Source organism: Sphingomonas sp. AP28 (assembly GCF_056680455.1).
Genome location: NZ_CM155283.1, coordinates 2,047,708 through 2,160,614, shown reverse-complemented (window position 1 = coordinate 2,160,614; position 112,907 = coordinate 2,047,708). Strand labels below are relative to the sequence as shown.

Below are 112,907 nucleotides of genomic sequence, written 5' to 3'. Positions count from 1 at the left end.
CGAAGACGATCTCGATCGCTTCGGCATGGTTGCCGTGGCGGCGGTACGTCGCATCGGCGATGTCCCCGCCCGAATAGCCGACGCGGGTCGAGACCACGCCGGGCAGCGCGCGGATCAGGTCCTGCATCCCCCAGAAGCATCCGCCGGCGAGTACCGCGCGTTCGGTCCTGGCCGGGACTTCCTCGACCTGATCGAGATACGCGGCATAGCCTTGCGCCACCATCTCCCCGCGCGGGACGAAGCGCAGCGCCGCCGAGTTGATGCAGTAGCGCAGGCCCCCGCGGCTTCTCGGACCATCCTTGAAGACGTGACCCAAGTGACTGTCGCCATGCGCCGAGCGAACTTCGGTACGCGGGATCAGCATCGACCAGTCGCGCTTGGCCTTGACGTTCGCCGGTTCGATCGGCCGCGTGAAGCTCGGCCAACCGCAACCGGACTCGTATTTGTCGGCGCTGGCGAACAGCGGCTCGCCCGAGACGATGTCGACGTAGATCCCCGCATCCTTGGTGTGCAGCAACGCACCGGAACCGGGACGCTCGGTCGCATTCTCCTGCGTCACCCGATATTGTTCGGGCGTCAGCGCGGCGACGGCATCTTCGGACTTGCGGTAACTGGTCATGGCGGCACTCCGTTGACCGGAATGTGGTGTGCCGTCATCTCGCTGTCGAGATGCGGGCAGCCACCACCGCCTTGCGATCAGCGCTGCTTCTTGGTCAGCGTCGCGGTGAAATCGGGGTCCTTGTTCGCGACCCAGTCGACGAACTTGCGCACCGCCGGGTCGGCTAGCAGTCCCTCGACGTCCATGCCGTGGCGTTGCAGCTCGGAATTGGTGAAGTTCGCGGTCAGCGTCTGCTGGCAGATCGGATGCATCGGCACGACGTCGCGGCCGCCCCGGCTCTTGGGGACGGGATGGTGCCAGACGATGGTCTTGCCGGTCGGGCGACCACATAGCCAGCACGCGACGATCGCGACGGGCGCGTCCTCCTCGGCCTGCGGATCTTCATAGGGACCGTGTTTCGAATGTTTGCGCGCCATGCGTCTGCCTCGGTCCCGATGATTGCGGTGCCTCCCTTAGCGGCACGGGCGAGGTAGCGACAGTCGGCTGGTGCTTGCCGCACTGGAAATGGGCCAACCGATCGAACGCGATCGCATAGCCCGCGATTGCACAGCCCGCGATTGACGATCGCCCGCGTCGCAGCCGGCTGGTAGCACCCTGCGATACGCACACCGCGGAGCGTAGTTGCCCGCAGTCGCGTCAGCTCATCGCGCCGCCGAGCACGTCGACCGTCGTGCCGAGGGGGGCCACCAATGCCTGGTAACAGGACATGGCCGCGAAGCAGGCGATACCCGCGCCGATGATCGCGAGACAGACGAACTGGAATGCCGATGCGCGGCGTTTGGTCCGGTCGGTCTGCTCGACGATCCGTCGGGTGGACTGCTGACGCTTCATCGTGCGGCGGTCCGCTTCGGCGGCGGCCGGACGGAGCTTGAGCACGGGCTCGCTCAGCAATGCGGCGAGGTTGACCGGGTCCTGCGTCCGTACGCCGAAACGGCTGCCGCCGCTCCACACCACGCGCCCGATGACGACGAGGGTCCCACGGCGGATGTCGACATAGGTGCCGAGCATCGGCGGTTCGCTGCTCGATACGAGCAGGCCCTTGTCGGACACGTCATGAATGCAACCGTCCGACCATTTGCCGCCGACATTCATGCGACAGGGAACCGAGAGTTCCTTCAAAGCGGGCAATTCTTATCCGATCTGGTTGGATCATCGTCCAGACGGCGTATCCCGGTGGCGACGTGCGCCCAATCCGGGAAATATACGGAGGCTCACCATGAGGCGCCGCCAGCGCGAACGATTGCACGCAGACATCGGTTAGCGCGCGTCGTGCGACCAGCCGTCCCAGCGTTCCAACAGCCGGCGACCGATGGCGACCGCATCACCGGTATCCGTCTCGGGCCCGCCGATCCGGTCGTCGATCGCTGCGAGCCACTTTCGCCGCACTGCGCCGACGTCGTGGGGCAGCATGTACCGGTGCCATAGACGCGCGACGCGCTGCTCCCGGAACAGCTTTTCGAGCACGTCGCCAAGACCGCGGACCCGCAACCCCGCGTCGCGTTCGCGCAGAGCGTCGATCAGGTGCGTCGGGTAGACCTCGCGTCGCGTCTTCAGCAGGTCGAGGATGGCGAGCTCCAGGCGAACGTCTTCCGCCATGACAGTCGCAGGTTTCGGGCTGACCGCGCGGCTCATCGGGCGAGCGCGATCAACTGGGCAATACCGTTGGTGCCGGTCTTTGCGACGATCGCGGCACGGTGATCTTCCACTGTTTTCGGACTGATCGCGAGCGCGGCGGCGATCGCCTGATTATTGTGCCCCTTCACCAGCAGGTCGAACACCTGGCGCTGGCGCGGCGTCAGCCCCGCGGTTCGTGCGAGTACGAGGCGTTGCGCGTTCGACCACGCGACGCCCTCGGCTATCGCGGCTAGCAACCGGTCCTCGTCGATCGGCTTTTCCAGATAGTCGAGGCCGCCATAGCGCCGCACCGAATCGACCGCGTTGGCCGTCGTCGGCCACGCGGTCATGAAGATTATCGCGACCGCGGGGTCGAGTAGTCGGACGCGATCGGCAAAGTCGAACCCGTCGATCTCGCCCATCATCACGTCGGTGACGATGCAGTGCGCCGGTGCCCGCTCGTACGCTTCGAGCAACGGGGCGGGATCCAGGAACGGTTCCGCGACATGACCGTGACGGCGAAGCAGCCGGGCGACCGTCGCGGCCAGGTCCTGGTCGTCGTCCACGACATAGACCTTGCCACACGCCGTATCGGTCATTCGGGCTCTCCAACCAGCGGAAGTGCGATCGTCGCGCGCGTTTCCCCGGCCGTATCGGTGATGCGCGACAGGGTGCCGCCATGCGCTTCGACGATCGCGCGGGCGACGAGGATGCCCACGCCCATGCCGGGCTGCGCGGGGCGGGGCGGCCGCGATCGGTTCATGACGGTCAGTTCGACGCCTTGGCCCGTGCGGGTCACGCCCAGCGTCACTTCGCCGTTGCCGGAGGCCTGGACCGCGTTGCGCACCAGGTTGACGATCGCCTGGGCCAGTTCGACCTCCTGCGCCAGGATGACGAGCTCCGGCGAGACCGGGTCGATCGACAGCCGGACGCCCTGCGACTTCGCCTCGGGCCGTGCCAGCGCCGCCACGGTATCGATCAACGTCGCGAGCGGCAGGGGCGTCGGTACGTCGACCGTCCGCCCACCGAACCGACGTAGCCTGCGCACCAGCGTCGACAATGCGGCGGCCTTGCGATCGATCAGCGCCGCGGTGGTCGCGATCTCGACATCGGCCGACACAGTCAGCTCGTGCAGGTGCTTGGCCTCGATCGCCAGCGTCGAGAGCGGCTGGCTGATTTCGTGAATGACCGCCACCGACATCGCGCGCAACGTCTTCAGCCGCTCGGCCTGGAACAACAGGCGATCGCGGCGTTCCAGGTCGTTGCGCAGCTTTGCCTGCGCATCGGCGAAGCTGCCGGCGAGATACCCGACGACCATGATGGACGCGAGGCTCATGTGCAGCGCGAGACGCCCGCCCATGTCCATCGGCATTGCCGTCTGCGGGAGGACCATCGCCGCGACGACGACGATCGCCAGCCAGCTTGCCAGTCGCCCGAACCGAAGTCCGATCCATGCGACCGCGAGCAGGACGGGGGTGTGGGGCGTACCCAGGCCGATCCGCGCGAGCAGGATCTCGATCGCGAACGACGCCACTAGGATCACCACTGCTTCCGCGACCGACGCCGTGCTCGGGCGTCCCGGCCGCGAGGCGCTGCCCGTCGCAAGGTCCGCCACCCAGAGTAGAGGCGGTGCCAGCAGGAGGACGCCGAGCAGGTCGCCGACGACGAACCCGGTCAGCGAGGTCACCGTCTCGCGCAGCCCGGATACACCGGTGAGATCGGGGCGTAGCAACGACCAGGGCAGCGCGGTCAACGCCGCGGCGGCGGGCGCGCCGACCGAGGCGAGGCCGAGCGGCATCGGCGCGACGCTCATGCTCGTCCGGGCACGGTCCGCCATCCTCTGGACGAGCATCACCACGAGCCCGTAGACGAGGGGCGGCCGAATTACGCCGATCAGCGCGGTCGGCCACTCCGCCGATCGCGGATCGATGATGCCCGTGCCAAGCTGCACGAGGATTTCCGTCATCACGACCGCAAGCGTCAACCGGGACCCGCGCCGCCACAACAGCGCGATGCGGAAGCCGGCAGCGGGATAGAGCAGCGAATAGTAACCGCGCCCACCCCATTCGGCGGCGAGATGATGCGCCGCCAGGAACGCGAGCGCATACCCGACCAGCCAGGGAATGTCGGCGATCGTCGGCACGGCGGCAGTGGCACGGGAAGTAACACGGGGCTCTACGAAAGGCTTGGCGAGCGTCGTCATTACGGCCCCTCTGCCAGAACGAGATGCCGCAGCCTATCCGGGCAAATCCCGGAATGCGATCCTACCGCAACGCAGCCGCGTTGGCCCAGGTCGACCATTCCCGCCCGGCTTCGCTGAACGCGATATCGCGGCGAATGGCACGACGATCCCTGTGCGCTCGGGTGGTCACGGCCCGGCAGTCATGCTGTTGAATGGCGATGGCGATGGCGATGGCGATGGCGATGGCGATGGCGATGGCGATGGCGATGGCGATGGCGATGGCGAGGCCGGTGGCATGTGGGCACCGGTCTCGCCGCTGACCAGGCGCTCGATTCGAACGCGCGCGCCTGTCCCCTTCTTCCGAATGGGACGTCCGTGGCCAATGGTAGCACGCATCGCGGTCGTTACTGCTCTGCCGGGAGATCGCCCGCTAAAGCACGCCGAAGTGCCGCGACCTCTGCATTCAAAGCCGCGAGCCGATCTACGGTCATGCCAGACCGCTCGACGACCAGCGGTCCGAGGCACCCGGTTTCCCTCCACCGCGCCCTGCCGGTTTCGGTCAGCCGCACGCGCACCTGTCGTTCGTCGGCGGGGTTGCGGATGCGCGTGACCAGCCCCGCCGCTTCCAGCCGCTTGGCCAATGGCGTGATCGTGCTCGGTTCCAGCGCAAGCCGCTCGGCGATCGCGCCGATCGAACAGCCGTCTTCGGCTTCGTTCAGCGTCTGGAGAACGAGGAACTGCGGATAGGTAATACCAAGCCGGTCGAGCACCGGTTTGTACGCGCGATTGATCGCGATCGTCGCGGCATACAGCGAAAAGCAGAGCTGATCGTCGAGGGGCAGGGGATCGGACACGGCAGGCTCCTTCACACACGACCGTACATAAAATTGCTTATCGCGGCAAATCTTACTGGACATCGGTAACGCAACATCATAGATATTTATCGCGATAAGCAATATGGAGATTTCAGCATGTCCGTCGATGTAAAATACACCACCGAAGCCACCGCAACCGGCGGCCGCGACGGCCATGCACGGTCGCAGGACGGCCGTTTCGACGTTGCGCTCTCGACGCCGAAGGAACTGGGCGGCGCGGGCGGCGACGGCAGCAACCCCGAGCAGCTGTTCGCGGCCGGCTATTCCGCATGCTTCATCGGCGCGCTGAAGGTCGCTGGCCAGCAGTTGAAGATGAAGCTGCCCGACGACGTCGCTGTCACCGCTAAGGTCGGTATCGGCCCTCGCTCGGCTGGCGGTTTCGGCATCACCACCGACCTGACCGTTTCGCTGCCGGGTATCGACCGCGCCGAAGCTCAGCGTCTGGTCGACGCCGCTCACGAGATTTGCCCGTATTCCAACGCTACCCGCGGTAACGTCGACGTCGGTCTGACGCTCGCCTGACGGATTAAATCTGGCGAGCGGACGGTCAGCGTGCCGCCCGCTCGTCTAGTTTTTGTTGGAATACGGAGCTGCCGACGAAAGCAGCTGCCAAGTCATTGCGACGTGTGTTGACATCAATGATCACGGCTACGATGTTACTTGCATGTACGCTCCTGCGACACGTAAGCGTTTCCTCGACCATTCGGGCCAACTCGCCGCACGTGGTTAGCCCGAGCTCGCGGCTATTCACCGTTCGAGTTCGGGCTTTATTCGATCTGACCTTTGGGACGCGCGCCGCGCGCCCATGATCTCGAGTAAACGGAAACCGCACAGTGTCGGAACAAAAAGCTACTGCAGAGAGTGGGCCATTGGCGGACGGCGATGTCGAACGCCCGGAGCGAGCCCCGCCGCCTTTTCTCAGGATGCGGCCGAAGCATTTCTTTTCGAATAGATTTGAGTTGGAGATTGTTGAAAACTATCCCGCTGGTGATGGTGATCGTCAAGTTGACAAGACGCCGGGCTGGTTGAACCGCTTCATCGACCTGAACCTGCTACTCATGATCATGGTGATCGGCGTACCGATTTTATTATATTGCATCGTCGCCGCCTCAAAATAGCTTTTGGGTTCATCGGACTGCTCGCAACAGCCGCATGCGCGGTCTGGCGGCGCAGAATGGCCGACGACCTGTCGCAAAACCATGCCTGTGTCCAAACAACGAGTGTCGTTCGGCGAATTCGCGAGCAGTCGATATGCGATAGGTAAGTATGCAATACGTTTACCGCGGCGTGCGATTGCCACAGTGCGCACGAGGTTCAGGTACATGGCAAGAAGTGCCCATGTACTCCGACATCTTCCAACCGATGCCGAAGACGGGGCAAACCCAACCAGAATTGGGCGGACCAGATATGTTTATGTCCCGCGATGAAAAAAATGTAATAATGCACGTATGTTAAACAGCTGGTGTTAAATTTCATACAAATATAGTAGGCGCCTCAGCAGGGGTGCATTTTACCAATTCGAGGACATACCGTGACTGATACACTTAATACGGTCGAGCTCGCTGCCGAACTGACAGCTGCATGGCTTGCAAACCCGAATACGCGCACCGCGGCTGACGATGTGCCTGCGTTCCTGGTGGCGATGCATTCGGCAGTCGAAAAGCTTGTCGGCAATGGCGATGCGGAGCCCGAGGCAATGGCGCAGCCGATGTCCGAGCCGGCCGTTTCGGTGCGCAAGTCGCTTGCATCGCCAGATCACATCATCTCAATGCTCGACGGCAAGAAGTACAAGACGTTGCGTCGTCATCTGTCGACCAACGGCCTGACGCCGGAGCAGTACCGCGAACGCTTCAACCTGAAGTCCGATTATCCGATGGTCGCTGCAACCTATTCGGAAGCGCGCCGTGCGATGGCGAAGTCCATCGGGCTTGGCCGCAAGGCTGGCGCAACGGTCGAAAAGACGTCGGACGGTGCCGTTAAGACCGTGCGCAAGGGCGGCAAGGCAGCACTTGATGCCGCCAAGAAGACGCTCGGCAGCGAGGATTGAGATGGGCGAGGGGGAGGGCGTCGTCCTTCCCCCTTCCCCTCTCCCTTTCTCGGCCAGCCCAATATAGAGGACGCGTTACGCGCGCCTGCCGTCCTCGACTAGGGCCTGCGCCAAGAGCGCGCGGATTGCTCGCAGTGCGGGAATTACCGGCTCGATCGTTTCGGTCGTAACCGGCATCGCCTTCTCCGCCGCGAGCAACTGCTGCACGCCGCGGACCGTGTAACCTTCACGGTTGAGCAGCGTGTCGATCCGGCGAACCAGCACGGCATCGTCTGCACGGTAATAGCGCCGGTTGCCCGCCCGTTGCAGCGGCCTTAGCTGCGGAAACCGGGTTTCCCAATACCGCAGGATATGCTGTGGCAGGCCGGTCTCGCGCGATAATTCGCCTATCGTCCGAAACGCCCCACCTGCTTTGCCCGGACCCGCAATCGCTATATCCGCAGCATCTATCGACGTGTCGGTACCGGAGTCATGATCGCCCGTTACGTCGATGTCGTCCGTGAACTCGCCATCGGAAGTATCGTCGTCGGGCATTACCGGGTCAGTCGGCACCGACGATGCGCTCACGCATCATCTGGCTCGCGCGGAACGTCAGGACGCGGCGCGGTGCGATTGGCACCTCGATGCCGGTCTTCGGATTGCGACCGACGCGCTCACCCTTGTCACGAAGCACGAACGTGCCGAATCCCGAGATCTTGACGTTCTCGCCCTCGGACAGCGCGCCGCACATCTCAGAAAGGATCTGTTCCACGATCTTCGAGGAATCCGCACGCGACAATCCCACCTCGCGGTGGAGGGACTCGGCCAGATCGGCGCGTGTCAGTGTACCGGTCATCGTCATTCGCAAGCTCCCAGTCTCGGCGCTTCTCTACACAAGGCGGAAGGCGACCGGAAGAACTTTTGTTCTACAAGCGAACCGATCTGTTTTCCGATATTAGAAACGGATAACCGCCGCACCCCAGGTGAACCCGCCGCCCATCGCCTCGAGCACGACGATCTGTCCTTGTCGGACACGTCCATCGCGCACCGCGACGTCGAGCGCGAGCGGCACGGAGGCGGCCGACGTGTTGGCATGCTGGTCGACGGTGACCACCACCTTGCCCGCCGCAAGGCCGAGTTTGCGCGCGGTCGCGTCGAGGATGCGGGCGTTCGCCTGATGTGGCACGACCCAGTCGACCTGGTCCGACGACAAGCCAGCCATCGCCAGCGACTCGGTCATCACCGAAGCCAGATTGGTGACCGCATGGCGGAAGACCTCCCGGCCCTTCATGCGCAGCTTGCCAACGGTGCCAGTCGTCGAGACGCCGCCGTCGACATAGAGAAGCTCGTTGTGACGGCCATCGGCGTGCAGCTTGGTCGTCAGGATGCCGCGACCGTCTTCGTCCGCCGTATCCTGCGCTTCCAGCACGATCGCGCCGGCGCCGTCGCCGAACAGCACGCAGGTCGTCCGGTCTTCCCAGTCGAGGATGCGGCTGAACGTCTCTGCGCCGATTACCAGCGCGCGCTTGGCAACGCCGCTGCGGATCATGCTGTCGACGACCTGCACCGCGTACAGGAAGCCCGAGCAGACCGCGGCGACGTCGAACGCGACGCAATCGTCGATGCCGAGCATAGCCTGCACCTTGGTGGCGCTGGCGGGGAAGGTCTGGTCGGGGGTCGCTGTGGCGAGCACGATCAGGTCGATGCTCGCGGCCTCGATGCCCGCGGCGGCGAGGGCAGCTCGGCACGCATCGGCAGCGAGCGTCGCGGTCGTCTCGCCTTCGCCGGCGATATGGCGGAAGCGGATGCCGGTGCGCTCGACGATCCACTCGTCGCTGGTGTCGACCTGCTCCGCCAGTTCGGCGTTGGAGACGCGACGCACGGGTAGGGCGGAGCCGGTGCCGATGACCACAGACCGGATCATGCGGCCTTCTCCACGCTGCCGAGATCGTCGGCGATGCGCCGGACCAGATCGTTGCGGACCATCTTGGCGGCATTGCCGATCGCCGTCGCCACGCCGCGCTCGGTGGCGCCGCCGTGGCTCTTCACGACGATGCCGTTGAGCCCGAGAAACACCGCGCCGTTGTGATTGTTGGGATCGAGGTGATCGCGCAGCAACTCGGTCGCCGGCCGCGAGATCAGGAAGCCAAGCTTCGAGCGCACCGAACTGCGAAACGCGCGCTTGAGCAGGTCCGCGACGAATCGCGCGGTGCCCTCGGCGGTCTTCAGCGCGATGTTGCCGGAGAACCCGTCGCACACGACGACGTCGACTTCGCCGCGCGACAGGCGGTCGCCTTCGATGAAGCCGTTGAATTGCATGTCGACAGCGGGCGTGGCGCGCAGCTGGGCCGCCGCATCGCGGATCTCGTCCGTACCCTTCATGTCCTCGCTGCCGATATTCAGCAGCGCGACGCGGGGGTGCGGGATGTCGAGCGCGGTGCGCGCATAGGCAGCGCCCATGATCGCGAACTGGACGAGGTTGCGCGCATCGCACTCGGTGTTCGCACCGAGGTCGAGCATCACCATGTCGGTATCGCCCAGCGTCGGCAGACGCGCCGCGAGGGCCGGCCGGTCGATCCCGGGCAGCATCCGCAGCGACAGCTTCGCCATCGCCATCAGCGCGCCGGTATTCCCCGACGACACCGCGGCGGCGGCGCGACCCTGTTTGACCAGATCGATCGCGATGCCCATCGAGGTCTTCTTGGCACGACGAATCGCCTGGGTCGGCTTGTCGCTCGACCCGACGACTTCCGGCGCGTGGACGATCTCCGAATGCTGCGACAGGTTCGGATGAGCCTTCAGCCCCTCGCGAATCGCAGCTTCGTCGCCGACCAGCAGGAAGCGCATGCCCTCGAATTGATGACGCGCGCGGGCAACACCGGCGAGCATCACTGCCAGCCCGTCATCGCCACCCATCGCATCGACCGCGATCCAGCCGCTGTCGGGCATCGCTTATCCTTCGTTCAAGTTAGAGGTTCCGGACGGAAGCCTCAGCCCTCGATCGAGAGGATTTCGCGACCGTTATAGTGACCGCACGAACCGCACAGGTTGTGGGGACGCTTCAGTTCGCCACAATTGGGGCATTCCTGGAACGACGCGATCGTGAGCGAGTCGTGGCCACGGCGCATGCCGCGCTTGGAGGGCGAGGTTTTTCTTTTGGGGACGGCCATTTCGGCACCTTGTTCAATCTAAAGGTCGGGGCTCCGAGTACGTCCGGACACGGGACACAGGCAACCGACAAGAATGCCGGCCGCCTGAAGCAACCCATGCGGCCTGACGCTCGCGAAGCGTGGCGCTATAGCGATTTCACCCCGCGTTGCAAGCTTCGGCCCGGAGTGGCAGGGCATGCGCCTGACAAAAGACCTGATATTCGAGGGGCAACGCCGTGATATTACCCGTAACGCTGACGATCGCCGCGGCCGCCGCCGTCGTCAACCTGTGGCTCGCCTTCCGAATCGTGCTGATGCGCGTGAAGGATAACGTGCTGATCGGCGACGACGGCAACCAGCGGCTGCAGGCACGGATGCGCGCGCATGCAAACTTCACCGAGTACGCGCCGTTCATCCTGATCCTGATCGGGCTGATCGAACTCGCCGGCGGATCGACGCTGTGGCTGTGGATCGCCGGTGCGGTGTTCGTGATCGCACGAATCGCGCATGCGTTCGGTATGGACCGGACGACATCGAGCGTGCCGCGGGCAGGGGGCGCGCTGGCGACGTGGGCGCTGATGGCGGTGCTGGCCGGGTGGGCGCTGACGATCGCGTATCAGGCGAACAGCGTGCCGGCCGCGAAGACGTTCCAGGTCGTGCCGTCGGGGTCGCAAGCATGAGCGCGTTTCGCTTCCTCACTGCCGCCACGCTGCTGGCCGCGTCCCCTGCCGTTGCACAGGTCTCGCCCGAGCGACTGTCCGCCGACGTGAAGACGCTCGCCTCCGACTCTTTCGAAGGCCGTGCGCCCGGCACCCCCGGTGAGACCAAGACGATCGCCTGGCTGATCGCGCAGTTCAAGGCGATGAAGGCACAACCCGGCGGCCCAAACGGCAGCTGGACGCAACCTGTGCCGCTCGTCCACACCCGGATGGGCGCGGGCACCGTCCGCGCCGGCGACACCGCGCTGGTGCAGGGCCGCGACGTCTATCTCAGCACCGTCCGCGGCGTTGACCGTGTCGCCATCGCCAACGCGCCGATGGTGTTCGTCGGCTACGGCGTCAGCGCGCTCGAGCGCGGCTGGGACGACTTCAAGGGCCTCGACCTCAAGGGCAAGGTGGCCGTGTTCCTCGTCAACGATCCCGATTTCGAGGCAGTCCAAGGCGACGATGCGAAGGGCAAGTTCGGCGACCGCCGGATGACCTATTACGGCCGCTGGACGTATAAATACGAGGAAGCCGCGCGACGTGGCGCGGTCGGCGCGCTGATCGTCCACGACACGGCGGGCGCGGGGTACGGCTGGAACACCGTCACCGCCCCCGCCGGCGAGAATTACGATATCGTCCGGAAGGATCCCGAGTCGCGGGTGATGCTCCAAGGATGGCTGGAGGGCGGTGCGGCGACCCGGTTGTTCGCAAGCTCGGGCCTCGACCTAGTGACGTTGCGCAAGGCGGCGCGGCGGAGCGACTTCCGCCCGGTCGCGCTGAAGCAGGCGTTCACCACCGATCTGCCGGTCAAGCACGACACTGCCGTGAGCCAGAACGTGCTCGCCAAGTTGCCGGGCACGAAGCACGCGGACGAGGTCGTCATGTTCGGCGCACACTGGGACGCCTACGGCATCGGCGCGCCCGATGCGCAGGGGCGCACCATCCGTCCCGGCGCCAACGACGACGGCCTCGGCGTGGCGGGCGTCCTCGAACTCGCGCGCAATTTCGCCAAGGCCCCCCGCACCGATCGGAGCGTCGTCTTCGCGCTGTGGAGTGGCGAGGAGCGCGGGTTGCTGGGTTCCGAGACCTATGCGGTGAACCCGGTCTATCCGGCCGCCAAGACGGTCGCTAATTTGACGCTCGACATCCTCCAGACGGCAGGCCCCGCAAAGGACGTCATGCTGGTAGGCGCCGGGCAGAACAGCCTCGAGGACATGCTCGGCGATGCCGCGAAGGCGCAAGGTCGCGTCGTAACGCCCGAAGCGCTCCCCGAACGCGGTCTGTTCTACCGCGCCGACCATTTCTCGGTCGCACGGCGCGGCGTGCCGACGCTGCTGCTGATGGCGATCAGCGGTGCGCCCGACCTGGTCACAGGCGGCCGCACGGCAGGGCAGGCTTGGCTCGATGGCTATATGAAATGCTATCACCAGACGTGTGACGCGTGGAGGGCGGACTGGGACCTGCGTGGTGCTGCGCAGGACGTGGACTTGTTCAAGACAATCGGGACTAAGTTGGCGAACAGCCGGTTGTGGCCGGAATGGCGCGACGCGTCTGAGTTCAAGTCCGTGCGCGCTGAAAGCGCTGGGGAGCGAAAGTAAGACCAACCCTCACGCTCGCAACCACCCCCGGCGAAGGCCGGGGCCCAATTGGGGGAGGTCGATTGGCGTGGGTCACGTTCCGTTACAGCAACCTTTCCAATTGGGCCCCGGCCTTCGCCGGGGTGGAGAAATTGCGACGGGCGCGTTTCTTCTTGTTCCCCCGCGAAGGCGGGGGCCCAGGGGCCAAGCGTACCGCCCTTGGTTGAGTCTGGGCCCCCGCCTCCGCGGGGGAACAGCTAGGGTTGCGAGCAGCCGTTACCCCGCCAGCGCCCGATCGCTAACGAACATATTCGTCGCCCGCTCATGCGCGAACGTGCTCGCCGGCCCATGCCCCGGAATAAAGCTCGTATCGCTCCCCAGCGGCCACAGCTTCTCGACGATCGACTTCACCAGCGTCTCATGATTCCCCCCAGGCATGTCCGATCGCCCGACCGACCCCTGGAACAGCACATCCCCCACCTGCGCGAACTTCGACGGCGTGTGGTGGAAGATCACATGCCCCTCGGTATGCCCCGGCGTCTCGTACACATCGAGCACCAGATCCCCGACCGAGACCGTATCGCCCTCGACCAGCCACCGGTCCGGCTCGAAATTCACGCCCGAAATCCCGTATTTCGGCCCATCCTGATCGAGCCGCTGCAACCAGAAGCGGTCCGCCTCGTGCGGTCCCTCGATCGGCACGCCGAGGTCGTTCGACAGCCGTTTGGCGCCCCCCGCATGGTCGATATGCCCATGCGTCAGCAGGATCTTCTCGACCGTGACCCCCGCCTGTTCGACCGCCGCCATGATCCGCGGCAGGTCGCCGCCCGGATCGATCACCGCCGCCTTCATCGTCGCGGTGCACCAGATGATCGTGCAGTTCTGCTGGATCGGCGTGACCGGCACGATGGCAGCACGGAGCGGGGGCGCAGCGCGGAGGGGAGGATTTGTCATACCCTCGAAATAGGATAGCGCGCCCGTAGGAGCAATCGCCGCTTGCGGTTTGCCCCGCGCTCCGTGCAACAGTCGCGACGATGTGGACCGCGCCCTACGTGTTGCTCGATGACGCCCGCGAGGGGGGTGCGCCTGCACGATTGTACCGCGATCCGGTTCGGATCGTCCGCGCCGATACACTTGCCGAAATTCGCCCCGCACTCGACGCGTTACGAAACGCCCGCGCGGGGGGCCTGCACGCCGCCGGCTACATCACCTACGAAGCCGGCGCCGCACTCGCGTCGAGGCCCGTCGACGTCCGCACCGAAGGCCCGCTGCTCTGGTTCGGCCTGTTCGCCGAGTACCGGACGATCGCACCCGAAGACGTCGTCGCCCTCCTCCCCGACCCCGCCGGCGCGTGGACCGGTGCGCCCGAGCCGCTGATCGACCGCGACACCTACGACGCCAGCCTTGCGCGCGTGCTCGACCTGATCGCGGCGGGCGACATCTACCAGGCCAACCTCACCTTCGCCGCCACCGTCCCGTTCGCCGGCGACCCGCTCGCGCTCTACGCCCGGCTGCGGCGCCAGGCGAAGGCAGGCTACGGTGCGCTGATCGACACCGGCGAGACGCGTTTCTTGTCGCTCTCCCCCGAACTCTTCTTCGCGCTCGACGGCGACACGCTCACCTGCCGCCCGATGAAGGGCACCGCGCCGCGAGGCGACACGCCCGATGCCGACCGTGCGCTCGCTGAGACGCTCGCCGCCGACCCCAAGCAGCGCGCCGAGAACCTCATGATCGTCGACCTGATGCGCAACGACCTGTCGCGCGTCGCCACCCAGGTCGCGGTCCCCGACCTGTTCACCGTCGAGACCTATCCGACCGTTCACCAGATGACCTCGACCGTCACCGCAACCCTGAAACCAGACTGCGACGCGGTCGACGTCCTGACCGCGCTATTCCCCTGCGGATCGATCACCGGCGCGCCGAAGCAACGCGCGATGGAGGTCATCGCCGAGGTCGAGCACGCCCGCGTCCGCGGCATCTACACCGGCGCGATCGGGCGTTTCGACGCGAACGGCGACGCGATCTTCAACGTCGCCATCCGCACCTTGGCGATCCAGGACGGCGCGGCGACGATGAGCCTCGGCTCGGGTATCGTCGCCGACAGCGCAGCCGACGCAGAGTGGGACGAATGCCACGCGAAAGGCGCGTTCGTCACCGCCGGCCAGCGCCGCTTCGACCTGATCGAGACGATGGCGTTCGATCCCGAGGACGGCCTACCCCGCCTCGAAGCGCATCTCGCGCGGATGAAGGCGAGCGCAGAGGCCTTGGGCTTCACCTTCGACCGGCACACCGCGCGCAACGAACTCCAGGCCGCCACCTTCCGGCTGCGCGGACCCCGCCGAATCCGCTTGTTGCTCAGCCCATCCGGCGCGATCGCGATCGAGGCGGCACCGCTCCCGCACTCGCCTGCCCAAGCGACCGTCGCGATCGTCCCGCTGCCCGTCGCCGCGACCGACTTCCGCCTCCGCCACAAGACGAGCGCCCGCGCCTTCTACGACGACGCCCGGAAAGCCGCGGGGACGTTCGAGGTGGTGTTCGAGGACGCGGAAGGCTTCCTCACCGAAGGCAGCTTCACCTCGTTGTTCGTCCGACGTGGCGAACGCCTCGTGACACCGCCGTTACGGCACGGCCTGCTCCCAGGCATTCTCCGCGCCGACCTGCTCGAATCGGGCCGCGCAACCGAAGCCCCGCTGACCCGAGCCGACCTGACCGCCGGATTCTTCATCGGAAATGCAGTCCGTGGTCTCATTCCCGCCATCGTTACGGTTGCGAATTCGACCGATCGGCGCGTATAGCGCCCGCGAAATCCGCGGCGACGTTCGCGGACAACCGCAAAGGTTACACCATGCACGCATCCGCCGCGCTCGGCCGCATCAGCCCCTCGCCGACGCTCGCGATCACGTCGCGCGTTCTCGAACTGAAGCGCGCAGGCGTCGACGTGATCGGGCTTGGCGCGGGCGAACCCGATTTCGACACGCCGGACTTCGTGAAAGAGGCCGCGATCCAGGCGATCCGCGACGGCAAGACCAAGTACACCAACGTCGACGGCACGATCGAGTTGAAGCAGGCGATCGTCGCCAAGTTCGCGCGCGACAACAACCTCACCTACACCACCGACCAGATCAGCGTGAACGTCGGCGGCAAGCACACCCTGTTCAACGCGATGGTCGCGACGATCGATCCGGGCGACGAAGTCGTCATCCCCGCGCCGTACTGGGTCAGCTATCCCGACGTCGTGCAGTTCGCGGGCGGCGTGCCGGTGATCGTCAAGGCAGGCCCCGAGGTTGGCTACAAGCTCGATCCCGCGGCGCTCGACGCGGCGATCACGCCGAAGACCAAGTGGGTGATCCTCAACTCGCCGTCGAACCCGACCGGGGCCGGCTACACGATCGACGAGCTGAAGGCGCTCGGCGCGGTGCTGGCGAAGCACCCGCACGTCTGGATCTTCGCCGACGATATGTACGAGCACATCGTCTATGACGGCTTCAAGTTCGCGACCATCGCCGAGGCCTGCCCCGAGCTGTTCGAGCGCACGCTGACCGTCAATGGCTGCTCGAAGGCGTATGCGATGACCGGCTGGCGGATCGGCTACGGCGCAGGCGCATCATGGCTGATCAAGGCGATGGCCAAGCTCCAGTCGCAGTCGACCTCGAACCCGTGTTCGATCGCGCAGGCGGCGGCGGTGGCGGCGCTCAACGGCGACCAGTCGTTCCTCGCCGAGCGCAACACCGCGTTCCAGGGCCGTCGCGATCTGGTCGTGTCGATGCTCAACGAGATCGACGGCATGCACTGCCCGACGCCCGAGGGAGCGTTCTACGTCTATCCGTCGTTCGCCGAACTGATCGGCAAGACGACGCCGAACGGCCGCCTGATCGACACCGACGAGGCGATGGTCGGCTATCTGCTCGACGACGCCAAGGTCGCCGTGGTGCAGGGCGCCGCGTTCGGCCTCAGCCCTGCATTCCGGATCAGCTACGCTACCTCAGACGCGCTGCTCCGCGAGGCCTGCACGCGAATCCAGACGGCGTGCGCCGCACTGAAGTAATACGAAGCTGAACGATCCTCCCCCGCCAGGGGGAGGTGGCTGGCTCTTGCCAGACGGAGGGGGAGGCAGGCGACCACGTTGGTTCCGTATCCTCCCCCTCCGTCACCTTCGGCGACACCTCCCCCTGGCGGGGGAGGATCGCAAGCGTCTGCCGGCAACATGCGAGACACGTGGTGACATCTTTCGGCAACCCTGCCGGGCGATGCCTGCTGCACGATGAACGCATCGGCCACGGCGCGTTAATCGAGAGTTTCTAAAAACGACATTGTGGTTGGCCGGCATCTCTACGACATGCCGGTTCGTAACTGACGCTGACCTATCCGGTCGGCGCCATCACTGGGTTTCATTGGGATCGCATCATGCGCAGCATCGTAAAGTCGAGTTTCTTCTGGCAGTTCAGCGGCGGTTTCGTCCTCGGCGCCATCGGCTTGCTCGCACTGCAACCCGCCGAAGCCCGCCAGACCTTCGCCAGCCATTTCGAGCACAACGTCTCCGCCACTGCGCGATAACAGCGACGATGGCCTAGCGAAGACGAGCGGCAACCCCATGTATCAAAACATGAAAAAGCCGCTTCTCGCCACGCTCACCGCCATCGGTATCGCCGGTGCGTTTATTGCCACCGGCACCGCGCAAGGCGCCCGCGCCGTCGTCATCCCCGCCGTCAAGACCGACCTTCCCGCAGCGCCCGGCATCCAGACCGCGGTGCTAGCGGGCGGCTGCTTCTGGACCATGGAAGCGGTGTTCGAGCATGTGAAGGGCGTAAAGGCGGTCACGACCGGCTATGCCGGCGGCACCAAGGCGACCGCGACCTACGACCAAGTCTCCGCCGAGACGACCAAGCATGCCGAAGCGATCAAGATCGCTTACGATCCCCGCGTCGTGAGCTACGGGACGCTGCTCCGGGTATACTTCTCGATCGCGCATGATCCGACGACGCTAAACCGCCAGGGACCGGACAGCGGCACCAGCTATCGTTCGGCGATCTTCCCGCAGTCGCCCGCGCAGGCGCAGGTGGCGCGCGCATACATCGCGCAACTCGGCGCTACGCATGCGTTTTCCGGGCCGATCGTGACGAAGCTGGAGAACGGGACGTTCTATCCGGCCGAGGCGTATCACCAGAATTTCTACGACCGGAACCCGACGCATCCGTATGTCGTCATGTGGGACAAGCCGAAGGTAGCCGCCTTCCGCGCGGCGTTCCCGACGATTTCTAGCTGAGGCTGCACCTACCGTAAGGGCGTTCCACCCCGGCGAAGGCCGGGGCCCAATTGGAAAGGTTGCAGTAACGACGGACGAACCTTCGTTATACGCCGCCCGCAATTGGGCCCCGGCCTTCGCCGGGGTGGTGCTATTTACTTGTCTACCTGACCAGCGACAAACCTCAGGCCGCAACCGGAAACCGCAGCATCCGGTCCGCCACCGGCACCATAGCCTCCGCGCCAACCCCGACCGCGCGCACGATCTCCGGATGGTCCACGTCCAACCCGCCCGTCAGCGACCCGAACGCCGGCAGGATCAGCTTCGTCGCAGTTGCCACGAAACACCGCCGCGCCACCTGCTTCCCCCGTACCCTTAGCCGAAGCTTCGGATGGAAATGCCCCGACAGTTCCGGCCGCGTTTCCGCCCGGTCAGCTTCATGCCGCAGTACCAGCCCGTCGACGACGACTTCGTCCACCACCTCCCCGCCACACCGATCGAGGATCGCCGGATCGTGATTGCCCGTGATCCACGTCCAGCGCGTCCCGTCGGTCATCGCCCGCAGCATGTCCTGCGCACGCTGCGGCAACCGCTCGCACCCGTCGCTGTCGTGGAAACTGTCGCCAAGACACCATACTTCGCACGCGCCGGTCGCAGCGACCAGCGCGGTGAGATCGGCCAGCGTCGCGATCGAATCATACGGCGGCAGCATCTGGCCGCGTTTCGCGAACCAGCTCGCCTTCTCGAAATGCAGGTCGGCGACCAGCAGCGCACGCCGCTCCGGCCAGAACAGCGCGCCTTGCGCCAACGCCAGAAGCGCATGCCCGCCGAACGAAAAGGGAACCATCCGCCCGCCATGCCGCCCCCGCCGCACCGAATCAAGCCGCCATCGTCGCGAACCGGGTGGGGGTTGCGCATGCCCTCAATCGGCGTAAAGCGCGCCGTCCCCTCAGGAGGAGCGCTCTTCGCGCCATGACGTCCGTCGCCGGAACACCCCAAACTGCCGCTGTACCGGAAACGCCTGGCGATCTGTCGGCGGCGCATCTGCATCCGCACCCCGCGCTCGCCGCCTTGACCGTCGGCGCGATCGGCGTGGTGTTCGGCGATATCGGCACCAGCCCGCTCTACGCGTTCCGCGAGGCACTCGGCCAGACGTCCGCGGGCGGCATCGATCCCACCGAGATTCTCGGCGTGCTCAGCCTCGCGCTCTGGTCGCTGTTCCTCGTCGTCACCGTCAAATACGTCATCTTCCTGATGCGCGCCGACAACCAGGGCGAGGGCGGCGTGCTGGCGCTCGCGGCGCTCGCCCGTCGCGCGCTCGGCATGCGGTCGCGGATCGCGATCGTGCTCGGCGCGGCGGGCGCATCGCTGTTCTACGGCGATGCGATCATCACGCCGGCGCTGTCGGTGCTGTCCGCGATGGAAGGCCTGCGGACGATCCCGAGCGCCGCGCACATCTTCAACGAAGGCGTCGTCCGTGCGCTGACGATCGCCATCCTGATCGGGCTGTTCCTGATCCAGTCGCGCGGCACGGCGCAGGTATCGAAGCTGTTCGGCCCGGTCTGCATCCTCTGGTTCGTCGCGATCGGCGCGCTCGGCATCTGGCACATCGCCGACGAGCCCTCGATCGTCCGCGTGTTCCTGCCGACCTACGGCATCTCGTTCCTCGCCACGCACGGCGTCACCGGCCTGTTCGTGCTCGGTGCGGTGTTCCTGACCGTCACCGGCGCCGAAGCGCTCACAGCCGACATGGGCCATTTCGGCAAGCTGCCGATCCGCATCGGCTGGTTCTTCCTCGTGTTCCCGGCGCTCGCGCTCAATTACCTGGGGCAGGGCGCATTCGCCTTGTCGCGGCTCGAGGATGCGGCGGCGCGCGGCGTGCCGTTCGTCAATCAGGACTGGTTCTTCCTGATGGCGCCCGAATCGCTCCGTCCCGCGCTGATCATCCTCGCCGGCTTCGCGACCGTCATCGCCAGCCAGGCGGTCATCACCGGCGCATTCTCGCTGACGCAGCAGGCGATCCAGCTCGGCCTGCTCCCGCGCCTGCGCATCCGCCAGACCTCCGCGGTGTTCGCCGGCCAGATCTATCTGCCGGCGATCAACTGGCTGTTGCTGATCGGCGTGCTGGTGCTGGTGATCCAGTTCAAGACGTCGTCGGCGATGGCGGCCGCATACGGCATCGCAGTGACCGGCACGATGGTCGTCACCACCTTGTTGGCCTACATCGTCGTCCGCCACCGCTGGAACTGGTCGCGCCCACTCGCGCTGGCGGCGATCCTGCCGTTCCTGACGCTCGACCTGATCTTCTTCGGCGCGAACATCCTCCGCGTGATCGAGGGGGGCTGGGTACCGCTCGTCATCGCCGCTGCGATCGGGCTCATCATCTTCACCTGGGTGCGCGGCAAGAAGATCGTCAGCGCGTTCGAAAAGCGTCAGAGCATCCCGCTCAGCGATCTCGCCTCGGCGCTGGAGAAGCGTCCGCCCGAGCGCGTGTCCGGGACCGCGGTGTTCCTGACCGGCAACCCGCACGCGACGCCGGGCGCGCTGCTGCATAATCTCAAGCACAACAAGGTGCTCCACGAGCGCAACCTGATCGTCAGCATCCGCACCGCCGACCGTCCATTCGTCGACGAAGCGTCGCGCGCGAAGGTGGAACGCGTCGACGACAATTTCTCGATCGTCGTGCTGACCTACGGCTTCATGGAATCCCCCGACGTGCCCCGCGATCTCGGCGTCGGCAACAAGACCGAGCAGCTCGGGCTCGACCCGATGCGCACCTCGTTCTTCATCGGCCGCAACACGCTGAAACCCGACGCGGAAAAGGGCATGCCGCCTTGGCAGGACCGGATCTTCCTGTTCCTACAGCGGAATGCGAGCGACCCGACGGACTTCCTGAAGATTCCCCCCGGCAAGGTGCTCGAACTAGGCGAACAGGTCACAGTGTAAGCCGAGAGTGGGGCGGACGGTTTCGAAGCGGGAAGCGCGTGCTCCCTCGCCCCTTCGGGGAGAGGGAAGGGGCCCGCGGCGCTTGCCGTGGGAAGGGAGAGGGGTGTTGGGATGCACCGTCTCGAGCCTCACGCCCCTCTCCCTTCCGCCGCCTTCGGCTCCTCCCTCCCTCTCCCCGGAGGGGCGAGGCACGTGGCACTCACCCAGCGAACGCCTTTACCAAGTCGAAGAGGTAGTCGCGGCCGTCGTAGAGCGACGTTACGCGGATCCGTTCGTTAAGGCCGTGGATGCCGCCCATGTCCTTGTCGATGAACACCCCCGGCGCCCCATAAACCGGGATCCCGATCGCTTCGAAGAAGATGCCGTCCGTCGCCCCGGTCGACATCAGCGGCAGGATCGGCAGCCCCGGAAAGTGCTTCGCCGCGATCTTGGTCACCGGCCCCATGATCTTCGGATCGAGGGCCGGCGGGATCGCAGTTGGCCGCACCGGCTGGTTCGCCGTCACGGTCACCTTCGCCCCCGCAAGTTCCTTCAGCTTGGCGAGCGTGCCATCGACCGTCTCCCCGGGAAAGATCCGGCAATTGATGTTCGCGGTCGCGCGCTGCGGCAACGCGTTCTCGGCATGCCCCGCGCTCAGCAGCGTCGCCACACACGTCGTCCGCAAGGTCGAGTGCATCGCCTTGTCGCGGCTGACGATCGCATCCGCCGCCTTGTCCTCGGGGTTGGCGAGCAACCGCGTGATCGCATCTCCCATCTCGCCCGGCATCGCCTTCGCACTCGCCGCAAAGAACGCCTTGGTCGTGTCGGTGAACTTCACCGGAAACTCGTAGCCCTGTACCGCCTTCACCGCGTCGGCGAGCTCGTAGATCGCGTTCTCCGGGATCGGCTGCGAGCTGTGCCCGCCCGGGTTGGTCGCCAGGAACGTATAGTTCTGCGCGGCCTTCTCGCCGACCTGGATCGCGAGCAACTGGCGCTTGCCGTTGTCGTCCAGCCGCCCGCCGCCGCCCTCGTTCAGCGCGAACTCGGCTGCGATCAGGTCGGGCCTCGACTTCGCGAGATACTGCGCGCCGTTCCACGCGAACGTCGTCTCTTCGCCGCAGGTCAGCGCGAGCTTGATCGTCCGCTTCGGCTTGTACCCGCTCGTCTTGAAGCGGATCATCGCGTCGGACCAGATCGCCGCCTGAGCCTTGTCGTCGACGGTGCCGCGCGCGTAATAATAGCCGCCTTCCTCGATCAGCTTGAACGGATCGCGCGCCCAATCCTCGCGCTTGGCCTCGACCACGTCGAGATGCGCGAGCAGCAGCATCGGCTTGATCGACGCGTCCGAACCCTTCAGCACCGCGACCAGCCCGCCGTCCTTCGGGTGCTCGGGCACCGAGAAATAGGTGATGTCGGCATCCGCATAACCCGCGGTCTTTAGCCGCGCACCGATCTGCGCCGCCGCCTGCGTACAGCTGCCAGCGGACAGCGTCGTGTTGGTCTCGACCAGCTCTTTGTAGAGCCCGAGAAACGCCTTCTGGTCGGGTCGCGATTGCGCCTGAGCGGAGAGCGCCGTTGTCACGGGGGTCGTCAGGATTGCCGCCGTGAGTAGCCAGCCAGTCGCGCGCATCGTCGTCCCCTTTTTCGTTTCAGGCGGGAGAGTTGCAGCGAACGCCCGCGGACGCAACCTCAGCGGCGCAGCTCGCCACGACGGCGCGTCTCGCGTGGCAAGGTGAGCCGCACCTCGCGGTTGGCAAAATCGATGTCGACGCGGCGGAACAGTTGCAGCACGTCCATCCCGAGCAGCATCGCGGGACGCTCGGCAAGACCGAACAGCCGGAACGGCGGTGCATCGATCGCAGTGAACGCCACGGGCAGGTCGCCGAGCGTCAGGCTGCCGATCGTGACGCGGTCGATCGTCGTATAGTCGGCAACCACGGTCTCGCCGGTGACGCCGGTCAGCGACACGGGCTGTGATGACCCCGCGCTGCCCAGTCCCTTGCGCGTCACCCTGCGGCGGAGCGCGCCGTTGGCCATGCTGATCGATGTACCGGTGTCGAGGATCACGCGGATTCGGATGCCGTTGCAATAGGCGTCGGTGACGACGAGCTGCCCGAACAGGCTGCGGGCCCGGATGACGATTTCGTCGGGGCCTGCGCGCTCGCGGCTCTGCCGTTTGTGCGATGGCGTGACGGTCATCGTCTTGGCGTCGAAATCGATGCCGACCGCGTGCGCCTGCAACGCATCGATCCCGAGCAGCCCGCGCGCGCCGAGATTGATCGCGCTGATCGCCGGCGCCTCGATCGCGGCGCTGCCGATGACGCTCACCTTGAGCGAGGGAATCATGACGGTGCCGATGCTGTCCGAGCCGGTCATGCCGGTCACGCGGACAATGCGGCCAGGCGCAAGCCCGAGCGTGGCCGCGAGTTCACGGGAAATCACGGTCCGCTGGGCGCCAGTATCGACGATGAACGCGAACGGTCCTGCGCCAGCGATCGTGACCGGCACCGTCATGCGGACTTGGTCGTCGCCGAACAAAAGCGTGGCGGGGTCGGGTTCTGCTGCCGATGCTGCGCTGGGCGAAGGTGCAGCATTGGGGCGTGGAGAGGCCGCGTCCTGAGCGCTAGCCTGGGCGGCAATGGCTAGCAGTAGAGGGACTAGCCACCTGCGCATGCTGCACCTGATTTCGCGCACGCGCAACTACCGTAGTTAGGGAAGAACGCTGCTACAAACTGCACCACCCCGGCGGAGGCCGGGGCCCAGTTGGAAAGGTGGCAATAACTGCAAGCCGCCCTTCGTTAGCAGCGTTCCCCAACTGGGCCCCGGCCTCCGCCGGGGTGGTGTGTTTGGGTGGGGGGAGGGCGACTTTCAATCCGGCCGCATCGCGTCGGCGATCATCGCCTCCGCCTCGATCAACAACGCATCGTCCGAACTGTTGGTCGAGATTTTCTCGCGCCCGATCAGCGTCAGTACCGGTACCGCGAGCGGCGTCACGCGCTCCAGATCGACATGCACCATCGTCGCCGCCGCGCGGTCGAGCAGCGATGCAAGCCGCCCGACATCGGTCATCCGCGCGCGCGCATCCGCCCACGCCGCCTCCAGCAACAGATGCGTAGGCTCGTACTTGCGCAGCACGTCGTAGATCAGATCGGTCGAGAACGTCACCTGCTTGCCCGTCTTGCGCTTGCCCGGATGCTGGCGCTCGACCAGCCCGCCGATCACCGCCACCTCGCGAAACGCCCGCTTCAACAGGTGCGATTGCTGCACCCATTCGACGAACTCATGCTCGAGGATATCCGCCGAGAACAACGCGGCGGGGTCCGTAATCTTCTCCAGCCCGTACACCGCCAGCGCGTAATCATTGGCGACGAAACCGAGCGGTTTCAGCCCCTGCGTCTCCATCCGCCGCGTGATCAGCATGCCGAGCGACTGGTGCGCGTTCCACCCCTCGAAGCTGTACGCGACCATGTAATGCCGCCCCTCGCGCGGGAACGTCTCGATCAGCAGCTGGCCAGGCTCGGGCATCACCGACCGATACGCCTGCATCTCCAGCCATTCCCGAACGTCGTCGGGGAAGCGCGCCCACTCACCGGGATGCGCGAGGAACCCGCGAACGCGATCGGCGAGGTTGGTCGACAGCGGCATCCGGCTGCCGCCATAGGTCGGGATCCGCGCCGGCTTCGACGTCGCGCGGACGACGAGGTCCTCGAGGTCGATCTTCATCACCTCCAGGCTGAGCCCGGCGAAGAAGAACGTGTCGCCGTGGCTCAACTGCGCCGCGAACGCCTCCTCGACGCGACCCAGCACGCGGCCATTGCCGAACCGCACGTTGAGCATCGTCGCCTCGACGATGATCCCCGCGTTCAGGCGGTGTTGGCCGATAAATTTGGGGTGGCTGACTCGCCACGTCCCGTCCGCGTCCTTTGTCAGCCGCTTGAACCGATCATACGCCTTCAGCGAATAGCCGCCGTCGCTGATGAAATGGAGCACGCGCTCGAACGTCTCGGTCGGTAGCGCGGAATAAGGGAGGGCTGAGCGGATCTCGTCGAGCAACGCAGCTTCGTGGAACGGGGCCGCGCACGCACACGCCATCACATGCTGCGCCAGCACGTCGAGCGCACCGACGCGGAAGATGTCCGCATCGAGTTCGCCCGCCTCGACCGCGTCGAGCGCCGCGCGTGCCTCGAGATATTCGAAGCGGTTGCCCGGCACAACGATCGCCTGCGACGACTCGTCGAGCCGGTGGTTGGCGCGACCGATCCGCTGCAACAGCCGCGACGACCCTTTCGGCGCGCCCATCTGGATCACGCAATCGACATTGCCCCAGTCGACCCCGAGATCGAGGCTAGACGTCGCGACCAGCGCACGCAGTTTGCCCTCTGCCATCGCGTTCTCGACTTTTCGACGCGCCTCCTTGGCCAAGCTGCCGTGATGGACGCCGATCGGGAGGTTGCCCGAGTTCACCTTCCACAGATCCTGGAAGATAAGCTCGGCTAGGCTGCGCGTGTTGCAGAACACGATCGAGGTCTCGTGCGCTTCGATCTCGGCCATCACCTGCGCGGCGGCATAGCGACCCGAATGCCCCGACCACGGCACGCGGCCCTCGGGCAGCAGGATCGCGATGTTGGGATCCGCGCCGGGCTCGCCGCGGACCATCGCGACCTGGTCGATATCGCCGTCGGGCGCGAGCCACGCGCGATAGCCATCGGCATCCGCGACCGTCGCCGACAGCGCAACGCGGCGCATCCCCGGCGAGATCGTCTGCAACCGCGCCATGCAGAGCGAGAGCAAGTCGCCGCGCTTTCCGGTCGCGAACGCGTGCACCTCGTCGACCACGATCGTGCGGAGGTTCTCGAACATCGTGATGCTGTCGGGATAGCTCAGCAACAGCGACAGAGACTCCGGGGTCGTCAGGAGAATCTGCGGCGGCTTGATCCGCTGCCGTGCCTTGCGGTCCGACGGCGTATCGCCGGTGCGCGTCTCGACCCGGATATCGACGCCCATCTCGTCGATCGGCGTCAGCAGGTTGCGCTGCACGTCGACCGCGAGAGCCTTCAGCGGCGAGACGTAGAGCGTGTGAAGCCCGCTAGTCGGCGCCTCGATCAGTTCGGCAAGCGTCGGCAGGAACCCGGCGAGCGTCTTCCCCGCCCCGGTCGCCGCCACCAGCAGCGCATGATGCCCAGCACGGCCTTCCGCCAGCATCTCCAGCTGATGCCGACGCGGCCGCCACCCGCGCGACGCGAACCAGTTTTCGAGGGGAGGGGGGAGGTCGCTCACGGCCTGTTCACGCATCATCGTCATATGGGGGCGTTGCGCCGCACCGCTATGGACGCGGCGCAAACGGCTGGCACACTGCCAAGCCTCTCTATATGAAAGACGATCGGTGACGCTTCTTCGCTTTTTGCTGCCACTGCCACTGCTCGCTTTTCTCCCCTTCGCCAACGCCAGCGCCGCGACCAAGTCCTTCCTCGGGGCCGGCGGCATGGTCCGGCTATCCTATCCGTCGGCGCTGACCCCGACGCGCAACTTCGCCGGACGCGCATTGATGAACCCGGGTTGGCGCCAGGTGTGGGACGGCAGCCCGGTCGGTCGCGGCGTCGGCATCGTCCGCTTCTGGCAGGTCGCCAAGCCGAGCGACGGCCAGGGCCAGGTCACAGAAATGGTGCAGGTCGGTTTCAGCCGCAGCGCCGCGGTCGTCGCGACCTGCGGCACTGCGGGGCTGAAGTCGGGAAGCGGTCGGCGCCTGCCCAACCGGATGCTCGGCGGTCACCGCTGGACTGTATATGCCAATGGCGACGCGGGCATGAGTCAGCAGGTCGACGCAACGAACCTGCGCACCGTCGTCGACGGCACGTGCTATGCGATCGACCGCGTTACCTACGCGGTCAAGGCGGCGGCAGTGCCGGCACGCAACGCACCGACCCAGGCGGTCGCCGCGGCGCAGATGGACGCGATCGTCGCGACGATAAAGATCGGGCGCCGGCGCTGATCCGGCGCTCCACGCCGAACTCCGCGATCCTTGCCGCCGCAATCGCCTCCCTTGGAAATGCGGGTCCAAGACCGGCAACAACTCTCTAGCGGTCGAGCCGATCGCCAATTTTAGCGCGATTGCTGCTCCAGTGAATGTACATCGCACGGCCGATGATCGCCGTCGTCGGCACCATCCCGACGCCGAGTTGATCGGGCGACACGCGGCTGTCCGCCGAGCGATCGCGGTTGTCGCCCAGGACGAAGACATGGCCTGGCGGGACGGTGACCTGGCGCGTGTCGTCGAACAGCGACGTATCTGTGTCGAGTATGCGATGGCTGGAGCGCTCTCCCGGCAGGCGCTCCGTCAGGATCGTCGCGGGATGTCGGCCGTCGAAATCGTCGACCACCATCTTGCGTAAGATGTGCTGGGCGGCCGCGACCCCATTCACGATCGGCAGGCCCGCGCGCATCGCGATCCTGTCCCCGGCGATTGCCGCGACCCGATTGATGCGAACGCTGTCGGTCGCCTGGAAGACGACCACGTCGCCCAGCATCGGCGGTGCACGCCGGCGCATGTCGACGACGAACTTGTCACCCCTGCCGATCGTCGGCGCCATGCCGTCGGATGGAGTGTAGAACGGCTTGTAGAAATGGTGCATCAGTGGCGTCAGGCCCTGAAGAAGGCCAAGCACGACCATTGTCATCGGCACCAGCGCATACCAGCGCGACCACCAGCGCGAAGCGATACGGTGTCGGCTCCGACGCCATGTAAGCAGGATCGGCGCGATGTACATCGCGGCCAGCAACGCGGTGACCAAGGCGAGCGCAGCTACCGCCGTACCGAAACCGGTCACAGGCAGGTGCCCGAACCCGAATGTGATGAGCGCGCCCAACGCGACCGGCGCCACGAAAAACAGCGCGCCGCGCCAATTGCCGAGTCGGATCAGTCCAAGTCCGGGAAGTATCAGGTTGAGCGCGGAGACGCCTACCCGCGCAGGCGCGCTTCGTCGGTCGACCGGCTCTTTCATCGGATCGTTCATTCGACATCCCCCCGGTATATGCGGCCATCGTACCCGACACGGCGCGCGCGACAATGCTGGCACCGCTCGTCCGGTTCGCGCGTATTACCTCCATGGCAAAACTCGGCGACTGGCTCGAACCGCACCCGCACGGCATCCTTGTCAGGCCGATCGACGCGTGGATCGATCCCTCGATCCCGACCGCGAAGGCGCTCGTCACGCATGGCCACGCCGATCATGCGCGGGGTGGTCACGAGGCGGTCTGGGCGACACCGGAGACGCTGGCGATCATGGACGCGCGCTACGGCCCGCAAGCCGGCAACCCGGTCGCATATGGCGAGACGATCCGGATGGGTGAAATAGACATCGGCTTCGTCCCCGCCGGCCACGTGCTCGGCTCCGCGCAGATCGTGCTCGACTATCGCGGCGAGCGGATCGTCGTCTCGGGCGATTACAAGCGCCGCGCGGACCCGACCTGCACCCCGTTCGAACCCGTCAAATGCGATGTCTTCATCACCGAAGCGACGTTCGGCCTGCCGGTCTTCCGCCATCCCGATACCGGCGACGAGATCGACAAGCTGATCGCAGCGCTGCACGCCAACCCCGATCGCTGCGTCGTCGTCGGCGCCTATGCGCTCGGCAAGGCGCAGCGCGTGATCGCCGAACTGCGCGAACGCGGACATGAGGCACCGATCTACATCCACGGCGCGCTGCAACGGCTGTGCGACCTGTATGCGGAGCACGGCGTCAGGCTGGGCGAACTCCTCCCCGTCGCCGACGCGAAGAAGGTGGACATGGCGGGACATGTCGTGATGTGCCCGCCCGGCGCGCTCAACGATCGTTGGTCGCGGCGGCTGCCTGACCCGATCACCGCGATGGCGAGCGGCTGGATGCGCGTCCGCGGCCGTGCGCGCCAGAAGAACGTCGAACTGCCGCTGATTCTTAGCGATCACGCCGACTGGGACGAACTCATCGCCACGCTGACCGAGATCGCGCCCCGCGAGGTCTGGGTCACGCACGGCCGCGAGGACGCGCTGGTCCACTGGTGCATGACCCGCCAGATCAAGGCGCGCGCGCTCGCGCTGGTGGGGTTCGAGGACGAGGACGACTAAGCCCTCGGACCTCACGCCGGGCGTAATTCTCCGGAGAAGGGCGGCAACGTCGCTTTGCGCCACGGCAGCGCGCGTCCCTCCACCAGCGAGCGCCACGCCCACTCCACCGGGGCGATGTCGAACCGCCGCACATAGGCGTTGGCGAGCAGCAACAACGCGATGTTGATCGCCAGCGCGGTCGCCATGAGCCCGGCCCAGCCGAGCGTGCCGTACAGGGCAAGGCCGAACGGCGGGAACAGGATCCACAGGCAGACGATCGTCTGCAGGATGTAGATCGACAGCGCGGTCCGCCCGGCCGCGATGAACGGCCGCAACAGCGTGGCGCCGAACCCGGTGCCGAGCAGCAGGCACACCGCGCCGACGTGGCCGATCGTCATCGCCTCGCGCGCGACTTCGACGGTGGCCCACATCGTCTTCGGCGCATCGTCGAACCGCGTCTGCTAGATCGCGCCGACGATCCGCAGCGGGATGGCGACCGCGTAGGCGATCAGCGTCATGCGCAGGTAGAAGCCGCGCGATCGCGCGCCTTGCAGGATACCGAGCTTGTAGAGCGCGGCGCCGATCAGCATCACGCTGGCGGCTTCCCAGACGAACAGCAGTTCGAACCCGTGGGTCTCGAGATAGACCGTGATGCTCCACTGCATCGCCGCCCATGTCGCGAAACTGCTGGTACGCGCCTTGTCCTCGGCAACGATCTTGGCGCGGGCCTCGGCCTTGCTCTTCGCGCGCTTGGCGTTGCCGGTCGCGACCTTGGCAAGCAGTTTTCGATCGTCCCCGCTGACCGGTCGACCCGCGGCGCGCGCGGCGCCGATTTCGGCGACTCGCGTTTGCTCCTGCAGCGTCTGGTAATAGGCGAAATAGCCTGCGCCTCCGAGTTGCGCCACGGCCGCGACCAGCCCGATCGTGATCAGCCAGCGCGGTCGCATGCGTCGGAACAGGAATGCGACCATCGCGGCGATCGCGTAGGTGTGGAGGATGTCGCCGGGCCACAACAGGATGAAGACGTGGACGACGCCGAACCCGAACAGCAGCAGGTTGCGGAGGTAATAGCGCTTCATCACGACGCGCTTGCCCAGGCTGCGCGCGGCGCGATCGGTCAGGATCACCATTCCCGCGCCGAACAACAGTTCGAGCATGCAGCGCGCGGTTCCGTTCGCGATCACTTCGCGCAACCACCAGGCGACCTGGTCGGCCGGGGGCCAGCCAAGATGCCGGATATCGTCGAACGACGCCCAGAGCGAACCGCCCACGTCGTTGATGTTCATGAACAAGATGCCGAGGATCGCGATCCCGCGGAGGATGTCGAGCACAGCGAGACGTGGGGCACCATCGGGCTCTGTCGCCTGCAATATGCTTGGTTCGGCGGCCGTAGCGCCTGAGTCGCGAATGGCTTGGTCGTACATCGTTCTGGGCCCCCCCGAGATGACAGGCCCGACGCTAGGCCTATCGCGAGGAAAGGCAAGCTTAGCCGGCGCCCTCTAATGTACGGGCGCGGCGGCGTTGTACGGAACTGCCGATTCCCAATGCTTCGCGATACTTTGCGACGGTCCTGCGCGCGATATCGAAGCCTTTGGCATTGAGCAGGTCGACCAGCGTGTCATCTGACAAGATCTTCGCGCCCTCGGTGTCGATCAGCGCGCGGATCGCCGCCTTCACCGCCTGCGCCGACACCGCCTCGCCGCCGTCCGCCGACTGGATCGCGCTCGTGAAGAAATATTTCAGCTCGTACAGCCCGCGCGCGCACGAGACGTATTTGTTGCTCGTCACGCGGCTGACGGTCGATTCGTGCATCTCGATTGCGTCGGCGACCTGACGCAGCGTCAGGGGCCGCAAGTGCGCGACGCCCTTAAGGAAGAACGCCTCCTGCTGCTTCACGATCTCGGTCGCGACCTTGATGATCGTCCGCTGGCGCTGGTCGAGCGCCTTCACCAGCCAGTTCGCGCTGGCGAGGCAGTCCGACAGCCACGCCTTCGACGCCTTGTCCTGCTGCCCGCCCGACAATTCGGTGTAATAGCTGCGATTGACCAGCACGCGCGGCAGCGTGGTGGCGTTGATCTCGATCGCCCAGCCAGCTTTCGTACGCGCGACGAACAGGTCGGGCGTCACCGACTGCGCCGGTTCGCCGCCATAGCGACACCCCGGCTTAGGATCATAGCCACGCAATTCCCGGATCATGTCCGCCATGTCCTCGTCGTCGACGTCGCACATCCGCTTCAACCGAGACAGTTCGCCGCGCGCAAGCAGGTCGAGGTTGTCGATCAACCGCGCCATGCACGGATCGTAACGGTCCGCCTCGCGCGCCTGCAATGCGAGGCATTCCGAAAGGTCGCGCGCGCCGACACCGGTCGGGTCGAAGGTCTGGATCGTCGCCAGCACGGCCTCGACGCGGACCAGCGGTACGCCGAGCCGATTGGCGATGTCGAGCAGCGACACGGTGAGATAGCCCGCCTCGTCGATCTGATCGATCAGATGCGCGGCAATGAACGCGTCTTCGTGCGGGATCGCCGGGCCAGCCTGTGCGAGCAGATGATCCGCGAGGCTGAGGCTGGTATCCGCGAACGCGTCCAGATCGGGGGCGTCCTCGCCGCCCGCTCCCCCCGCGCTCGCGCCGGTCATCGACAGCGCGCCGTCCATCCCGCTGCCGCCATCTGCGACGCTGTCCTGCTGGTGGCTTTCGGTGGCGTAGTCGACGTCGAGCGTCGGTTCGTCGCCGCTACCGGTGCCCGTGACCAGTTCATCGGCGGCGACGCGTTCGTCGCGGACTTCGGCGGCGGGCTCGCGGTCGGGCGCGTCGCCATCCTCGGCGGCGCTGGCTTCGAGCAACGGGTTGCGCTCGACTTCCTCGGCGATGAACCCCTCGATCTCCAGGTTCGACAGCGCTAGCAGCTTGATCGCCTGCTGGAGCTGCGGGGTCATCACCAGCGATTGCGACTGGCGGATATCCAGGCGAGGGGCAAGGCTCATGCCACCCCGTCCATTCGTGCTGAGCGAAGTCGAAGCACCGGCTCGCGCGGCAGCCCTTCGACTTCGCTCAGGGCGAACGGAGAAAGGGGCGTATCCATCGGCTTAAAGCGAGAAGCCTTCGCCGAGGTACAGGCGCCGGACGTTCGCATCCGCGACCAGTTCCTCGGGCGAGCCGGAGAACAGCACCCGGCCGTCATAGATGATGTACGCGCGATCGACGATCTCCAGCGTCTCGCGGACGTTGTGGTCGGTGATCAGCACGCCGATATCGCGGCGCTTGAGGTCCTTCACCAGATCGCGGATGTCGGCGATCGAGATCGGGTCGATCCCCGCGAACGGTTCGTCGAGCAGCATGATCGACGGATCCGCCGCGAGCGCCCGGGCGATTTCCGCACGCCGCCGCTCGCCGCCCGAGAGCGCCATCGCCGGCGCGGCACGGAGACGTGTCAGGCCGAACTCTTCCAACAGGGTATCGAGCTTCCGCTGGCGCGCCGCCTTGTCCGGCTCGGACAGTTCGAGCACGGTCAGGATGTTCTTCTCGATCGTCAGCCCGCGGAAGATCGACGTCTCCTGCGGCAGATAGCCGAGGCCGAGGATCGCGCGCCGGTACATCGGCAGCCTCGTGATGTCCTCGCCGTCGAGCATGATGCGGCCCGAATCGGGCTTCACCAGACCCATCACCGAATAGAAACACGTCGTCTTGCCCGCGCCGTTGGGCCCGAGCAGCCCGACGACCTCGCCACGCCCGACCGACACCGACACGTCGGTCAGCACGACGCGCTTGTCATAGGACTTGGCGATCGAGACGACCTGCAGCCCGTTGTTCACCGGCGGCTCGGAGATCGGCTCCACCTTCTCGATCGGGGGCAGCGTGGTGGCGTCCATGGGATCAGGCCTCGCAAAGAAAGATTGCCGAACGCTTTACGCAGTCGCGGGCTGGCAGGAAACATGCATGAGCGTGGTCGCCGAGGGAAGCCCCCGCCGCACGCACAGGCGTCAGTTGCGCTTGGGGACCGAGAAGGTGCCGGTCACGCGACCGCCCGTCTGCGTGACGGTGCCACCGCTCGCTGCCGAAGCGCCCGCGCTGCCGCCCGCGACCGACGAGCCGTCGATGACCGAACGCCCGGTGTCGAGGTTCATCGTCAGGCGACCGCCGTTCACGGTGTTGCCCGCCTGCGTCAGCGTGACCGCACCAAGCATCGTGATGACTCGTCGATTGAGATCGTAGATCGCGTACTGGCTGCGTGCGGTCTGGTCCGGACGCTTGACGATCACGCCGCCCGACGCGTCGAGCCGCGAGACCTGCGGGTTACCGCCGATCACCTGGCCGGTATACGCCACCGTCATCCGCGCCGAGTTCAGCGTCATCTCGGCCTGCTTGACCGCGACGTTGCCCGACAGGATGGCGCGGTTCGCTTTGTCCTGGAGCTCGATATGATCCGCGCCGAAATCGATCGGAGCGTTGGAATTGTGCGACTGCTGCGCGACCGCGGTCGTGGAGAGCAGGATGGCAGACAAGGCTGCAAATAAGTGAGGGGCGCGCATGACGGTTATTTCGGCCCTCTGGGGATGATCCGCAAGCGCGCATTGCCATCGAGCGTCACGGTCCGCTCTTCCAGGTTCGCACGCAGCTTGTTCGCGCTGAACGTCCCCTGCTGGACGGTGCCGGTCGCCGCCCCGCCGCTTTCGAGCGTGCGCGCCTTCATGTCGATCGTCGCGTTGGTGGTCTTCAGGTCGTAGCCACCTGCTGCGGTGGCGTTCAGCGGACCGAACAACTGCACCTTCTCGGTGTCCATGTCGTAGCGACCGGTGTTCGCCTTGATATTGGCGGGGCCGTCGGTCAGCTGGATCTGCGCGGCGAGCTGATTGAGCTGGACGATCGGCTCGGCCGAGCTTTTCTGGATCGCCGAGGCGGCGTCGAGCGTGAACGCCTGGCCCTTCGTATCCTCGCCGCGATAGCGCGCCGCCTGCGTCTTCATCCGCTCCTGCGCGACGTCGACCTTGTTCTTGTCGAGCAGGAACGACACGTCGCCACCCGCGGTCAGTGGCGCCATCACCAGGAACGCCGCCAGCACGCCGATCGCGGTCGGCAGGCCGACGCGCGCGATAGCCACGAACCGATCGTGGCTGCCACCGGGCGCGGCCCAGTCCTGGCGCGCGCTACGGACGCGACGGGCGACGGGGGAGGGCGGCGGAACTTCGATCATGCGTGCGCGAAAATGTCGATTTCGGGCCAGCCGGCGATGTCGAGCGCGGCACGAGTCGGCAGGAAGTCGAAGCAGGCCTGGGCGAGCTCCATCCGGCCTTCGCGAATCAGCCGCTTGTCGAGCTCGGTGCGCAGCCGGTGGAGAAAGCGCACGTCCGACGCCGCGTAATCCTTCTGCGCCTCGGACAGTTCGGGGCTGCCCCAGTCCGACGACTGCTGCTGCTTGGAGATATCCTGGCCGAGCAGTTCACGGACGATTTCCTTGAGGCCGTGACGATCAGTGTAGGTCCGCACCAGCCGCGAGGCGATCTTGGTGCAGTATACCGGTGCCGCGACGACGCCGAGATAATATTGGACCGCGGCGATATCGAACCGGCCGAAATGATAGAGCTTCACCCGCGCCGGATCGGCCAGCAGCGCCTTCAGGTTTGGTGCATCGTAGCCGGCACCCGCGGCGAATCGGACGAGGTGCTCGTCGGGGCCGCCATCGGAAAGCTGGACCAGGCACAACCGGTCGCGAGGCGTGATCAGCCCCATCGTCTCGGTATCGACGGCGATCGCGGCGCCGGCCGCGAACAGGTCGGCGGGAATGTCGCCTTCGTGGAGATGAACTGTCATGCGCCGGCCGTAGCCGCCCGAAGCTGAACGCTCAATGCCTCTATCTGCGTCACCGATCCAAATCAGGCGACAAGATGGCTTTGCGCATGACGATGCGACGAGTCGTGGCTGGCGAGCGACACTTGCGCCAGTATCGATCCAAATCGCGCGGCCCGGGATCAGAATCTATTCGCGACGGCTTGTATTTTGCGCTAAGGGTCCCCTCAAGGCGCAAAAGGTTTCGCGCTGGAAAACCTGCGTTCGTCGTCCGGCACAAGGGTTTTGAGAAATTTGCGGGCGAACCGGGAAGACGAACAGAGCTTATGGGTTTCGATAAAGGTGGCCGCGGGAACCGTGGCGGGCGTGGCCGCGACAAGCGCGACAGCTTCGGCGGCGGCGACAACGAGTTCGGCGGCGGCAGCAGCTTTGGCGGTGGCGGCGATCGGTTCGGCGGCGGCGGCGGTAGCAGCTATGGCGGCGGCGGTGGCTCGAGCTACGGTGGCGGCGGTGGCAGCAGCTACGGCGGCGGCAGCAGCTTCGGTGGCGGCAGCGGCGGCGGCGGCGGTGGTTACCGCGGCGGCGGCGGTGGCGGCGGCTTCTCGGGCGGTGGCGGCGGCGGCGGTGGTCGCGGCATGCCTCCCCAGGTGGTCGGCGAAGGCACGGGCGTCGTAAAGTTCTTCAACGCGCAGAAGGGCTTCGGCTTCGTCGTTCGCGATGACGGCGGCGAGGACGTTTTCGTCCACATCAGCGCCGTCGAGCAGGCCGGCATGGTCGCTCTCGCCGAGGGTCAGCCGCTCGGCTTCACGCTCGTCGACCGCGGTGGCCGTATCTCGGCAACCGACTTGAAGATCGACGGTGAGCCGATGGCCGTCACCGATCGCGGCCCGCCGCGTGACCGTGATGCCGGCCCGGGCGCGCCCCGTGGTGGCGATCGCGACCGTGACGGTGGTGCAGGTGGCGCCCAGCGTCAGCTCACCGGCGAGAAGGCGACCGGTACGGTCAAGTTCTTCAACGCGATGAAGGGCTTCGGCTTCATTCAGCGCGACGACGGACAGCCTGACGCATTCGTCCACATCTCGGCCGTCGAGCGCGCCGGCATGTCGACGCTGAACGAGGGCGACAAGCTCGAGTTCGAGCTTGAGGTTGATCGTCGCGGCAAGTACGCAGCGGTGAACCTGAGCGCAGGCGGTTGATAGCTGCCTGACTCAGAACGCTGATCGTACCGTGTTCGGTAGGATAATGATTGCGGCCGGTTTCGCTTTGGCGGGACCGGCCGTTCTCGTTTCATCGTCTTCGCTGTCGTCCGCGGCGCAGGCCGGGCAGGGTGCTGTCGCAGCTCCGCGCGAGCCGACCCGCGTGCCGGTGTTCTCGGCAACGATCGTCGCGCGCTACCCGCACGATCGCACGGCATTCACCGAAGGCCTGCTGTGGCACGACGGCGCGCTGTACGAGAGCACGGGGCAGGAGCGGCAATCCGACGTCCGCCGCGTCTCGCTCAAGGACGGCAAGATCCTCGCTAGGGCGCGAATCGACCCCGCGCAGTTCGGCGAAGGCCTCGCGCTGTGGAAGGACCAGCTCGTCAGCCTCACTTGGCACGACGGTATCGCGCACCGCTGGGACGTCCGCACGCTCAAGCCCAAGGGCCAAAACCGCTACACCGGCGAAGGCTGGGGGCTGACCAGCGACGGTGTCTCGCTGCTCCAGTCCGATGGCAGCCCCGACATCATCGTCCGCGATCCGCTCACTCTGGCCGAACGCAAGCGCGTGGCGGTGACGATCGACGGTCGCCCGTTGCGAGACATCAACGAGCTCGAATATGTCCATGGCGCGCTGCTCGCCAACGTATGGCACACCGGCTTCCTGGTTCGCATCGACCCTGCGACTGGCAAGGTCGATGCGGTGATCGACCTCCGCCCACTGGTGGCCGAGATCGCCCCGACCGACCCGGAGGCCGTGCTCAACGGCATTGCCTGGGATGCGAAAGTCGATCGGCTGTTCGTGACGGGCAAATACTGGCCGACGCTCTTCGAGATCAAGATCGCCGCCACGCCCCAATAGGCTCTGTGGAGTTGCGGTCCCCTGGTAGCGCACCCCTACTTGTTCTCCCGCGAAGGCGGGAGCCCAGACTGGACTCCCGCCTTCGCGGGAGAACATTGCGGGGTCGCCGACCGCCTCCTGAACGCTGTCTTCAGCCGCCGTCATCTGAACCCCGTCATCCTCGCAAAAGGAATCAGGCGCGCGCCTCTGGAGAGGATCGCTTCGTAGATGGCGAGTTCCTCAGAACCCCCGTCCAGCCCCCGGCGCCACTACGCGGATCGCGGCGAGCACATGCCCGAGCAACCCATCAGCATCGTGATGGATATTATGCCCCCCCGGCATCCCGACCTTTCGCGCGTTCGCAGTTGTCAGCAGCGGACACAGGCTGTCGGTCTCTTCCAGCCCGTAGATGCACGTCACCGGCGCCCAGGTCAGCCGGTTGCCGGTCGTCGCTCCCATGCTGTCGGGCGTCCCGTGATCGTAGAGCAGCCCCGAAGGGTCGGCGCGGTAGAACACCATGTCGCCGGGCAGGATCAAAACGATCGCCGCCACACGCGCACGCATGTCCTTCGGCAGGTTCACTAGCCCAGTCTGGACGATATCCGCGCCGTAGGACTGCCCCATCACCACGATCCGCTTCGCACCCGTCCGCGCCAGCGCCGTCCGCACGCCGTCCGCGATGATCGCATCGAGTTCCGTCCGCGTCCGATGATGTGCAAACAACGCCGGTGTTGTGATACCGACCACGGGGATGCCGTGCTCGGTCAACCCCCGCGAGGTCGACGCGCCGAGCAGGAACCGCAGCCCCATGTCGCCTGAAAAATTCACCACCGCGATCGGCGGCGGTCCCGACGCGCTGACGCCGATCGCCGGATACACGTGCACCGGATCGCGGTCGAAATAGCCCGCGAGGTAGACGAACAGCACGACGATCGCGGATATTACGCCAGTCACCCACGCGCCGCGCCGCCAGCGTCGTGCCGCTACCGTGCGGGGGTGTTTCGAACTTTTCACCGGACGATCCTTACGCGTATCAAGATCGGGCGCGATAGCCTGCACCGCCGCCCGCTTCGATGACGCGCGGATTACGTAATCATCCGCTTGAGCGTCTCGATCCGGTCCGCCTCCGCTGCGGGCTTGTCCGTCCTGATCCGCGCGATCCGCGGAAAGCGCATCGCCACGCCCGATTTGTGCCGCTTCGACTCGTGCAGCGAATCGAATGCGATCTCCAGTACCAGCGTCTTCTCGACTTCGCGCACGGGCCCGAACCTGTTCTGCGTATGGTTGCGCACGAAGCTGTCGAGCATTTTGAGCTCTTCGTCGGTAATCCCCGAATAGGCTTTCCCGACGGGGAGCAGTTCGCCCTCTTCGGTCCAGCAGCCGAAGGTATAGTCCGAATAATAGGACGATCGCCGGCCCGACCCGCGCTGCGCGTACATCATCACGCAGTCGGCGGTCAGCGGATCACGTTTCCACTTATACCAGAGCCCGGCGCGACGTCCGCCGACGTACGGCGAATCACGGCGCTTGAGCATCACGCCTTCGATCGCCGAATCGCGCGCGGTCGCGCGGATCGCCTCCAGCGCGGTGAAGTCGTCCGCGTCGATCACGACGCTCAGATCGAACCGCTCGGAGTCGAGTTGCGGCACGAACGCCTCCAACCGCTTCCGCCGCTCGGTCCAGGGTAGCGGACGCAGATCCTTCTCGCCATCGATCAGCAGATCATACAGCCGCACGAACGCAGGATAGTCCGCCAGCATCTTCGCCGACACGGTCTTGCGCCCAAGCCTCTGCTGCAACGCGTTGAAGCTCGCCGCCCCGCCGCCATCCTCCAGCGTCCCGCCCTGATGTTCGCCCTTCACCAGCAGTTCGCCGTCGACCGTTCCCGGCGTCCGGAACGCGACGGCAATCTCCGGGAAGCTGCCCGTCACGTCGTCGCCAGTGCGGCTGTAGAGGCGCGTCTCACCCCCGACATGGACGATCTGGACGCGGATGCCGTCCCATTTCCACTCCGCGGCATAGTCGACGAGGTCGACGCGAAGGTCTTCGAGCCCGTGCGCCAGCATGAACGGCCGGAACACGGGCACGTCGGCGGGAGTAGGCTGCGCGCCCGTGCCCTCCGCCCAGGCGAACAAGCTCGGATACGGCGCGTCTAGGCCGTGCCACACCTCCTCGACCGCATCGACATCGAGCCCGAACGCATCCGCCAGCGCAGTCTTCGCCAACCGCGCCGACACGCCGATCCGCAACGCGCCCGTCGCCATCTTGAGCAACGCGAACCGCTCCTCCGCATCCGACCGGTCGAGCATGTCCGCCAGCGCACCGGGCGCATCGGCACGCGACAACGCCGCCAGCCGCTCGACGACATCGGTGATCGACAACGGCGTCGGATCCACCGGCACCGTCGGCTCAGGCCAGAGCAGCGCCACCGTCTCAGCAGTATCGCCGACATAATCGCGACTCATCCGGAACAGCACCGGATCGACGCGCTCCTCGATCAGCCCACGGATCACCGCAGACTTCACGCCCTTGAGGTCGAGGTCGCCGGTCAGCGCCGCCATCGCCCAGCCGCGGTCCGGGTCAGGCGTCGCGCGCAGATAATCCGCGATCAGCTTCAACTTCGCGTTGCGCGACCGCGTGTAGGTGAGTGAATCGAGCAAGGCGGCGAAAGCATGCATCGTCGTTCAACGCGCCTGCCGCCCGAAGGGATGCACATGCGAAACGACTGCCGTCGGGTGGTCCCGACGACGATCGTCTTCGCGCGTTGAGGCTTACCGGTTAGCCGACCGTCGTCGGCGGGGGCTGGCCTCACGATCCTCCCCCGCCAGGGGGAGGTGGCTGGCCCTTGCCAGACGGAGGGGGAGGTAAGGGAAACCTCTGTTCCGTATCCTCCCCCTCCGTCGTTTCGCGCCACCTCCCCCTTGCGGGGGAGGATCGTGAAGTCCGCGCGACTCAACCCTTGCGGCTGGCTTCGAACAGGAACCACGCGCGCTCCTCGGCATGGTCGGTCCACTCGTCGACGATGCCACTCGTTGCGTTGTCCTTCGCCGCGTCGGCGGCGTCCTTGACGATGCGGAACTGCTCGACGAGCTTCAGATTGTCCTCGCGCAGTTCGGCGAGCATCTCGGTCGGGCCGACGAACGCCATGTCGTTGTCGGCGATCGTCTGGTGCCGCGAGATATCCCCGATCGAGCGCAGCGTGGTGTTGCCGGTCTTTCGCACGCGCTCGGCGATCGCGTCGGTCACGCCGATGATCTGCGCGGACTGGTCGTCGAGCAGCAGGTGGTAATCGCGGAAATGCGGCCCCGACATGTGCCAGTGGAAGTTCTTGGTCTTGAGATACAGCGCGTAGCAATCGGCGAGCGCGGCGTTCAGCGCATCGGCGACCGACTTGGTGCTGTTGCTCGGCAGGTCGGTCGGTGTCTCGAGGGCAGGGTTGATCTCGGCCATGTTTAGCTCCCGTTGGAAAGTCGTTGCGTGAACGATCCGAACGCAAACTTGCTCCCGGCCGTCAGACCAAACGTAGTGCGCCGAGCGCCAGGACGATACCGAAGATCAGGAACACGATGCCGATGGCGATGCGCAACGGCTTGAGCGGCAGTCTAAGCCACTCGGCCTCGCCCATCAGTGCAGCGGGGACGATCACTACCAGCGAGCCGATCGTCGCGCCGATCGCGGCGAGCGCAGGGACGGGCGTCCGTGCAGCAAGCGTCAGGACGATGAACTGAACGCCGTCGCCGAATGCCAGGATGAAAAGACCGAGCGTAGTAGTGGCGAGCGCGCCGATCTTCCAGCGATCCAGCCGCTCGGGTGCCTTGGCCGGGAAGAAAGACCCGCCGCCCTGCAACACCAACGCGAGTGCGAGCATCAGTTGCTGCGCATTGGGGGCAAGCTTCGGCCCGATCACGGCTCCAAGCATCGCCGCCAAGCCGCTCGCCGCCGCCAACGCGAGCGCCGACATCGCGATCACCAATCCCGGCCTTCGGTACCGGTCCGACAGGATCGCCGCGAGCCACGCGGTCCGATCGCCGACCTGCGCGAGTGCGGCCGCGACGAGCGCCGCCATCAAGGCGTCCATGAATTATCCCGCAAGGCGCACCGAACACGCCGCGGCGAACGCGTGGCACGCCTGGACGTCCTGCCGCTCGCACCCGACCGCATCGCGCAGGATCGACAGCCAACCATGCACCAGCGCGCCATGCTCGCCGCGTGACAGCGCCGAATCGACGAAGTGCGCGACCGTGACCGCGGGATTGAGGCCGTTGGTATGCGCGATCACGCGGATCGCATCGATCTCGGTGGCGATGTCGCAGGGGCGGGAATAGGGTGCTCGGACGTCAATCGCCGCGATTCGCGCCGCGAGATCGGCTTTCACCGCGATCATGTCGTCGATTCGAACCAGCGCCTGCCCCACGATCCCGCTCCTGTCTTTATCTGATGATATGATGCGCTTGCGGTAGTGAATAGCGGGTTAAATGAACGGTCTCGGCACGCAGCGACGGGGTAAAGCTTGACTTCGCTCCCTGCGTCCGCCATGCGCCGCCCCTGATGGAGCGGCGGCGTCAGTTCGCCGCTTTCGCATTTTCAAGCCATAGGAATTGGGCTCATGGCCAAGCCGACCACCGTAAAGATCAAGCTGCTCAGCACCGCTGACACCGGCTTCTTCTACGTCACAAAGAAGAATCCCCGTACCAAGACGGAGAAGCTCTCCTTCTCGAAGTACGATCCCGTCGTGCGCAAGCATGTCGAGTTCAAGGAAGCCAAGATCAAGTAATCCGGCCGGTGGTGCGAACCGCCGTCCGATTGCAAAGATCCGAAAAGCCGCGGATAGCGATATCCGCGGCTTTTGGCGTTTCTCCTCGTACCGGGGAGGATTAGATCAGCGCCCCCACCGCATCCATGAACCGCGCCAAGCTGATCGGCTTGGACACGTACGAGTCCGCCCCGGCCGCCCGGATCCGCTCCTCGTCCTCGCGTCCGGCATACGCGGTCACCGCCATCACCGGGATCGCGCGCAAGTCCTCGTCCGCCTTCAGTTCGAGGACGATCTCGTAGCCGGTGACGTGCGGCATCTGGATGTCCATGATGATCAGGTCGGGCACGAATTCCCGCGCTTTCGCAACGGCTTCGCGGCCGTCGCGCACGGGCTCTACGGCGAACTGATGCGCGCGCAGCAGGTCGCAGAATAATTTGAGGTTGAGTTCGTTGTCCTCGACAACGAGCACCTTCTTTGTCACCGCCGCACCTTATCCGGAAAGAGGGCACGATAGGCAATGCGCGACCGTGATTCAAACGAAGACGCCGAAGCGCTCGCCCTGCGCGCGCTGGTATGGACGCTGGTCGAGCCCGATCGCGCTATGCGATTGCTGTCGGTGACCGGCCTTGAGCCGCATGACCTCCGCGCTCGGGCGAGCGACCCGACGGTGCTGTCCGCGGCGCTCGGCTTCCTCGAAAACCACGAGCCGGACCTGATTGCCTGCGCCGAGTCGCTGGGTGTGAAGCCAGAGGCACTCGTCCGCGCACACGCCAAGCTGGACCAGGGAGAATTTGAAGCATGAGGCCGCTGCTAATCAGCGATTGCGACGAAGTGCTGCTGCACATGGTCAAGCATTTCGGCGTCTGGCTCGACAAGCGCCACGACATCGACTTTGCGATCCAGCACGGTGATTTCTCGACCGCGATGACGCGTCGCGATGGCGGCCCGCCGCCGTCGCGCGAGGACATGTGGGCGATGCTGGGCGAATTCTTCCCCGGCGAAATGCACCGCCAGACGCTGGTCCCGCACGCGGTCGAGGCGCTGGAGCGGCTCGCACAGGTGGCGGACATCGTCATCCTCACGAACCTCCAGGACGAATGCCGCCAGCCGCGGATCGAGCAACTGGCGAAGTTCGGCATCGAACACCGGGTCGAGTGCAATCAGGGCGGCAAGGGTACGCCGGTGTCGCGACTGGTCGAGGAATATGGTGCGCCGGTGACGGTGTTCGTGGATGACCTCGCGGTGCATCACGAGTCGGTCGCCAAGCACGCACCGGGGGTACACCGGTTGCACATGGTGTCCGAGCCTACGCTGGCGGTGAACGTGCCGAAGGCGCCCGAGGCTCACGCGCGGATCGACAATTGGCGCGAGGCGGCCGACTGGATCGCCGCGCGGTTCGAAGCGGGTTTGCCGGCCGACGCCTGAGCCGCCCACGTCACCGCGAACACAACGGTCCCCCTTTCCCTGGAAGGGAGGGGCTGGGGGTGGGTAGGCCAGCTTTGGTCGCAACCGTTCCTCGCAATGCGGAAGCCGACCCACCCCCGTCCCCTCCCTTCCAGCGAGGGGAGCAGAAGGGCCGGGATTCTCCCCCCACTTGACCCATCCCCCACCGCTGTGGTGATACCTCACCCATGACCGATCGTATCGACCGCAAGCTCGAAGAGCTGGGCCTCACCCTCCCGCAGGCTGCCGCACCCGTGGCGTCCTACGTCCCGACCGTGCTGGCGAACGGCATGCTCCACATCTCGGGCCAACTGCCGTTCAAGGACGGCGCCCTGGTCACCGGCCGCGTCGGAGACGGCGTCTCGCTCGAAGACGCGCAGGAGGCCGCCAAGCTCTGCGCGCTCATGCTCGTCGCGCAGATGAAGGCCGCACTTGGCACGCTCGGTCGCGTCGAGCGGATCGTGAAGCTCGGCGTATTCGTCAACTCGACCGGCGATGTCACCGATCAGGCGAAGGTCGCTAACGGCGCATCGGACTTGATGGTTGCGCTGTTCGGCGATGCCGGCAAGCACGCGCGTGCGGCGGTCGGCGTTCCCGTCCTCCCGCTCGGCGCTGCCGTCGAGATCGACGCGATCGTTCAGGTTTCCGCCTGACGGACTTGTTCTCCCGCGAAAGCGGGAGCCCAGGGTTATAGAGCGCAGTCCATGTAGTCCTGGGCTCCCGCCTTCGCGGGAGAACAGCCTCGAGGATGGGCGGCTGTCTTTTCCCAAGATTAGCTGATGCGGCCTTTGCTATCGGCACGCGGCTACCCCAAATATTGCCGATGAACGCCGTCACAGCCCGCATCGCCCAAGGCGTTACCTCGATCGCGGCCGAGGATTGGGAGGCGTGCTCCGGCACCGCCAACCCGTTCGTCGGCCACGCTTTCCTCTCCGCGCTCGAAGCCTCGAAAAGCGTCGGCGGCCGCTCCGGCTGGCAGGCATTGCCGGTGGTGGTCGACGGCCCCGACGGCAAGCCAGCGGGAATCGCACCCGCCTACGCCAAGAGCCACAGCCAGGGCGAATACGTGTTCGACCAGGGCTGGGCCGACGCCTGGGAGCGGGCAGGGGGGCAATATTACCCCAAGCTCCAGATCGCCGCGCCGTTCAGCCCGGTGCCGGGCCCCCGCCTGCTCCTCCGCGACCGCGACCAAGCCCCCGCGCTGATTGCCGCGCTGGAGGCCGTGACCGACCAGAGCGGGCTATCGTCCGCCCACGCCACCTTCATCGACCCCGACGAAGTGGCGCTCTTTGAGGCCGCCGGCTGGCTGATCCGCCAAGGCACGCAGTTCCACTGGAAGAACGACGGGTACGCCAGCTTCGACGACTTCCTCGCCGTGCTCGCCAGTCGCAAGCGCAAGGCGATCCGCAAGGAACGTGCCGCCGCCGTCGAAGGGCTGACGATCCGCCACCTTATCGGCGCCGAAATCACGCCCGATCATTGGGACGCGTTCTGGGTGTTCTACCAGGACACCGGCAGCCGCAAATGGGGCCAGCCGTACCTCACGCGCGGCTTCTTCGACCGGATCGGCGTGACGATGGGCGACCGCGTGCTGCTCATCCTCGCCGAGCGCGACGGCGTACCGATCGCGGGCGCGCTCAACCTGATCGGCGACGACACGCTCTACGGCCGATACTGGGGCGCGACGGAGGAGGTGCCGTTCCTCCATTTCGAACTCTGCTATTACCAGGCGATCGACGCCGCCATCGCGCGGGGCTTGAAGACGGTCGAGGCCGGCGCACAGGGCGAACACAAGCTCGCGCGCGGCTATGCCCCGGTCGCGACCTATTCCGCGCACTACATCCCCGACCCGAACTTCCGCCGCGCGATCGCCGACTATCTCGTCCGCGAGCGCGAAGCCGTCGCCGAGCAGCAGGAGTATCTCGGCGAGCTCACTCCGTTCCGGCGGGGCGAGCAGCAGCAGCCCGGTTGACGCGGTACAACAGGCTGGTGCCGTCACGCCGGATCAGCGTCAGGTCGCGGACCAGCCTGGAATCGAACTTCGGCGGGTGGATCAGCCACACGTAATCGAACGCATCGCGCGGGAATTTCTGCAGCGCCACTCCGATCGGCCGCCAGAACTGGCCCCGGCACTTGATGTCGCTGACGATCTCCGACGGATCGTGCGCAAAGCCTTTCGCCGCCGGATAGTGCGTCGTCATCAACTGCGCGCCGGCCATCGACCATTGGTCGTTGGTGAACGCCAGCCGCCGCTCCAGCAGCAGCGCGGGGACATGCTCGAGCCGCGAATAGGCCCAGTCGTCCCGACAGCGCCGCCCGACGAACGACACGACGCGCGACCGCTCGGGCACCGTATCGATCGCCGCGATCGCCTGGTCGTAGCTGCGATCGTACATAAGGTAGCTGACCGTCGTCCCCGCCAGCCGCACGCCGAAGAATGCAAACCCCAGCACCGCGAGCACGGCGGCGCCGCGTAGCGACAGCCCGTGTCGCGGCCGCAGCGCGATCACCGCGATCCCGAGCATGAACGGCGCTAGCCGCATGTCCGCATAGGCCGACCCGAAGACGATCCGCGGCAACAGTACGTAGACGATCGCGAGGAACAGCGCTGACAGGCTCAGGTTGCGCGAATACTCAATCGTCTGGTCGCGCACGCCGCGGAACAGGATCACGAACAGCACGGTGACCGACGCGATGTCGAACGTCATCCACCGATCGCGCAGGACCATCGTGATCCAGTTCATCTTCCAGCGCCAATTGAACCAGTCCTGCGTCTTGCCGCCGACATGATCACCCGAGCGCCAGACGATCATCATCACCATCGGCAACGCCAGCGGCAGGCAGTTCAGCCCCGCCTGGATGCACGCCTTGAACCAGCCATGCGCCCAGCTCTTGGGATCGCTGTCGCGGCGGATATCGTGCTGGCGGATCAGCTCGGCGGAGAAGGCGAGCACGCCCAGCACACCCCAGCCGAACGTATGGCACAGCCACAACAGGCACGAGACGGGCACGAAGATGATGGTCCGCAGCTGCCGCCGGTCGAGCCGCCCCATCCGCAGCCACAGTGCGAATAGGTTGAGCGCGAGCGCCATGCCGAGCGCGAAATTCACGAATCCGAACTGGAACGGATAGCTGTAGGCGAGCGGGAGCGCGAACAGCGCGGTCGCGGGGATTCGCCCATGCACCTCGCGCGCGATCCAGAGCAGGCCCGTCACGGTCAGCGCCGGGATCGCCATGACGATTAGCTTGACCGCCAGCTGCAACCCGAAGATCGGCGCGAGCGGCACGATCAGCAGGTCGATGCCGAGGTTGCCGATCATCTGCCAGCGGAAGTTATACCACTGATTCAACCAGGGATTGTCGGCGATCGCCAGCTGGACGCGGTACCGGCCCATATGCCCGGGCAGGTCGACCAGCGGCGGTATTTCCGGCCACAGCAACGGTATGATCGATGCGATCGCAACCGCGGCAACGAATGCGCGCGTCTGCCACCAATGCAGCTTTTCCCCCTGAGTAATCATATCGTCGAACCCTAGGGGCGGGTGGGCGCACTAGACAAGTGCGCGCACGACGAGTTGACGATCTTCCCCGCAAACTTCGACATTAGACTGAGGTCCGACGGGGAACGGGTTACTGGTCGCCCCTACTGATCACGCCGTCCGAGCAGGCGCAAGCGCAGTGCGTTCAGCTTGATGAACCCGGCCGCGTCGCGCTGGTCGTAGGCGCCCTGATCGTCCTCGAACGTCACGACCTTCTCCGAATACAGCGAGTTCGGCGATTTCCGGCCGACCACGTACACGCCGCCCTTGTAGAGCTTCAGGCGAACGGTGCCCGAGACCTTCTCCTGGCTGTGATCGATCGCCGCCTGCAGCATCTCGCGCTCGGGGCTGAACCAGAAGCCGTTGTAGATCAGCTCGGCATAACGTGGTGCCAGCTCGTCCTTCAGGTGCGCGGCGCCGCGATCGAGCGTCAGCTGCTCGATACCGCGATGCGCGAGGTGATAGATCGTGCCACCCGGCGTCTCGTACATGCCGCGGCTCTTCATGCCGACGAAGCGGTTCTCGACGAGGTCGAGCCGGCCGATGCCGTGGCGGCGGCCGTATTCGTTGAGCGTCGACAGCAGGGTGGCCGGGCTCATGCCCTCGCCGTTGATCGCGACGCCGTCGCCGCGCTCGAAATCGATCGTGATGTACTCGGGCACGTCGGGCGCGTCCTCGGGGTTCACGGTGCGCGAGTAGACGTAGTCGGGAACCTCGTCCCACGGGTTCTCGAGCACGAGGCCTTCGCTCGACGTGTGCAGCATGTTCGCGTCGGTCGAGAACGGCGCCTGGCCGCGCTTGTCCTTGCTGACCGGGATCTGGTGCTGTTCGGCGAACTCGATCAGGCGCGTGCGGCTGGTGAGGTCCCACTCACGCCACGGCGCGATGACCTTGATGTCGGGCGACAGCGCGTAATAGCCGAGCTCGAAGCGGACCTGGTCGTTGCCCTTGCCGGTCGCACCGTGGCTGACCGCATCGGCACCGACCATCTTGGCGATCTCGATCTGGCGCTTGGCGATCAGCGGCCGCGCGATCGACGTGCCGAGCAGGTACAGCCCCTCGTACAACGCGTTCGACCGCATCATCGGGAACACGTAGTCGCGCACGAACTCCTCGCGCAGGTCGTCGACGAAGATGTGCTCGGGCTTGACGCCCATCATCTCGGCCTTCGCGCGCGCCGGCTCGAGCTCCTCGCCCTGGCCGAGATCGGCAGTGAAGGTCACGACTTCGCAGTTATACGTCTGCTGGAGCCATTTCAGGATCACGCTCGTGTCCAGGCCACCGGAATAGGCGAGCACGACGCGGTTGATCTGATCGGTCACGGGCAGGATCCTTTGGGCAATATCCAATGCCCGCGCCCCTATGCGCTGGGGGCCCCTCTTGCAACCTGTGCATGCAACCGCACGCGTTAATGGCGCGTACAACCGAACCGGTCTATTCGCGCCGCAAATCCTCTGGAGTTACCGCATCGTGCTACGCCAAAGCCTCACCCTTCTCGTCCTCGCCGGCCTTGCAGGCCCGGCGCTCGCGCAGGAAACGCGCGCGTCCGCCTCGGCCAAGTTCAAGACCGAGTTCGCCGCTTCGGATACCAACAAGGACGGCGTTCTCACCCGCGCGGAAGTGCAGGCACGGATCGGCAACATGAAGGTTGGGCCGGGCCGCCCGGATCCGGTGCACGCCAAGCGCCTCGCTGATCTCTGGTTCACCAGCGCGGACAAGAACAAGGACGGCAAGGTCACGCAGGCCGAAGCGCAGGCGTTGCTCGCGGCGACCTTCGCGAAATACGACGCGAACAAGGACGGCAAGATCGGCGGCGACGAGCGCGCCGCGGCGAAGGCCGACGTCCAGGGCCCGCGCTGAGTCCGCTTGCCTAACACTTTGTTCTCCCGCGGACGCGGGAGCCCAGCTAAGTACCGTATCCCTGCTTGGTCCTGGGCCCCCGCCTGCGCGGGGGACAAGTGGTTGGTGGAACCCAGAGTTTCTCGTCATGCCGGGCTTGTTCCGGCATCCACCGTTCCGCAGCCTCAGCAAGCATAGATGACGCGGAACCGTGGACCCCGGAACAAGTCCGGGGTGACGGAGTAGGTTACCCCTCCCGTAAAGCCCGCTCGCCCTCGATCATGTAATCGCGCGTCAGCGGCAAGGTCATCCTGCTCTTAGACAGCTGGATCTGGTAGTTGACCATTCCCCCGGTCCGGAACGCCGCCGCGGCGCCCGCCAGATAGAACGTCCACATCCGGTAGAACCGCTCGTCGTACAACGCGACGATCGCGTCCTTCGCGGCCACCGTCCGATCATACCAGAGGTCGATCGTCAGCGCGTAATGCACGCGCAACACCTCGATATCGGTCGGGAACATCCGCAGCCCCTCATACCCCTTCACGATCTCCGACAGCGCTGGGTTGTACCCGCCCGGGAAAATGTACTTGGTCGTGAAGGTGTCGGTGACGCCCGGCCCGCCCATCCGGCCGATCGTGTGAAGCAGCATCACGCCGTCGTCGGTCAGCAGGTCGCGGCACTTGCGGAAGAACGCCTTGTAGTGCGCGGGGCCGACATGCTCGAACATCCCGACCGAGACGATCCGGTCGAAACTCCCCGTCAGCGCGCGATAGTCGATCAGTTCGAACGTCACCTTGTCGGCGACGCCCGCTTCCTCGGCGCGACGGCGGGCGACCTTCAACTGCTCCTCGCTCAGCGTCACGCCGAGCACTTCGGCACCTGTCTTCGCGTGCAGGTACAGCGCCATGCCGCCCCAGCCGCAGCCGATGTCGAGCACGCGCATCCCCGGCTGGATCGCAAGCTTGGCGGCAATATGCGCCTTCTTGTCGTTCTGCGCCTGCTCCAGGCTGTTGCCAGCGTCAGTGAAGTACGCGCACGAATATTGCCGGTCCGCATCGAGGAACAGGTCGTACAGCCGATCCGACAGATCATAGTGATGCGCGACGTTCTTCTTCGACCGGCGCGCCATGTTCACGCGGTCGACGCGGTGCACCACCTTGTCGAGCAGCTTGATCGGCAGCGACGGATTGAGACCACCGCCCCGCTCCCACGGGCTGTTGCCCTTGAGCAGGTTGACCAAGTCGCGAATGTCGCCGCGCTCGATCACCAGGCGCCCATCCATGAATGCCTCTGCCGCACCGAGCGCGGGGTGGCGGATGATCGCCCCCGCGACGCCGGGCTGCGTCAGCCGTATCCTGACCGGGTTATAGGCGGGGTCGGGCTTGCCGAAATGCTTGGTCGTGCCGTCCGCATGGATGAGTGTGAGTTCGCCGGTTTTAACCTGCCGCGCCAGGAAACGATCGAATAGGGCCATGCGGGGTTAGCTAATGACTGGTACGGAATTGCGCCACCCCTCCGTGCGGCTCAGATCCCCGCGTACCAGTCATAATCCACGTTATCTTCCCAATAGCCGCCCTTGCCCTTGCCGATCCCCGCAAGGCTGTCGACCGCGTCGATCGCCATGACGTATTTGGCGTGCTTGTAGCCGAGCTGCCGCTCGACGCGGAGCCGGACGGGCGCACCGTGCGCGACGTCGAGCACCTGATCGTTGAGCGCCCAGGCCAGGATCGTCTGCGGGTGGAACGCGTCGACCAGATCGACCGACTCGTAATAGTTCGCGCCGCCATACAGATCGGCGCAGGTGAACACGATATAGCGCGCGGTGTCGCGGATCTTCGCGGCGGTCAGCAGCGCGCCGAGCTTCGGCCCCTGCCATTTGCCGATCGCGCTCCACCCCTCGACACAGTCGTGCCGCGTGATCTGCGCCCGCGACGGCATCTGGCGGAGCTGCGGCAGCGAGACCGACAACGGGTTATCGACCAGCCCACCGACCTTCAGCCGGTAATCCGCGAAATTGTTGACGACCATCGCGGTATAGTCCGCGGTCCCCGGATTGCTCGTGCCGTTCGACCGGAAGATCGGCGACATCTGCGCAGCGCTGAACTCGGGTGCCAGCGCGTTGCGGTTGGTCAGCGCACGTTGCAGCCCGCGGTGCATGTCCTCGCCCATAAACAGGATCTTCCGCGCCTCTGGGTTCGCGGCGATCCTGTCGCACCCGGCCAGCAGCGCGCCTGCACCGATGGTCGCGCCCATGACGAGCGAGCGGCGGGTAATCAGCGAACTCATGCGACGTCCTCCGACGGGTGGGCGGGCACTTTCCAACGCCCGGTAATCATCGACCGCACTTCGTTCCACGTCCCCGCGAGGATCACCAGCGCCAGATGCGCGATGATGAACAGCACCAGCCCGGTGGCGGCGATGAAGTGGATCGACCGCGCCGACTGCCGCCCGCCGAACACCTCGAGCAGCCACGGCCAGGCCGCGTCCATCCCCGGCGACATCGTCAGACCGGTCAGGATCATCACCGGGATCAGCACGAAGATCGTCACGACATACGACAGCTTCTGGAGGATATTGTACGCGCCCGGCTTCCTGGGATCGTGGAAGCGGAAGGCAAGATGCTCCTTCACGTCGTGCACCACCTCGCGCGGCGAAAGCTCGGCGGCCCGCACGCGCAGATCGCGCTGGAAATGCTTGTTGATCAGGCTGACGATCATGAACCCGAGCAGCGCGAAGGCGAGCACCAGCGCAAACAGCAGATGCCAGCGCCGCGACAGCGCCAGGTTATAGCTCGTCGGGATCGTCAGCAGGTTGAGCAGCGACACCAGCCAGCTCGGCCACTGGTCGAGCGTCGTCCACGCGGTATCGAAATTCGCGCCGTACCGTCCCCAGTACAGCCGCGGATGCGCTTTCAGGATGCCGATGCCGCTGCCGATCATGATGAACATCGTCACCACCGTCACCCAGTGCCAGACGCGCGTCGCCAGCCGGTGGCGCTTGATGACAATCGGGGCAGTGGGATCGTTCATGCTCGACCTTCGCTATAGGCAGTCAGACCGTGACCTAGCAGGAATACATGTATGACCGAATGGCATTCTTACGAGCCCATAAACGGCCACCGCCTGCCGCACGATCCCCTCAACGCGATCGTCGCGCCGCGGCCGATCGGCTGGGTCAGCACGGTGTCGACCGACGGCGTGCCAAACCTCGCGCCCTATTCGTTCTTCAACCTGTTCAACTACACCCCGCCGATCATCGGCTTCTCGTCGATGGGCTGGAAGGACAGCGTCGCCAATATCGAGGCGACCGGCGAGTTCGTCTGGAACCTCGTTTCCCGCGACCTGGGCGAGGCGATGAACACGACGGCTGCGAACGTCGCCGCCGATGTCGACGAGTTCGCCCTCGCCGGACTGGAGATGGCCGCTTCGACGAAGGTCAAGCCGGCGCGGGTCGCCACATCGCGCGCGCAGTTCGAGTGCAGGCTCACGCAGCTGATCCGGCTTGAGACCAAGGAAGGCCGCGAGCTCGACCAGTGGCTGGTGCTCGGCGAGGCGATCGCGATCCATATCGACTCGGGGATGCTGGAGGACGGCGTCTACCAGACCGCCCGCGCGAACCCGATCCTGCGCGGCGGCGGCCCTGCGGATTACTTTGCGATCACGGAGGATTCCTTGTTCAAGATGCGCCGTCCGGGGTGATAAAGGGCCTATGTTGCGATGCAGCATTGTGCCGCCGCAGCGACCCTGAGAAAGCGATACCTCTATGAAACCTGTCGATACGCGCATGGCGCTGCTCGCGCTCGCCGTCGGCGGGTTTGCGATCGGCACCACCGAGTTCGCGGCAATGAGCCTGTTGCCGCAGTTCGCGCGCGGGCTCGGGATCGACGAGCCGACCGCGGGGCATGTCATCAGCGCCTATGCCCTGGGCGTGGTCGTGGGCGCGCCGACGATCGCAGTGCTGGCGGCGAAGATCGAGCGGCGAGTGCTGCTGATCGGGTTGATGACGTTTCTCGGAATCGCCAACGGCCTGTCCGCGCTCGCGCCGACCTATCACCTGATGCTGCTCGCCCGGTTCTTGAGTGGCCTGCCGCATGGCGCGTATTTCGGCGTTGGATCGCTGGTCGCGGCGTCGATGGTGCCGCGCGAGAAGCGGTCGCGCGCGGTTTCGCGGATGATGCTCGGGCTGACGATCGCGACGATCGCTGGCGTCCCGCTGGCGAATGGTATCGGCCAGTGGTTCGGTTGGCGCTGGGGCTTCGGGATCGTCGCGATCATCGCGGCCGCGACTGTGGCCATGCTCTTCCGGTTCGCGCCGGTCCTGCGGCCTGCGAAGGATGCGAGCCCGCTCGGGGAACTCGCGGCACTGCGTAACGGGCAGGTTTGGCTGACGCTGGCGATCGGTGCGGTCGGGTTCGGCGGAATCTTCTGCGTCTACACCTATCTCGCCTCGACGTTGACCGAAGTGACGGGCGTATCGTCCGCATTCACGCCCGTAGCGTTTGCGCTGTTCGGCGTCGGCATGACGATCGGGACTTTGGTCTGCGCGAAGGCGGCGGACGTGGCGTTGATGCCGGCGGCAGGGATCACGCTGCTGTTCGGGGCAGGGGCGCTCGCGCTCTACGCGCCGGCGACGCCCCATCTTTGGGCGATGCTGCCGGTCGTGGTGTTGATCGGGTGTGGCGGCGGGTTGTCGACGATCCTCCAGACGCGACTGATGGACGTCGCGGAGGAGGCGCAGACCTTGGCGGCGGCGCTCAACCATTCTGCGTTCAACACGGCCAATGCGCTTGGGCCCTGGCTTGGCGGGCTGGCGATTGCGGGCGGATATGGGTTGCCGTCGACCGGCTGGGTCGGGACCGCGCTGGCGCTTGGCGGGTTTGCGATCTGGGCCGTGTCCTGGGGGTTGGACCGCCGGCGGGTTTGAGTGATGACCCGCTAACCACTGTTCTCCCGCGAAGGCGGGAGTCCAGGGTTACCAGGGTTACAGGCAGAGGCGCTGGTGGCCTCTGGACCCCCGCCTTCGCGGGGGAACGGTTATGGTCGGGCGCCCGCGCCTTCCTAATCGCCGCCACCCCGGCGAAGGCCGGGGCCCAGTTGGGGAACGGTGCTAACTAAGGACAGCGCGTCGTTACGACGACCTTGCCAACTGGGCCCCGGCCTTCGCCGGGGTGGTGCTGGTGGGTGTCCCGTGGTTTCGTGAGGTGCGATCGTTCGTGAGGGGCTGTTCGGTAAGTCCGTCAGCCCCGGCCAATCACCGCGCGATGTCGCGCTTGGCCAGCTGCTTGTTCAGACCCAGTGCGATCAGCGTGAACACCGCGCCCGAGAACAGATACGCGCCACTCGCCGCCAGTCCCAGCTTGCTCGTCAGCAGCAGTGCCGCCAGCGGCGCGAACCCCGCACCGAACAGCCACGCCAGATCGGTCGTCAGCGCCGAACCCGTATAGCGATGCTGCGGCGACAGGCTCGACGCAATCGCGCCCGAGGACTGGCCGAACGACAGGCCGAACAGCAGGAAGCCGATGCCCATGAACAGGCGCTCGCCGATATCGCCGCCATCGAGCAGCGACGGCGCGGCGATCGCGAACAGCGCGATCAGTACCGCGATCGTGCCCAGCATCGTGCGGCGCCCGAACCGATCCGCGAGCAGCCCCGATACCAGCATCGCGCCGATCCCGATGATCGCGCCGATCACCTCGACCACGAGGAAGCGACCTGCCGATTCACGCGTGAACAGCACGACCCACGACAGCGGGAACACCGTGACCATGTGGAACAACGCGAAGCTCGCGAGCGGGACGAACGAGCCGAGCCAGATCGTCTTCCACTGCGACTGCACGGTCTCGACGACCGGCGCAGGCTCCAGCTCGCGCTTCGAGTACATTTCCTCGAACTCGGGCGTCACCACCAGGCGAAGCCGCGCGAACAGCGCCACCACGTTGATCGCGAACGCCACGAAGAACGGATAGCGCCAGCCCCACGCGAAGAAGTCCTCGGTCGGCAGCGCCGCGACGAAGAACGCGAACAGACCGCTCGCGACGAGCAAGCCGATCGGCGCTCCCAGCTGTGGCAGCATCGCGTACCAGCCGCGATGCTTTTCCGGCGAATTCAGCGACAGCAGCGAGGCGAGACCGTCCCATGCACCGCCGAGCGCGACACCCTGGCCGATACGAAGCAATGCGAGGATCGCGACCGACCAGTTGCCGACCGAATCATAGCTCGGGATGAACCCCATCGCGACGGTCGACGTACCGAGCAGGAAGATCGAGATCGTCAGCTTGACGCTGCGACCATAAGCGCGATCGACCGCGATGAAGATCACCGAGCCGATCGGGCGGGCAATGAACGCCAGCGCGAACACCGCGAACGAATACAGCGTGCCCTGCAAACGGTCGACGTACGGGAACACCAGCGTCGGGAACACCAGCACCGAGGCGATCGCGTACACGAAAAAGTCGAAGAATTCCGAGGTGCGGCCGATCACCACGCCGATCGCGATCACGCCGGGCGTGACGTGCTCGCCGTCGCTGTGGATACTGCGAGCGTCGGCTTCGAAGCTCGTCTCGGGGACTGTATTTGCACTCATTCTTCAACTCGCTCTTCAGGGCGCGAACCCGATGATACGCTGTTCCGGCGGATGCGGGCAGATATATTCCGCGCCGATCGTCCGCGCCCACTGCAGGCGGGGGTGATCTATGCTACTTCCGGTGACGATAAGGCCATGCCGATGTTGCAGTGCAGCGCCCATTGGACAAATTGTCCACTGTAGCGCGGCGAAAGCGAGGCGTAGGGGATCCGCATGATCGTAGAGAAAACCGTTTCCCGCGCGAAAAAATGGCTGGCCGTGCTGCCGCTTGCGCTGCTCACCAGCGGCTGCGACTGGGTGGTGATGTCCCCCTCGGGCGATATCGCAGTGCAACAGCGCGATCTCGTGCTGATCTCGACCGGGCTGATGCTGCTGATCATCGTTCCGGTGATCTGCCTCACGCTGTTCTTCGCGTTCCGGTATCGCCAGTCGAACAAGGCGGCCAAGTACGAACCCAACTGGGATCACTCGGTCGGGCTCGAGCTGTTGATCTGGGGCATCCCGCTGCTGATCATTATCGCGCTTGGCGCGCTGACCTGGACCAGTACGCATCTGCTTGATCCGTATCGTCCGCTCGGCCGGATCAAGCCTGATTCGCCGACGCTCGCGAACAACGTGCCGGTCGGCAACCTGGTCGACAAGCAGCAGGCGGGCAACGGTCCTAACGGCGCCGGCAAGCCGCTGGAAGTTCAGGTCGTCGCGCTCGATTGGAAGTGGCTCTTCATCTATCCGGAATACGGCATCGCCACGGTCAACGAGCTGGCCGCGCCGGTCGATCGTCCGATCCGCTTCTCGATGACCTCGTCGTCGGTGATGAACGCGTTCTACATCCCTGCGCTCGCCGGCATGATCTACACGATGCCGGGCATGCAGACGACGCTGAACGCGGTGATCAACAAGCCCGGCAACTATGAGGGCTTCTCGTCCAACTATAGCGGCGCGGGCTTCTCGGGGATGCGCTTCCGCTTCCACGGCGTCAGCGACGCGGGCTTCGATGCCTGGATCAACCAGGTCAAGCAGCGTGGCGGTGGCCTCAATCGCGCCAGCTATCTCCAGCTGGAGAAGCCGAGCGAGAAGGTCCCGGTCCGCTATTACAATGCGGTCGAGGCGAACATGTTCAAGCTGGTCGTCGAGCAGTGCGTCCAGCCCGGCAAGGTCTGCATGTCGCAGATGATGCACGGCGGCAAAGGCGGGGGGGACTCGCACGCCGGCATGGCGATGCCGGGCGTCAACGGGGGCAAGGGTCCACAGGACTCAGGGCATCCCGAAGGCGCCTTGATGAAGGACGCGAACGAAAAGGGAAGCGGCAACCACTGGACCGCGCCGGCCGACATAAAACAGGACGGCGCCAACAGCGCGCCCGGCTCGCAGTCCAACCGCAATCACACGATGTTGACGCCCATGAACGGGCTGCCCCCCTCCACCATGCCGGGCACGCGCCCCGTCGCGAACGGCTAGAGAAACCATCATGAACGACACTCTGTTGAAGACTATCTTCGGCCGCCTGACCCTGGAGTCGCTGCCGCTGCACGAACCGATCGTCGTCGCCACCTTCGCGATGGTGGCGATCGGCGGCCTCGGGCTCGTCGCCGCGCTGACCTATTTTAAGGTCTGGGGCTATCTGTGGAACCAGTGGTTCACCAGCGTCGATCACAAGAAGATCGGCATCATGTACATCATCCTGGCGATCGTCATGCTGCTGCGCGGGTTCTCCGACGCGATCATGATGCGCGCGCAGCAGGCGATGGCGTTCAACGGCTCCGAAGGATACCTGACCGCGCATCACTATGACCAGGTCTTCACGGCACACGGCGTGATCATGATCTTCTTCGTGGCGATGCCGCTGGTCACGGGCCTGATGAACTATGTCGTTCCGCTCCAGATCGGTGCGCGCGATGTGTCGTTCCCGTTCCTCAACAATTTCAGCTTCTGGATGACCGCGGCTGGTGCCGTGATTGTCATGATGTCGCTGTTTATCGGTGAGTTCGCACGGACCGGCTGGCTCGCGATGCCGCCCCTCTCAGGGTTGGCATATTCGCCGGACGTCGGTGTCGATTACTATATCTGGGCCTTGCAGATCGCCGGCATCGGGACACTGCTGTCCGGCGTCAATCTGGTCGCGACCATCGTCAAGATGCGCGCACCCGGCATGACCATGATGAAGATGCCGATCTTCGTCTGGACGTCGCTCTGCACCAACATCCTGATCGTCGCCGCCTTCCCGGTGCTGACCGCGGTTCTCGCGATGCTGTCGCTCGATCGCTACATCGGCACCGCGTTCTTCACGAACGACTCGGGCGGCAACCCGATGATGTACGTCAACCTGATCTGGATCTGGGGTCACCCCGAGGTCTACATCCTGGTCCTGCCGGCGTTCGGCATCTTCTCGGAGGTCACCTCGACCTTCTCGGGCAAGCGCCTCTTCGGCTACAGCTCGATGGTCTATGCGACGCTCGTCATCACGATCCTCGCCTATCTCGTCTGGCTGCACCACTTCTTCACGATGGGGTCGGGCGCGAGCGTGAACTCGTTCTTCGGGATCACCACGATGATCATCTCGATCCCGACCGGGGCCAAGATCTTCAACTGGCTGTTCACGATGTACAAGGGCCGGATCCGGTTCGAACTGCCGATGATGTGGACGATCGCCTTCATGGTGACCTTCACGATCGGCGGCATGACCGGCGTGCTGCTCGCGGTGCCGCCTGCCGACTTCGTGCTGCACAACTCGCTGTTCCTGGTCGCGCATTTCCATAACGTGATCATCGGCGGCACGCTGTTCGGCATGTTCGCCGGCATCAACTACTGGTTCCCGAAGGCGTTCGGCTTCAAGCTGGACAAGAAGTGGGGCACGGTATCGTTCTGGTGCTGGGTGGTCGGCTTCTACTTCGCGTTCATGCCGCTCTACGTGCTCGGCCTGATGGGCGTGACCCGCCGGATGCGCTATTTCGACGATCCGAACCTGCAGATCTGGTTCGTCATCGCCGCCTTCGGTGCAGCCCTGATCGCAGCCGGCATCGGTGCCTTCCTGCTCCAGATCTTCGTCAGCATCCGCAACCGCGAGGCGCTGGCTGATCACAGCGGCGATCCGTGGAACGGTCGTACGCTGGAGTGGGCGACCTCGTCGCCGCCGCCGGAGTACAACTTCGCGTTCACGCCGATCGTCCACGACCTGGACGCCTGGTACGACATGAAGGATCGCAAGCATGAGCGGCCCGTGACCGGCTTCAAGTCGATCCACATGCCGAGCGGCACCGGAACGGGCGTCGTGCTCGCCGGCCTCAGCGTGGCATTCGGGTTCGCGATGATCTGGTACGTCTGGTGGCTCGCAGGGCTGGCACTCGCCGGCATCTTCGGCACCACCATCTTCCACACGTTCAACTACAAGCGCGACTTCCACATCCCGGTCGAGGATGTGATCGCCACCGAGAACGCGCGCACCCGCCAGCTCGCGACCCAGGGAGCCTGACGCGATGTCCGCAATACCCATGAAGGATGGCCTGAACGAGACTGAGAAGGTCTCGTTCTACGACATCGAGGAGCATGAGCATCCCGACGGCGCCAGCACGATGCTGGGCTTCTGGATGTACCTGATGAGCGATTGTCTCATCTTCGCGGTGCTGTTCGCGGCGTACGCCGTGCTCGGCAACAGCTATGCCGGCGGCCCCAGCCCGAAGGAGATCTTCGAGCTGCCGCTGGTGGCGGTGAACACCGCGATGCTGCTGTTCTCGTCGATCACCTACGGCTTCGCGATGCTGTCGATGGAGGAAGGTCGCCAGCGCGTCATGCAGATGTGGCTGGTCTTCACCGGCCTGTTCGGCTTGGCGTTCCTGTCGATCGAAATGTACGAGTTCGCCAACCTCATCCATGAGGGGGCTGGCCCGACCCGCAGCGCGTTCCTTTCGTCGTTCTTCACGCTCGTCGGCACGCACGGCCTTCACGTCACGATGGGCCTGATCTGGCTCGTCACGCTGATGGTACAGGTCCAGAAGCATGGCCTGATCGCCGCCAACAAGCGCCGCCTGATGTGCCTCAGCATGTTCTGGCATTTCCTCGACGTCATATGGATCGGCGTCTTCACCTTCGTCTATCTGATGGGCACCCTGCGATGAGCGACCCCCAAGCCCCGGCGAACAATCCGCACGCCGATCACGACCCTGACAACGGTGCCGCACACGGCACGCGTGGCAGCTACCTCAAGGGGTTCTTCCTCTCGGTCATCCTGACCGCGATCCCGTTCTGGGCCGTCATGACCGGCGCGTTCAAGGATCCGTCGACCGCGGCGCTCGTCGTGATGGTGTTCGCGGTCGCGCAGATCGTCGTCCACATGATCTACTTCCTGCACATGAGCGGCAAGTCGGAGGGCGGCTGGACGATGATGGCGCTGATCTTCACGATCATCCTCGTCGTCATCACGCTCAGCGGATCGATCTGGGTGATGTACCACATGAACACGAACATGATGCCGATGCAGGCCGCGGCAGACATGTGATGAAGACGCGACCGGGCCCTGCCGTCTATGTCGCAGGCCTGGTCGCGCTGCTGCTGTTCGCCGGGTTCATGGCGCTCGGCATCTGGCAGGTCGAGCGCCGCACGTGGAAGCTCAACCTGATCGCACAGGTCGCGGCGCGCTCGAACGCGGCGCCGGTCGCCCCGCCCGGACCAGCCTCCTGGAACGCGATCACCGCCACCACCGACGCCTATCGCCGCATCCGCCTCGACGGCACCCTCGATAATTCGCGCGAGACTCTGGTCCGCGCCGCCACCGCACTCGGCAGCGGCTATTGGGTCGTGACGCCGTTGCGGACGGCCCAAGGCTTCACCGTTCTGGTCAATCGCGGCTACGTCTCGCCCGAACAGCGCGCGGCGCATGGCAAACCTAGCGGCCCCACCACGATCACCGGCTATCTCCGCATCACCGAGCCCGGCGGCGGCTTTCTCCGCCACAACGACCCCGCGACCGGCAAATGGTATTCCCGCGATGTCGCCGCGATCGCCGCCGCGCATGGCCTGACCAACGTCGCGCCCTATTTCGTCGATGCGGACAAGGCCGGCACGGGCGCGCCGGTCGGCGGCCTCACGATCATCGCCTTCCCGAACAACCACCTCGTCTACATGCTCACCTGGTTCGCGCTGGCCGCCATGACGATAGTCGCGTTCGTCGTGTTCGTCCGCCAGGATGCACGCAAGCGGCGCGGTGACGCATGACCTCGGCGGGCGCACGCCAGGGCTGGCAGCGCTGGCTAGCCCTCGCCACCGCGCGCACCGACGCGACGGGCAACGCCAACATGCGTCAGCTCGTGACGTTGCGCTGGATCGCAGTCGCCGGGCAGTTCGTCACGATTTTGTTTGCGCGCATCGGGCTAGGGTTCGACCTGCCGATGGTGCCGATGCTGGCCGCACTCGCCGCCGCGGTCGGCCTCAACCTCGCCAGCATGCCGCTCTACGGCTGGCGCAAGGGTGCGAACATCCAGCTCCTCCTCGCGCTGCTGTTCGACGTTGGCCTACTCACCACGCAGCTCTATCTCGCCGGCGGCGCGACCAACCCGTTCATCTCGCTCTACCTCCTCCACGTCGTGCTCGGCGCAGTGCTGCTCGATCGCTGGTCGAGCTGGGCGATCGTCGCCGTCACCGCCGTGTGTTTCGGGCTGCTGACGCTCTATTACCGGCCCCTGATCCTGCCCCCGAACTTCAGCGGCGAATATTTCCTGCTCTACACGATCGGCTCGCTGCTCTGCTTCATGCTGATCGCGACGCTGCTGATGCTGTTCATGAACCGCATCACCGGCAATCTGCGCGCCCGCGACACGCGCCTCGCCGACCTTCGCCAGCAGGCCGCGGAGGAGGACCACATCGTCCGGATGGGACTCCTGGCTTCCGGCGCAGCACACGAACTCGGCACGCCGCTCGCATCGATCGCCGTGATCCTCGCCGATTGGCGCCGCATGCCGACGCTCGCGCAGGACGCCGACCTCCAGGCCGAGATCGTCGAGATGCAATCCGAGGTCCAGCGCTGCAAGGCGATCGTCACCGGCATCCTGCTTTCAGCCGGCGAAGCGCGCGGCGAGGCCCCCGAGATCATGCCGCTCCACCAGCTCCTCGACGGAATCGTCGACGAATGGCGCGCGGTGCACCCGTCGGTCGATTTCGACTATACCACCCGAGTCGGCGACGATCCGCAGGTCGTATCCGACCCCGCGCTCAAACAGGTGATCGCCAACGTGCTCGACAACGCCGCCGAAGCCTCGCCGCACTGGGTCGCGTTCCGCGGCGAACGCACCGACGGCTACCTCGCACTGATTGTCCGCGACCGCGGCCCGGGCTTCAGCGACGAACGGCTCGCCAGTTTCGGCAAACCCTATCAGTCGAGCAAGCGCGAACCCGGCCACGGCCTCGGCCTGTTCCTCGCCGTCAACGTCATGCGCAAGCTCGGCGGCGGTGTGTCCGTCGTGAACTGCGAAGGCGGCGGCGCCGAAGTTACGATCACCATGCCCCTCTCCGCGATTGCCCTGTCATGACAAGCACCGTGACGGACGCCATGACCGAACCCAAGCTGCTCGCGATCGTCGAGGACGACGAGACCTTCGCCCGCACGCTCCGCCGCTCGTTCGAACGCCGCGGCTACGAAGTGATGCAGGCCGCCAGCCACGAGGAACTCGTCGAGCAACTCGCCGAGCGCACGCCCCGCTACGCGGTCGTCGACCTCAAGCTGGGCGGCGCGTCCGGCCTGGTCTGCGTCCAGACGCTCCACGCGCACGACCCCGAGATACTCGTCGTCGTCCTCACCGGTTTCGCCAGCATCGCCACCGCGGTCGAGGCGATCAAGCTCGGCGCGTCGCATTATCTCGTCAAACCCTCGAACACCGACGACATCGAAGCCGCGTTCGACCGCACCGAGGGCAGCGTCGACACCGAACTGTCCGAGCGCCCGACCTCGATCAAGACGCTCGAATGGGAGCGTATCCACACCACGCTCGCCGAAACCGACTTCAACATTTCGGAGACCGCACGCCGCCTCGGCATGCACCGCCGCACGCTCGCGCGAAAGCTCGAGAAACGCCCGGTAAAATAGCCGCAACGCTTCGGCGACGGCGCGCGTTGTCGTTCGATGCCAGCGCCAAAACCCTCACGACTCTGGCAGCCAAAGCGACTGCTAGCGACCCCGTCCGCGCTGACCTGGGAGCATGGTGCCGAGATCGCCGCGCGTGCAACCGCGCTGGGCGTCCCGGTCATCACGTTGCCGAGCGACCGCCTCAAGCTCGACTTCCCCGACGACTCCCGCCGCGCCTATGCCGAAGCCAAGGCAACGCTGGCGCTCGTCGTCGCACCACCCTCGAAACGGAAGCTCCAGCCGATCGCCCCCAGCGCCGACTGGCGGATCGACCTTGCCGAGGGTTGCCCCGCGCATTGCGGCTATTGCTACCTCGCCGGCTCGCTCAAGGGGCCGCCCATAACGCGCGTCTACGCGAACCTGCCCGAGATTCTCGCCGAACTCCCCGCGCATCTCGGTCAGGGCACCGTCACGTCGCGCTCGACCGCCCGCGCGCACGAAGGCACGACGTTCGAGGCGTCCTGCTACACCGACCCGCTCGGCATCGAGCACGTCACCGGATCGCTGTCCGCGCTGATCGCGCATTTCGGCGCGTGGGAGGCGGACGTGCAGTTGCGCTTCACCACCAAGTTCGACGCGGTCGAGCCACTGCTGACGCTAGACCATCACGGCCGCACCCGCATGCGCGCCTCGATCAACCCCGCTGCTTACGCGCGCTTCGAAGGCGGCACGAGTCCCGTTGCTGCCCGTCTGGTCGCGCTGCGAAGGATGGCGGACGCAGGCTACAAGATCGGCCTGACGGTCGCGCCGATCATCGCCGCCGAAGGCTGGCGCGAGGCGTATGGCGAATTGCTGGCGGAGGCAGGCCGGGTGCTCGCCGACGTGCCCGACGTGACGATCGAACTGATCACCCACCGCTACACCCCCGGATCGAAGGCGGTGCTCGAAACCTGGTACCCCGGCTCGTCGCTCGACCTCAGCATGGCCAACCGCACCGAGAAACGCACCAAGTTCGGCTCGGTCAAATATGTCTACGATGCCGACACGATGCGCGCGCTACGCACCTTCTTCCAGGACGAGATCACCGCCAAGCTCCCCCAGGCGAGTATCCTCTATTGGACGTGACCGCCGCGCCTGCCGGCAACGCAGCGTTGCCATTCGCGGCCTTCCGATCGCCGCCACCGCCGCCTACCTCGAAACCATGACAAACACCCGCCAGCCAACCCTCTTCATCCCGCACGGCGGCGGGCCCTGTTTCTTCATGGACGACCCCGCCGGGAACTGGACCGGCATGGCCGCGTACCTCCGGTCGATCGCCGCCTCGCTGCCCGAAAACCCCAAGGCGATCCTCGTCGTATCCGGCCACTGGGAAACGCGCGGCTTCGCCTTCACCGGCGCCGCAACGCCGCCACTGATCTACGATTACGGCGGCTTCCCCGCGCATACCTACGAGATCCGCTACGACGCGCCCGGCGATCCCGCCTTGGCCACCCGCGCCGCCGACCTGCTCCGCGAAGCCGGCCTGACCGCCAATGTCGACCCGACCCGCGGCCTCGACCACGGCGTGTTCATCCCGATGAAGGTCGCGTTCCCCGACGCCGACATTCCGGTCGTCGAGATGTCGGTCGACCGCGATCTCGATCCTACGTTGCACGCCGCCGCCGGCCGCGCACTCGCCCCCTTACGCGACGAAGGCGTCCTGATCGTCGGCTCGGGCATGAGCTTCCACAACATGCGCGGCTACGGCGACCCGCGTTTCACCGCGCCGTCCGAAGCCTTCGACCAATGGCTGACCGGCGCGGTCGAGTCCGAACCGACCGCCCGAGCAGAGGCGCTAGCCGGCTGGGCCGAAGCCCCCGCCGGCCGCCTCTCGCATCCCCGCGAAGAGCATCTCCTCCCGCTGATGGTCGCCGCCGGCGCCTCCGATCATCTGGGTACGCAGGTCTACAACGAGCGCGTGCTGCAAACCGCAATCTCCGGCTACCGCTTCAACTGATGAGGTCAGGGGGCCACCGGCGCTCCACGATCCTCCCCCGCCAGGGGGAGGTGGCGCCGAAGGTGACGGAGGGGGAGGATACGGAACAGCAGTTCTCCCTTTCCTCCCCTTCCGTCTGGCAAGCGTCAGCCATCCCCCCCCCTGGCGGGGGAGGATCCATTCATTGTTCAATACGCTAAAGGAATTCCCATGGCCCTTCCCGTCCTGCTCGCGATCTCAGGCAGCCTGCGCCGCGGCTCGTACAATACGGCGATCCTGACTACGCTCGGCGACGCCATCGCCGACAAGGCAGCGCTCACGGTCTTCGCGTTGAACGACGTCCCGCTCTACGACCAAGACGCAGACACCGACACGCCCCCCGCCGCCGTCGCAGCCCTGCGCGCGGCAATCGGCGCGGCCGACGGGATTGTCATCGCCTCCCCCGAATACAACCACGGCATGTCCGGCGTCCTGAAGAACGCGCTCGACTGGGCCTCGCGACCGCACGGCAAGGCGACGCTCACGGGCAAGCCCGTCTTCACGCTCACGTCGTCGCCCGGCGCAGTCGGCGGCGCACGCGCCCACGCGCAACTGAACGAGACGCTGGCCTCGATCGGCGCCCGCACCGTCCTGCGCCCACAAGCCGTCGTCGGCGCCGTGCACGAGAAAATCGCCGACGGCCGTCTGACCGACCAACGCACGCTCGACTTCCTCGTGGCGGGCATCGACGACCTGCTCGCCGACATCGCGCGGCCCAACACCGCCGACCGCGAGGCCTCCTGACATGCGCCAAATCCTCAACCAGTATCCCGCCCAGCGCGACGACATCGCCGACCTGGTGACACGACGCCCGCTACCGGGGCCCGGCCTGCCGCAGGTCGATCCGTTCCTGTTCCTCAACCATCACGGTCCGCAGACCTATCGTCCCGGCAATAACGGCCTCCCGTTCGGCCCGCATCCGCACCGCGGGTTCGAGACGGTCAGCTTCATCCTCGAAGGCGAGATGGCGCATCTCGACAGCGGCGGCCACGAGAGCGTGATCCGCGCAGGCGGCATCCAGTGGATGACCGCGGGCTCGGGCCTGATCCACGCGGAGATCTCGCCCGCATCGTTCAAGCGCGACGGCGGCCCGCTGGAGATCCTGCAACTTTGGGTCAATCTCCCCGGCCGCCTCAAGATGACCAAGCCCGCCTATACCGGCCTCCAGCGCGAGGATATTCCCGCGATCCCGGTCGAGGGTGGCACCGTGAACTTGATCTCGGGCAGCTTCGGCCAAGAGCGAGGCCCGATCGAATCCCTGACCGACGTCGCGATGATGACCGTCGAACTCGAAGCCGGCGCCAAGCTCGACCTGCCAGCCCCAACCGGCCGCGCGGTCTTCTTCTACGTCGTCGCCGGCTCGCCCTCGGCGAACGACACGCCGATCAAGCCACACCACCTCGCCACGTTCAGCAACGAGGGCGACACCATCACCGTCACGACCGAAGCCCCCGCCACGATCCTGTACGGCCACGCCGACCCGATCGGCGAACCCGTCGTCTCCCACGGTCCGTTCGTCATGAACACCCGCGAAGAGATCGTCCGCGCGATCGAGGACTATAATGCCGGCCTGTTCGGCAAGCCGCCCGTCATCCGCTAGGGCGCTTTACGCACCGGGGGCAGCGCGGCACAGATGTCGGCGCCCCCGGCAGGCACGGTAAAGAACGGCCCCGCCCGGTTCTCCCGCGACGCGATCCACGCCACGAAACGCGCATTATCCGCCGCGCGATATTCGAAATGCTGTCGCTCGGCGACGGGTAGTTCGCTCGCGAGGCGTTCAGACACGATCGGGCTACGCTCGCCGTCGGTCTTGTAGAACCCCAGGTCCCCCGTCCCGCGCGGCAACGACGACAGCCACTCGACGCCGTCGATCACGCGCCCGACCACCGCGATGTTCCGATCGAGCGCACGCGGCGAATGCCCGATCACGGTATATAGCTCCGCGCCGCTCCCCGTGCTCGGCGCCAGATCGCGCGCTACGCCGATCATCCCATAGCAATGCGGCACCCACTCGGTCGCGCCATTGCCCGCGAGTGGCCAGCCGTCGCGACTATACCCTGCCCATGTGGCATAAGGATCGCGCTGCGACAGCCGCGCCACCGTCGTCGGTCCGGCATGCGAGTATTCCGCCGGTGGATTCGCGACCACACCCTCAACCAGCGCCTTCTTCTCCGTCGCGTCGCCCCATTGCGCGACGTAATTGTCCTGAACGCGGTACACGCTCGTCCCCGCATCCCACCAATGCGCACGCGCCAACTTGCGTATGTTCGCGACGTGCACCGGCGCATAGCGAGGCGCCAGCCGCACGGTAAACCGGTGCCCATTGGCCAGGGTGAAGACCAATAGTTCGTCGTCCGGGACCGCAACCCAGTCCGCCGCAACCGGATCGGACGGGAGCGTCGCGGCGGCCGGAACGGCTTGCGCAAGCATGGCAGCGAGAAGGATATTCAACATCCCCGCAGACTGCCCGAGGCCGTCCCCGCACGCAATCGCTTGCGCGCGCGCGAAACCCGCACTAGCAGACCCGCTTCCAGAGCAATGCGGAGCGGTGGCCGAGTGGTCGAAGGCGCTCGCCTGGAAAGTGAGTATACGTCAAAAGCGTATCGTGGGTTCGAATCCCACCCGCTCCGCCACACCGTCCGACGGTGCTTGCAGTCAGCAAGAGAATTTCGTTTCATTGCCGCGCGTTAGGTTCGGCCCGCCGCGTCTATAGACGCTGTTTCTGGTGCTATTTGGCGTAGCTGCGCCCCATTGCGTCTCTCATGCCCCATATCGCCCTTCACTGCGCAATCTCTGTTGCCTGCTGCTTGAAGGCATTGCCGATGTGTTTGACATAGGATTTAGATTAGAGGTCACGAAACTCTCGGACCGTAAAAAAAGGGCCGATTCGAGGCAGCAGTTGGAGCGGGCATATGGGTCAGCGATCTACCCGGCGGGGCAAGCCTCATTGTGAGGCGTTTCCTGCGCTCGATATCCTGCAAGCCGAGCGAAGCCTGCGGGCAGGTAGCGGCATATGCGAATGGCGTAACGAGCGAGGCATGCTCGTCGGACGCGCTCAGTTGGTCTCGCTGGACAAAAGTTACGCAGTAGTCGGCTACGAGTTTGGTGGCTCGGCAAACATCGACGCTGCAAAGGAGTCGGTACGCTTCGACGTTGTTTGTACGAGACGCAATCCTCACGTTGTGAGAAAGAGCTTTGTCTGCCAGCAATGCGGCGGTCCTGCTCAGAAGATATTCTTCGTATCTGCGGTTTGGAAATGCAGGGCGTGCCATAATCTTATCTACCTAAAGCAAAGACTTGGCCCTGTAAACAAAGCAATATGTAATCGTGATGAATTGCTGGCGGATTTACAAGGAATGCTAGCGGATGATCACCGCACACGCCGGTTCTATAATCAGCAGCGCCATCTTGATCGCCTCAATCGAGAGTTGACTGCTGGAGGATTCGAGACGTTACCGGAGGAGCTGCTTTACCGTACCTATCAGCACTGGATTACGCCGGGCCATCACGGCACAGCAACTGCTTTGCAGGCATCGCAGAATTTTAAGCGACTCGACGTTGATCAGGAGGAAGGGTGCGCTGTTGGCTTGGCCTTTTTCCAACCCCCGCCGGCGCCATGGCAGCCTGTGGAGCCCTGCGAACTCATCGGATCGGACATTCTAGGGCGACCGCTTGGTCCCTTTTTGACGCGGCACAAGTCTGATCACGCAAATCAACTCCGGCGTGACTTGTGGAGAGAGGCGGGTGGTCCAGCCGGGTCAATGTCCGTTCATTTTGAAGCTACCGCTAGTCTGCTTGCGGAACGAATCATCGTGCGACCCATCGTGATCACCAGTGCCTGGACCGACACGGTGGAAGTCGGTGAAACAGATGGCCGTACTGGGTACGCCATCACGGCTGCATATGAAGGGGACCCAACGCTCTGGCCTGTTGGCCCCTGCGCAAGACCTTATAAACGGGTTCTCCGTGCCATCCTGGACGAAGGCGTCATTGAGCTGAGAGTACGACTGCCCAAAATGGGGAGGTCAGATCCAATAGCAGATCTCGAGATCGCACGTGCCGAGCTGCTGCGCCGGCTAGATCAAGTGACGGCTGAGTTTCAGGCGTTCAATGCAATGTGCCACCAACTAGCACTCAACTGGGTCAGATATCGCTGGCGGCGGTAAAGCCGTTGCGCATATTGGCTAAGCGTTGTTCGGACTGGCAAGCGTAGTCCCACAAACGATTGATCAACGCCTTCGCTCACTCCTCGTCGTCCTGCTGCCATGGATCGATCTCGTACCAGCCAAGGCGCATATAATGGTCGCGGAAGATATTTTGCGCTTTGACGGCGGACAGGATCCAGCAGGCTGGCGCTACGATCAAAAGTATCGGCCAGAAGAAGAACCCGGTGCCAAAGAGCACCAGGAGCAGCAAGCCCAGCGGCCGCCACAGGCCACGCGCTGCCATGTAGAAGCCTGTGAACAACAGCATCCACAGCCATGCGCGGTTGGGCACAGACTCGCGCCAGCCGGTCACCGGATTTTCATAAATGGCAGTGATTTGCTCGGGGTCGAAATATTGACGGCGCGGCAAGCGGCGGCCGCCCTGCAGGGGCGGGTTCACAGACATGTCCGCACCTCGTCGACACGGGCGCGGTCACTGTCGGACCACATGGTCTTGAACTGATGCATGATCACGTGGGTGCCCGTGGCGATGGGTGTCGTGTCGACCAGCAGCATGGGAAAACTATCGCCAAGAACCAGCATTGCACCGTTTTCGCGCGGTACGGACTTGGGGGTTGGACCACCCAGCTTCAGCCAGGCGGCTGACACGCAGGCTATGATCACATTTCCATCACGCGGACTGTCGGCGACAAGCACCGGCTCGCGCTTCTGCATACCGTTGACCGACATCGCCTGATTACAGGCGCCGACCATCAGTGGCAGGGCAAGCGCAGCAACCTCCCGTACAAGTATCATGCGAAACTCCCCTTTAGCGGGGCGCCACGTTCAGCTTTGCCGATAGTCGCCCCTATGTTCCTCTCGGGGCGACGGCCGAAGCCGGATGTTAGTAACCTGCAGGAGTCCAACAAGCGCATGCGCCTTTACCGTTGCCGGCTGGACATGCGCGCATGCCACCCGGCCCCCTGATGGTGACCGGCTGACTCCTTGAAGAGGTTACTAAGCCCCGCTCCCGCGTATCTCGGGAGCGCGACGGTGATCGTCTGACGTCGGATGAGACGCAAGCAAAAACGACGCGAAAGCGTCAGTTTGGTGCGGCGAACAGGCTGCGCTGCGCGGCCCAGTCTCTAGGCAGCGGCAGCATGGCGCTGAGCCGGGCGAGCGTCAGCCACGGCGGCTGGCGACCTTCGACGATGCGGGTAACAAGATCAGGCGCCAGGAAAGCAGCGCCCATCAGCTGGCGGACATAGGCGGACGTCACCCCGCTGGCGCTGGCGATGCCCTGGATGGATGTCTGCCGTCCGCTGGTGAGTTCCGCCAGCCAGCCACGTGCCTGTGCGACGACCGCAATGAGACTGCTGTCCGGGTTCGCACTCGCATGCCCCGGCACGACCAGTGTCAGCCGTGCCTTGGTACGGCCAAGGCTTGCCGGCGTGACGATCGTGCCGGTTTCGGTATCCAGGCCCAGGGCGGCGAGGTTCAGTGTCGTGGTGACGCCTGCATCGGTGACCACGACGCGGCTGATGAGGCCGCGGACCAAGGCGTGTTTGGCCTCGCTTTGCGCAGCGGCGATCTCTTTGCCAGCCGCAGCCGCGGCGGCGATGACGGCAGGCGAAACAAGGTCGAGACTCGGGAGGGCAGCTGCCAGCCGGGCAGGGGACGCGAGTGTCTGTTCGAGCGCACTGAGGACGAGGCTGTCGAGGTCACCTGCAGGCACGCGCGTCGCGGCCGAGGCGTAATAGCAGTAGCGGCGGTTAGCCTTGCCGGTGTGGGTCGCCGTCATCCGCTGACCAGCGGCATCCTGGACGAGACCTGAGAGGATCAGCCCGGACACTGTCGAGGTGGTGCCGCGTGCCTTGCGCCGATTGGCTTCGAGCAGCCGCTGCACGGGGTCGTAGAGGTCCGCCGGGACGATGCGCGTGTGTTGCCCTCGATAGCGCTTGCCCTTGTGGCCGATCTCGCCGGCATGAATCGGGTTGGCGAGGATCGAGTAAAGCGAGCCTCGACTGAGCTTGGTGCCGCCTGTCGTTCCCCCATCGGCACCGACACGCCGCTTCGACCGAATGCCGGCGTGACCCGCGGCCTGAACCACGTCGTCGACGCTGCGATGTTTGAGGTAAAGCTGGAAGAGTTTGCGTACCTGGACGGCTTCTGCCTCGTTGACGACAAGCATGCGGTCGACGACATCGTAGCCAAGCGGCACCACGCCACCCATCCACATGCCCTTGGCCTTGGAGGCCGCAATCTTGTCGCGGATACGCTCGCCGGTGACCTCGCGTTCGAACTGGGCGAAACTCAGAAGCACGTTGAGGGTAAGGCGGCCCATGCTGGTCGTGGTATTGAACGCCTGCGTCACGCTGACGAACGACACGGATTGCGCATCGAAGCGGTCGACCATGCGGGCAAAATCCGACAGCGCGCGGGTAAGCCGGTCGACCTTGTAGACGACGACGGTGTCGATCAGCCCGGCCTCGACATCGGCGAGCAGTGCCTTCAGTCCGGGGCGCACCATGGTGCCGCCCGAAAAGCCACCATCGTCATAAGCGGTGGGGATGAGTTGCCAGCCTTCATGCTTCTGACTGGCGATGTATGCCTCGCACGCCTCGCGCTGCGCGTGCAGCGAGTTGAACGATTGTTCGAGGCCTTCCTCGCTCGACTTTCGAGTGTAGACCGCGCAGCGGATCCGGCGCAGCTCAGCCATGACGGCGGGGTGTGGGCGGATAGCTGCGCCGCTTCCTCAGGCCAAAGAACAGCAGTCCGTTCCAGTGGGTACCGGTGATATGCTTGGCGATGGCCGACAGCGAGCTGAACAGCTCACCTTCGTAGCGGAAGCCATCCGCCTCGACGCCGACGACGTGGTTGCGACCGCCATGCGCCTTGATGAGCTGACTGCCTGGCAGCAGCTGACTTGCTGCCGGTGGCAGGGCGCGCGCGCGAGACGCGGCACCTGCGCGGGTTGGCTGCCGGGTTGAAGTGGCTCCTAAAGCGTCAGCCGGGCTGGCGTCGCCTACGCCGTCATGATGAAGGGCCGGGGCGGGGACTGATACCGCAGCAGATAAGCTCGATAGATTCGGCTGCCGGTTTACCCCGCGCCGCTGCAACGCGTGTTCCGCGGCGAGTTGCAGATCATGCGCAATGGTCGCAGGAATGTCGCCGTGCAGCAGAACCTGATCGCGCCACGCCACTGCCTGTTCGACCACGCCAGGCAGCCGTTGAGGTGCCGGACACTCGAACAGGGCTTCCCAGCGCGAGACACTGCCCTGCGTATCCGCAGGAGCTATCCGCTTCGCTGCTGCCTCAGTCATGCAGCTTCACCGGCATCGACCAGCGTATCGACCGCCGCGGACAGCCGGTCGCGCCAGGCAAGGCGCTCCAGCCAGGCTTCGGGAATGTCGCTTGCGCCATAGAGCGCGCCCGCGAGTTGCCCGGTGATCGCTGCCGTGGTGTCGGCATCGTCGCCGAGATTGGCCGCAAGCAGAACAGCGGATGCAAAGCTGGTCGTACGGCCGACGCACCACAGGGCCGCTTCAAGAGAATGCGCGACATACCCCGATGAGCGAATGTCCCGGCGAGGCTTTCCCCGCCAGCTGCCGCCAATAACGCCAGCGATGGCCGGCGCGCTGGTGCTACGGGCTGCTTCGAGCACGTCGTGCTTCGACATACCGGAAAGCGCGTCAGCCAGCATGTCGGCGTACACCACGCAGGCAGCCACCGCTTCGGGGGCGGCATGAGTGGTGCGGCTCTGCCGCGCCGCCGCGTCTCCAAGCTGTCCGCGGTTCTGCCAGTGGCGGATCGCCACCGGGGCCAGTCGCATCAGCGAGCCATTGCCGGCGCTCATCGGATCGATGCTGCCGGCGTACGGATCACCGCTGCGCTTGAAGCGTGCGAGTGCCTCTCGGGTTGTGATGCCGATGTCGAAGCAGCGGCCAGTGCAGCTGTAGTCGCCATGCTGCCACCACGCGACGAACCGGTGCATGAGGTCGTGCGCATCAAGGGCTGCATCAGCAGCGAGGCTATCGGCAAGCGCCATCGCCATCGCGGTGTCGTCGGTCCATTCGCCGGGCTGCAGACCGAACGGACCACCGCCGACCATGTCATCCACCCGGGCGCCGCTGTCGCGGCGGCTGAACTCCAGCGTCGTGCCGATCGCATCACCGACTGCCAGACCGAGAAGCGCGCCGCGGCGGCGGTCCCGGATGGCATCGGGCGAGCGATGCGGCACTGGTTCGGGCACGGCCGTCAGTCCTAGGCCATACGCCTCCTGCGCCGCTGTTTCGACGGCACCGGGGCGTGCTGCACGCACTGCCGCCAGGGCATCTTGGGGCCGCCAGCCGCTGTCGACAAGCAGCCGGGTGGCAATCACCCCGGCTCGGCCAAGGCCGCCCTTGCAGTGGACCAGCACGTCAAAGCCGGCACGCAACTGATCACGCAACGCCGGTCCGGCTTTCTGCCAGGCAACCTCGAACGCACTGGTCGGGACGGACACATCGCGGATGGCAAGGTGATACCACTCCATGTGCGCTGCGCGTACCGTTTCACCAAGGAGAGCGACGTCGAGCGCGACAAGCTCGTGATCTTCCACCAGCGTCACGACGCTGGCTGCGCCCCAAATGGCGATCGCTGCAATGTCGGTGGCGAGATCGCGTGCCCATGCGCCGGTCGCGGCATGAGGCTGACACTTACCAGGGCAGAAGGTGATACCGACCCGGCCGAGGCCCGGACCCGCTGCGATTGTGGCGATCTGGAGCGGGTGCGACACGCTCGTGCGTGCACGTGCGCCTTGCCGGCTCGGTTGATCGTTACGCGGCATCGTCTGTCCTCCTTGTCCGGTACAGTTCGGCAGGGCGGAAGCCCTTGCCGGTCTCCATCTCTCCGGTCGCTTCCAGCCGGCCGCTCTCGATGAGACGTTTGCGGAAGGCCGGCTTGTTTAGCGTCTGGCCACGGACTGCCTCGTGCAACGTCTGCAACTCGCGCAGCGAGAAGGTTTCAGAAAGCAAGCCGAACGCCCAGTCATCGCGGTCGAGATCGCGGCGCAGATCCGCCAGTGCGCTACCTAGGATAGCGTCGTGGTCGAACGGCAGCGATGCGCGGCGGCCGGTCGCGCTGCGCAGCATGCCGTCGATGATTGGCAGCAATTCGCATGCGCCGGTCAGATCACTTCCGCGCACCATGGTTTCGGCATCGACAACGGCCATGTAGCCAATGCTGACGATCCGCATGCGCGGATCACGATCAACCGCACCAAAGGCATGGAACTGGCGCACCGGCGCATCAAGTCCAGCCTTGTCGCGCAGGGCGCGCTGTGCCGCAGCGCCAAGATCCTCGTCCGCGCGAACGAAGGTACCGGGCAGGGCAAGGCGGTTGCGGGCCGGTGCTTCGGCGCGCCTGTTCAGCAGAACATGGAGCGCGCCGGCGGTGAAGGTGAGGGGAACGACGTCCACGGCGACCGCGAGGGGCGGGAACGCGGCAGGGTCGTAGCTTTCGAGGAAGGCTGTATCATCCATGTCCACGACAGTTAGACGTAAAATGCATATACGTCAACGGCGTCTAAGCATGATCCTTAGAATGATCTAATCTTTGCTTCAACCCGGCTGCGCAGGCGCTCGTCATAAGCATGGACCGTGCTGCGGAAGGCTTTGAGCAGCGGTCTGATCCGGGCCAGTTCCGTTTCGATGGCGCTAGCAAACTCCCGACCATCGAGGTCAGGCAGCATGGCGTGCAGGTGCAGCGCGCTCTTGGTAACCTTCCCGCGGAACCCAAACTGGAATCCTGTTTCAGGCTGAGATTGCAGCAGGAGTTTGCTGCCAGAGAAAGGGACGTGCGCGCTGGCGCGGTAACCCGTCATGCGGCTGGCGCCTTGCGTGAACTCGGACTGTGCGTGTTGGATGGTGATGCTTTGCAGGTGGCCCAGTTCAACCGGGTCCAGGGTGAAGCGCTTACGCAGGCGCCAAAATAAAGCGCCTTGCGTTAGCGACTCGCCACGTGCGAGCTCAATCTCACACGCCTCGTGCAGCGATAGCTCGAGCCGGTCCCAGAAACGAGTGAACCGTCTTCCGCCGCTGAACAGCTTGATGATTGAGCTTGCCATGAAAGCTGCATAGGGGAGGCATCCCGCTATGGCTAACGCATGGCTGCTGAACATGCCTGATGATGTGAACGGTTTGCATCGCGACGGAACTGGCGCAAGCCGACGGGGTGCATTTCGTTAAAATTGGTGGAAAGCCGCCTGTCCGCTTTTGGAACGCGGTTAGCGAAAGCGGTCGCCTGAGCAGTCCGCCTACCGGCCCGATGCAGCCGCCTTATTGAGAGGCATTCAACTAGCCAACTTGCGGCAAGACGTTTATCGCCGCGTCGGGTGGTATCTGATAGAAGCTTAGAGACTTGTAGCTCCACGCAAACGGAACACATCGTTTAAGGCAGCGGCGTGCAAAAAGACCTGAAACTCTTCGGGGGCATGATGAACTGGATCGGTGAAGCTGTGCTGGATACGCCGTTCTGCGCCCAAGTCGCGCAGCATCTTCGACGTAATATTATCCGCGTAAGCCCCGACCGAGAACAGCGACCCTTGCAAGCCGACTAATATGAAAGTTGGGCCGCGAAACAACGCTAATCGAGATCGGAAAAAATTCCGCCGTACCGACCAAGAAACAGTCAAAAACAATCCACCCCCAATGTGGGGCACCCAGTCTATTCGACCAAAAGGTGGCAAGAAATATTGGCTTAAGTAACCCGTCAAAAAATATTACGGAGACTGCCACGTCTGTAGCGCATCCGAGCCACGAACCTTTTGCATCCGAAACCCCCGCTCACTATTTGCCGCGCGGAAAGAATGGCGGCTAACGTGCTACCTTTATCCCGTCCCAATGTCCGACTGTGGTCGAGACTGCGGACGTACTAACATCGAAATGTGTTTAGTGCTGATAGCGGCTGTCGACCAAAAGTGCCGGTGCGTCCGACCATCGGATCGTAGCACGACACGTTCTAGACTGACCGGCTGAACGAGACTAGCCGGGGGAAGGGGCAGGCCCGGGCACTGCGGCGCTTGCCCCTTCCTGTTTTTCGCTAGAACCGCATGGTCCCCCCAAATGCGAATGTCCGGCCGCTCACCGTGTTGGTCATCACGCGTTTGGCGGTGCCGTCGGCATATTGGACGATGGGCTCGTCGGTAATGTTGATCACGTCCAGCGACAGCTTGAACTGCCGCGTCAGATTGACATAGGCGGACGCGTCCAGGTTCGTCGTGCCCTTGATGTATTCGCCGATGTTGCCGTTGCCGCCATCACCCCAGCGATAGCGCGACCGCGTCGCCAGGGAGCCGCGCACCCCCCAGTGATCGGTATCGTAATAGAGCGTCGCGTTGGACGAGAATTTCGACAGCGTCGGCAAGGGCAGGCGGACCGCGACTCCCGAGTAAAACACGTCGCTCGATCCCCTGGCGAGGGTCACGTTGCCGAGCACGCCGAGCTTGTTGAACGGCGCGGGCAGGAAGTCGAAGTCGCGCTTCGCCGCGATCTCGATGCCCTTGATCGACGCGCCTGGCCCGTTGATCGGACGGGTGTAGTTCACCAGTACGGAGGGGCTGACGCCGGGGGGCAGCAGCGCGGCGGGGTATCCCGTGGTGTCGTAGGCGACGAGCCGCGTCTCCGAGGTAATGTACGAGTCCATCTTCTTGTAGAAGGCGCCGATCGCGAGCGAGCCGCGCTGCCCGTCATAATATTCCAGCGAGGTCTCGATGGAGTCCGCCTTGAAGGGCGCGAGGTTGGGATTGCCTGCGGCAACCGTGCCGCCGAACGTAGCGAGGTTGAGCGTGCCCGCCGCGCGCATGTCGTTCAGCGCGGGGCGGCTCAAATTGCGGTTGCCGCTCAGGCGAAAGACCAGCGACCGGCTGAGGTCGAACGCCAGGTTCGCCGCGGGCAGGAAGCCGTCATAGCTGTTGGTCACGTCTACGGGCACGAGCACGCCGCCGACCAGCGCCGTGCCCGACGAACCAAGGTCCGTATGGTAATAGCGCACGCCGAAATTGGCGCGCAGCCCGACGCTGCCGAGTTGGGTCTTGAGGTCGTATTGCAGATAGGCGCCATAGGTTTTCTCGAGCAGGTCGTAGGCGGTGCCGGTGACGGTGCGGCTCGCATCCACGGTCGTGCTCTGGCCGAGCAGCGCGTAGGTCTCCGCCACGTCGCCGATAATGTATGGGGCGAGGGTGCTGTTCGACAGGACGCTGGTCGGTACGTCGGGGTTGCCCGGCTTGTCCTCGTAGTTCGGGTTGACCTTGCGCTGCCAGCCGCTGTTCGTGAAACGCTTGAACCCGGCTCCCGCCTTGATCGTCGAACCCGAGCCGACGGTCCAGGCGAGTTCCGCCTTGCTGTTGTAGAATTCGCTCGTGATGCGATCGGCGCGGGTTTCGAGGCCCTGCAGGTCCCATTGTGACGCGTCGGTCGTGTCGAAGCCGTAGCTGGTGCGCGGCGATCCCGTGTTCAGGCCGGAGAAGGAGTAGCTCTTGTCGACGGACTCCAGCAACACCTGGGCATAGTCTGAATCAAACGTCGATTTCGACCAGCCGCCTAGGAAATTGACCGTCAGGTTGCTGCTGAGATCTGTGTGGCCGTTCAGCGCCGCCTGCCAGAAGGTCGTCTGGTCATGCGTGATCTTCGATTCGGTCCGCATGTCGACATGATCGAACGATGCGCCGACGATGTCGTTGTAATTGTCGAAGGTCACGCCAGTCAGCACCTGCGTGCCGGTGACGTTGTTGGCCGCGACGCCGTTGGTACCCGCTGCACCGATTACGCCCGAGGTGCGATCGTTATTCAGCTTGCCGTACAACACATCGAGCGATACGTCGGTGCGGTCGTTGGGATGATATTGCAGTGCCGTGGTCAGGCCCAGTCGCTCGCGCTTGTTGAAGAAGGTCGCATAGGTCTGCGCGCGGCTGTTCCAGATCCTGTTGGCGCCGGTCGCACCCACCAGCAGCGCGCGGTCCGCCGCCGAGACGGTCGGCCCGACATTGCGAGGGCCGAAATTGATCTGCGACCAGTTCCAGTTGCGATAGCCGAATTCGACCGTGTCCGCAGTGCTGTACGCGACCGATGCCAGGAAGCCAAAATCTCCCCAGCGGTCCGATATCAGCCCTACCAGCCGCGGCGTGACATCCTTGGTATATTGGTTCGTCTGCCCCTTGGCGGACGCGACGACGGTAAGCCCGGCATAGTCGAACGGCTTGGCGGTGTGCAGGCCGACGGTACCGCCGATGCCGCCCTCGTCCTGCTCGGCTGCGTAGGATTTCTCGACCACGACTTTGTTGAAGAGCTCGGAGGCAAATATGCTGTAATCGAAAGAACGCGAACGGCTGACCGACGATCGGCTGTCCAGCCCCGACGAGGTGTTGGTGAGCACCTCCATGCCGTTAAGCTGGGTACGCGTGAAATCCGCGCCGAGCCCGCGCAGCGAGATTTGCCGGCCTTCGCCGCTGTCTCGCGTGATCGCGACGCCGGGAATGCGCTGCAGCGCTTCCGCAAGATTCTGGTCGGGAAAGGCGGAGATGTCCTGCGCCAGGATGACGTCCTGCGATCCGGTCGCCGCTTTCTTGATTTGCTGCGCCTTGGCGATGCTCTCGCGATAGCCCGTGACGACGATATCGGTGCCGTTCTCGAGCTGCACGTCCGACGCGCTCGTTACCTGTGGGGACACGCCGCCAAGTGCCACGGCAGGGACGGGCGCCCCCGCCGTGGCGAAGCGCATGTGGCGGACCACCGTTACCGTACCGTCAACGATCCGGCCGTCCAGATCGCTACCCGCTGTGAGCTGCGCGAGTGCTTCCTCGGCGGTCATCCGCCCGCGCAGGCGCTGGCCACGCACGCCCTTCAATAGCGACGGTGACGAGGCGAGCTGCAGACCAGTCCGGCGCGAAAAGGCCAACAGCGCGTTGCCGAGGTCCTGAGCCGGCACATCGAAAGTAAACTGGCGCGGCGCCGACGCCGCCTGCGCGACAGCAGGCGCGCTGACCAAGACGGACAGCGCGACGGAACTAAGCAAAAGATGCGAGCGTCGAATTTTGTGGAACATGTCTTCCCCCAGATGGTTTGCGGGAAAGACGAATCCCGGGCGATAAACCCGACAATCTATTTAGTTTCATTTATGTTACACAGATGTTGCAATCCGGTTGCTTACTCGTGCGTCTGCAAACGCGACCGTGTACTTGTCGCACTTCTACCGATCTCACCGAGATTGTCACAAACGCGGTCTAGGTCGGCGGGACCAGCAACCCGGATACTCCATGCCCGCCATACTGCACCAGATTAAGAGCTGTAAGGGAGCTCCTTCTGAGGATTGGCGCGCAATCGCTGCGACGTTGAGCCGATACGTGAGGGCGCGCACCAACCGCACCGACGTGGTCGAGGACGTCGTGCAGGAGACACTGTCGCGGCTGGTGCACCAGAGTCGCGTGCAGACACTGGTGAGCGTCTATGCATTGGGCTTCCGGATCGCTGCGAACTTGCTGATCGACCATCATCGCCGCGACAGCCGCTATGTCGCCGAACGCGAGGAAGAGCCCGTCAGCCATGCGCCGTTGCCCGATCGGGTGCTGGTTGGTCGGCAAGAGGTCGCGATCTTGCGGCAAGCGCTTGCGGCGATGCCGCCGCTGCGCCGCGACGTGCTTGTCCGTCGGCGATTGCAGGGGCAGAGTTGTGCCGCGATAGCGAGGGAACTGGGGTTGAGCCCGAAGGCGGTAGAGAAGCACATAACGCGTGGCCTGGCAGACCTCCACAAGGCGATGCCGGGAGAGGCGTGCGCTTCTGGAAATGTGCGATGAACCGTGAGAGCCAGATCGCGGAGGAAGCAGCCGCCTGGATCGACCGTATCAACCAGCCGGTATTCGACGCCGCGGCGGGGCCAGCCTTCGATGCCTGGATGGCAGCGTCGGCGCGTCATCGGGAGGTCTTTGCCGATCTGCAGGCATTGTGGCAGTCCGAAGCGTTAGTCGAGGCGCTAAACCACGCTGAAAGCGCACCCGCCGCCGGGCTCGCGCCGCTGGCATCGGGCGCGCGACCCCGGCGAACGTGGCGCACTCTGCCGCAACTCGCGGCCGCGGCCTGCGCGCTGTTGCTCGCGATCGTACTGATCTTGCCAGCGTTGTCGACGACGACTTATCGTACCCTTGCCGGCAAGAGCAGATCCGTTGTCCTGGCGGACGGATCTCGCGTCGACATGAGCGGCGATACCGAGCTTCGCGTGCAGATTTTGCCGTGGAAACGCAACGCCGAGCTCGTGCGAGGCGAAGTGTATTTCGACGTTCGCCATGAAAGTGCCCGAGCGTTCCGGGTCGAGAGCGGCTCCACCACGGTGCGCGTCCTGGGCACGGCGTTCAACGTCGATCGCCAGGGTCCGACGCGGACCGCCGTCGCAGTGTATCGCGGCGCGGTGGAGGTCGGCGTGGCCGATGAAGCCGACCTCGTGCTGCGCAAGGGCGACGGTGCGCGCGTCGTGGACGGCCATGTCACGGCGCAACCGCGTATCGCGGTCAGCGCGCCCGCCTGGAAGTCTGGATGGTTCGAGGCGTCCGATATTCCGCTTGGGGTGTTGATCGGCAAGGTGCAGCGGTATTCGGCGCGGCCGATCCTGTTGCAGGATGCTGCCCTACAGGCGCTCCCGATCAGCGGACGCTTCCATGTTTCGGATACCGACCGCGTGCTGAAGGCGGTGGAGACTGCCTATCACGTCGACGTCGCTTATGGTCCGAAAACGATCGCCATCCGTCCCGCAGGCAACGCGGAAAACCGATAGTCCCGTTATTTTGCCTGTCGGGTTTCGCCCGGCTGCTCCGTCTTCCCGGCATATGTGGTCGCGACCCGCGCCTGCCGTGAGGGAGTGTCCTTGTGCCTCAGTTCGATCGCCGCAATCTGGTCAAGGCTAGCTTCTCGCTCGCGTTGCTGGGAAGCACCCCCCGCCTGCTCGCGCGGGCGACGTTCACGCGTGATCCGTTCACGCTCGGCGTCGCCTCGGGGGACCCCTTGCCCGACGGGTTCGTGATCTGGACGCGGCTGGCGCCCGAGCCGCAGACGCCCGATGGCGGCATGCCGCTGCACGATGTCGCGGTCCGCTGGGAAGTCGCCGAAGATCCCGGTTTTCAAAAAATCGTTCGTGCAGGTCCGGCGATGGCCGAAGCCAAGCTTGCACACTCGGTCCATGTCGAGATCGACGGGCTGCGGCCGCATCGCCCCTATTGGTATCGCTTCCTCGTCGCGGGCGCCGGATCGAGCCCGGTCGGTACCGCGCGCACCGCCCCTGCGGCGGGCGCGTCGCTCGACCGGCTGCGGCTGGCGATGCTGGGCTGCCAGGATTTCGAGACGGGGTTCTTCACCGCCTATGCGCATGTGGCGCGCGAGCCCGATCTCGACGCGGTATTCCATTATGGCGACTATATCTACGAGATGACCCCGCGCACCGAACCCAGCCCGCGTAAGCACCTCGGCGGCGAGACCTATACGCTGGATCAGTATCGCCGACGTTACGCCCAATACAAGGCGGATCCCGACCTCCATGCGGCGCACGCCGCGGTCGCGTTCATCATGTCGTTCGACGATCACGAGATCGACGACAATTGGGCGGGCGAATTCGACAAGGACGGCAACCGGCCCGATGTGTTCGCGCTGCGCAAGGCGGCCGCGATGCAAGCCTGGTACGAACACGTCCCCGTTCGCCGCGCGCAACGCCCCGGGGCGGGGGTTGCCTATCGCCGGCTCGATTACGGCAATCTCGTTCGCATGCACGTGCTCGACACGCGCTCGTTCCGCAGCGATCAGCTTTGCGAGCGTCCTGGTATAGGGCGCGCGGAACTCGACGCCTGTATTCCCGTCGATCGGCCAGAGCGCACGATGATGGGGGCAGCGCAGGAGAGCTGGCTGAATCGCGGACTTGCCAACGACGCGCGCTGGAACTTCATCGCGCAACAGGTGCTGTTCATGCCGTACGACGCCCGCAAGGACGGCGCCTCCACGCCCGTCATCGGCAAGGACAATTGGAACGGCTATCCGCTGTCGCGCCAACGGCTCGTCGACGGCATCGCCCACCGGGGCCTGACCAACGTCGTGATCGGCAGCGGCGACTTGCATCAGCATGTCGTCGGATCGGTGCCGCGAAAGATGGAAGACGTTGGCGGCCCGGCGATCGCGACGGAATTTCTCGCGACGTCGATTTCGTCGGGCGGCACGGGCGGTGCGCATTATGCGGGAGAAAACCGCGCGCTGGACAATAATCCGAATGTCAGTCTGCTCAACAACCAGCGCGGCTACCAGCTCTTCACCGTGACGCCGGATCGCTGGCTCGCCGAAGTGAAGGGCGTGGATCAGGTCGATCGGCCGGGTGGCACGATTGCAACGATCGCCAAATTCGTCGTGGATCCCCAGCAGCCTGGTCCGCAACCAGCCTGACAACCTAAGGCGCTTCGCTGTCCTGTCACGGGCGTCGCATCGCCGTTGTAATTCGCGCTAAGCGGCTATGAATGAATGTCTGAAGTTGGGGTTGGCATTCCCGGGTCAGAGAGGCGGCTTTTGGGTCTAGCGTTACTTGGTGGTCCAAAGGTCATTCTCAATCTTCGGCCCAGCGTCTGAGCAGGTTGGATTGCGTCTTTGCCAGCAAGTCCAGTTCGGGGGTCTTGCCAAGGCGGTCGAACAGGGCGTGCCGTGCCGTTTCCAGATCGAACAGGAGTTCGCGGGCATCGGCATCGCGGATCAAGCTGCGTACCCACGTTACGGCGGCGAGGCGCTCGCCAGATACGACCGGCGCGACGCGGTGCAGCGCCGTCGTCGGATAGACCACTGCATCTCCTGCCGCGAGTTTCACGTCCTGTTCGCCCGCTGCGGACTCGATCACCAGTTCGCCGCCTTCGTAAGTGTCGGGATCGGAGAGGAAAATTGTGACTGAAACGTCGGTCCGCATGCCGCCCATGATCGCGTCGTCGACATGGCTGCCATAGGCCATGCCAGGTTCGTAGCGGCTGAACAGCGGCGGGCGAACCACGTGCGGTCGTGTGGCCATCCGGAACAGCGGGTTCGCCAGCAGTCGATCTATCACGAGGTCCTGCATGTCCGACAGCAACGGGTCGGCACGGTCGACCTGCTCGTTGCGCTTGACCGGGCGTGCTTCGCGACCGGCAGTCCGGCGCCCGTCGACATAGCGCGTCTTGCCGAGATTATCTCGCAACGACTGGAGATTGTCAGCATCTAGAACGTTGGCAATCATGATAAACATTAGGGTTCTCTGGGCATCGGCATAACGTCGGGGCTTCCCTATCAGTCCCAGCCCACGCGGGCCAACGCGTTGGCTAGTAAGGAATTATTATGCGTACGAAATTGTGGATTGGCGTCGGCGCCTTCGTCGTTGCGCAATCCGGCCAGGCGATCGCGACCGAAGCGGCACCCAAACCACTGGCGCCGTCGGTCGACCAGGTCGGCGAAGGCGGTGAGAACGAGCGCGGCGAGGGTGAGGGCGAAGGTGTGGGGCGCCACGTCGTGCGTTCAACCAAGTCGCGCCACGTCGTCCGCCATCCCCGTCGCGCGCGTGCCGTACAACAGCATGCCGGTCAGCGCGGCGAAGGCGAATATGAGGGCGGCGAAAACGAGAGCGGCGAAGGCGAGGGCGAACGCTGATCACCGGACAAAAGGAGGATGAGCCGGTCCGGCATCACGCGAACGTTCACATGGCCCGTGGTGGCATTGTGCGTTTGCGTCATGGTCTTCGCGATCATCGCATACCGACCGGCAATCGCAACCGTGAAACGTCCCGATCCTCGTCTGTTCGATTCGGTGCTCATTGCGCGCGGCGCTAATCTGGCTCGGCTAGGAAATTGCGTCAGTTGCCACCAGTCTGCAGGCGGGCGTCCCTATGCAGGCGGGTATCCGATCAAAACGCTGTTCGGAACAATCTACGGCAGTAACATCACGCCCGACCCGGCGACGGGAATCGGTGCATGGTCTCCGACAGCGTTTCGACGCGCGATGCGTGAAGGCGTAGGACGTGACGGCAGCCATCTGTACCCCGCTTTCCCCTACACCCATTATGCAAACGTGACGGAGAGCGATTTGGGGGCGCTCTACGCGTTCCTGATGACCCGACCGGCCGTGCGTTCGGTGCCGCCGGCCAACACGATGATCCCGCCGCTCGGATTTCGTCCCCTGCTTGCCGGATGGAAGCTTTTGTTCTTCCGACCGCAGCCGATCACGTCCGACGTCAGCCAGTCTGCCGCCTGGAACCGGGGACGCTACATCGGCGAGACACTGGCGCATTGCACCGCCTGCCACAGTCCGCGCGGGCTGTTGCAGCAGGAGAAGCGCGGCGCGCAGGGTTATGACGGCGGATGGTCGGGTGGCTGGTATGCGCCCCCGATCAATGCGCATTCGCCTGCGATACGGGCGTGGACTGTGGAGCGGCTCAACGCATATTTTCGCACTGGGCTGAGCACCGCGCACGCCGCAGCGGCCGGCCCGATGGGGTCGGTAACCTATAATCTGGCCCGTGCAGCACCGACCGACGTTCACGCGCTGGCGACTTATTATGCGTGGCAAATGCGCGCTGCGCCTGCTGCACGGTTCGAGCCACCGCTGCCTGATCGCCAAGCCCTGGCCTCGCAGCGTCATCCCGACGGCGCGCGGCTCTACGAGGGGGCCTGCGCAGTATGCCACGAGCCGGGCGCAGCGATGATGGTTGCGGGACGTCCAGCCTTGCCACTCGGCACACCGCTGCACGAGGACAACCCGCGCGATACGATCCAGATCATCCTGAAGGGTCTCCATCCGCCCGTCTCGCCACGCGGGCCCTATATGCCGGCGTTCGCCGATGCTCTCGACGACCGACAAGTGGCGGAAATCGTCACGTATCTGCAGATGCGCCACGGTACCGGATCGGCGTGGAAGAACCTCGACAAAGACGTCGCCAAGGCACGCAAGGAGGGCGAATGATCGACCTGACCGTCAACGGCGCAACGGCACGTGTCGACGTGGCCCCTGCGACCCCGCTCCTCTACGTGCTGCGCGACGATCTGGGACTGCATGCCGCGAAGTTCGGGTGCGGGTTGGGGCAGTGCGGCGCGTGCACCGTGCTGGTCGACGACAAACCGGTGTTCTCCTGCGTCCTCCCCATCAGTGCGATCGGCACGCGAAAAGTCACGACGGTCGAGGGACTGGGCACGGCCGCCAAACCGGGTGACGTTCAGCGCGCCTTTCTCCACGAGCAGGCGGCGCAGTGCGGCTATTGCATCCCCGGCATGATGGCGCGTGCGGAGGGGCTGTTACGCAAGACGGTGACGCCGACCGAGGACGAACTGCGGACGGCGATGGCACCCTCGCTATGTCGGTGTGGGACGCACATGCGGATCCTACGCGCAGTGCGGCGGGCGGCGGTGATGCGCGGCGGCGGCGTGGTCGATGCCGCGGAACCCGTAACGTGAGCAGCGAGGCGTCACGCCGCGACGTGCTGGGCGGCTTGCTGGTCGCATTCTCGCTCGCGCCGACTGCCGCGCTGGCGCAGACCGGCGGTGGCGAGGGTAGTGGTGGGCCACCGACTGTCGCACCCAATCTGCCGGGGACACTGGCCAAGTTCCCCGATCTCGACGCCTGGATCCGGATCGCACCGGACGGTCGCGTAACCGTGTTCACGGGCAAGGTCGAACTCGGCACTGGCGTGAAGACCGCGATGGCACAGCTTGCCGCCGACGAACTCGACGTCGCGATCGAGCGGATCGACCTCATCACCGCGGACACGGGCCTGACACCGAATGAGGGCGTGACCGCGGGGAGCCAGACGCTCGAACAGAGCGGCACCGCGATCGCGAACGCCGCCGCCAATGTTCGTCTGTTGCTTGCGGAGGCAGCCGCGACGCGGTGGGGCGTGGCGGCGACCACATTGTTCACACGCGACGGTGCCGTGCTCGATCGGCAAGGAAAACGCGCGACCTATGCGGAGTTGGCCGCATTCACCTCGCTCGCAGTGCGCGCAAGGGCGGACGTGCCGCGAAAGCGTCGGGAGGCTCGGCGGCTGATCGGGCGCCCCGTACCGCGGGTAGACCTGCCCGCCAAGCTCACCGGTTTGCCAAGCTATGTACACGACATGCGGCTGCCCGGCATGGCGCACGCCCGGGTTCTGCGCGGACCGTCATCCGGCACGCTAATGACGCCCGACCTTGCAGCGCTACGTCGGCAACCCGGCGTCGCCACAGTCGTGCAGGTCGGCCGCTTCGCCGCGATCATCGGGCCACGCGAATGGCCGCTCGAGCAGGCACTTCGGGTTGCCAATCGTGGCCGCTGGGTGCGCGATCCGTCGATGCCGGCGCTGCTCCCGATGCCGGCCGGGCTGCTGGACATGCGGCGGGAAAGTCAGGTGATCGACAACCGCCGCGATAACCACGGAGCGCGCGGCGTCCAGCAGTTGTCGGCACGCTATGACAGGCCCTATCTGATGCATGGCGCGATCGGGCCGTCCTGTGCGGTGGCGCTGTTTGCGGAGAACAGGCTGACGGTGTGGACGCACAGCCAAGGAATCGAGCCGCTGCGGCGGGCGATCGCCGAACTGCTCGCGATACCCGCCGACCGCGTCCGGTGCGTCCACCGCGAGGGGGCAGGGTGCTACGGGCATAACGGTGCGGACGATGTGGCCGGGGACGCTGCGCTGATCGCCCAAGCGATGCCCGGCGTCCCCGTGCGGCTGCAATGGAGCCGCGAGCAGGAACATGGCTGGGAACCGCTTGGCCCGACGATGCTCGCGCAGGTCGACGCGACGCTCGATGCATCGGGACGGATCATCGACTGGCGGCATCAGGTGTGGAGCAATACGCACAGCACCCGCCCCGTCGCGGCCGGTGATCTTCTCGCCGGTACCGAAGTCGTACCGCCGTTCAAGCCGACCCCGCCGAAGCCGATCCCGCAGCCAAATGGTGGCGGCGACCGCAACGCCATTCCACTCTATCGTTTGCCCAACCAGACCATCGTGAGCCATTTCCTGCCCGACATGCCGGTACGCGTCTCGGCGCTGCGCGGACTGGGCGCACACCTGAACATCTTCGCGCTCGAAAGCTTTATGGACGAGCTGGCGGCGGCAGCGGGCCGCGATCCAGTCGCGTTCCGGCTGGCGCATCTGGACGATCCGCGTGCCGCCGCTGTGATCCGGCAGGCCGCAGCACGGTTTGGCTGGGCGCGATACCGATCCGCCCCCAATCGCGGGCGAGGCTTTGCCTTTGCCCGCTACAAGAACCACGGGGCCTATTGCGCCATCGCGATCGACGTCGAGCGTATCCCCGACGAAGGCCGGCTGATCGTCCACCGCGCGGTCGCTGCCGTGGACAGTGGCGAGGCCGTCAACCCGGACGGCATCCGCAATCAGGTGGAGGGTGGGATCGTCCAGTCGCTAAGCTGGACCGCGCTCGAAGCCGCCGGGCACGACGGTGCGCGCCGGAGCGATTACGACTGGAGCACTTATTCAATACTCCGGTTTGCCGATGCCCCACTCAGCGTGACGGTCGAGGTCGTGGACCGGCCGGGCACGCCTTTCCTCGGTACCGGTGAATGTGCCCAGGGGCCGACCGCGGCCGCACTGGCGAACGCTCTGGCTTCAGCGACGGGGGAACGGCTGAGAAGTATGCCTCTGATCAGCCGGCCTTTGCCTCAGACGTAACCTTTGGTCTCTGTGCGCCAAGTAACAGATACGTAGGGCAGCATGAATGAGCGGCGGAAGTTGGGGCTGAGAGAAGCAAGCTTGAGTGTCTGAATGTGGGTCGTGGCCGGAAGCCGTAAGGCAAGGCGCGTTCGCCCAAACCCGGACGTTTAGGCTGGCGATCCAAACCCCCGATAACGGCCATTCGTTAAGGAAGGGCACTCCCGATTTTCCATCTCAGAGCGGCAATTTTGGGAAAGAGCAATGGGGACAGATTTTAGGAAAGCGCCCCCCGCCTGTGGCCGTCACCCTGATCGGTGGGGCAGGTTTCCTGCTCCACGTCCTAACTGGGAGGGTTGAGTGATCATTTATCTGCTTGTGAATGTATGTGGCCATGACCCTTTTCTCACAACCGCTGTGCTGAAAGCGCCGGCACATCGTTAACCGACCATGGACAATGACCAACAGTCATCGGCGAGGGATACCCGCGGCTCGCTTGCTCATAGTGCGAACCGGCTGGAACATAGTGCCAGGCAGCAAACCGACAGTGCCGATCGGCGCACCGAGCTTGCTGCGGATCGAACGGTCATGGCAGCGGAGCGCACCTACGCAGCCTGGGTCCGTACAGGCCTTGCTGCTCTGGCTTCAGGGATTGGCGCACGCGCATTGCTCGAGAACATCGTGCCCGGCAGGCTTGCCGGTGCGACGGCAAGTGTGCTCGTTCTGTTCAGCGGCTTCTGCTTCGTTGCAGCGGTGTGGCGCGAGATGGCTCCCGTCGCTCCGCCGCAGCCCGATACCAAGCGGCTGCCAGCGTGGCTGCTGATCGCGGTCAACGGGTTCCTCGTCATCGTCGTCCTCGCAGCACTCGTTGGGATCTGGCTGCGATGACCAGGGTAATGACCGCCGGATTAGGGGGCCTAGTTGCATGACGACACCGCAGTTCATGTCCATCGGCCTTCTGATCGGCATGATGGGCCTCTTCCTTTGGGGTCGTTTTCGCTATGACGTCACAGCTATCATCGCCTTGCTCACCGGACTGTCGCTAGGATTGGTGAAGCCTAAGGAAGCGTTCACCGGCTTCTCGGACGACATCGTCATCATCGTCGGATCGGCGCTGGTGATCTCATCGGCCATGCAGCGTTCGGGTCTGATCGAGAGCGCGCTTGGTATCGTAGCGCGGCGAGTGACCCGCGTCCGATCGCAACTGATGGTACTGACCGCGGCGGTCGGGGTGTCGTCTGCGTTGGTCAAGAACGTCGGTGCGTTGGCAATGCTGATGCCAGCAGCCGTGCAGACTGCGAAGAAGTCGGACACCAGCCCCTCGGTGTTCCTGATGCCGATGTCGTTCGCGTCCCTGCTCGGTGGGTTGATGACCCTGGTTGGAACGTCGCCCAACATCATCGTCAGCAGAGTTCGCGAGCAGATGACTGGCGAGCCCTTTGGCATGTTCGACTATCTGCCAACTGGGCTCGGCCTGCTAATTGTCGGCCTCGTCTTCCTGCGTTTCGGCTACCGTCTCCTGCCCCGAGAACGCCGTGCAGCGCCGACGATGGGCGAGGCTCTCAACATCACGGACTATGTCACCGAGGCGACAATCGAAGATGGATCGCCCGCCATCGGCGAAACGGTCGTATCCTTCATCGATCGACATGATCACGAGGTGACGATCGCCAGTGTCGTACGTGAGGATGTACGCACGACCATTACGGCGGAGTTTCTTCTCGCTGCCGGCGACACGCTGATCCTGGGTGGCGACCCGGATACGCTGGAGCGCGTCATCGCAGGAGACCATCTTGCACTTGCGGGACAGCATCGTGACCTGCCGGAAGGTAGCGAAGATGATGAGGTCGGCGTCATCGAGGCCGTCATCACCACCGACTCTGTCCTGGTCCGGCAGTCGGCAGGCCGATTGCGGCTTCAGCAACGCTACGGCGTGAACCTCATTGCGGTATCGCGTGCCGGCAAACGGCTGACCAAGCAGCTGAGCGAAACCGTTCTGCGCGCTGGCGATGTCATTGTGCTTCAGGGGCCCCTTGGTCTCTTGCCCGAGCGCATGCGCGATCTTGGTACGCTGCCGCTGGCAGAGCGAGCCCTGCGTCTGGGCAGTTCGAAGCGCCGCTTCCTGCCACTTGTCATACTGGCAGTGGCGATGGCAGTCACCGCAAGCGGCTACGTGCCTGTGGCAGTCGCCTTCTTCGCCGCGGCCGGATTGATGATGGCGACCGGAGCCCTGCCCCTGCGGGAGGCTTACGATGGCGTCGAATGGCCAATTCTGATCATGCTGGGGGCACTCATCCCGGTCAGTGAAACCCTGCGTACCACTGGCGCATCGGATATACTCGCGACCTCGCTTGCCCATCTGGCTGCCTCCTTGCCGCCGTGGGGGGCGGTAGCCCTAATCCTCGTGGCAGCGATGGCTGTGACGCCGTTTCTTAATAATGCCGCAACGGTTCTAGTGATGGCGCCGATCGCGGCTGTGTTCGCTCACGACCTTGGATATCGTCCTGAGGCGTTCCTGATCGCGACCGCCATCGGGGCAGGATGCGATTTCCTGACGCCCATTGGGCATCAGTGCAACACTCTGGTTTTTGGTCCCGGAGGCTACCGGTTCAGCGATTATGCGCGGCTGGGTGCCCCCCTATCGGTGTTGGTAGTTTTGGTCGGTACGCCTTTGGTGATGTGGACCTGGCCGCTGCACTGATCGACGGGGCACTGTTGGAGGGCAGCGTGGCCAAGCCGCAGACGCTCCGGATACAGGACGGGCGTTCGTGACAAACGAAGCGCATGGGGCGGCCCGGAAGGTTGTGGCACGAGAGGTGTAGCAGGCGTAGGCGACATGATGCGTTTTCTCCGTTCCCCGGCATCCATGCCCATTCTCATCGTCCTGCTGCTTGCCGCGATCACGGCAGCTGGACTGGCGACGTCTCGGACTCTCTCGATCGTGATGTGGCTCTCCAGCGCGGTTCTTGCCGCAGTCTTGTTCGCTACATTGATGCAGGACCCCGACTGACATGGCTTCAGCGCCACTGATTGACAGCGCCGCTACTCCACCTGCGTCCGGTCGGGTGGCACCATCGTGGCTCCGTAAAGCTTTCCGATCCAGCGAAGCTGCGCTCATCGTACTTGCCATCATGATCGGCAGTGCAGCCGGATTGCTCAGCGTTATCCAGGGTGCTCTGGCACGGACGATCCAGCATCTGCTTTATGCCTTGTCACCGGATCAAAGGCTGAGTGCGGCCGCTACGGTCCCTTACCTCGCGCTGCTTGCCCTGCCGGCTGGGGGAGCCGTCCTCGCGCTGTTCTCCTGGGTCACTCATGCTCGCCGGCGCCGAATGGTCGACGCAGTAGAAGCGAACGCCCTTCATGGTGGTCGCATGTCGTGGTCCGACAGTCTCGTCATTTCCGGGCAGACGATCCTTTCCAACGGCTTCGGGGCATCCGTGGGGCTTGAGGCGGCCTATGCGCAGCTGGGCGGGCTAGTTGCCTCGCTAAGCGGCAATTGGTTTGCGTTGCGCAGATCTGATTTGCGTATTCTGGTCGGCGCCGGAACGGGCGCCGCCATCGCAGGTGCGTTCGGGGCGCCACTAGCAGGGGCCTTCTATGCCTTCGAGATAGTAATCGGAGCCTATACGATATCGGCGCTAGCACCCGTCGCTGCGGCGTGCCTGGCGAGTGTTCTCGTGGCGCAAGCGTTTGGTGCGCAGCCGTATCTCGTTGCTGCTAACGCAGGCGAACAGATCAAGACGTTCCATTACCTTCTCTATGCCGGCCTTGGCGCCTGCGCAGCTGGTGCTGGTATACTTTTGATGCGAGCCGTTGCGGAGATAGAGGCAGCGACACGCAAGCTGCCGATACCGTCTATTTGCCGGCCGATCCTAGGTGGACTGCTGCTTATCCCTCTGGCGATGCTCACGCCACAGGTCCTGTCCGCTGGCCACGGAGCTTTACATCTCAATTTGGAAGCTCACGTCTCGCTACGCTTCCTGGCGGCCATATTCATCGTGAAGTGCGCGGCGTCCATCATCTCACTTGGCTTTGGCTTTCGAGGCGGCTTGTTTTTCGCATCTTTATTCCTGGGTAGCCTGCTCGGTCATTTGTTCGCCGGCTCTCTCGAATGGGTGGCTGGATTGCCCGTCATCGACCCGCACAATGCTGCTCTGGTCGGGATGGCCGCTTTAGCAGTCGCAGTGGTCGGCGGTCCGATGACGATGGCGATGCTGGTCCTTGAAGCGACCCATGACTTTTCCCTGGCCGGCGCTGCGATCGCCGCATCGCTGGTGTCATCGACGATCGTCCGCGAGCTCTTTGGCTATTCGTTCTCAACGTGGCGGCTGCATCTCCGGGGCGAAACCATAAAGAGCGCCCGCGATGTTGGCTGGGTCAGAACGCTCACGGCTGGCAAAATGATGCGGCGCGTCGAACGGGCCACGCCGTGCAACACGACGATTGCCGAGTTTCGCCGGGCGTTTCCGCTAGGTTCGACAAGTCGAGTCCTGCTCGTCGATGACCACGAAAATTATGGCGGCATCGTACAGACCGCCAGCGCATTCGCCGAAGACGTCGATCAGAAGGCGCCCATCGGGTCATTGGCGATCCACACGGGTCTGGCCCTTACGCCGGACGCGGACATCAGGAACGTCATGACCACGTTCGACACTGAAGGCGCGGACGAACTGGCCGTAGTTGGTAGTAACGGTGCGGTTCTCGGCATCCTGTCCGAGAGCTACGCGCGACGCCGCTACGCGGAGGAACTGGACAAGGCGCAACGTGAGCTATTTGGAGAAAGCTGACCACCACGCGATCAGAGACCGTGCAGCGACTTTACGGATCAGTCTCCGGTCGTCGCAGAAGCCTTGGCGCGGGGATCACAAGCGCGAGCGGCGCACGGCGCGGTGAGCTCGCGCCTCGCGAAGAGTGGCGTTCGGGGTAAGGCCAGTCGCCGGCACCTTCGGCACGGCGACGCGCTGTGACAGGTAGATGCCGTTGTGACCGGAGCAGAGGTAGGCGACGAAGCAGGCCACCGCGATCGGTACCGCATAGGCAGCGCCGAACAACTCGACGCCCATGAAGGTGCAGGCAAGCGGTGTATTGGCAGCGCCTGCGAACAGTGCGACGAAGCCGATCGCGGCGAACACGCCGGTCGGCACGCCGAACATAGGTGCGAGCGCGTTGCCGAGCGCGGCACCAATGAAGAACAGCGGCGTGACCTCCCCACCCTTAAAGCCGGCACCGAGCGTGACGACGGTGAACAGTAGCTTCAGTGCCCAACTCCACGGATGCGTGTCCGGGCCGAAGAAGCTGGCGATGGTGAGACCGTCACGTGTCGCTGCCAGCGTGCCGAGACCAAGATAGTCGCGCGTACCGAACAGGTAGACGAGCGCGATGACGGCGACGCCCCCTATGAGCGGGCGTAACGGACCATAGGGCACGACGCGCTTGAGCCACCCGCCGAGCGCATGATTGGCTTCCGCAAAGACGAGGCCGAGCAACCCGAACGCTACCCCAGCGATGCCGGCCTTGGCGACGAGCAGCGGATCGACGGGCGCTAGCGCATCGATCTGGTAGACGCCGTGGTGGATACCCCAGGCGAGGCACGTCCAATCACCGATCAACGCCGCGACGAGGCACGGCACCAGCGCGCGATATTCGACGCGCCCGATGGCCAGCACCTCCAGCGCGAATACCGCGCCCGCGATCGGCGTGCCGAACACTGCGCCGAACCCGGCCGCGATGCCGCCCATCAGCAGGATGCGGGTGCCGTCAGCATCGAGCTTGAGCGCGCGACCAAAGCCGCTGGCGAGACTACCGCCCAACTGGACGGCAGTGCCTTCCCGTCCGGCCGAACCGCCGAACAGATGCGTCACCACCGTGCCGAAGAAGATCAGCGGTGCCATCCGCAACGGTACCCCGCCGCCCGGTTCGTGGATTTGCTCGACAATGAGGTTGTTGCCGCCCTCCACCGAACGGCCGGTTAGATGGTAGAGCAGCCCAACCACGAAGCCGCTCACCGGCAGCAGGTAGAGCAGCCAGGGCGATGCGAACCGCAGGCGTGTGACCGTATCGAGGCTCCAGAGGAACGCAGCACACAGCGTCCCGATCAGCGCGGCCATCGGCACCAGGATCAGCGCCCAGCGCATGACTGACACAGCGTGATCGTGAAGGTTGCGGGCGAACGCCGGGACGTTCAACTGGGCGATAAGATTACGAAAGGTAGAGCGCACAATTCCTCCTTTGCTGCCTTGCGGCGCCAAGTAGGAATCATCGGCTCTTGTGAGAGCGGTTCGGCCAAGTAGCCCGGCGGGAATCCATCGCCGTTGCTGCGCATATGTCGTCCAAGGAAAATCTCGTCAACGGCCGGTTTGGGTCCGTTTCTCGTTTCACCATCCTATTTAGAAATTCGGCGTGCCGTCAGCCAGGGGGGTAATGCATGCCGCATGAGCCCCGCCTCGACATGAACGAACGGCCGAAGTTGGGGAGCGGAAACTACCCAGTGAACGTCCACAATTGGGTCGATCCCGCCTGCCGCGTACGACTATCAGGTGCTACAGGCCATGGAGTGCTGGTGGCCGTCGAACGACGTAACCGAACGGCTCGCCGATAACGTCTGAGGTCTTACGTTGATGGAGCAACTACCGCCTTCATTCGGCTGGCAAGTTCGCGTTCGACTTCGCGAGCCATCATGACAAGAAGGGACTGATCAAACTCCCCCGCCAGCGGCTCACTGTCCGCAACGCATATCGCGCCAAGCGCCAGTCCCGCGGGATCGGTAATAGGCGCGCCAGCATAGAAGCGGACGAATGGATCATTTCTAACGCTGTCGAACTCTTCAAAACGCGGATCGCTGCGCGCATCGGGGATGACCAGCATCTGCCCGCCCTGCCGAACCGTGACGGCGCAGAAGGCCGTGTTTCGCGGGGTTTCGGTGACACCCAGTCCACGTTCCGCCAACAAAGTTTGCATGCGTCTGTCGATGATTGAGATCGCCGCATACTGCGTCCGATAGTAATCGCGAACGACGTCCACGATGCGCTCAAGCTCCTCGCTGCCGCGCATTTCTAACGCTCTGCTCTGATCTACGGCAAGCTGTCGCTTCTTCTCATTAGAAAAAACGTCCAACCATGAACCGACGTGTGCCCCGTACACATCCATCTCCACACATTACCGTCGCGCAGATATAGAATGGTTTCATATGGCACGTGCAAGGAAATTATCATGTACTAGAAACGTAAATGCATGATTATAGCGTGGTTATAACGTGGAGCTAACGCCAAAATGCTTTATCAGCGGTTTTTGATGGCCATATTGGTTATTTATTGAAATGTTAACTGACGGCACCGTCAAAGTTGGTACGACGAAACCTCTATAAGGTTGCCGTCGGGATCACGCACATAGACCGAACATATCGGCCCCCGCGCGCCCTTTTTGATGACGGGGCCGGTTTCGATCGCAATGCCGAGGTTGCGGAAGTGGCCAGCGACTTCGGCGGGGGGCGTATCGGTCAGGAAGCAAAGATCATCGCTGCCGAAGGTCGGCGTACGCGCGGTAAACCACGCTTCCTGCGAGGCGGATATCGGGCGAAGGTTGATCTTGTTGGGGCCAAATATCATGCTCACGCGAATTGAACCGTCATTCGAGGATGAAACATGCCGCTCCATGCCGAGCGCCTTCTCGTACCACTCCGCCGAAGCATCCACGTCGCGCACGTTGAACACGACGTGATCGATCGCCTTCACTTTCATCGACTGCCCTCTCGGTCGCTGCGTTGGGGTGAAGCAGTTGATGTACGATCCGACCTCTGCGTGGTGGTCTTCATCATGTCCGCCACCTTCAATGCCAACGCCTGCATGGTGAACGGCTTCGTCAACAGCTCCATGCCAGGTTCGAGATGACCATTACCGACCGCGGCATTCTCTGCGTATCCTGTGATGAAGAGCACTTTCAGCCCCGGTCGCAGGGTCCGTGCCGCGTCGGCGACCTGTCGTCCGTTCATACCGTTCGGCAAGCCGACATCGGTAATCAGCAGCTCTATCTTGGCACCGGACTGAAGGACCTTGATCCCGGACGCGCCGTCCGCGGCACCTATGACCGTGTAACCGATCTCGTCGAGGACCTCGTCGATGAGATGGCGGATGCTTGCTTCATCATCGACGACCAGAATGGTTTCGCCGCTTGCGGATGCCGCTGCCGCCAGGGCCTCTTCCTCTTCGGGAAGGAGGGCCTCCCCCATGTAGCGTGGCAGATAGACACAGATCGTCGTTCCTTCGCCCACCTCTGAGTAGATACGGACCTGTCCGTTCGACTGACGGGCAAAGCCATAGATCATCGACAGACCAAGGCCGGTTCCCTGGCCGATCGGCTTTGTCGTGTAAAAAGGCTCGAACGCCCTTTCGATCGTCTCGGGTGTCATACCTGTCCCCGTGTCGGTCACGCAGATCGAGAGGTACTGGCCAGCTGGCAGGTCCCGCTCGCGCGCAGCATGGTCATCAAGCCATTTGTTGCCAGTTTCGATCGTCAGCCGGCCGCCGTCCGGCATCGCATCACGGGCGTTGATGCACAGGTTCAGTATGGCGCTTTCGAGCTGCGTGGCGTCGATCATGGCGGTCCACAAACCAGCGGCTCCGATAACCTCGATGTTGTTTGTAGGGCCGACCGTTCGGCGCAGCAGATCCTCCATACCGACGATCAAACGGTTGACGTCAGTGGCCTTGGGATCGAGCGTCTGACGGCGGGAGAAGGCAAGCAGCCTCTGGGTGAGCGATGCCGCACGTCGGCCGGCCCCTTGCGCCGCGAGGATGAAACGTTCCGCGTCGTCGAGCCTGCCCCGTGCAAGGCGTAGCTGGAGCAATTCCAGATTGCCCATCATACCGGTCAGCAGATTGTTGAAATCGTGCGCCAGCCCACCGGTGAGCTGGCCAACCGCTTCCATTTTTTGTGCTTGCCGAAGCTGGTCCTCGGCGACCGTAAGCGCTTTTGCGGCAGCGCGTTCTTCGGTGGAGTCGCGGCCTACCGCGATAATCTTTTCATCCCCCGGCCCAGCGGCCCAGACGATATCACGATAGCTGCCATTCTTGTGTCGGTAGCGGTTCTCGAACCGGGCATAGGTCTGCCCGCTCGCGATGCCGGAGGCGCCGGTGATCGTGTGATCGAGATCCTCTGGATGAATGAGGGAAAATAGCGGGACACCGATCAACTCGGCTTCCGACCATCCGAGAATACGCGTCCATGCGGGATTTACGGCTTCGATGTCGCCGTCGAAGCTCGCTACCAGCATCAAATCGGACGAAAGCTGCCAGAGCCGGTTTCGATCAGCTGTCCGTTCGGCGACCTGTTGTTCCAGGGTGGCGTTCCACCGCTCAAGATCCTGCCGGGCCTTCTGGCGCTCTGTCTCATCACGCGCGATTTTGATGAAGCCCTGGTCATGGCCCTGAACGTCCGCGATGAGTGGATGCATCGATCCGCTTAGGAAAACAGGCTGGCCGTTTTTCTTTATATGCCAGCGCTCATCGGTAGCGGAGCCGTCCCGCGCGGCGCCGGCAAGCTCGCGAACATCGGCACCGCTAGCACGATCCTCATCGGTGAAGATCATTGAGATTGATTGTCCAACGGCTTCGTCGCCAGACCAGCCAAGCACGGCAGTCGCACCGGCTGACCAAGAGGTAATGATACCGCCAGTATCAACGGTCACGATCACATGATCCTTGGCGCCTTCGATAACGAGGCGAAGGCGTTCTTCACTTTGGCGTAGGGCAGCATCGCCGAGGACACGATCAGTCGTTTCGTTGGTGAGGATGAAGAGGCCGGCGACCTCGCCCTCTGCATCAAGGATGCGTGAATAGGAGAAGGTAAACCACGTATCCGCGGGCCCTCGGTCGGTCGCGAGCTTCCATGGCAGGTCCGTAAAGCGTTGGCTCTTGCCCTCGAAGGCGTCGTCGATGATCGGCTTAGCCTGCGTCCAGGCGTCCGCCCACACATCCCTGAACGGCGCCCCCATCGACCACGGAAGCCTAGGCCCGAGAAGCGGGAAATAGGTCTCGTTGAAAAAGAAGGTCAGCTCTTTGCGACCCCAGGCCAGAATTATAGATTCTGGTGAGTTGAGCACTGTGCTTAGGTTCGACTTCAGAATGTCGGGCCAGCCCTCGGGAGGACCCAGAGGGTGGTTCGACCAGTCGCGATCAACGATGAGACGACTGGCTTCGCCGCCCCCCGCAAGAAACCGCAGCCCTGCTGGGAGGGAGGCGGGGGTACGAAACACGTCAGAAATCATGTCGATCCAGTGGATGGCGCCGGCGCTAGCAGGTCAAGCCTACAGGCTGTGCCTACGATCCGGCAAGTCGGCGAAAAGCTTCAGGCAAACCCCTACTGCTGAGCAGGCCGATGCTACTGCGTATCGAGACGCCATATTGGGACGCCGCAGGCGTCCCTGATCAATATGGTACCCCGATTGCCTTGGCTTGGGAACGCGATCCAAACCAGACGGTTACAATTAGATGCACCGACTAATCTATATCAGTAAATCGTTGATCGGGACCGATCGTAGCGATCTTGACGCGATTGTGGAAACCTCAGCTGTTCGCAACGCCTGCGCCGGCATCACCGGGGTGTTGTGGTTCGACAAGAATAACTTCGCACAAGTTCTCGAGGGTGATCGAGCAGCGATTATCGAAACCATGCGCCGGATTAACGCCGATGAGCGCCACACGGATGTCGAGATCATTTGCGACCGCGAAATTAAGCAGCCAATGTTCGGGAACTGGTCGATGACGCTTCCACGAGAAACCCCGGAGGGCATCGAGGTCACAGCTTTTTTGATCGGCTTTGCACAGAACGAACAATGCGCCTCAGCAAGGAAGCTTTACGAGATCGCCATTGCCGCCGACGATCTTGGATGATTAGCGATCGGTACTGCGTCTCCTGACAACAAGTTCTGAAGGCTGTTGGCCTTGCCAAACTGGCAGGTAGTCACTCCGCTACCGCTGGTCCTCGGGTGGTTTAGAATCTCGCCTCGCTAACTGCTCTCGCACCAGTTTGACGAGCTGATCCGTTGCATAGGGCTTGGGTAGAAACATTCCGGAATCTGGGATGTCGGCCGAGCCCAAGCGAACCCCACCAGATGTGACAATGATCTCGATGTGCGGCCAACGCTTCGCCACCTCTTCGGCAAGATCAAGCCCGTCGAGGTCGCCTGGCATGTTGATGTCAGTGAAAATCAGGGCGATCTCCGGCGAACGCTCCAGTATCTCCAACGCCTCGCGTGCGTCACCGGCTTCGATGATGGAGAACCCCCGGTCCTCCAGCGCATCAGCGGCGATCATCCGGATGAACATCTCGTCTTCGACGATGAGGAGTGGCTGCTGCGGGGTATCGGTCATCAAGGTCTAACGCGTCAGCGCGATAACCGCTTGTGGTGCGTGAAATTTCTTCGATCGAAGGGGCAACAATGCGTTCGGCATTTTCGTGGGACGGAAATCGATAGATGGTGAAGCGTACATACGTCACAGCGTTACGCATGCAAGCCGGCTCAAAGGCATATTGGAGCCTGTATTCAGTTGACGGCGACTGCTGGCTACCAGTTAGCTTCCAATCCGAACGAGAGGCGGCAGAGGCAGCAAAAGTGGTCAACCATCGGCCACTTTGAGTTGTGCTCGCAAGGGAGGTACGATTGACGCCTCGATACTCGTCAAACTCTTATGGCAATCGCGCGCGGTTCCGGCATTGGTTATCCTTTAATTCCCAAGTGTAAATAACGGTTGTTAAAATCCGATTCCTCTTTGAGGCGGCTCCAACTGGGAAATGATATTCCTCGCCGCTCACGAAATATAAGACCGTCAGTCGTTAATCCCTTCAGAACTCTGTTAACATGGACGGCAGTTAAACCAAGCGCATCACCTATTTGCTCTTGCGTCATTGGCAATACATATGGCTGACCAGGACTTTCGCCATGCTTATCTAGCCGGGCGGCAAACTCACATAAGAAATGAGCCGTCCGTCCACGCGCATCGCGTCGACCGATATTCAGTAACCATTCGCGGTAGATGGAGCTTTCGATCAGTACGTTGACAAAGAAGGCGTGATTTATCGAAGGCCTATCACGAGCAAGGGTCCGAAGCGCATCACATTGTATGGTAGCGACCTTGCACTCTGTCAGTGTCTGAACATTATGATCTGCCACATTTAGGTATAGATGCTGTAAATCAAGAATTTCGCCGGGAATGTGGACCGAGACGATCTGTCGGCGTCCCTCGCTACTAATTTTGTGTCGATAGGCAAATCCGGACACAAGTACGCCACACGCGCTGGGGATGTCGCCTTCCCGAACCAAAGAGCTTCCCCCATCGTACGTGCGCAAAACATGCGGCAGACTGAGAAGCGCCGACCGATCAGCGTCGGATAGTACTGCTTGGATTGCCAACTTATCGACCATCCGAGATAGTAGAGCGTCACTGTCACCATGCATGTAATGACTCCTGCAAATGCAGGGCGAGAGCGCACGTATCTCTCAGCGGTCAGAGCCCAATAATATGCCTGCCGATGGCCCCATATATCATATAGGCTTGATCCAGGATAATCCGTTATCGCTTCATTATGTTCGAACTATCCCGATTAATGATCGCCCTGAGCTGTTATACTGGACTGCGCCGCGAGTCTTTTATGATGACAAGGAGGTAGGACTGATGGATAACAGCCAGGACGCTCGTTACTTTGAAAGGCGAGCAGAGCAGGAACTTAATACGGCATCATTATCGACAGATAATTCGATAAAAAGCCTACACCTTAATATGGCCGCTAGGTATGCTGCCTTGCGAGAAGATGCCGCTACATCCGTCGAGGACCCGGTTAAAACGGCTATTATCTGATCCATTGACCGGCCGCTTTTTGCGCGCACGCTGAATCTGCCACCGGATGCCGGTGCGTTTCCCGTTTTATGCAAAAAGCAGCGGTTGAAAGTAAACTGTACCCGTGACGGCGTGGTTGTGCGGCCATATCGACACGGCGTGGAAAATAGCAGCGATCTATCAGAGACCTTGAGAGCCAAGCTGGAAGAGAGTCTCGAGCTTGCCGATCAGCTTCCCCTTGGCCTTGTCGGCGCCTGGATATCGAGCGCAATAGGGGCTCTAGCTGCCGCTGATAAGGCAGCGCCGCAGCCCGGTGCAGGGAACGGACCCTAAGCGAAACAGTTTTCACTCATGCTTGAAGCGTCCTGCCCTTTCGGGGGGAACGGCGGTGAGAGCTCGCAATGCCCTGTTGATCCTTGGATCGGCAGGGCATTTTTGTACCGGCGGAACCGACTTGGCTCCGCGCTGTTGTTACCGTGACAGGCCGGGCACTCCCCCCCTTGGCGAGGCTGGTTGCCAAGCGCCCCGCCGTCTCTCGGCAGTGAGGCTCTTTATTGTCCCTGTCTTTTCAGATAACGAACTTTTTCGGACGAAATCCGTTGGCAACCGGGTCTGCAAAACGGCCGTTTTATGCGCACTGTAGGGTTACCGCGGAAAGCAGTCCTTTCGGGCACAGCCTGGTTTACAACCGCTCGGTCGTTCCATGTGGATCAAACGGGGCGGCAGTTATGTTTCGCGGACCGCGCAACCGTCTTTGGCTGGCGGATCCACCCAGGTTGTGACGATAGCCGTTAGGGCCGACTGATTGCGTCCCGGACCGAAATTACGTGATATCCGATACTAATTGAGCCCGATCGCCGTACAACGGCGCGGATTGGGTGAGCCTGATGTAAGCTGGGGATCCGAAGCAGACGTCGTCAAAAGCACAAAATCACGATGCTCGGTGGATAATGGGCAGGATGACCTTTTACCATCAGGTGCGGTTTCTCGCTAATTAAGCCAGCCGTCATCCTTCGCGCGAAACTGGTCATTATGCGAACTAATGCCCGCGAAATCAGGTAGAGCGATCATCTGCGACGTTGGGATCACTTCGAGAAGCCGCCGTCTGATCGCTAATGCTGCTATAAGTTATCGTGCGCATGCCACGCGCCGAGGACAATCGCTATGACGAACCGTGCCTCAAGCCCGGCTGATGCTCTTGCAGCTATAGACCCGAAGGTCCAGGAACGTCCGCTGTCTGAGGATATGCTTCGACGGATGGATGGATACTGGAGGGCCGCCAACTACCTGTCGGTTGGACAGATCTATTTGCGTAGCAATCCTTTACTCGATGAACCGCTTGCGATTGCGCACGTCAAGTCACGGCTGCTCGGACATTGGGGGACGACGCCCGGGCTGAACATGCTCTACGTCCATCTGAACCGGGTCATCGTCGAGCGCGAACTCGACATGATCGCGATCATCGGGCCGGGGCATGGTGGACCGGGTCTGGTCGCCAACACCTATCTCGAAGGCTCCTACACCGAACGCTACCCTGCGATCGAGCGAAGCCGTGGCGGGATGGATCGGCTGTTCCGCCAGTTCTCGTGGCCCGGTGGCATCCCAAGCCATGTTGCACCGGAAACGCCGGGCTCGATCCACGAGGGCGGCGAACTCGGCTACTCGCTCGCCCATGCTTTTGGCGCGGCGTTCGACAATCCGGACCTGATAGTTGCCTGCGTGATCGGCGATGGCGAGGCGGAGACCGGTGCGCTGGCGACGAGCTGGCACAGCAACAAGTTTCTGAACCCGGCACGCGACGGCGCGGTACTGCCGATACTTCATCTTAATGGGTTCAAGATCGCCAACCCGACCGTGCTGGCACGGATCAGTCGCGACGAGCTGACCGATCTGATGCGTGGCTATGGCTATGAGCCACACTTCGTTGAGGGCGACGATCCCACCGAGGTGCACCAACTGCTCGCCGCTACACTCGACACGGTGCTCGACCGCATCAAGGCAATACAGGCGGAGGCGCGGTCGAGCGACACGACCAGCGAACGGCCCCGTTGGCCAATGATCGTGCTGAAGACGCCAAAGGGTTGGACAGGGCCGAGGTTTGTCGATGGCAAGCCCGTAGAAGGCACGTGGCGTGCTCATCAGGTGCCGATTGCGGACTTCAAGGATCCAGAACATCTCCGTCAGCTTGAAACGTGGATGCAGAGCTACCGCCCCGACGAACTGTTCGACGAGACAGGCAAGTTTCGCGACGACTATGCGACGCTTGCGCCGACTGGCCACCGCCGCATGGGATCGAACCCCCACGCCAATGGCGGCGAACTCATGAGGCCGCTGTCGCTCCCCGACTTCCGAACGTACGCGATCTCCCAGCCGGGACCAGGCGAGGTGAAAGCCGCGGCAACAGCAGCGCTGGGCGGCTATTTACGCGATGTCATCGCGCTCAACGCCAAGGCTGCCAACTTCCGTCTGTTCGGTCCCGACGAGACGGCATCGAACCGTTTGCAGGCTGTCTATGAGGTCACTGGTAAGGCGTGGATGGCCGAGACAGAGGCAAACGACACCGATCTGAGCCGCGATGGTCGGGTTATGGAGGTTCTGAGCGAGCATCTCTGCCAAGGCTGGCTGGAGGGCTATCTGCTTACCGGCCGGCACGGGCTGTTCTCGTGTTACGAGGCGTTCGTGCACATCGTGGATTCGATGGTCAACCAGCATGCGAAGTGGCTCAAGGTCACCCGCACTATCCCATGGCGCAAGCCAATCGCGTCGCTCAATTACCTTCTGACTTCGCATGTCTGGCGACAGGACCATAACGGGCTCTCACACCAGGATCCGGGCTTCCTCGACCATGTGGCGAGCAAAAAGGCCGACGTCGTACGGATCTACCTGCCGCCCGACGCCAACTGCCTGCTGTCGGTGGCCGATCACTGCCTACGCAGCCGCCACTACGTCAACGTGATCGTTGCGGGCAAGCAGCCCGAGGCGAACTGGCTGAGCATCGATGATGCCGTGCACCACTGCACCGCCGGCGCAGGGATCTGGCAATGGGCAAGTGACGGCGCGGATGGCGACGAGCCGGACGTCGTCATGGCTTGTGCGGGCGACGTCCCAACACTCGAGACGATGGCAGCCGTTATGCTGCTGCGCGAGTACATCCCCGACATTCGCATCCGCGTCGTCAACGTCGTCGACCTGATGGCGCTCCAGCGCCAGTCGGAGCATCCGCATGGACTCGACGAACGTGCGTTCGACGCGCTGTTCACGACCGACAAGCCGGTCATCTTCGCCTTTCACGGCTATCCTGCGTTGATCCACAAGCTGACCTACCGTCGGACCAACCATGCCAACATTCATGTCCGCGGGTACAAGGACGAAGGGACGACAACGACGCCATTCGACATGGTCGTGCTGAACGATCTGGACCGCTATCGACTGGCGCTCGACGCAATTCAGCGGATACCCCGGCTACGCGATCGCGTTCTTGACGAAACGGCGCGCTATTGGGCGCTGATCGAGCGGCACAAGCTGCACGTCTACGAAGAGGGCGACGACCTTCCCGAGATCCGCGACTGGCGGTGGCGCCGGTGAGCGGAGGGGAAAGCGCACGCATGACCGGTATCCTGACGCTCAACGAAGGCTCGTCCTCGCTCAAGTTCGGCTTTTACACGGCAGGACCGGACGGGGTCGAAGAACGCCTGTCAGGGGACGTGGAGGGCAATCAGCCGGCCGATATGTTCGACCGGATCGATGCGGCATTGGACGGCGCAAAGCCTGCGGCGATTGGGCATCGTATCGTCCATGGTGGGCCTGATCTGTTCGCCCCCGTAGTGATCGACGCAGGCGTTCTAGCCAAGCTGGAGCAGGCTACGGCGTTCGCGCCGCTGCATGGTCTCGCTGCGCTGTCGCTGATCCAGGCGGCCCAGGCGCGCTACCCGAACGTGCCACAGGTCGCCTGTTTCGATACGGGGTTTCACGCCGACCTTCCTCCTGTGGCGGCGGTTCTGCCGATCCCGAAAGCATTTCGCAAAGACGGCATACGGCGATACGGTTTTCACGGCCTATCCTGCCAGTCGATCGTCAATCAGTTGACGCTGGACCTGCCGGAACGCCTGATTATCGCGCATCTCGGAAGCGGTGCAAGCGTGACCGCGATCCGCGCTGGCAAGTCCGTCGATACCAGTATGGGCCTGACGCCGTCCGGCGGCGTTGTCATGGCGTCGCGTGCTGGCGATCTCGATCCGGGACTCTTGCTCTACCTCATGCGGGAACGCGGCCTGGATAGCGCGGCCATTGAAGATATTGTGGACCGACACTCCGGGCTACTTGGTATCTCCGGTATATCGGGCGACCTACGCAAGCTACATGCGGTAGCGGCAAGCAACACCGACGCCGCCTTGGCAATAGCCATATTCTGTCGCTCAGTTGCCAAGCAGATTGCCGCGATGATGGCGTCGCTGGGCGGCGCAGATATGATCGTTTTCACAGGCGGTATCGGTGAGAATGATGCCGTCGTCCGAACTGCGATCTGCGCTGACCTTGACTGGGCAGGTGTCCAAGCAGCTGGAATCGCTACAAGCAGTTCCTCGGTAATTGTACGGGTGCTGCCTTCTCAAGAAGGTACTGAGATGGCACGAGAGGTTATGTCCGTGACCACATTCGCGAACGAAGCCAGTTGACCGGCAGGGTACCAACCTATCCTTTAGTGTTTGAAGCAGCCAAACCGGTGCTAAAATCCGTTAACACCACCGTGCGCTTGCCTCGGTAACGCCTGCCGTCTGCCACCTTGATCTACGTGTCGGTAGCTATGCTCTAGAGTGCCAGCTGCGCATCTGCTGGGCAAGTCATTCGAGTTCTACCAATGGACGAACCCGATTCTTTCTTTCATCGTGGTCTTGAGCTCGAACGTTCTGGGCAGGGAATAAGTTGAACTTTCCATTGGACAGAACAGCCGCAGTCCCGTGTATAAAGATTGCGACTGCCGCGGCTTACTGATACCCGCCATTCTCTTCACGTTCTTTGGCTGCGTCCTCCTGCACCTTTTCCATTTCCTCAGCCTCATCGGCTTGGATCGCGTTGTCGGTTTTCGGATTGTTGATCATGATCTTCTCCTCGCATGCCTAACGAACGGCGCAGCTTTCGGTCGCAGCAGATCGCCATCTCCGGCATGGAGTCCGGCCTTGTCGACTATCACGTAATCTCCGCTGAAAGCGAACGGATCACCAAATTCCAAGCTGTTCACGCAACTGATCTCGGTCGCCGAGAGCGGCTTCGAAGCGTGATGAACGAACGGCCGAAGTTGGGAAGCGGGTAGGGAGGTCTGAACGTCTGAAAGTGGGTCATTCATCTGACCGGCCTTTCACCCTCGGATGGTTCAGGCCTCTCCTTGTACGTTGGCCGCAAATCGGAAAGCTTAGCGTGAGCCCGTTAATTAGGCGCCCCGCGTCGTTGTAAGCCGCAACAACCGACCGCCAGTGTCGTCCTCGAGTATCCAGAGCGCGCCGTCGGGGCCAGTCATCACCGCACGGATCCGCGCGCCCATGTCCCAGCGCTCGGCCTCACGCGGCGTCGTGCCGTCGAAGGCGATGCGGATCAGCGCGGTGCTGGCCAAGCCGCCGACAAAGGCTGACCCGCGCCACTGGGGAAACATGTTGCCGGAGTAGAACGTGAAGCCAGCGGGCGCGATGACCGGGTTCCAGTACAGTGCGGGTTCCTGGAACTCGCGCCGGCCGGCGGGCGACGCGATAGGCGTATCGTCGTAATTTTTGCCGTAGGACACGATCGGCCAGCCGTAGTTCTTGCCGGGTTCGATGAGATTCAGTTCGTCGCCGCCCTGCGGTCCCATCTCGGTCTCCCACAGACGTCCTTGTGCGTCGAAGGCGAGACCATAGGCGTTGCGATGACCCGTCGACCAGGTTTCTGCCGGAGTCAGATTGCGGGCGGGGACCGTCACATTATGGGTTGGGGCTGTGGCGACTGATCTGGTATTGGCCGGTGGATCGAAGACGGGAATCGTCGTCCTGCCGGTCTTGCCCGCGCCGGGATTGCCCGGAGCGGGCTTGCCGTCGAGCGTCAGGCGCAGGATCTTGCCAAGCGCCTGGTCCGGGTCCTGCGCAGGACTGAAGCGCTGGCGCTCGCCCGAGGTGAGGAACAGATATTGGCCGTCGGGCGAGAAGGCGATGTACCCGCCGAACTGGCCGCCCGCACCGCGAGGAAGCTGGCGCCAGATCACCTGAAGTTCTTGCAGCACCGGCTTGCCAGCGACCGTTCCGAGCGTGGCGCGCGCAAGAGCGAGGCCATCCCCGCCTTCACCCGGCTCGGAATAGGTAAGGTAGACGTGGCGGTCCTGAGCAAAGGTCGGCGCAGTCGCGACGTAGAGCAGCCCGCCTTGGCCTTCGGCATGCACCGCCGGTACGCCGCCGACTTCAGTCTTGGTGCCGGTAGGCTGGACCAGCCAAAGGTGACCGGGTTTCTCGGTGACCAGCATGGTGCCGCCGGGTAGGAACGCGAGCGCCCAGGGGGTGTCGAAGGTCGCGACCGGTGTCGCCTTGAACGGCTTGACCTTGGCCGGCGTCGACGCGCCGTAATTTACCGGCGGGGCAGCCGGCTGCGCTTCGGGCGGTGGGGTCGTGGCGGACGAGCCGCACCCCGCGAGCGATACCAGGGCGAAACCGATCAGAGTGGGACGGAGCATCGTCGGCCTTTCGATTGGGGAGCTGATTAGACGATCGGGTTCGAGAAGCGGGCGGGCGTCCCGGGCGAGTTGCAGTATGCGTTCTTCGGCTAGCGAAATTTTGACCGATTCCGGAGAGCGGCGGCCGGTCAGTACGGGCGGTCAGTCTTGCTTAAACCGCGCAAACGCGTCCTTCCAGTCGGGATGCCACCGCGACAACGCCGGTCGGTTCTCGATCAGGTCGCCGGCCGCCCAAGCGATACGCTTCGCATCCTGTTCGTGCGTGGTCTCATTGTCCGGGCACAGGATGTAGAAATCACCTGCCGCGACCCGCTCGAACAGCAGCGTCACTACCTGCTCCGGCGTCCATGCTGCGTCGGGTTTTGGGGCGGAATGTTGGGTGGCGCCACGTGCGGTCATGCCGGTCCAAGTGAAACCGGGGACAAGTAGATGTGCGCTGACTCGGTCGCCCGTGCGCTCGCGCAGGCTGTGCGCCAGCCCCTCGGTCAGCGCCTTCACGCCGGCCTTGCTGACATTGTAGGCGGTGTTGCCCGGCGGCTGGGTGATCCCCTGCTTGGAGCCGGTGTTGATAACGACTGCAGGGGCGTCGCGCTCGATCATCGCGGGGACGAACGCCTGTATGCCGTGCAACATGCCAAGCAGGTTGACGCCGATCACCTGGTCCCACGCCGCCGGATCGGCAAACACGTCACCGCCCGAGCCGACGCCGGCGTTGTTCATTAGTACCGACACAGGGCCGTGATGCTCCGCCACCGTGCGCGCCAATGCGGCCATTGTGGCCCGATCCGAAACGTCGGCCGCCAGCGCAGTGGCGCCGTCAATTGAATCCACGGCGTCTTGAAGTGCGGCGCCGGCGCGATCGACAAGGATAACCTTCATGCCCGCATTGGCGAACGCACGCGACGCGGCGAGCCCGATGCCGCCGGCGGCGCCTGTGACGACAGCGAGCCTGCCCGGCGCGATCGCGGCGAAAGAGGGCGCGCTCACTGGTCGATGCTCGCCATGGAGGTCTGGGGATAGCGGGTCCCCTGCGCGGCGCCCGGTGGCAGCACTTCGTCGATGCGTGCAAGGTCGGCATCAGACAACGCCACATCGAGCGCACCGAGATTGTCTTCGAGATATTTGCGACGCTTGGTTCCGGGGATCGGCACGATGTCCTTACCTTGCGCCAGCACCCAGGCAAGCGCCAGCTGGGCTGGAGTGCAGCCTTTGTCGCTCGCCATCGCGCCGATCGCGGCGACGAGGTCGAGGTTCTTCTGGAAGGCCTCGCCCTGAAAGCGGGGATGGTTGCGACGACTGTCGCTCTGGTCCAGATCGTCGGGCGACTTAAACTGGCCGGTCAGGAAGCCGCGGCCGAGGGGACTGTAGGGCACGAAGCCGATTCCGAGCTCACGACAAGTGGGCAGTATCTCGGCTTCGACATCGCGGCTCCAAAGCGAATATTCGGTTTGGAGCGCCGTGATCGGATGCACGGCATGCGCACGGCGGATCGTCGCGGGCGCGGCCTCCGACAGGCCCAGATACTTCACCTTGCCCGCGGCGACGAGCTCGGCCATCGCGCCTACCGTCTCCTCGATCGGAACATCCGGGTCGACCCGATGCTGGTAATAAAGGTCGATGACGTCGAGTCCGGAGCGCTTCAGGCTCGCATCGCACGCCGCGCGGACGTAGTCGGGGCGGCCGTTGACGCCCTTGAAGCTGCCGTCCTCCCCGCGAACATTGCCGAACTTGGTCGCGACGACGACCCACTCGCGTCGCTCGCGCACGACGCGACCGACCAGTTCCTCATTCGCACCGACGCCGTACATGTCGGCAGTGTCGAGGAAGGTGACGCCGAGGTCGAGTGCGCGGTTGATCGTCGCCACCGATTCCGCCTCGTCGCGGCTGCCGTAGAAATCGGACATGCCCATGCAGCCGAGGCCGAGAGCGGAGACTTCGAGGCCTTGGCGGCCGAGTTTGCGGGTCTGCATCGTATCAGTCCTTGTTAGCTGGAACGGCGGCGTCGTGATGGAGAATGCCGGTCGAGTGCAACTCCTCCGAGAAGGCGGGCGGTATCTTCGCTTGGAGTTCGGCATGGTTGGCGAGAATATGGGCGGGGTTGTCGGTGCTGACGATCAACGTCGACGCGACGTCGAGTGCGAAACTGAACTGGAGCGCGGCGGCGACCAGTTCGACGCCGTGGCGACCGGCGATGGAGCGCAAGGTCGTCAGCTTGTCTTGCTAGGCGTAGGGGATCCGCGATACGTCGAGGCCGGTGGTACCGAGTTTGGTGTAGTCCATGCTTGCATACCTTGCGAAGTTCATGTGCCGAACGAACGGCGCGGTGATGCGGTCCGAGCGATTGTCGCATCGCGCTTGTGTCTATTTAGGTTCGCGGTCATCCTGTTGTAATGAAACGCTTACTTCCCCTCGTCCTCATCCTCACCGCTGCGACCGATCCGGCACCACCGATTCTGTCCGCCGCCCGGATCAAGGCCGATGTCCGCACGCTCAGCGCCGATGATTTCCATGGCCGTGGACCGACGCAGGCCGGCGAAGCGGTCACCCTCGCGTTCCTTGATGCTCGGTTCAAGCAGCTTGGTCTGAAGCCGGGCGGCGATGAGGGATATCGCCAGACGGTACCGATGCTCCGCTGGACTCGCGATCGTGCCAGTTTCACGCTTGATCTGGGGGGCGCCAAGCGGGCGCTCACACCCGGCACCGACGTTGCGGCGAGTTCCCGGATCGTCGGTACCGCCGGGTTGGACCACGCAGCCATCGTCTTCGTTGGCTATGGCGTTGTCGAGCCGCGCCTCGGCTATGATCCGTATCGCGGCGTGGACGTGCGCGGTAAAGTGGTCGTGGCGCTCGCAGGCGATCCGGATGTCGAGGCGGGGCGCGATCTTGGCTTCGGTGGCCGGGCTTCATCCCCCGCGGTACGCACAAAGCTCGCCGAGGCGCAGAAACGTGGTGCAGCCGCGTTCTTCCAGATCCACGACACGTTCCCGTCGAGTTACCCATGGCTTCAACTTGCAAAGGGCGATGCCGTCCCGGCATATGCGATCGACACCGGCAGCGTGCCCGCTGCATTCGGTTTGCGTGGAACCCTGCGCAATGACATCGGTATCGCGCTGCTCAAACAGGGTGGTCTCGACTATGCCGCCGCAAAGCTCGCCGCGCAGAAGGCCAATTTTGGGGCAGTCGAACTCAAGGGCGCGTATCTCACCGCGTCGACGACTGTCTCTCTTGACCGTGTCGTCAGCCACAACATCGTCGGTATCCTGCCCGGCACTGATCCTGCCGCCGGCAGTGTGCTCTACGGCGCGCACTGGGATGCGTATGGCGAGAACGCGTTCGATCCGCCCGCGGATCGCATCCGCAATGGCGCAATAGACAATGGTACTGGCACCGCGACGCTGTTGGAAATCGCCCACACCTTCGTGAGTGCGAAGCGACCCCGGCGTTCGGTAGTGTTCGCCCTATGGACGGCAGAAGAGAAGGGGCTGCTCGGCGCGAGTTGGTATGCCGAACACCCCGTGCTGCCGCTGGCAATCACTGCGGCGCAGTTCAATCTCGATCCGCATGTCGTCTTGGGCCGGACGCGTGATCTCGAGCTGATCGGTGTCGGCAGGACGCCGCTGGAAACCGACCTAGCGCGCGTCGCTGCTGCGCAAGGGCTCAAGATCGTGCCCGAGGAGAACACCGAGGCAGGCTGGTACTACCGATCTGATCACTACGCCTTGGCGCAGAAGGGCGTGCCCGGCGTGTATTTCCGTGCGGGCCGCGATCTCATCAATGGTGGTCTCGTTGGCGGGGAGCGGAAGCGAGCGCGCTACAACGCGGCATGCTATCATCAGACTTGCGACGAATTCGATCCCCGCTGGGACATGACGGGCGCCGCGCAGGAGGGCAGCGTTGCTTATGTGCTCGGTCGCGAGATCGCCACGGGACGTGGTTGGCCTAGCTGGTCCGCGGCCGAGCCGTTTGCGGCGGAACGAGCAAAGTCGCAGGCAGCCCGACAGCCTTGATTGAATGGGGCTTTTCGCAGCCACGCTTGCTTGCGACGCAGGACTGGCAGGATGAACGAGTGTCTGATGTTGGGAAGCACGGAACGTCGCGTTAATTTCCGGTACTGGGTCTCCGCGCGGATAAGTAGCGCTGGCGGGTGAATAGGTGCAGCAAGTAACCTCGAATCCTGAGTTACCCATTTAACGCCCGCCGTAGTTATCTGGCGGAAGGCAATGTCACCATATTCGTACGCGGTCGGCCGGCGCGAGATACTGTTTCTGGCTGGGACCTATATTCCATGCGGCGTACCAGGCGTCGACGTTGCGCAGCGGGTTCACAGCGCGGATCTGCCCCGGCGAGTGCGGGTCGCTGACTAGTTGCTGTCGGAGGGCCTCGTTGCGGAACAACGTCCGCCAGACCTGTCCCCAGCCCAGGAAGAAGCGCTGGTCGCCGGTGAAGCCGCCGATCACGGGGGCAGTCTTGCCGCCAAGCGAGGTATGATACGCGTCGAGCGAGATCAGCACCCCGCCCAGGTCGCCGATGTTCTCGCCCATCGAAGCGCGGCCATTGATGTGAATGCCGGGAAGCCCGTCGAAGCTGTACGCCTCGTATTGTTCGCCAAGCCGTGCCGCTTGCGCCTCGAACTTGGTCGCGTCCTCCGCCGTCCACCAGTCGCGCAGGATACCGCGCCCATCCGACTTTCGACCTTGGTCGTCGAAGCCGTGGCTGATCTCATGGCCGATCACGCCGCCGATGCCGCCATAGTTCACGGCATCGTCCGCCTTCGGGTCGAAGAAGGGCGGCTGCAGGATGGCTGCGGGGAACACGATCTCGTTCTTGACCGAGTTGTAGTAGGCGTTGACCGTCTGTGGGGTCATTCCCCACTCTGCCTTGTCGACCGGGATACCGATCCGCGCCCGCCGGTAATTCCATTCGAAGCGTTGCGCGGCCTCTGCGTTGCCGACGAGGTCGCCTGGCTTGATCTGGAGCGCGTCATAGTCGCGCCACTTGTCCGGGTAGCCGATCTTGACGTTGAAGCCCTTGAGCTTGTCGAGCGCCTGCTCCTTCGTGGCGGCGCCCATCCAACTCAGATTGCGGATGCGTCCGGCCAGCGCCACGCGCAAATTGCCGACGAGTTGGTCCATCTTCGCCTTGGACGCGGGCGGGAAGTAGAGCGCGACATAGTCTCGGCCGATCCCCTCACCGACGCCGTTCTCGGCGAACGCCACCGCACGCTTCCAGCGCTCGCGCTGCTGTGGTTGGCCGTTCAGGAACTTCGAGCGAAACTCGAACTGCGCGTCGACGAAGCGCTTCGACAGGAGTGGCGCGATGTCGTCCGTGATGCGGAATGCCTCCCACGCCTTCAACGTTGCGAGGTCGCTATCGGCGAACACCTTGGCGATGCCGGGGAAGGCGGTGTTCTGCGCCACGATCGCGCGGTTGGCGGCGTCGACACCAGCGGCCTTGAAGAAGGTCGCCCAGGGAAAACCGGGTGCCTGGCTTGCCAACTGCGCGGGCGTCGTCGGGTTGTAGGTCTTGTCGCGGTCGCGGCTCTGCGCGCGCGTCCAGTGCGCCTGGGCGAGCTTGGTCTCCATCGCCACGACGTTCCCCGCCGCGGTCTCGGCGTCCGGCCATCCCGCGAGCGTCAGCATCTGCGTCACATATTGGCGATACCGCGCGACCTGTGGGGCGAATTTGGGGTCGAGATAAAGTTCGCGATCGCCGAGGCCCAGACCGGACTGGCGCAAATAGAGCGCGTATACGTCTGGCTGCTTGGCGTCGTCGTTGACGCCCGGCGCGAAGAAGCTCGCGCCGAAGCCGCCGAGCGAGCGTCCCATGAATTGTGCGATGTCGTCTTTAGACGTTGCAGCCTTCAGCGGCGCCAGTCGCTGAACCAGCGGTGCGGCGTCGAGTTTCTCGGCAGTCGCAGTGTCCATAAACCCGGCGTAGAGGATCGCTGCCTTCATCCGGTCGGGATGCTCAATATCGGAGGGACTGTAGCGGCCGATGAGGCTGCGCAGCCGCTGCTCGGAGATGTCGCGTAAAACCGCGAATGCACCGTAGGACGAGCGATCCGGCGGGATCTGGGTTCGATCCGCCCATGCGCCGTTGACGAAGCGGAACCAGTCGTCGCCGGGCTTCACGCTACGATCCATTCCGGTGACGTCGAAGCCCCAACTGCCATAGCTGGTCGCCGCGGTGCTATCCGCCGGCGCTGGTGCTCTTGACTGCGGAGTCTGTCCTGTAACTGCGCTCCCGATCGCGACGACGCCGAGGAGGGCAACAAGCGGCATATGCTTCAAAACCAACCATCTTCTCCGATCAAGGACATTGCACCTTACCTTTATGAGGGCTTCGCGCTAGCGGAAAACATTCAATAAGTGGCCACATCAAGATGCTGCCGAGCTCGTTTGGATATTCAATGGATGCGTAGGTCTCGGAAGCGGAGAGGCGCGCGCGAATGCCAGCTATGGCCTTCCATGCCGCGGGCCATTCATATTCGCGAGCTCGCCAAAAGCCTGGGAACATGTCTCAAGTCGTACACCTCCCGCTTG

The 112,907-nt window shown here is 64.2% G+C and carries 108 protein-coding genes, 1 tRNA gene and 1 riboswitch (1 of these 110 running past the window's edge); of the genes, 51 read left to right on the top strand and 58 right to left on the bottom strand.

Annotation, left to right across the window (positions count from 1 at the left end; genetic code table 11):
• The 7 genes from AC1MH0_RS09820 to AC1MH0_RS09790 all read right to left on the bottom strand — a co-directional run.
• Positions 1-619, bottom strand: the 5' portion of a protein-coding gene (locus tag AC1MH0_RS09820; RefSeq protein ID WP_480962630.1) for a bifunctional methionine sulfoxide reductase B/A protein. It extends 338 nt beyond the left edge of the window; only the first 619 of its 957 coding nucleotides appear in the window; it begins with the start codon at positions 617-619; the stop codon falls past the left edge of the window.
• A gap of 77 nt (positions 620-696) precedes the next feature.
• Positions 697-1,035 (bottom strand): hypothetical protein, encoded by a 339-nt coding sequence (locus AC1MH0_RS09815; RefSeq protein WP_107955498.1) that lies wholly within the window; start codon positions 1,033-1,035, stop codon positions 697-699.
• 220 nt (positions 1,036-1,255) lie between these two features.
• Entirely contained in the window at positions 1,256-1,738 is a 483-nt protein-coding gene (locus AC1MH0_RS09810) for a PilZ domain-containing protein (RefSeq protein ID WP_480965720.1), read from the bottom strand.
• A gap of 138 nt (positions 1,739-1,876) precedes the next feature.
• The gene (locus AC1MH0_RS09805) at positions 1,877-2,251 is read right to left on the bottom strand and encodes a hypothetical protein (protein WP_480962629.1); all 375 of its coding nucleotides are present in this window, start codon (positions 2,249-2,251) and stop codon (positions 1,877-1,879) included.
• Complete coding sequence (locus tag AC1MH0_RS09800) at positions 2,248-2,832, bottom strand: response regulator transcription factor (protein WP_480962628.1); 585 nt, start codon at positions 2,830-2,832, stop codon at positions 2,248-2,250. Before AC1MH0_RS09800 ends, AC1MH0_RS09805 begins: the two co-directional genes overlap by 4 nt.
• Entirely contained in the window at positions 2,829-4,436 is a 1,608-nt protein-coding gene (locus AC1MH0_RS09795) for a sensor histidine kinase (RefSeq protein ID WP_480962627.1), read from the bottom strand. Before AC1MH0_RS09795 ends, AC1MH0_RS09800 begins: the two co-directional genes overlap by 4 nt.
• Before the next feature lie 383 nt (positions 4,437-4,819).
• Positions 4,820-5,269: a MarR family winged helix-turn-helix transcriptional regulator gene (locus AC1MH0_RS09790; protein ID WP_480962626.1), complete on the bottom strand. Its 450-nt coding sequence runs from the start codon at positions 5,267-5,269 to the stop codon at positions 4,820-4,822.
• Between the two features lie 117 nt (positions 5,270-5,386).
• On the opposite strand from AC1MH0_RS09790, the gene AC1MH0_RS09785 reads away from it, so the two are divergent.
• The 3 genes from AC1MH0_RS09785 to AC1MH0_RS09775 all read left to right on the top strand — a co-directional run bounded on the left by AC1MH0_RS09785 (position 5,387) and on the right by AC1MH0_RS09775 (position 7,337).
• Positions 5,387-5,812, top strand: a complete 426-nt coding sequence (locus tag AC1MH0_RS09785; RefSeq protein WP_480962625.1) for an organic hydroperoxide resistance protein — start codon at positions 5,387-5,389, stop codon at positions 5,810-5,812.
• 311 nt (positions 5,813-6,123) lie between these two features.
• Positions 6,124-6,408: a hypothetical protein gene (locus AC1MH0_RS09780; protein WP_480962624.1), complete on the top strand. Its 285-nt coding sequence runs from the start codon at positions 6,124-6,126 to the stop codon at positions 6,406-6,408.
• 413 nt (positions 6,409-6,821) lie between these two features.
• Positions 6,822-7,337: a Ros/MucR family transcriptional regulator gene (locus AC1MH0_RS09775; RefSeq protein WP_480962623.1), complete on the top strand. Its 516-nt coding sequence runs from the start codon at positions 6,822-6,824 to the stop codon at positions 7,335-7,337.
• A 75-nt stretch (positions 7,338-7,412) separates the two neighbouring features.
• On the opposite strand, the gene AC1MH0_RS09770 is transcribed toward AC1MH0_RS09775, so the two are convergent.
• The 5 genes from AC1MH0_RS09770 to rpmF all read right to left on the bottom strand — a co-directional run bounded on the left by AC1MH0_RS09770 (position 7,413) and on the right by rpmF (position 10,486).
• A complete protein-coding gene (locus AC1MH0_RS09770) occupies positions 7,413-7,766 on the bottom strand; it encodes a MerR family transcriptional regulator (RefSeq protein WP_480965719.1) in 354 nt (117 codons plus the stop codon).
• A gap of 112 nt (positions 7,767-7,878) precedes the next feature.
• Positions 7,879-8,178 carry an integration host factor subunit alpha gene (locus AC1MH0_RS09765; protein ID WP_056063634.1) on the bottom strand — a complete coding sequence of 100 codons (300 nt, stop codon included), beginning with the start codon at positions 8,176-8,178 and terminating at the stop codon, positions 7,879-7,881.
• Positions 8,179-8,271: 93 nt separating this feature from the next.
• The gene (locus tag AC1MH0_RS09760) at positions 8,272-9,240 is read right to left on the bottom strand and encodes a beta-ketoacyl-ACP synthase III (RefSeq protein WP_480962622.1); all 969 of its coding nucleotides are present in this window, start codon (positions 9,238-9,240) and stop codon (positions 8,272-8,274) included.
• Complete coding sequence (plsX, locus tag AC1MH0_RS09755; RefSeq protein WP_056054397.1) at positions 9,237-10,265, bottom strand: phosphate acyltransferase PlsX; 1,029 nt, start codon at positions 10,263-10,265, stop codon at positions 9,237-9,239. The genes AC1MH0_RS09760 and plsX overlap by 4 nt, the downstream gene beginning before the upstream one ends.
• Before the next feature lie 41 nt (positions 10,266-10,306).
• Positions 10,307-10,486, bottom strand: coding sequence for a 50S ribosomal protein L32 (rpmF, locus tag AC1MH0_RS09750; RefSeq protein ID WP_056054400.1), 180 nt, complete (start codon positions 10,484-10,486; stop codon positions 10,307-10,309).
• 215 nt (positions 10,487-10,701) lie between these two features.
• Here rpmF and AC1MH0_RS09745 point away from each other — a divergent pair, with 215 nt between their 5' ends.
• Entirely contained in the window at positions 10,702-11,145 is a 444-nt protein-coding gene (locus AC1MH0_RS09745; protein WP_480962621.1) for an MAPEG family protein, read from the top strand.
• The gene (locus AC1MH0_RS09740; protein ID WP_480962620.1) at positions 11,142-12,767 is read left to right on the top strand and encodes a M28 family metallopeptidase; all 1,626 of its coding nucleotides are present in this window, start codon (positions 11,142-11,144) and stop codon (positions 12,765-12,767) included. The genes AC1MH0_RS09745 and AC1MH0_RS09740 overlap by 4 nt, the downstream gene beginning before the upstream one ends.
• Before the next feature lie 255 nt (positions 12,768-13,022).
• Here the strand turns inward: AC1MH0_RS09740 and AC1MH0_RS09735 are convergent, their stop codons facing one another.
• Positions 13,023-13,700 carry an MBL fold metallo-hydrolase gene (locus AC1MH0_RS09735; protein WP_480962619.1) on the bottom strand — a complete coding sequence of 226 codons (678 nt, stop codon included), beginning with the start codon at positions 13,698-13,700 and terminating at the stop codon, positions 13,023-13,025.
• Positions 13,701-13,780: 80 nt separating this feature from the next.
• On the opposite strand from AC1MH0_RS09735, the gene pabB reads away from it, so the two are divergent.
• The 4 genes from pabB (at position 13,781) to msrA (ending at position 18,009) form a co-directional block, all read left to right on the top strand.
• Positions 13,781-15,541, top strand: coding sequence for an aminodeoxychorismate synthase component I (gene pabB / locus AC1MH0_RS09730; RefSeq protein WP_480962618.1), 1,761 nt, complete (start codon positions 13,781-13,783; stop codon positions 15,539-15,541).
• A 50-nt stretch (positions 15,542-15,591) separates the two neighbouring features.
• Positions 15,592-16,791, top strand: a complete 1,200-nt coding sequence (locus tag AC1MH0_RS09725) for a pyridoxal phosphate-dependent aminotransferase (RefSeq protein WP_121905087.1) — start codon at positions 15,592-15,594, stop codon at positions 16,789-16,791.
• 359 nt (positions 16,792-17,150) lie between these two features.
• A complete protein-coding gene (locus tag AC1MH0_RS09720) occupies positions 17,151-17,300 on the top strand; it encodes a hypothetical protein (RefSeq protein WP_480962617.1) in 150 nt (49 codons plus the stop codon).
• Between the two features lie 49 nt (positions 17,301-17,349).
• Positions 17,350-18,009 carry a peptide-methionine (S)-S-oxide reductase MsrA gene (gene msrA, locus AC1MH0_RS09715; RefSeq protein ID WP_480962616.1) on the top strand — a complete coding sequence of 220 codons (660 nt, stop codon included), beginning with the start codon at positions 17,350-17,352 and terminating at the stop codon, positions 18,007-18,009.
• Between the two features lie 163 nt (positions 18,010-18,172).
• Here the strand turns inward: msrA and pdeM are convergent, their stop codons facing one another.
• Positions 18,173-18,835 carry a ligase-associated DNA damage response endonuclease PdeM gene (gene pdeM, locus AC1MH0_RS09710; RefSeq protein ID WP_480962615.1) on the bottom strand — a complete coding sequence of 221 codons (663 nt, stop codon included), beginning with the start codon at positions 18,833-18,835 and terminating at the stop codon, positions 18,173-18,175.
• 125 nt (positions 18,836-18,960) lie between these two features.
• Between pdeM and AC1MH0_RS09705 the strand changes: the two genes are divergently transcribed.
• Positions 18,961-20,934, top strand: coding sequence for a potassium transporter Kup (locus AC1MH0_RS09705; RefSeq protein WP_480962614.1), 1,974 nt, complete (start codon positions 18,961-18,963; stop codon positions 20,932-20,934).
• A 199-nt stretch (positions 20,935-21,133) separates the two neighbouring features.
• On the opposite strand, the gene AC1MH0_RS09700 is transcribed toward AC1MH0_RS09705, so the two are convergent.
• The 3 genes from AC1MH0_RS09700 to AC1MH0_RS09690 form a co-directional block, all read right to left on the bottom strand.
• Positions 21,134-22,543 (bottom strand): M20/M25/M40 family metallo-hydrolase, encoded by a 1,410-nt coding sequence (locus AC1MH0_RS09700; protein WP_480962613.1) that lies wholly within the window; start codon positions 22,541-22,543, stop codon positions 21,134-21,136.
• A 59-nt stretch (positions 22,544-22,602) separates the two neighbouring features.
• The gene (locus AC1MH0_RS09695) at positions 22,603-23,427 is read right to left on the bottom strand and encodes a retroviral-like aspartic protease family protein (protein ID WP_480962612.1); all 825 of its coding nucleotides are present in this window, start codon (positions 23,425-23,427) and stop codon (positions 22,603-22,605) included.
• Positions 23,428-23,781: 354 nt separating this feature from the next.
• Positions 23,782-26,214, bottom strand: coding sequence for a ligase-associated DNA damage response DEXH box helicase (locus tag AC1MH0_RS09690; protein WP_480962611.1), 2,433 nt, complete (start codon positions 26,212-26,214; stop codon positions 23,782-23,784).
• 82 nt (positions 26,215-26,296) lie between these two features.
• Here AC1MH0_RS09690 and AC1MH0_RS09685 point away from each other — a divergent pair, with 82 nt between their 5' ends.
• Positions 26,297-26,902 carry a hypothetical protein gene (locus AC1MH0_RS09685; protein ID WP_480962610.1) on the top strand — a complete coding sequence of 202 codons (606 nt, stop codon included), beginning with the start codon at positions 26,297-26,299 and terminating at the stop codon, positions 26,900-26,902.
• An 85-nt stretch (positions 26,903-26,987) separates the two neighbouring features.
• Here the strand turns inward: AC1MH0_RS09685 and lepB are convergent, their stop codons facing one another.
• Positions 26,988-27,923 (bottom strand): signal peptidase I, encoded by a 936-nt coding sequence (gene lepB, locus AC1MH0_RS09680; RefSeq protein ID WP_480962609.1) that lies wholly within the window; start codon positions 27,921-27,923, stop codon positions 26,988-26,990.
• A 92-nt stretch (positions 27,924-28,015) separates the two neighbouring features.
• Between lepB and AC1MH0_RS09675 the strand changes: the two genes are divergently transcribed.
• Positions 28,016-29,014, top strand: coding sequence for a ligase-associated DNA damage response exonuclease (locus AC1MH0_RS09675; RefSeq protein WP_480965718.1), 999 nt, complete (start codon positions 28,016-28,018; stop codon positions 29,012-29,014).
• An 11-nt stretch (positions 29,015-29,025) separates the two neighbouring features.
• Here the strand turns inward: AC1MH0_RS09675 and AC1MH0_RS09670 are convergent, their stop codons facing one another.
• The 7 genes from AC1MH0_RS09670 to AC1MH0_RS09640 all read right to left on the bottom strand — a co-directional run bounded on the left by AC1MH0_RS09670 (position 29,026) and on the right by AC1MH0_RS09640 (position 34,802).
• Positions 29,026-29,424: a DUF418 domain-containing protein gene (locus AC1MH0_RS09670; RefSeq protein ID WP_480962608.1), complete on the bottom strand. Its 399-nt coding sequence runs from the start codon at positions 29,422-29,424 to the stop codon at positions 29,026-29,028.
• A 30-nt stretch (positions 29,425-29,454) separates the two neighbouring features.
• Positions 29,455-30,417: a DUF418 domain-containing protein gene (locus AC1MH0_RS09665; RefSeq protein ID WP_480962607.1), complete on the bottom strand. Its 963-nt coding sequence runs from the start codon at positions 30,415-30,417 to the stop codon at positions 29,455-29,457.
• A gap of 61 nt (positions 30,418-30,478) precedes the next feature.
• Complete coding sequence (rpoN, locus tag AC1MH0_RS09660; protein WP_480962606.1) at positions 30,479-31,978, bottom strand: RNA polymerase factor sigma-54; 1,500 nt, start codon at positions 31,976-31,978, stop codon at positions 30,479-30,481.
• 102 nt (positions 31,979-32,080) lie between these two features.
• The gene (gene lptB, locus AC1MH0_RS09655) at positions 32,081-32,863 is read right to left on the bottom strand and encodes an LPS export ABC transporter ATP-binding protein (protein ID WP_480962605.1); all 783 of its coding nucleotides are present in this window, start codon (positions 32,861-32,863) and stop codon (positions 32,081-32,083) included.
• Between the two features lie 111 nt (positions 32,864-32,974).
• A complete protein-coding gene (locus AC1MH0_RS09650) occupies positions 32,975-33,523 on the bottom strand; it encodes an LptA/OstA family protein (protein ID WP_480962604.1) in 549 nt (182 codons plus the stop codon).
• 5 nt (positions 33,524-33,528) lie between these two features.
• On the bottom strand, positions 33,529-34,185 hold the full coding sequence (lptC, locus tag AC1MH0_RS09645; RefSeq protein ID WP_480962603.1) for an LPS export ABC transporter periplasmic protein LptC: 657 nt from the start codon (positions 34,183-34,185) through the stop codon (positions 33,529-33,531).
• The gene (locus AC1MH0_RS09640) at positions 34,182-34,802 is read right to left on the bottom strand and encodes a ribonuclease D (RefSeq protein WP_056063589.1); all 621 of its coding nucleotides are present in this window, start codon (positions 34,800-34,802) and stop codon (positions 34,182-34,184) included. Before AC1MH0_RS09640 ends, lptC begins: the two co-directional genes overlap by 4 nt.
• Positions 34,803-35,104: 302 nt before the next feature.
• Between AC1MH0_RS09640 and AC1MH0_RS09635 the strand changes: the two genes are divergently transcribed.
• Complete coding sequence (locus tag AC1MH0_RS09635) at positions 35,105-35,974, top strand: cold-shock protein (protein WP_056490084.1); 870 nt, start codon at positions 35,105-35,107, stop codon at positions 35,972-35,974.
• Between the two features lie 31 nt (positions 35,975-36,005).
• Positions 36,006-36,839, top strand: coding sequence for a glutaminyl-peptide cyclotransferase (locus AC1MH0_RS09630; protein ID WP_480962602.1), 834 nt, complete (start codon positions 36,006-36,008; stop codon positions 36,837-36,839).
• A 219-nt stretch (positions 36,840-37,058) separates the two neighbouring features.
• On the opposite strand, the gene AC1MH0_RS09625 is transcribed toward AC1MH0_RS09630, so the two are convergent.
• The 5 genes from AC1MH0_RS09625 to AC1MH0_RS09605 all read right to left on the bottom strand — a co-directional run bounded on the left by AC1MH0_RS09625 (position 37,059) and on the right by AC1MH0_RS09605 (position 41,232).
• Positions 37,059-37,832: an AcvB/VirJ family lysyl-phosphatidylglycerol hydrolase gene (locus AC1MH0_RS09625; protein ID WP_480962601.1), complete on the bottom strand. Its 774-nt coding sequence runs from the start codon at positions 37,830-37,832 to the stop codon at positions 37,059-37,061.
• A 71-nt stretch (positions 37,833-37,903) separates the two neighbouring features.
• Positions 37,904-39,496, bottom strand: a complete 1,593-nt coding sequence (locus tag AC1MH0_RS09620) for a cisplatin damage response ATP-dependent DNA ligase (protein ID WP_480962600.1) — start codon at positions 39,494-39,496, stop codon at positions 37,904-37,906.
• Positions 39,497-39,770: 274 nt separating this feature from the next.
• The gene (locus AC1MH0_RS09615) at positions 39,771-40,268 is read right to left on the bottom strand and encodes a Dps family protein (protein ID WP_480962599.1); all 498 of its coding nucleotides are present in this window, start codon (positions 40,266-40,268) and stop codon (positions 39,771-39,773) included.
• A gap of 61 nt (positions 40,269-40,329) precedes the next feature.
• Positions 40,330-40,896, bottom strand: a complete 567-nt coding sequence (locus AC1MH0_RS09610; RefSeq protein ID WP_480962598.1) for a TMEM165/GDT1 family protein — start codon at positions 40,894-40,896, stop codon at positions 40,330-40,332.
• A gap of 3 nt (positions 40,897-40,899) precedes the next feature.
• Positions 40,900-41,232, bottom strand: coding sequence for a hypothetical protein (locus AC1MH0_RS09605; RefSeq protein WP_235524686.1), 333 nt, complete (start codon positions 41,230-41,232; stop codon positions 40,900-40,902).
• Positions 41,233-41,424: 192 nt separating this feature from the next.
• Between AC1MH0_RS09605 and rpmG the strand changes: the two genes are divergently transcribed.
• Positions 41,425-41,592 carry a 50S ribosomal protein L33 gene (gene rpmG / locus AC1MH0_RS09600; protein ID WP_055881863.1) on the top strand — a complete coding sequence of 56 codons (168 nt, stop codon included), beginning with the start codon at positions 41,425-41,427 and terminating at the stop codon, positions 41,590-41,592.
• A gap of 100 nt (positions 41,593-41,692) precedes the next feature.
• Here rpmG and AC1MH0_RS09595 read toward each other — a convergent pair whose 3' ends face one another.
• Positions 41,693-42,055 (bottom strand): response regulator, encoded by a 363-nt coding sequence (locus tag AC1MH0_RS09595; RefSeq protein WP_480962597.1) that lies wholly within the window; start codon positions 42,053-42,055, stop codon positions 41,693-41,695.
• Positions 42,056-42,091: 36 nt separating this feature from the next.
• On the opposite strand from AC1MH0_RS09595, the gene AC1MH0_RS09590 reads away from it, so the two are divergent.
• From AC1MH0_RS09590 to AC1MH0_RS09575, 4 genes are all read left to right on the top strand, one after another.
• Positions 42,092-42,376, top strand: a complete 285-nt coding sequence (locus AC1MH0_RS09590; protein WP_056054478.1) for a DUF3572 domain-containing protein — start codon at positions 42,092-42,094, stop codon at positions 42,374-42,376.
• Positions 42,373-42,999 carry an HAD family hydrolase gene (locus AC1MH0_RS09585; RefSeq protein WP_480962596.1) on the top strand — a complete coding sequence of 209 codons (627 nt, stop codon included), beginning with the start codon at positions 42,373-42,375 and terminating at the stop codon, positions 42,997-42,999. The genes AC1MH0_RS09590 and AC1MH0_RS09585 overlap by 4 nt, the downstream gene beginning before the upstream one ends.
• A 206-nt stretch (positions 43,000-43,205) precedes the next feature.
• Positions 43,206-43,670 carry a RidA family protein gene (locus AC1MH0_RS09580; protein ID WP_480962595.1) on the top strand — a complete coding sequence of 155 codons (465 nt, stop codon included), beginning with the start codon at positions 43,206-43,208 and terminating at the stop codon, positions 43,668-43,670.
• Between the two features lie 170 nt (positions 43,671-43,840).
• Positions 43,841-44,989, top strand: coding sequence for a GNAT family N-acetyltransferase (locus AC1MH0_RS09575; RefSeq protein WP_480962594.1), 1,149 nt, complete (start codon positions 43,841-43,843; stop codon positions 44,987-44,989).
• On the opposite strand, the gene AC1MH0_RS09570 is transcribed toward AC1MH0_RS09575, so the two are convergent.
• Both AC1MH0_RS09570 and AC1MH0_RS09565 read right to left on the bottom strand, forming a co-directional pair.
• On the bottom strand, positions 44,949-46,538 hold the full coding sequence (locus AC1MH0_RS09570) for a hypothetical protein (protein WP_480962593.1): 1,590 nt from the start codon (positions 46,536-46,538) through the stop codon (positions 44,949-44,951). The two genes, AC1MH0_RS09575 and AC1MH0_RS09570, sit on opposite strands and share 41 nt — an antisense overlap.
• 122 nt (positions 46,539-46,660) lie before the next feature.
• Positions 46,661-47,878, bottom strand: a complete 1,218-nt coding sequence (locus AC1MH0_RS09565) for an argininosuccinate synthase (protein WP_426279899.1) — start codon at positions 47,876-47,878, stop codon at positions 46,661-46,663.
• Positions 47,879-47,945: 67 nt separating this feature from the next.
• Here AC1MH0_RS09565 and AC1MH0_RS09560 point away from each other — a divergent pair, with 67 nt between their 5' ends.
• Positions 47,946-48,416 (top strand): EF-hand domain-containing protein, encoded by a 471-nt coding sequence (locus AC1MH0_RS09560; protein WP_480962592.1) that lies wholly within the window; start codon positions 47,946-47,948, stop codon positions 48,414-48,416.
• Between the two features lie 226 nt (positions 48,417-48,642).
• On the opposite strand, the gene AC1MH0_RS09555 is transcribed toward AC1MH0_RS09560, so the two are convergent.
• The 3 genes from AC1MH0_RS09555 to AC1MH0_RS09545 are packed head-to-tail and all read right to left on the bottom strand — an operon-like array spanning position 48,643 to position 51,424.
• Positions 48,643-49,869 (bottom strand): class I SAM-dependent methyltransferase, encoded by a 1,227-nt coding sequence (locus tag AC1MH0_RS09555; RefSeq protein ID WP_480962591.1) that lies wholly within the window; start codon positions 49,867-49,869, stop codon positions 48,643-48,645.
• Positions 49,870-49,919: 50 nt separating this feature from the next.
• Complete coding sequence (locus tag AC1MH0_RS09550) at positions 49,920-50,681, bottom strand: molybdopterin-dependent oxidoreductase (RefSeq protein ID WP_480962590.1); 762 nt, start codon at positions 50,679-50,681, stop codon at positions 49,920-49,922.
• Positions 50,678-51,424 carry a cytochrome b/b6 domain-containing protein gene (locus AC1MH0_RS09545; protein WP_480962589.1) on the bottom strand — a complete coding sequence of 249 codons (747 nt, stop codon included), beginning with the start codon at positions 51,422-51,424 and terminating at the stop codon, positions 50,678-50,680. Before AC1MH0_RS09545 ends, AC1MH0_RS09550 begins: the two co-directional genes overlap by 4 nt.
• 51 nt (positions 51,425-51,475) lie before the next feature.
• Between AC1MH0_RS09545 and AC1MH0_RS09540 the strand changes: the two genes are divergently transcribed.
• Both AC1MH0_RS09540 and AC1MH0_RS09535 read left to right on the top strand, forming a co-directional pair.
• Positions 51,476-52,093 carry a flavin reductase family protein gene (locus AC1MH0_RS09540; protein ID WP_480962588.1) on the top strand — a complete coding sequence of 206 codons (618 nt, stop codon included), beginning with the start codon at positions 51,476-51,478 and terminating at the stop codon, positions 52,091-52,093.
• 64 nt (positions 52,094-52,157) lie between these two features.
• Positions 52,158-53,318, top strand: a complete 1,161-nt coding sequence (locus AC1MH0_RS09535) for an MFS transporter (RefSeq protein WP_192146883.1) — start codon at positions 52,158-52,160, stop codon at positions 53,316-53,318.
• Between the two features lie 327 nt (positions 53,319-53,645).
• On the opposite strand, the gene AC1MH0_RS09530 is transcribed toward AC1MH0_RS09535, so the two are convergent.
• Positions 53,646-54,977: an MFS transporter gene (locus tag AC1MH0_RS09530; protein WP_480962587.1), complete on the bottom strand. Its 1,332-nt coding sequence runs from the start codon at positions 54,975-54,977 to the stop codon at positions 53,646-53,648.
• Between the two features lie 213 nt (positions 54,978-55,190).
• Here AC1MH0_RS09530 and AC1MH0_RS09525 point away from each other — a divergent pair, with 213 nt between their 5' ends.
• The 11 genes from AC1MH0_RS09525 (at position 55,191) to AC1MH0_RS09475 (ending at position 65,642) form a co-directional block, all read left to right on the top strand.
• On the top strand, positions 55,191-56,435 hold the full coding sequence (locus AC1MH0_RS09525; protein ID WP_480962586.1) for a COX aromatic rich motif-containing protein: 1,245 nt from the start codon (positions 55,191-55,193) through the stop codon (positions 56,433-56,435).
• Positions 56,436-56,445: 10 nt separating this feature from the next.
• The gene (gene cyoB, locus AC1MH0_RS09520) at positions 56,446-58,446 is read left to right on the top strand and encodes a cytochrome o ubiquinol oxidase subunit I (RefSeq protein ID WP_056490025.1); all 2,001 of its coding nucleotides are present in this window, start codon (positions 56,446-56,448) and stop codon (positions 58,444-58,446) included.
• Positions 58,447-58,465: 19 nt separating this feature from the next.
• Positions 58,466-59,089: a cytochrome o ubiquinol oxidase subunit III gene (gene cyoC, locus AC1MH0_RS09515; RefSeq protein WP_093400566.1), complete on the top strand. Its 624-nt coding sequence runs from the start codon at positions 58,466-58,468 to the stop codon at positions 59,087-59,089.
• Positions 59,086-59,469, top strand: a complete 384-nt coding sequence (gene cyoD, locus AC1MH0_RS09510) for a cytochrome o ubiquinol oxidase subunit IV (RefSeq protein ID WP_480962585.1) — start codon at positions 59,086-59,088, stop codon at positions 59,467-59,469. Before cyoC ends, cyoD begins: the two co-directional genes overlap by 4 nt.
• On the top strand, positions 59,469-60,185 hold the full coding sequence (locus tag AC1MH0_RS09505) for an SURF1 family protein (RefSeq protein ID WP_480962584.1): 717 nt from the start codon (positions 59,469-59,471) through the stop codon (positions 60,183-60,185). Before cyoD ends, AC1MH0_RS09505 begins: the two co-directional genes overlap by 1 nt.
• On the top strand, positions 60,182-61,495 hold the full coding sequence (locus tag AC1MH0_RS09500; protein WP_480962583.1) for an ATP-binding protein: 1,314 nt from the start codon (positions 60,182-60,184) through the stop codon (positions 61,493-61,495). The genes AC1MH0_RS09505 and AC1MH0_RS09500 overlap by 4 nt, the downstream gene beginning before the upstream one ends.
• A 20-nt stretch (positions 61,496-61,515) precedes the next feature.
• Complete coding sequence (locus AC1MH0_RS09495) at positions 61,516-62,049, top strand: response regulator transcription factor (RefSeq protein WP_056490014.1); 534 nt, start codon at positions 61,516-61,518, stop codon at positions 62,047-62,049.
• A 36-nt stretch (positions 62,050-62,085) separates the two neighbouring features.
• Positions 62,086-63,153, top strand: coding sequence for a spore photoproduct lyase family protein (locus tag AC1MH0_RS09490; protein WP_480962582.1), 1,068 nt, complete (start codon positions 62,086-62,088; stop codon positions 63,151-63,153).
• A gap of 76 nt (positions 63,154-63,229) precedes the next feature.
• Positions 63,230-64,024, top strand: coding sequence for a DODA-type extradiol aromatic ring-opening family dioxygenase (locus AC1MH0_RS09485; protein ID WP_480962581.1), 795 nt, complete (start codon positions 63,230-63,232; stop codon positions 64,022-64,024).
• 189 nt (positions 64,025-64,213) lie between these two features.
• Positions 64,214-64,786 carry an NADPH-dependent FMN reductase gene (locus AC1MH0_RS09480; RefSeq protein WP_480962580.1) on the top strand — a complete coding sequence of 191 codons (573 nt, stop codon included), beginning with the start codon at positions 64,214-64,216 and terminating at the stop codon, positions 64,784-64,786.
• A 1-nt stretch (position 64,787) separates the two neighbouring features.
• On the top strand, positions 64,788-65,642 hold the full coding sequence (locus AC1MH0_RS09475) for a pirin family protein (RefSeq protein WP_480962579.1): 855 nt from the start codon (positions 64,788-64,790) through the stop codon (positions 65,640-65,642).
• Here the strand turns inward: AC1MH0_RS09475 and AC1MH0_RS09470 are convergent.
• Positions 65,639-66,496, bottom strand: coding sequence for a peptidylprolyl isomerase (locus AC1MH0_RS09470; RefSeq protein WP_480962578.1), 858 nt, complete (start codon positions 66,494-66,496; stop codon positions 65,639-65,641). The genes AC1MH0_RS09475 and AC1MH0_RS09470 overlap by 4 nt on opposite strands.
• An 88-nt stretch (positions 66,497-66,584) precedes the next feature.
• Here AC1MH0_RS09470 and AC1MH0_RS09465 point away from each other — a divergent pair.
• Together AC1MH0_RS09465 and AC1MH0_RS09460 are read left to right on the top strand one after the other, a co-directional pair.
• A tRNA-Ser gene (locus AC1MH0_RS09465) sits at positions 66,585-66,675 on the top strand.
• A gap of 405 nt (positions 66,676-67,080) precedes the next feature.
• The gene (locus tag AC1MH0_RS09460; protein WP_480962577.1) at positions 67,081-68,208 is read left to right on the top strand and encodes a hypothetical protein; all 1,128 of its coding nucleotides are present in this window, start codon (positions 67,081-67,083) and stop codon (positions 68,206-68,208) included.
• Positions 68,209-68,284: 76 nt separating this feature from the next.
• Here the strand turns inward: AC1MH0_RS09460 and AC1MH0_RS09455 are convergent, their stop codons facing one another.
• The 8 genes from AC1MH0_RS09455 to AC1MH0_RS09420 all read right to left on the bottom strand — a co-directional run bounded on the left by AC1MH0_RS09455 (position 68,285) and on the right by AC1MH0_RS09420 (position 78,237).
• Positions 68,285-68,653 carry a hypothetical protein gene (locus AC1MH0_RS09455; RefSeq protein ID WP_480962576.1) on the bottom strand — a complete coding sequence of 123 codons (369 nt, stop codon included), beginning with the start codon at positions 68,651-68,653 and terminating at the stop codon, positions 68,285-68,287.
• The gene (locus AC1MH0_RS09450) at positions 68,644-69,003 is read right to left on the bottom strand and encodes a hypothetical protein (RefSeq protein WP_480962575.1); all 360 of its coding nucleotides are present in this window, start codon (positions 69,001-69,003) and stop codon (positions 68,644-68,646) included. The genes AC1MH0_RS09455 and AC1MH0_RS09450 overlap by 10 nt, the downstream gene beginning before the upstream one ends.
• 286 nt (positions 69,004-69,289) lie before the next feature.
• Positions 69,290-70,906, bottom strand: coding sequence for a recombinase family protein (locus AC1MH0_RS09445; RefSeq protein WP_480962574.1), 1,617 nt, complete (start codon positions 70,904-70,906; stop codon positions 69,290-69,292).
• Positions 70,899-71,510 (bottom strand): DUF2924 domain-containing protein, encoded by a 612-nt coding sequence (locus AC1MH0_RS09440; RefSeq protein WP_480962573.1) that lies wholly within the window; start codon positions 71,508-71,510, stop codon positions 70,899-70,901. Before AC1MH0_RS09440 ends, AC1MH0_RS09445 begins: the two co-directional genes overlap by 8 nt.
• Complete coding sequence (locus tag AC1MH0_RS09435; RefSeq protein ID WP_480962572.1) at positions 71,507-73,015, bottom strand: ADP-ribosylglycohydrolase family protein; 1,509 nt, start codon at positions 73,013-73,015, stop codon at positions 71,507-71,509. Before AC1MH0_RS09435 ends, AC1MH0_RS09440 begins: the two co-directional genes overlap by 4 nt.
• Positions 73,005-73,709: an NUDIX hydrolase gene (locus AC1MH0_RS09430; RefSeq protein WP_480965717.1), complete on the bottom strand. Its 705-nt coding sequence runs from the start codon at positions 73,707-73,709 to the stop codon at positions 73,005-73,007. The genes AC1MH0_RS09435 and AC1MH0_RS09430 overlap by 11 nt, the downstream gene beginning before the upstream one ends.
• Positions 73,710-73,765: 56 nt before the next feature.
• Entirely contained in the window at positions 73,766-74,293 is a 528-nt protein-coding gene (locus AC1MH0_RS09425; protein WP_480962571.1) for a hypothetical protein, read from the bottom strand.
• Positions 74,294-75,267: 974 nt separating this feature from the next.
• Positions 75,268-78,237, bottom strand: a complete 2,970-nt coding sequence (locus AC1MH0_RS09420) for a TonB-dependent receptor (protein WP_480965655.1) — start codon at positions 78,235-78,237, stop codon at positions 75,268-75,270.
• Between the two features lie 241 nt (positions 78,238-78,478).
• Between AC1MH0_RS09420 and AC1MH0_RS09415 the strand changes: the two genes are divergently transcribed.
• From AC1MH0_RS09415 to AC1MH0_RS09405, 3 genes are all read left to right on the top strand, one after another.
• Complete coding sequence (locus AC1MH0_RS09415) at positions 78,479-79,015, top strand: RNA polymerase sigma factor (RefSeq protein WP_480965654.1); 537 nt, start codon at positions 78,479-78,481, stop codon at positions 79,013-79,015.
• Entirely contained in the window at positions 79,012-79,986 is a 975-nt protein-coding gene (locus tag AC1MH0_RS09410; RefSeq protein WP_480965653.1) for a FecR family protein, read from the top strand. The genes AC1MH0_RS09415 and AC1MH0_RS09410 overlap by 4 nt, the downstream gene beginning before the upstream one ends.
• A 92-nt stretch (positions 79,987-80,078) precedes the next feature.
• On the top strand, positions 80,079-81,632 hold the full coding sequence (locus AC1MH0_RS09405) for an alkaline phosphatase D family protein (RefSeq protein WP_480965652.1): 1,554 nt from the start codon (positions 80,079-80,081) through the stop codon (positions 81,630-81,632).
• A 157-nt stretch (positions 81,633-81,789) separates the two neighbouring features.
• On the opposite strand, the gene AC1MH0_RS09400 is transcribed toward AC1MH0_RS09405, so the two are convergent.
• Positions 81,790-82,443, bottom strand: a complete 654-nt coding sequence (locus tag AC1MH0_RS09400; protein ID WP_480965716.1) for a Fe2+-dependent dioxygenase — start codon at positions 82,441-82,443, stop codon at positions 81,790-81,792.
• A 98-nt stretch (positions 82,444-82,541) separates the two neighbouring features.
• Between AC1MH0_RS09400 and AC1MH0_RS09395 the strand changes: the two genes are divergently transcribed.
• The 8 genes from AC1MH0_RS09395 to AC1MH0_RS09360 all read left to right on the top strand — a co-directional run bounded on the left by AC1MH0_RS09395 (position 82,542) and on the right by AC1MH0_RS09360 (position 91,634).
• Positions 82,542-82,850, top strand: a complete 309-nt coding sequence (locus tag AC1MH0_RS09395) for a hypothetical protein (protein WP_480965651.1) — start codon at positions 82,542-82,544, stop codon at positions 82,848-82,850.
• An 18-nt stretch (positions 82,851-82,868) separates the two neighbouring features.
• On the top strand, positions 82,869-84,158 hold the full coding sequence (locus AC1MH0_RS09390) for a c-type cytochrome (RefSeq protein ID WP_480965650.1): 1,290 nt from the start codon (positions 82,869-82,871) through the stop codon (positions 84,156-84,158).
• On the top strand, positions 84,155-84,646 hold the full coding sequence (locus AC1MH0_RS09385) for a (2Fe-2S)-binding protein (protein WP_480965649.1): 492 nt from the start codon (positions 84,155-84,157) through the stop codon (positions 84,644-84,646). The genes AC1MH0_RS09390 and AC1MH0_RS09385 overlap by 4 nt, the downstream gene beginning before the upstream one ends.
• Entirely contained in the window at positions 84,643-86,865 is a 2,223-nt protein-coding gene (locus tag AC1MH0_RS09380; protein ID WP_480965648.1) for a molybdopterin cofactor-binding domain-containing protein, read from the top strand. The genes AC1MH0_RS09385 and AC1MH0_RS09380 overlap by 4 nt, the downstream gene beginning before the upstream one ends.
• A 567-nt stretch (positions 86,866-87,432) precedes the next feature.
• Positions 87,433-87,732 (top strand): DUF202 domain-containing protein, encoded by a 300-nt coding sequence (locus AC1MH0_RS09375; protein ID WP_480965647.1) that lies wholly within the window; start codon positions 87,433-87,435, stop codon positions 87,730-87,732.
• Positions 87,733-87,769: 37 nt separating this feature from the next.
• On the top strand, positions 87,770-89,545 hold the full coding sequence (locus AC1MH0_RS09370) for an SLC13 family permease (protein ID WP_480965646.1): 1,776 nt from the start codon (positions 87,770-87,772) through the stop codon (positions 89,543-89,545).
• Between the two features lie 165 nt (positions 89,546-89,710).
• Positions 89,711-89,854, top strand: coding sequence for a hypothetical protein (locus AC1MH0_RS09365; RefSeq protein WP_480965645.1), 144 nt, complete (start codon positions 89,711-89,713; stop codon positions 89,852-89,854).
• A gap of 1 nt (position 89,855) precedes the next feature.
• A complete protein-coding gene (locus AC1MH0_RS09360) occupies positions 89,856-91,634 on the top strand; it encodes a chloride channel protein (protein WP_480965644.1) in 1,779 nt (592 codons plus the stop codon).
• A 75-nt stretch (positions 91,635-91,709) separates the two neighbouring features.
• On the opposite strand, the gene AC1MH0_RS09355 is transcribed toward AC1MH0_RS09360, so the two are convergent.
• From AC1MH0_RS09355 to AC1MH0_RS09340, 4 genes are all read right to left on the bottom strand, one after another.
• A complete protein-coding gene (locus AC1MH0_RS09355) occupies positions 91,710-93,065 on the bottom strand; it encodes a voltage-gated chloride channel family protein (protein ID WP_480965643.1) in 1,356 nt (451 codons plus the stop codon).
• Between the two features lie 24 nt (positions 93,066-93,089).
• Positions 93,090-93,166, bottom strand: a riboswitch (Fluoride riboswitch).
• A 290-nt stretch (positions 93,167-93,456) separates the two neighbouring features.
• Positions 93,457-93,993 (bottom strand): GAF domain-containing protein, encoded by a 537-nt coding sequence (locus AC1MH0_RS09350; RefSeq protein ID WP_480965715.1) that lies wholly within the window; start codon positions 93,991-93,993, stop codon positions 93,457-93,459.
• Positions 93,994-94,181: 188 nt separating this feature from the next.
• Positions 94,182-94,583 (bottom strand): VOC family protein, encoded by a 402-nt coding sequence (locus tag AC1MH0_RS09345; RefSeq protein ID WP_480965642.1) that lies wholly within the window; start codon positions 94,581-94,583, stop codon positions 94,182-94,184.
• On the bottom strand, positions 94,580-97,108 hold the full coding sequence (locus AC1MH0_RS09340) for a PAS domain S-box protein (RefSeq protein WP_480965641.1): 2,529 nt from the start codon (positions 97,106-97,108) through the stop codon (positions 94,580-94,582). The genes AC1MH0_RS09345 and AC1MH0_RS09340 overlap by 4 nt, the downstream gene beginning before the upstream one ends.
• Before the next feature lie 223 nt (positions 97,109-97,331).
• On the opposite strand from AC1MH0_RS09340, the gene AC1MH0_RS09335 reads away from it, so the two are divergent.
• On the top strand, positions 97,332-97,733 hold the full coding sequence (locus tag AC1MH0_RS09335) for a BLUF domain-containing protein (protein WP_480965640.1): 402 nt from the start codon (positions 97,332-97,334) through the stop codon (positions 97,731-97,733).
• 78 nt (positions 97,734-97,811) lie between these two features.
• On the opposite strand, the gene AC1MH0_RS09330 is transcribed toward AC1MH0_RS09335, so the two are convergent.
• Positions 97,812-98,213: a response regulator gene (locus AC1MH0_RS09330; RefSeq protein ID WP_480965639.1), complete on the bottom strand. Its 402-nt coding sequence runs from the start codon at positions 98,211-98,213 to the stop codon at positions 97,812-97,814.
• 347 nt (positions 98,214-98,560) lie between these two features.
• Positions 98,561-99,298, bottom strand: coding sequence for a Crp/Fnr family transcriptional regulator (locus AC1MH0_RS09325; protein WP_480965638.1), 738 nt, complete (start codon positions 99,296-99,298; stop codon positions 98,561-98,563).
• Between the two features lie 217 nt (positions 99,299-99,515).
• Between AC1MH0_RS09325 and AC1MH0_RS09320 the strand changes: the two genes are divergently transcribed.
• From AC1MH0_RS09320 to AC1MH0_RS09310, 3 genes are all read left to right on the top strand, one after another.
• Positions 99,516-99,698, top strand: coding sequence for a hypothetical protein (locus AC1MH0_RS09320; RefSeq protein WP_480965637.1), 183 nt, complete (start codon positions 99,516-99,518; stop codon positions 99,696-99,698).
• A 1,143-nt stretch (positions 99,699-100,841) separates the two neighbouring features.
• Positions 100,842-103,262, top strand: coding sequence for a phosphoketolase family protein (locus tag AC1MH0_RS09315; RefSeq protein ID WP_480965636.1), 2,421 nt, complete (start codon positions 100,842-100,844; stop codon positions 103,260-103,262).
• 20 nt (positions 103,263-103,282) lie between these two features.
• Positions 103,283-104,350: an acetate/propionate family kinase gene (locus AC1MH0_RS09310; protein WP_480965635.1), complete on the top strand. Its 1,068-nt coding sequence runs from the start codon at positions 103,283-103,285 to the stop codon at positions 104,348-104,350.
• Positions 104,351-105,102: 752 nt separating this feature from the next.
• Here the strand turns inward: AC1MH0_RS09310 and AC1MH0_RS09305 are convergent.
• From AC1MH0_RS09305 to AC1MH0_RS09290, 4 genes are all read right to left on the bottom strand, one after another.
• Positions 105,103-106,365, bottom strand: a complete 1,263-nt coding sequence (locus tag AC1MH0_RS09305; RefSeq protein ID WP_480965634.1) for a PQQ-dependent sugar dehydrogenase — start codon at positions 106,363-106,365, stop codon at positions 105,103-105,105.
• A 141-nt stretch (positions 106,366-106,506) separates the two neighbouring features.
• Positions 106,507-107,352, bottom strand: a complete 846-nt coding sequence (locus AC1MH0_RS09300; RefSeq protein WP_480965633.1) for an SDR family NAD(P)-dependent oxidoreductase — start codon at positions 107,350-107,352, stop codon at positions 106,507-106,509.
• Complete coding sequence (locus tag AC1MH0_RS09295) at positions 107,349-108,335, bottom strand: aldo/keto reductase (protein ID WP_480965632.1); 987 nt, start codon at positions 108,333-108,335, stop codon at positions 107,349-107,351. The genes AC1MH0_RS09300 and AC1MH0_RS09295 overlap by 4 nt, the downstream gene beginning before the upstream one ends.
• 4 nt (positions 108,336-108,339) lie before the next feature.
• Entirely contained in the window at positions 108,340-108,567 is a 228-nt protein-coding gene (locus AC1MH0_RS09290; protein WP_480965631.1) for a hypothetical protein, read from the bottom strand.
• 188 nt (positions 108,568-108,755) lie between these two features.
• Here AC1MH0_RS09290 and AC1MH0_RS09285 point away from each other — a divergent pair, with 188 nt between their 5' ends.
• On the top strand, positions 108,756-110,372 hold the full coding sequence (locus AC1MH0_RS09285) for a M28 family peptidase (RefSeq protein ID WP_480965630.1): 1,617 nt from the start codon (positions 108,756-108,758) through the stop codon (positions 110,370-110,372).
• 216 nt (positions 110,373-110,588) lie between these two features.
• Here AC1MH0_RS09285 and AC1MH0_RS09280 read toward each other — a convergent pair whose 3' ends face one another.
• A complete protein-coding gene (locus AC1MH0_RS09280; protein WP_480965629.1) occupies positions 110,589-112,646 on the bottom strand; it encodes a M13 family metallopeptidase in 2,058 nt (685 codons plus the stop codon).
• Between the last annotated feature and the right edge of the window lie 261 nt (positions 112,647-112,907).

Bases quoted from the DNA above. Each gene is read 5' to 3' on its own strand.
- AC1MH0_RS09815 (WP_107955498.1), bottom strand. From the start codon at position 1,035: ATGGCGCGCAAACATTCGAAACACGGTCCCTATGAAGATCCGCAGGCC.
- AC1MH0_RS09805 (WP_480962629.1), bottom strand. From the start codon at position 2,251: ATGAGCCGCGCGGTCAGCCCGAAACCTGCGACTGTCATGGCGGAAGAC.
- AC1MH0_RS09800 (WP_480962628.1), bottom strand. From the start codon at position 2,832: ATGACCGATACGGCGTGTGGCAAGGTCTATGTCGTGGACGACGACCAG.
- AC1MH0_RS09795 (WP_480962627.1), bottom strand. From the start codon at position 4,436: ATGACGACGCTCGCCAAGCCTTTCGTAGAGCCCCGTGTTACTTCCCGT.
- AC1MH0_RS09785 (WP_480962625.1), top strand. From the start codon at position 5,387: ATGTCCGTCGATGTAAAATACACCACCGAAGCCACCGCAACCGGCGGC.
- AC1MH0_RS09765 (WP_056063634.1), bottom strand. From the start codon at position 8,178: ATGACGATGACCGGTACACTGACACGCGCCGATCTGGCCGAGTCCCTC.
- AC1MH0_RS09760 (WP_480962622.1), bottom strand. From the start codon at position 9,240: ATGATCCGGTCTGTGGTCATCGGCACCGGCTCCGCCCTACCCGTGCGT.
- plsX (WP_056054397.1), bottom strand. From the start codon at position 10,265: ATGCCCGACAGCGGCTGGATCGCGGTCGATGCGATGGGTGGCGATGAC.
- rpmF (WP_056054400.1), bottom strand. From the start codon at position 10,486: ATGGCCGTCCCCAAAAGAAAAACCTCGCCCTCCAAGCGCGGCATGCGC.
- AC1MH0_RS09740 (WP_480962620.1), top strand. From the start codon at position 11,142: ATGAGCGCGTTTCGCTTCCTCACTGCCGCCACGCTGCTGGCCGCGTCC.
- AC1MH0_RS09735 (WP_480962619.1), bottom strand. From the start codon at position 13,700: ATGACAAATCCTCCCCTCCGCGCTGCGCCCCCGCTCCGTGCTGCCATC.
- pabB (WP_480962618.1), top strand. From the start codon at position 13,781: ATGTGGACCGCGCCCTACGTGTTGCTCGATGACGCCCGCGAGGGGGGT.
- AC1MH0_RS09725 (WP_121905087.1), top strand. From the start codon at position 15,592: ATGCACGCATCCGCCGCGCTCGGCCGCATCAGCCCCTCGCCGACGCTC.
- AC1MH0_RS09720 (WP_480962617.1), top strand. From the start codon at position 17,151: ATGCGCAGCATCGTAAAGTCGAGTTTCTTCTGGCAGTTCAGCGGCGGT.
- msrA (WP_480962616.1), top strand. From the start codon at position 17,350: ATGAAAAAGCCGCTTCTCGCCACGCTCACCGCCATCGGTATCGCCGGT.
- pdeM (WP_480962615.1), bottom strand. From the start codon at position 18,835: ATGGTTCCCTTTTCGTTCGGCGGGCATGCGCTTCTGGCGTTGGCGCAA.
- AC1MH0_RS09705 (WP_480962614.1), top strand. From the start codon at position 18,961: ATGACGTCCGTCGCCGGAACACCCCAAACTGCCGCTGTACCGGAAACG.
- AC1MH0_RS09700 (WP_480962613.1), bottom strand. From the start codon at position 22,543: ATGCGCGCGACTGGCTGGCTACTCACGGCGGCAATCCTGACGACCCCC.
- AC1MH0_RS09695 (WP_480962612.1), bottom strand. From the start codon at position 23,427: ATGACGGTGCCGGTCACGATCGCTGGCGCAGGACCGTTCGCGTTCATC.
- AC1MH0_RS09690 (WP_480962611.1), bottom strand. From the start codon at position 26,214: ATGACGATGATGCGTGAACAGGCCGTGAGCGACCTCCCCCCTCCCCTC.
- lepB (WP_480962609.1), bottom strand. From the start codon at position 27,923: ATGAACGATCCGATGAAAGAGCCGGTCGACCGACGAAGCGCGCCTGCG.
- AC1MH0_RS09675 (WP_480965718.1), top strand. From the start codon at position 28,016: ATGGCAAAACTCGGCGACTGGCTCGAACCGCACCCGCACGGCATCCTT.
- AC1MH0_RS09670 (WP_480962608.1), bottom strand. From the start codon at position 29,424: ATGTGGGCCACCGTCGAAGTCGCGCGCGAGGCGATGACGATCGGCCAC.
- AC1MH0_RS09665 (WP_480962607.1), bottom strand. From the start codon at position 30,417: ATGTACGACCAAGCCATTCGCGACTCAGGCGCTACGGCCGCCGAACCA.
- rpoN (WP_480962606.1), bottom strand. From the start codon at position 31,978: ATGAGCCTTGCCCCTCGCCTGGATATCCGCCAGTCGCAATCGCTGGTG.
- lptB (WP_480962605.1), bottom strand. From the start codon at position 32,863: ATGGACGCCACCACGCTGCCCCCGATCGAGAAGGTGGAGCCGATCTCC.
- AC1MH0_RS09650 (WP_480962604.1), bottom strand. From the start codon at position 33,523: ATGCGCGCCCCTCACTTATTTGCAGCCTTGTCTGCCATCCTGCTCTCC.
- lptC (WP_480962603.1), bottom strand. From the start codon at position 34,185: ATGATCGAAGTTCCGCCGCCCTCCCCCGTCGCCCGTCGCGTCCGTAGC.
- AC1MH0_RS09640 (WP_056063589.1), bottom strand. From the start codon at position 34,802: ATGACAGTTCATCTCCACGAAGGCGACATTCCCGCCGACCTGTTCGCG.
- AC1MH0_RS09635 (WP_056490084.1), top strand. From the start codon at position 35,105: ATGGGTTTCGATAAAGGTGGCCGCGGGAACCGTGGCGGGCGTGGCCGC.
- AC1MH0_RS09620 (WP_480962600.1), bottom strand. From the start codon at position 39,496: ATGCATGCTTTCGCCGCCTTGCTCGATTCACTCACCTACACGCGGTCG.
- AC1MH0_RS09615 (WP_480962599.1), bottom strand. From the start codon at position 40,268: ATGGCCGAGATCAACCCTGCCCTCGAGACACCGACCGACCTGCCGAGC.
- AC1MH0_RS09610 (WP_480962598.1), bottom strand. From the start codon at position 40,896: ATGGACGCCTTGATGGCGGCGCTCGTCGCGGCCGCACTCGCGCAGGTC.
- rpmG (WP_055881863.1), top strand. From the start codon at position 41,425: ATGGCCAAGCCGACCACCGTAAAGATCAAGCTGCTCAGCACCGCTGAC.
- AC1MH0_RS09590 (WP_056054478.1), top strand. From the start codon at position 42,092: ATGCGCGACCGTGATTCAAACGAAGACGCCGAAGCGCTCGCCCTGCGC.
- AC1MH0_RS09585 (WP_480962596.1), top strand. From the start codon at position 42,373: ATGAGGCCGCTGCTAATCAGCGATTGCGACGAAGTGCTGCTGCACATG.
- AC1MH0_RS09580 (WP_480962595.1), top strand. From the start codon at position 43,206: ATGACCGATCGTATCGACCGCAAGCTCGAAGAGCTGGGCCTCACCCTC.
- AC1MH0_RS09575 (WP_480962594.1), top strand. From the start codon at position 43,841: ATGAACGCCGTCACAGCCCGCATCGCCCAAGGCGTTACCTCGATCGCG.
- AC1MH0_RS09570 (WP_480962593.1), bottom strand. From the start codon at position 46,538: ATGATTACTCAGGGGGAAAAGCTGCATTGGTGGCAGACGCGCGCATTC.
- AC1MH0_RS09555 (WP_480962591.1), bottom strand. From the start codon at position 49,869: ATGGCCCTATTCGATCGTTTCCTGGCGCGGCAGGTTAAAACCGGCGAA.
- AC1MH0_RS09550 (WP_480962590.1), bottom strand. From the start codon at position 50,681: ATGAGTTCGCTGATTACCCGCCGCTCGCTCGTCATGGGCGCGACCATC.
- AC1MH0_RS09545 (WP_480962589.1), bottom strand. From the start codon at position 51,424: ATGAACGATCCCACTGCCCCGATTGTCATCAAGCGCCACCGGCTGGCG.
- AC1MH0_RS09540 (WP_480962588.1), top strand. From the start codon at position 51,476: ATGACCGAATGGCATTCTTACGAGCCCATAAACGGCCACCGCCTGCCG.
- AC1MH0_RS09535 (WP_192146883.1), top strand. From the start codon at position 52,158: ATGAAACCTGTCGATACGCGCATGGCGCTGCTCGCGCTCGCCGTCGGC.
- AC1MH0_RS09530 (WP_480962587.1), bottom strand. From the start codon at position 54,977: ATGAGTGCAAATACAGTCCCCGAGACGAGCTTCGAAGCCGACGCTCGC.
- AC1MH0_RS09525 (WP_480962586.1), top strand. From the start codon at position 55,191: ATGATCGTAGAGAAAACCGTTTCCCGCGCGAAAAAATGGCTGGCCGTG.
- cyoB (WP_056490025.1), top strand. From the start codon at position 56,446: ATGAACGACACTCTGTTGAAGACTATCTTCGGCCGCCTGACCCTGGAG.
- cyoC (WP_093400566.1), top strand. From the start codon at position 58,466: ATGAAGGATGGCCTGAACGAGACTGAGAAGGTCTCGTTCTACGACATC.
- cyoD (WP_480962585.1), top strand. From the start codon at position 59,086: ATGAGCGACCCCCAAGCCCCGGCGAACAATCCGCACGCCGATCACGAC.
- AC1MH0_RS09505 (WP_480962584.1), top strand. From the start codon at position 59,469: ATGAAGACGCGACCGGGCCCTGCCGTCTATGTCGCAGGCCTGGTCGCG.
- AC1MH0_RS09500 (WP_480962583.1), top strand. From the start codon at position 60,182: ATGACCTCGGCGGGCGCACGCCAGGGCTGGCAGCGCTGGCTAGCCCTC.
- AC1MH0_RS09495 (WP_056490014.1), top strand. From the start codon at position 61,516: ATGACCGAACCCAAGCTGCTCGCGATCGTCGAGGACGACGAGACCTTC.
- AC1MH0_RS09490 (WP_480962582.1), top strand. From the start codon at position 62,086: ATGCCAGCGCCAAAACCCTCACGACTCTGGCAGCCAAAGCGACTGCTA.
- AC1MH0_RS09485 (WP_480962581.1), top strand. From the start codon at position 63,230: ATGACAAACACCCGCCAGCCAACCCTCTTCATCCCGCACGGCGGCGGG.
- AC1MH0_RS09480 (WP_480962580.1), top strand. From the start codon at position 64,214: ATGGCCCTTCCCGTCCTGCTCGCGATCTCAGGCAGCCTGCGCCGCGGC.
- AC1MH0_RS09475 (WP_480962579.1), top strand. From the start codon at position 64,788: ATGCGCCAAATCCTCAACCAGTATCCCGCCCAGCGCGACGACATCGCC.
- AC1MH0_RS09470 (WP_480962578.1), bottom strand. From the start codon at position 66,496: ATGTTGAATATCCTTCTCGCTGCCATGCTTGCGCAAGCCGTTCCGGCC.
- AC1MH0_RS09460 (WP_480962577.1), top strand. From the start codon at position 67,081: ATGCTCGTCGGACGCGCTCAGTTGGTCTCGCTGGACAAAAGTTACGCA.
- AC1MH0_RS09455 (WP_480962576.1), bottom strand. From the start codon at position 68,653: ATGTCTGTGAACCCGCCCCTGCAGGGCGGCCGCCGCTTGCCGCGCCGT.
- AC1MH0_RS09450 (WP_480962575.1), bottom strand. From the start codon at position 69,003: ATGATACTTGTACGGGAGGTTGCTGCGCTTGCCCTGCCACTGATGGTC.
- AC1MH0_RS09445 (WP_480962574.1), bottom strand. From the start codon at position 70,906: ATGGCTGAGCTGCGCCGGATCCGCTGCGCGGTCTACACTCGAAAGTCG.
- AC1MH0_RS09440 (WP_480962573.1), bottom strand. From the start codon at position 71,510: ATGACTGAGGCAGCAGCGAAGCGGATAGCTCCTGCGGATACGCAGGGC.
- AC1MH0_RS09435 (WP_480962572.1), bottom strand. From the start codon at position 73,015: ATGCCGCGTAACGATCAACCGAGCCGGCAAGGCGCACGTGCACGCACG.
- AC1MH0_RS09430 (WP_480965717.1), bottom strand. From the start codon at position 73,709: ATGGATGATACAGCCTTCCTCGAAAGCTACGACCCTGCCGCGTTCCCG.
- AC1MH0_RS09425 (WP_480962571.1), bottom strand. From the start codon at position 74,293: ATGGCAAGCTCAATCATCAAGCTGTTCAGCGGCGGAAGACGGTTCACT.
- AC1MH0_RS09415 (WP_480965654.1), top strand. From the start codon at position 78,479: ATGCCCGCCATACTGCACCAGATTAAGAGCTGTAAGGGAGCTCCTTCT.
- AC1MH0_RS09410 (WP_480965653.1), top strand. From the start codon at position 79,012: ATGAACCGTGAGAGCCAGATCGCGGAGGAAGCAGCCGCCTGGATCGAC.
- AC1MH0_RS09400 (WP_480965716.1), bottom strand. From the start codon at position 82,443: ATGATTGCCAACGTTCTAGATGCTGACAATCTCCAGTCGTTGCGAGAT.
- AC1MH0_RS09395 (WP_480965651.1), top strand. From the start codon at position 82,542: ATGCGTACGAAATTGTGGATTGGCGTCGGCGCCTTCGTCGTTGCGCAA.
- AC1MH0_RS09390 (WP_480965650.1), top strand. From the start codon at position 82,869: ATGAGCCGGTCCGGCATCACGCGAACGTTCACATGGCCCGTGGTGGCA.
- AC1MH0_RS09385 (WP_480965649.1), top strand. From the start codon at position 84,155: ATGATCGACCTGACCGTCAACGGCGCAACGGCACGTGTCGACGTGGCC.
- AC1MH0_RS09375 (WP_480965647.1), top strand. From the start codon at position 87,433: ATGGCAGCGGAGCGCACCTACGCAGCCTGGGTCCGTACAGGCCTTGCT.
- AC1MH0_RS09370 (WP_480965646.1), top strand. From the start codon at position 87,770: ATGACGACACCGCAGTTCATGTCCATCGGCCTTCTGATCGGCATGATG.
- AC1MH0_RS09365 (WP_480965645.1), top strand. From the start codon at position 89,711: ATGCCCATTCTCATCGTCCTGCTGCTTGCCGCGATCACGGCAGCTGGA.
- AC1MH0_RS09360 (WP_480965644.1), top strand. From the start codon at position 89,856: ATGGCTTCAGCGCCACTGATTGACAGCGCCGCTACTCCACCTGCGTCC.
- AC1MH0_RS09350 (WP_480965715.1), bottom strand. From the start codon at position 93,993: ATGGATGTGTACGGGGCACACGTCGGTTCATGGTTGGACGTTTTTTCT.
- AC1MH0_RS09345 (WP_480965642.1), bottom strand. From the start codon at position 94,583: ATGAAAGTGAAGGCGATCGATCACGTCGTGTTCAACGTGCGCGACGTG.
- AC1MH0_RS09340 (WP_480965641.1), bottom strand. From the start codon at position 97,108: ATGATTTCTGACGTGTTTCGTACCCCCGCCTCCCTCCCAGCAGGGCTG.
- AC1MH0_RS09335 (WP_480965640.1), top strand. From the start codon at position 97,332: ATGCACCGACTAATCTATATCAGTAAATCGTTGATCGGGACCGATCGT.
- AC1MH0_RS09330 (WP_480965639.1), bottom strand. From the start codon at position 98,213: ATGACCGATACCCCGCAGCAGCCACTCCTCATCGTCGAAGACGAGATG.
- AC1MH0_RS09325 (WP_480965638.1), bottom strand. From the start codon at position 99,298: ATGCATGGTGACAGTGACGCTCTACTATCTCGGATGGTCGATAAGTTG.
- AC1MH0_RS09320 (WP_480965637.1), top strand. From the start codon at position 99,516: ATGGATAACAGCCAGGACGCTCGTTACTTTGAAAGGCGAGCAGAGCAG.
- AC1MH0_RS09315 (WP_480965636.1), top strand. From the start codon at position 100,842: ATGACGAACCGTGCCTCAAGCCCGGCTGATGCTCTTGCAGCTATAGAC.
- AC1MH0_RS09310 (WP_480965635.1), top strand. From the start codon at position 103,283: ATGACCGGTATCCTGACGCTCAACGAAGGCTCGTCCTCGCTCAAGTTC.
- AC1MH0_RS09305 (WP_480965634.1), bottom strand. From the start codon at position 106,365: ATGCTCCGTCCCACTCTGATCGGTTTCGCCCTGGTATCGCTCGCGGGG.
- AC1MH0_RS09295 (WP_480965632.1), bottom strand. From the start codon at position 108,335: ATGCAGACCCGCAAACTCGGCCGCCAAGGCCTCGAAGTCTCCGCTCTC.
- AC1MH0_RS09285 (WP_480965630.1), top strand. From the start codon at position 108,756: ATGAAACGCTTACTTCCCCTCGTCCTCATCCTCACCGCTGCGACCGAT.
- AC1MH0_RS09280 (WP_480965629.1), bottom strand. From the start codon at position 112,646: ATGCCGCTTGTTGCCCTCCTCGGCGTCGTCGCGATCGGGAGCGCAGTT.